This is a genomic window from Bergeyella zoohelcum ATCC 43767 (genome assembly GCF_000301075.1).
In the GTDB taxonomy this organism is placed as follows: domain Bacteria; phylum Bacteroidota; class Bacteroidia; order Flavobacteriales; family Weeksellaceae; genus Bergeyella; species Bergeyella zoohelcum.
The window spans coordinates 1,586,692-1,702,034 of sequence record NZ_JH932293.1 but is presented as its reverse complement, the minus strand read 5'-3'; the positions used below and the strand labels follow the sequence as shown (position 1 = coordinate 1,702,034).

Sequence of the window (115,343 nt, the reverse complement as noted above, 5' to 3'; positions counted from 1 at the left end):
AGCTTTTATTATAAACTGTTCAGATAAGAAAACAGAAGATACTACTAGTACTACCATGCTAGAAGAACCTACACAGCAAACGGAAGCACCCTCTGCAAATGACTTAGATGGAAAATCTCTCATCGAGGGAATGGACTGTGCCACATGCCACAAAGAAAATGAAAAAATGATAGGTCCTTCTTATCAGGAAATTGCGAATAAATATACAGAAGGAGATATGGACATGCTTGCAGATAAAATCATTAACGGCGGAAGTGGCAATTGGGGAGATGTTCCTATGACACCTCACGCAGGACTTCCTAAAGAAAATGCTAAAAAAATGGTGGCGTACATTATGTCCTTGAAAAAATAATTTTTCATTAAAAATTAAAGATAGTCTGCACGAACTGTCTTTTTAATTTTAAGTTCTATACTTCCTTTGATAATCAAAACCATTAGAAGTAAAGAAATCTCATTCTATTTGTACAAAAAATTGACTATTTTTGCGGTTTAAAAAAATCACGAAAACATGTCGTTATCAGAACAAGAAATCATCCGTAGAGAAAAATTAGGAAAGCTTACGCAAATGGGCATCAATGCCTTTCCTGCAGACGAATACACCATTACAGATACTACACAATCTATAAAAGAAAATTTTCAGGAAGGTAAAAAAGTAAAGCTGGCAGGAAGACTCATGTCCAGAAGAATTCAGGGAAAAGCCTCTTTTGCCGAGTTACAAGATGCCTCGGGAAGGATTCAAGTGTATTTTAACCGAGATGAAATTTGTCCTACCGATGATAAAGAATTGTATAACGAAGTATATAAACACCTTTTAGACATCGGAGATATTATAGGCATTGAGGGGGAACTATTTAAAACTCAGGTAGGTGAAATGACCATTATGGTGAAAGACTTTACCCTCCTTTCCAAATCCCTTCGTCCTTTGCCACAAGCCAAAACCGATGAAAATGGCGTGGTACACGATGCCTTTAATGACCCTGAATTGCGTTATCGTCAGCGTTATGTGGATTTAACGGTAAACCCTCAGGTAAAAGAAGTTTTTGTAAAAAGAACAAAACTTTTCAATGCCATGCGTCAGTTTTTTAATGAAGCGGGTTATTTCGAGGTGGAAACGCCTATCCTACAGGCGATTCCAGGAGGAGCTGCAGCTCGTCCGTTCATCACCCATCACAATGCTTTGGATATTCCGCTCTATTTGAGAATTGCCAATGAATTGTATCTTAAGAGACTCATTGTAGGTGGATTTGATGGTGTTTATGAATTCTCTAAAAACTTCCGAAACGAAGGCATGGACAGAACCCATAATCCTGAATTCACCGCAATGGAAATTTATGTGGCTTACAAGGATTATAACTGGATGATGGACTTTACTGAAAGACTTCTAGAGCATTGTGCCATGGCTGTCAATGGAACTACCAAAGCTACTTTCGGAGAGCATGAAATAGATTTCAAGGCTCCCTATCCAAGAATTTCCATGACCGAAGCCATACAAAAATTCACAGGGTTTGATATCACGGGAAAATCCGAAGACGAGTTAAGAGCATTTGCTCAGTCTATAGGCATTGAAGTGAATGAAACTATGGGCAAAGGAAAGCTCATTGATGAAATTTTTGGTGAAAAATGCGAAGGTAATTTTATCCAACCTACTTTCATTACAGATTACCCAATAGAGATGTCACCGCTTACCAAGAAACACCGTAGTAAAGAAGGACTTACCGAGCGTTTCGAACTCATGGTTTGCGGTAAGGAAATTGCCAATGCCTATTCTGAACTCAATGACCCAATAGACCAAAGAGAACGATTTGAGGAACAACTGAAACTTTCAGAAAAAGGCGATGATGAAGCAATGTTCATAGACCAAGATTTCCTCCGTGCCTTAGAATACGGCATGCCACCAACAGCAGGACTAGGCATAGGAATGGATAGATTGGTAATGTTCTTGACTAATAATGCATCTATCCAAGAGGTACTTTTCTTCCCTCAGATGAAACCAGAGAAAAAAGCTCCAAGTTTTGAGTTGAGCGATGATGAGAAAATCATTTTGGATATTCTTTCCACTCAAGAGGACGCAATGGAACTGAGTGTGGTAAAAACTAAATCGGCACTTTCAGGTAAAAAATGGGACAAAGCCACTAAAAATCTCACGAAAAATAACATCGTAAAGGTGGAAAAAGTGGATGAAGTACTCCTGATGAAATTGGTGTAAATACGCTTCCGAAATCACTAAGATTTCAAAACACAATTTTTTTAAAAAAAATTGATTACATTTATCCTAAAAACATGTCTGAACTGAAAATTGTATATCAATCAGCATTTTTATATCAGGTAGAACTTGCGAAGTCTAAATTAGCTTCTCGGGGAATTCTGTCTTATGTTAAAAATGAATTTGTAAATCATGTAGTGGTAATGCCTATTTCTCAGAATTACCTTCTCCTAGTGAATGAAAAAGATTGGGAAAACGCTCTGAAAATTTTAGAAGAAATAGAAGAAAACGAATTGTGAATAATAAAAAAACGACCTTTTTTAGAGGTCGTTTTTTTGTTGGTTTCACCTTTTCCCTTCAGCGTTTTTAAGTGCCATTTCACAAGCGGAAAATTCATCTCCTTTGGTTTCTAATGCATACTTCTGTTTATCTGTATTCCGAATTTGTGCATTGTATTTTTCTACATCTTCCTCATCTGCTCCTAGGGCTTTCAAGGTTTTTCCTCCCATATCTACCGCTGCCTCAAAAGTTTCTCTCACAAAGAAATCTGCTTCTGCTTCTATCAGTTCAAAAGCATGATGATGATCTGATGCACGAACTACCGTTTTGGTGGTAGGACTGTGGTGTTTAATACTGCGTACAATTTGGGTAGCCACCGCAGAGTCGTCTAGACATATCATCACGCAATCTGCATGGTAAGCCCCCGCCGCATAAAGAACATCTTCTCTAGAGCCATCTCCATAATATACTTTTAGTCCATGTTTCTGTGCAGATCGAATAGTATCTGGATTATTATCTATAATAGTAACCGTAGCACCGTATGCCAATGGTACTTGACTGGCAATTTGTCCCATTCTTCCGAAGCCTATAATCAAAACATTACCACGGGAATTTTCATCATCTAAAATATGATCTACCCCATCTAGGTCCACTGTTTTTTTGCGTATGAATTTCTGATAAATCAAAATAAATATAGGGGTTAATGCCATGGAAATGACAACAATTGCTGTCATATTCGCATGAAGAGTGCTATCTATCACGCCCTGAGACGCTGCTGCAGCATACAGTACAAAAGCAAATTCTCCCCCTTGGGACATGAGCAATGCACGGTCTATAGCATCGGTTTTATTGCTTTTAGATAAACGAGCTACAAGGTAAACCACAGAGCTTTTAATGGTCATGAGGGATAAAACACCCAAGAGTATCATCCATAGATTTTCGGCCACCATTTCTAAATTAAGAGACATACCTACTCCTAAGAAAAAAAGCCCTAACAATAATCCTCTAAAAGGTTCTATATCCGTCTCTAATTGGTGTCTGAAACTAGATTCTGATAGTAAAACTCCAGCGGTAAAAGCCCCCATCGCCATAGAAATTCCTCCCCATTCCATGAGTAAAGCCGCTCCCAGTACCACAAACAATGCCGCTCCTGTCATCACTTCGCGAGCCTTTGACTTGGCAAGAATTCTAAATAAAGGATTCAGCAACCATAATCCTGCTGCAACTAATATCCCTAAAGAAAGTAATGCTGTACCCAGTTGTTGCCAAACGGGTGGTTTTTGTACTACAGCATTAGGGTCCACAGGAGCTAAAAAAGCTACAATGGCTAAAAGAGGTACAATAAGCAAATCTTCAAACAATAAGATAGACACTACCTTCTGTCCCCGAGGCGTTGCCAATTCATGCCGCTCTCCCAAAATCTGCATCACAATAGCTGTGGAAGAAAGCACAAAACCGGATATTGCTACAAAAGCTGTTTGCCACGGCAAACCATAAAGTAATCCTAATAAAGTGAGGATGGACGCTAAAATAAGGGCTTGCATACTGCCCATTCCGAATATCTGTTTTCTAAGCCCCCAAAGATGTGCTGGTTTCATTTCCAGACCAATGACAAACAAGAACATCACTACTCCCAGTTCTGCCAAATGCATGATGCTTTGGGTATCCTGAAAAAGCTTGAGTCCAAAAGGCCCTAAAACCAATCCGGCAGCTAAATACCCTAAAACAGAACCCAATCCTAGTTTTTTAAACAAAGGCACCGCCAATACGGCCGTACCAATTAAAACAACAACATTTAATAAACTGTGTGCACTTTGCGTTTCCTCAGCCATAGTTTAATCAATTTTTACAAAAATAAACAAATGAAATCATACTGGAAAATGCAGGACGAATTTGTAGAACAAATAAAAACAAATCTAGAAATAAGCCAATATTTGAAATAAAAAAATGCTCTACTATTTAGAGCATTAAAAAAATCATAATTACTTGAAATTAAGAATCTTAAAAGTAGTAGTGGAGAATACGGGATTCGAACCCGTGACCTTTTGACTGCCAGTCAAACGCGCTAGCCAACTGCGCCAATTCCCCTTCTGTGGTGCAATAATACGACGAAATAATGAAAAATAAAAATCTGAACCCAATAATTTATAAAAAAACTCGCTCTTAATGATTAAGAACGAATTTTTTAATTTATTTTAATAAACTATGACAGTCTTGGTACCTTGGATGAATGTTCATATACACTTTAGGGAATACTTCTTTCACCCATTTTTCTATCATTTCATTTTGTTTCTTCTTAAGTGTAAGGTCTTTCAATCGGTCATAATCTGTCTCTAAAGAAAGCTGATGAGCAGGAATGATGGTATTTATTTTAACGAAAGAAACTGCTTTTTTTCTATCTACCGTAGTTTCAAAAACTTCAGTCATATCGCCTTCGTTAAGCCCTGCTATTTGATATCCTAATATAGGGTCTAAATTTATTTTTTCCATTCTGTCAGAACCATTTTCGTCTGTCATCACTCCTGCATTGTACTTGGTTCTTTTATCATCAGAATATTTTACGGCTGCTTCTTTAAAGGTGATTTTTCCATCTACTATTTCCTTACGGATATTCTCTAATTTTTTCTTTGCAGTGGCTATTTCTTCATCATTAGGAGTATTCATGAGGAGGATATGGCTGGCATCATAATTTTTTCCTTTTTTAGCATCTAATCGTATGATATGGAACCCGAATTCTGTTTCGATAGGTGCTGATATTTGTCCTACTTCTAAATTAAGTGCCGCCGCTTCAAAAGGTTTTACCATCTGTCCTTTGGTAATATTTTTCATCTTACCACCATTGACTGCACTGGCCTTGTCCTCGGAATAAATTCTTGCCTGATTTTCAAAACTTTCTCCATCTAAAATAGCTTGTCTAATGATATTGAGTCTATCGATAAGTTCTTTCTTGTGAGCCTCCGTAAGTTTTGGAAAAATACTAATCTGTGAAAGTATCACTTCGTCTTTTACTTCGGGCAATTGCTCTTTATAATTATTGTAAAAATCAGTAATTTCAAAAGGTGTAGCATCTATACCTTGGGTAATTCTTCTGAATTTTTCCTGTGCATAGTATTGGTCCGTATCTATCTTTTCTATCATCCGCTTCATTTCATACGCCGTAGAGATTTTATAATTATCTAGCATGGCCTTTTCACTTGGAAACTGAGAAAGAATTTGGTTGTATTTCTGTTCTGCGATAGAACGAATTTGCTCTGATCTGTTCTCTATCAAAGTATCCTTTTTTGCTTCGGAAATAATGATTTTATTATTGAGAACACTTTCAAAAACTTTACACTTAGATGCAGGTTCTAGTCCTTGCTGTTCAATGTATTTTAGCTGTTCATTAACTTCAGAATCTAAAATCAATTCCGTTCCTACCACAGCGGCAATTCCATCTACAAAACTCCCTTTGGTCAATTGGGCAGAAAAGGATTGCACCAAGAACAATAGGAGCAATGTGTACAGCGATGATAATTTCATTTTTTGCATTTGTTTTAATGATTTTTGCAAATGTAAGGTACTTAATGTTAATATTTAAGCCCTTTTTTTATAATTATTTCTTAAAATTCTAAATCATGATACTCTTTAATCCACCATTACTTCAAAAGCGGTAAGATTTCTAAACTCACCTATTCGATGAACGATGTCTTCTTCACTAAGTTCCACGAGTCTTTCTGTACCGAATTTTTCTACCGTATAAGAAGCCAATGCAGAACCAACAATCACGGCGGCTTTCATGGTTTCAAACTCAAAATCTCCTTTTTTAGCAATGTATGCCGCAAAGCCTCCCGCAAAGGTATCTCCTGCCCCAGTAGGGTCAAAAACTTCTTCTAAAGGAAGTGCAGGAACGGCAAATACTTTTCCGTCATGGAAGAGAATAGCCCCGTGTTCTCCTTTTTTAATAATTACAAACTTTGGTCCCATTTCGTGGATCATTTTCGCTGCTTTCACCAGTGAGTACTCCCCAGAAAGCTGTCTTGCTTCTTCATCATTAATACTGATGACATCGGTTTTAGCAATCATTTTTTTCAAATCTTCCATGGCGGTATCCATCCAGAAATTCATGGTATCTAAAATCACCAATTTCGGTCTCTGGTGCATTTTCTCTAATACAGAGAGCTGTACCAATGGATGAAGATTCCCTAAAAGAAGTATATCTGCATCTTGCATAGAATCTGGGACTTTAGGGTCAAAATTTTCCAAGACATTCACTTCTGTTACCAGCGTATCTCTGGTATTGAGGTCATTATGGTATTTTCCACTCCAAAAGAAAGATTTCCCTCCTTCCACTATTTCTAAACCTTCAATATTGATATTTCTCTTCCTAAAAATATCAATATTTTCATTACCAAAATCATCTCCAATTACAGAAACTACACCACATGGCACATTGAGTAAAGACGAAGTAATCGCAATGTAAGTAGCCGCTCCTCCTACTATTTTATCCGTTTTCCCAAAAGGAGTCTCTATGGCATCAAAAGCCACACTTCCTACGATAAGTAATTTCATTATATTGATCAAAAAATTAAAAATTCGTATTAATATTATAATGCTTTAGCCTTCTGCTCTGCATTTTCCAGTCCTGCAAGGTTTTTACCTCCTGCTGTTGCAAAGCCGGGATTTCCACCACCACCACCTTGAATTTCTTTTGCTAACTCTTTTACGATGTTTCCTGCATGATACTTTCCATCCAAATCATCAGAAACTCCTACGGTAATCATCGGTTTTTCTCCTGCATCGGAAAGGATAACAATCACTGATGCAGCAATTTCCTTTTTCAGCTGAAATACGATATCTTTTACCGAAGCCGCATCTAAAGAGGTTTTCTTTACCAAAAGCTGCTTATCTCCACTTTGTACGAATTGATTTTTCCAATTCTGAACTTCACCTTTTGCTTTTTCCTTTTTCAGTGCTTCTACTTCCGCTTTTAGCTGTGCATTTTCCTCTTGCAATTTCTCTGTAGATTTTACGAGATCTTTGGATTTCAAAAGTGCCGAAAGTTTTTCATGTTGTACCTCTAAATTAAAGAAATATTCCTTCACTTTTTCTCTGGTAATGGCTTCCACACGGCGTATCCCCGATGCCACAGCACCTTCTGAAATAATCTTAAAATACCAAATGTCGCTGGTATTTTTCACATGCGTACCTCCACAAAGTTCCTTACTATCGGCAAATTCTATCATACGCACCTTATCACCATATTTCTCACCGAAAAGTGCCATAGCACCCGCTTCCATCGCCTCTTTCATGGAAATAGAACGATGTTCTTTGAGTGCAATTTGTTGCAAAATCCGTTCATTTACCTTCTTTTCTACGGCTTGAAGCTCTTCATCTGTAACTTTTTGGAAATGAGAAAAATCAAACCTCAGTCCATCAAAATCCACCTTTGAACCTCTTTGCTCCACATGCGTTCCTAAAACTTCTCTTAACGCCTGATGTAACAAATGTGTAGCGGTATGATTGGCCTCCGTAAGCGGTCTTCCCTTTACTTCTGCTTTGAATGGCTCATTTAGATTTTCGGGCAAAGATTCGGCAATGTGAATAATGAGGTTATTTTCCTTTTTGGTATCCAAGATATAGGTCATTTCCCCACTGGCTGAGGTCAAAAATCCTTTATCGCCCACTTGTCCACCACCTTCGGGATAAAATGGCGTAACATTGAATACCAACTGATATTGCGTCCCCTCTTTCTGGCTTTCCACCTTTCTATATTGAGTGATTCTCACGGTACCTTCCGTGGCATCGTAACCGATGAATTCCGTTTCATCATCTTCACGAATCACCACCCAGTCATCGGTTTTCGTCTGAGCTGCCGCCCGAGAGCGTTCTTTTTGTTTCTTTAAATTTTCCTCAAAACCCGCCTCATCCAAAGTAAATCCTTTTTCAGCCAAAATCAAAGCAGTAAGGTCAATAGGAAAGCCATAAGTATCATATAGTTCAAAAGCTTTACTTCCTGAAATCTCCTTATTTTCGGCATTATTCATCATTGCATCGAGTATCAAAAGCCCTTGTTCTAAAGTTCTTAGGAATGAATTTTCCTCTTCACGAATGACATTTTGAACCAAGTGATGTTGTTTTTTAAGCTCTGCAAAAGCTTCTCCCATCTGCTGGACCAGCGTATCTACTAACTGATAAATAAAAGGTTCTTTTTGCCCTAAGAAAGTAAACCCATATCGGATGGCTCTACGCAAGATTCGTCTAATGACATAGCCCGCTCCGTTGTTGGATGGGAGTTGTCCATCAGCAATAGCAAAAGCAACTGCACGAATATGGTCCACAATCACGCGGATGGCAATATCCTTTTCATCCTCCAATTTTCCTTCGTATTTTTTGCCCGAAATCTCTTCTACTTTTTCTATAAGTGGCGTAAAAACATCGGTATCATAGTTGGAAGACTTGCCCTGAAGTGCCATGCAAAGCCTTTCAAAGCCCATTCCTGTATCCACATTTTGCTTGGGTAATTTTTCCAGTGAGCCATCGGCTTTTCGGTTGAACTCCATAAAAACAAGATTCCATACCTCAATGACTTGAGGATGGTCTTGATTGACCAATTCTTTACCCGAAATTTTAGCTTTTTCCTCTTCACTTCTGAGGTCAATATGAATTTCCGAGCAAGGTCCACATGGTCCCTGTTCTCCCATTTCCCAAAAATTGTCTTTTTTATTTCCATTAAGGATTCTATCTTCAGAGATATGGGCTTTCCAAAAGTTATATGCCTCTTGGTCTCTGTCCAAATTTTCCGAAGCATCGCCCTCAAAAATGGTTACATAGATATTTTCTTTGGGAATTTTATATACTCCTGTAAGAAGCTCCCATGCCCATTCTATGGCTTCTTTCTTAAAATAGTCTCCGAAAGACCAGTTGCCCAGCATTTCAAACATGGTATGATGGTAGGTATCACGCCCTACATCGTCCAAATCATTGTGTTTCCCCGATACTCTGAGACACTTCTGGGTATCTGCCACTCTGAGCGAGGAAGGCTGTTTATACCCCAAGAAAAAATCTTTAAACTGCGTCATTCCCGAATTGGAAAACATCAGCGTAGGGTCATCTTTTAAAACAATGGGAGCCGATGGAACAATTTCATGTCCTTTGCTCTTGAAAAAATCTAAAAATTTCTGTCTTATTTCTTGTGATGTCATAACAATTTTAGCAATAATAAAATGATTGTCAACTTAGCCATTCCAATCGTACTTCAAATAATGAATAAAAATAATATAGGAACCTTTTCAAATTCCCCTAAATATCCAAAACTATTTCAAGCTTCATCAAACTGACTCTCATCTTCCAATTATTCAATGTTTGCAAAAATACGGAAAAAATAGGTTGTACATGTTACTACTTTTGATATTTCTTAAGCCAAATGCATTAAAATGCAACTTTAGGCACAGCAAAGGGCAATCATTATTCATGTTTATTTTCGCCAAAATGCTTTTCAATCAGTATTTTTAATTAATGAAAGATATATTGTTATTAAATATTTCATTAAATTTTATTTTTAAAAACTATTTGATTTTTAATATTTTACGCCGATTATTTTTCTTTACTGATAGAAAAAATACAGCATTTCATCTTTAAAATTTCAAAAATAATTTGCTTGGTCAGAAAAAAACACTATCTTTGCACACCAAGAAACGGAAATACTTCCACTGGTCCTATAGCTCAGTTGGTTAGAGCACCTGACTCATAATCAGGTGGTCCCTGGTTCGAGCCCAGGTGGGACCACATAAGCACTCAGTATGAGTGCTTTTTTTATATCTTTGCATAAAATTTGAGCTCGGAAAGACCGAGGTACTCATTCTTCATTACCCCAAACGGGCAAAAAAAAGAAATAATTTTTATGAGCAATATCGTTGCAATTGTAGGAAGACCCAATGTGGGTAAATCCACACTTTTTAACCGACTATTAGAAAAGAGAGAGGCCATCGTAGATTCTACTTCTGGCGTTACTAGAGACAGACACTACGGAAAATCTGACTGGAATGGTGTAGAATTTACCGTAATAGACACAGGAGGCTACGAAGTAAGTACAGATGATATTTTCCAAGAAGAAATTACCAAACAAGTAGAGCTGGCTGTAGATGAAGCCACTTCCATTATCTTTATGCTCAATGTAGAAGAAGGGCTCACTGATACGGATATAGAGATGCATGAAATGCTTCGCCGTTCGGGGAAACCTTTGTACATTGTGGTAAATAAGGTAGATTCTGTAAAAGAAGACCTTGCAGCTACTGAGTTTTATCAGTTGGGAATAGAAAAATACTATTCTCTTTCTTCTGCTACAGGTTCTGGTACTGGAGATCTTTTAGATGATATAGTGAAAGATTTTCCTACCGTAGATTACAAAGACCCATTCGAGGGGTTGCCGAGAATTACCATCGCAGGAAGACCTAATGTAGGGAAATCTACGCTTACCAATGCTCTTTTGGATGTGGAGAGAAACATCGTAACAGATATTGCAGGTACTACCCGAGATGCTATAGAAACCCTCTACAATAAATTCGGACATCAATTCGTTTTAGTGGACACGGCAGGAATGCGTAAAAAATCTAAAGTAAAAGAAGATTTAGAGTTTTATAGTGTAATGCGTTCCGTAAGGGCAATAGAACATTCGGATGTAGTGATTATTATGGTAGATGCCACCCAGGGATGGGAAAGTCAGGATATGAATATTTTTGGTATCGCTCAAAAAAACAGAAAAGGCATCGTAATTTTAGTCAATAAATGGGATTTAGTGGAAAAATCTACCAATACCATGAGGGATTTTGAAAGACAAATCAAAGAAAAAATTGGTCAGTTTCAGGATATTCCTATTCTTTTCGTATCGGCACTAACGAAGCAAAGAATCTTAAAGGCCGTGGATACTGCTATGGAGGTATATGAAAACAGAAAGAAAAAAATAAAAACTTCTAAGCTGAATGAAGTGATGCTTCCTATTTTTGAATCTAGCCCACCTCCTGCACTTAAAGGAAAATATATTAAAATCAAATATTGTGTACAGCTGGGTACTCCATCTCCACAGTTCGTATTCTTCTGTAATCTCCCGCAGTATGTAAAAGAACCGTACAAACGATTTACCGAAAACCAACTCAGAAAGCATTTCGGTTTTACGGGCGTTCCTATTGAAGTGTACTTTAGACAAAAATAGTTTTTAAAAGCTATAGACGATAATCACTGTATTCTGTACATTCGTCTTAAGCTTTTTATTTTTGCTTAAATTTTACCATTCAGTGCACTTTGCCAGAGTTTTTAGAACTTTGGTAAAGTAGAAACATAATTTTTTAAAAGCCACAGACAGCAGACATTCATCATTATACTTTGTACATAAAAATCAAACGCTATGAATATAAAAAACACCCTTATTGCATTAGCATCGCCCGCTTTATTATCTGCACAGGTGATGACCCCAGAAACGCTCTGGTCATTGAAAAGACTTAGCGTACAGACCATTGCTCCAGACCAATCGGCACTCATTTATAAAGTAGGTACTGTAGATATTCATACAGAAAAGAACAGCAGCATCAGTTATTTTCTTAATCTTAAAAACCAACAATCCACTAAAATAAATTTCGGCAAAAAATCACTCATCCAGTGGGACAAAAATGGAATCTATGCTCAGGAAGGAGAAAAAATTTATCTTTCTAAAGATGAAGGAAAATCTTGGTCAGAATTTTATACCATTGGTAAAGCAGACCATATTCTGATTTCTCCTGATGGAAAACGCATTGCTTTTAGCAAAGAAGTATTGGTAGAAAAAGTAATGGGTACTGATAAACATAGTGATTTACCTAAAAATACGGCACATATATACCATGATTTGAATCACAGACATTGGGATTATTTTAATCAAGGAAAGTACAATCATATTTTCGTAGTCAATACCGATGAAAGCGTAGAAAACGCCAAAGATGTATTAGAAGGCAAAGCATGGGACGCACCACAAAGACCATTTGGCGGAGCCGAAGATTTTATTTTCAGTCCAGATGCTTCTCAGCTTCTCTTCGTCATGAAGCCTAAAAGCGGTGTGGATTATGCCAAATCTACCAATACCGACATCTTTTCTTACCATTTTTCTTCGGGACAAATTAAAAACCTTACGGAAGACAATAAAGGCTATGATGTACACCCTAAATTTAGTCCTGATGGGCAATATCTTACATGGCAAAGTATGGAGAGAGACGGCAATGAATCTGATAAAAACGATATTAAAATCTTAGATTGGAAAACTGGAAAGACCACAAACCTCACCCGAAGCTGGAACGAAAGCGTAACGGGAGATTTCTTGTGGAGCAAAGATTCTAAAACGATCTATTTTACGGCGGCTTACCGTGGTACGAAACAGCTTTTTTCCCTCGACCCTAAAACGCAAAAAATTCAGAAAATTACCCAGGGAAACTTTGATGTAAACAATATTTTTGCCGATGCTAAAAATGGACTGGTAGTGGGAAGAACAGACATTAACCACGCTACCGATTTATTTTCTGTTCAGCCGAAAAATGGAAAAATGGCTCAGCTCACCGATGTAAACAAGGATATTTATGCGAAGATAGCCCCCTCTAAATCAGAGTTAAGAATGGTAAAAACCTCTGATGGCAAGGAGATGGGCGTTTGGTTTCACTATCCACCGAATTTTGACCCCAATAAAAAATACCCAACATTACTTTACTGCCAGGGAGGTCCACAGTCTGCACTTTCTCAGTATTTTTCCTACCGATGGAACTTTGCACTTATGGCAGCCAATGGCTACATAGTAGTAGCACCCAACAGACGAGGAATGCCAGGCTGGGGCGTAGAATGGAACGAAGCTATTTCTAAAGACTGGGGGGGACAACCGATGAAGGATTACCTTGCTGCCACAGATTATGCCATGACGCTTCCTTTCGTGGATAAAGAACGAGTAGGGGCTGTAGGGGCAAGCTATGGCGGATATTCGGTACTCATGCTGGCAGGGATTCACAATAATAGATTCAAAACTTTTATTTCTCACAATGGGCTATTTGACATGAAAATGTGGTACCTCACTACGGAAGAATTATGGTTTGCTAACTGGGATTTAGGAGGCTCTCCGTATGACAAGCCATTACCGAAATCTTATACAGATTTTAATCCAAGCAATTTCGTAGATCAATGGAATACCCCATTAATGGTGATTCAGGGAGGAATAGATTTCCGTGTGCCTTATGAGCAGGGACAAGGAGCCTTCCAAGCGGCAAGACTAAAAGGGCTAAAATCTAAATTCCTTTATTACCCGAATGAAAACCATTGGGTGCTCAATCCTCAGAATGCCATCGTTTGGCAAAGAGAATTTTTCCAATGGCTAGAAGAAACCTTAAAGAAATAAAAATCTAGATGATAAGCTGTAGGCAGTAGGCATTTAGCAACTCGCTTACAGCTTTTAGCTTTTTTAGTCTATAATTTATGACTTATAATTTCTAAAACCTTATGCTTTAAATTATGAAACGAAATCGCTTTTATTTTGTAACATTTTCTCCTAGTAAAAAGCGTAGTTTTGGAACATTAATCAGTTATAAAAAATACGCACAATAGGCATACAGTGATAATAATACAAAAACCCTCCTACTGAGCGTTATAGATAAAAGAATAAATAGAGTTACTAATTATTCGTTTTTTGTTTGTTGTATTATGAAAGAAGCTATCGTACAAATACGATAGCTTCTTTTTTATCAACCTTATATTTTATTTGCCCAATTTTATTCTCAGATTATCAATCATATCTTTCGTCATTTCTTGGATGCCAAATTCATAAGTAAGCCCCCAGTCTTTTTTGGCTACACTATCATCAATAGACGCAGGCCAAGAGTCTGCTATAGCTTGTCGGAAGTCTGGCTTGTAGCTAATTTCGAATTCAGGGATAATGTTTTTAATTTCCTCACTAAGTTCCTTTGGAGTAAAGCTAAGCCCTCCAAGGTTATAAGAAGTTCTCACACTGAGAGATTCCTTAGGAGCGTTCATCAGCTGTAGCGTAGCATTAATAGCATCATCCATATAGAGCATCGGCATGGCGGTATTTTCAGAGATAAAGCTGGTATATTTCCCTTTTTCTACGGCTTCATAAAAAATTTCTACCGCATAATCTGTGGTGCCACCTCCCGCAGGCGTTTTCCATGAAATAAGCCCTGGATAACGGATACTTCTTACATCTACACCATATTTATCCCAATAGTATTCGCACCACTTTTCCCCTGCTAGTTTAGAAATTCCATACACGGTAGTAGGGTTCAGTACCACCTCTTGTCCCACATCATGTTTCGGGATACCTTTTCCGAAAACGGCAATAGAGCTTGGCCAAAATATTTTAGAAATAAGCCCCTCTTTCGCTATTTCGCAAAGCTGAATGAGTGGGTCTAAATTGAGTTTCCACGCTAAAAGGGGATTTTTTTCAGAAGTCCCAGAAAGGAGAGACGCCAAATGATATACGGTAGTGATATGATGCTTCTCAATCACTTCTCTAAGGCGTGGCGTATCGGTAACATCTAATGTTTCATAATGCTTTGCTGGGGTTTGGATTTGTGCTTTCAGTTCCAATCCTGACGCAATGACTTGGTCTTCACCATAGATTTCCATTAGTTTTTTCGTCAGTTCTGTTCCTATCTGTCCTAAAGCACCTGTAATAAGTATTCTTTCTGTTTGAGCCATGAATTTTTTTAGCAAAAATAAAGAAATAATCTATTTTGCTCAACTAAAAAAGCAATAAATTTGTAGCTCAAAAATGATAAAAAATAATGGTATGAAAATCAAAAATATTGTACTGGTTTCCCTATTCACTTCGGCTTTTTGTTTTGCCCAATACACGGATTATTCTATCGTAAAGGAAATTCAGACTCGTAATAAAGGCGTAGTAGTCTCTGCCCATCCACTTGCCAGTGAAGCAGGAACAGCAGTGATGAAACAAGGTGGAAATGCCTTTGATGCGGCCATTGCTGTGCAGTATGCCTTAGCGGTGGTATATCCTCAGGCAGGGAATATCGGAGGGGGTGGCTTCCTCGTAGGTTATACCACAAACGGAAAGAAAATAGCACTAGACTTTAGAGAAACTGCTCCTAAGAAAGCTACCCGAGATATGTTTTTGGACAAAAAAGGAAATGCCAATACAGATTTATCCCAAAATGGTGCTTTGGCTGTAGGTATCCCTGGTTCAGTAGCAGGTTTTTATGAAACTTTACCATATGCCAAATTACCCATGGCAAAGCTCATTCAGCCCGCCATTGATTTGGCTGAAAAAGGATTTGCGATTACCCAAAAAGAAGCCGATTTACTGAATGAACATCAGGCGGATTTTAAAAAGTACAGCACCAGTACGCATGTCTTCATCAAAAACACCCCTTGGAAACAAGGCGATATTTTAATACAAAAAGACCTTGCAGAGACGCTAAAAAGGATTCAAAAAGAAGGATTAAAAGGCTTTTACGAGGGTAAAACTGCCGACTTATTCGTAGCGGAGATGAAAAAACTCAAAGGCATCATCACCCACGAAGATTTGAAAAACTATACCGTAGCCACCCGAACGCCTCTTTCTTTTAATTATAAAAATCACGAAGTGCTTACTATGCCTTTGCCTTCTTCGGGAGGAATTATTTTGGCTCAAATGCTTCAAATGACTGCCATGGAAAATTTAGAAAAATACCAATCTAATACTCCAGAAGCCGTACAAATCATGGTAGAAGCAGAAAGAAGAGCTTTTGCAGACAGAGCGGAATATATGGGAGACCCGAATTTTGTGAAAGACCCTACGCAGATGCTCATCTCTGAATCGTATATCAAAAACCGATGGAAATCTTACACTCCCGATAGAGCTACACCAAGCAAGGAAGTGGGGAATGTAATTTTACCACCCCAAGAAAGTACCCAAACCACACACCTCTCCATCTTAGACCATGAGGGGAATGCCGTAGCGGTAACCACTACCCTGAATGGCTATTACGGCTCTAAAGTCTATGTATCAGGAGCTGGTTTTTTCCTGAATAATGAGATGGATGATTTCTCCATTAAGCCAGGTGTTCCGAATATGTTCGGGGCAGTGGGCGGAGAAGCCAACAAAATAGAGGCGGGTAAGAGAATGCTTTCCTCTATGTCTCCTACCATTGTACTAAAAAATGAGCGTCCCATGATGGTGGTAGGTAGCCCTGGTGGAACTACCATTCCTACTTCGGTATTCCAAAGCATAGTGAATATAATTGACTTTAAGCTTTCTCCTAATCAAGCCGTGAACCAACCGAAATTTCACCATCAGTGGTTGCCAGAGTATGTTTCGGTGGAGAAAAATTTTCCTAAATCTACCCTCCAAATTTTAGAGAAAAAAGGCTATGTGTTTAAAGAAAGAGCAGCGATAGGAAGAACAGAACTCATCGTAAAAGAAGAAAACGGAAATATTACCGCCATAGCAGACGGCAGAGGAGATGACTCTGTAGCGGTTTATTAATGAATATAAGATTTCACATAAAAAAGCAGTTGCCCTTTTTCGGATAACTGCTTTTTTGCTCTTAATTTTTATTTTGAACTCATTTCGATTTATTTGATAAAAATAACCACGAATAGAATTAATAAAAAATAAAATGAAGAGTATTGTTGCTTTTTATTAAGCATCCATCAATGGATAAATGAAAATGCTATAAGCCATACAAAGCAAATACACCTTAATGGTGGAAAAAGTAAAGATAAGTTTAGCCATTAAAGAGGTAAAGAAAATGAAGTATAATGATTTAAAATTTAAACAAAAGAAAAAGTTGAGATGAGTTCATAAAAAAGGCTATCGGAAATATTCTGATAGCCTTATTTTTAATTAGAGTGATGATTTATATCGGTTTAAACTCTAAATTTTGTTCTTTTAGAAGTTGTTCCGCTTGTTGCTTATAGTGTCCGCTTACCAGCTTATCATGAATTGCTTCGAAGGCAGCTAGCGTTTCATTGATTTCTGCATCAGTATGGGAAGCAGTAGGTATTAATCTCAATAAAATCATTCCCTTAGGAATCACTGGATATACTACTACTGAAGTGAAAATACCGAAATTTTCTCTTAAATCTTTTACCAAAAGGGTAGCCTCTACAGGAGAGCCTTCCATCATTACTGGCGTTACGCAGGTATTGGTTTCTCCAAGGTTAAATCCTCTTTCTTTGAGTCCGTTTTGGAGTTTATGCACATTTTCCCAAAGTTTTGCTTTGATTTCTGGTTTTGTCCTGAGGAGTTCTAGCCTTTTTCTAGCTCCGATGACCATAGGCATAGTCAATGATTTTGCAAAAATCTGTGAACGAAGATTGAATTTTAAATAACGAATTACCTCTTTGTTTCCAGCAATGAATGCTCCGAATCCTGCCATAGACTTGGCAAAAGTAGAGAAATAGATATCAATTTGGTCTTGGCAGCCTTGTTCTTCTCCTGCACCAGCTCCTGTTTTTCCTAATGTTCCAAAGCCGTGAGCGTCATCTACCAAAAGCCTGAAATTAAATTTATTTTTCAGTTCGCAAATTTCTTTCAGCTTACCTTGCTGACCTCTCATCCCGAAAACCCCTTCAGTAATTACCAGAATGCCACCTCCTTGTTCGGTAGCCACTCTCGTTGCTCTTTCTAGGTTTTTTTCAAGAGAAGCAATGTCATTATGTCTATAGGTGAAAGATTTTCCTTGGTGCATACGAACCCCATCTACGATACAAGCGTGAGAATCTGCATCATATACAATGACATCATGTCTAGAAACAAGAGCGTCAATGGTAGAAAGCATACCTTGGTAACCGAAATTCAGCACATATGCGGATTCTTTTTGTACAAATTCTGCCAATTCTTTTTCCAATGCCAAATGCTCATCTGTTTCGCCTGACATGGCTCTCGCTCCCATTGGATAATACATTCCGTATTCTGCGGCAGCTTTAGCATCTGTAGCCTTTACTTCGGGGTGATTACAAAGTCCTAAATAGTCATTGGCACTCCAAAATACTACTTCTTTTCCTTGGAATATCATTCTTGGTCCGATAGGCCCTTCCAATCTAGGGAAAATAAAATACCCTTCACCATAATCTGCAAACTGCCCTAGTGGTCCTGGATTTTTTTTAATCCTTTCAAATATATCCATTTCTTAATTTTATCTGTTTTTTATTATTGATGCAAATTTAAGCAAAAATAAAGAAAATAATAACCAATTGTGCAATTTGTTTGGTTATGTAAGTGGAGGTGATCTCGATTTATTTGGTAATAAACACCCATTAAAAAAGTATAATGATTCTTTTGTTAAAAATCTACAAATGAGTCTATGAAGAATATTATGTTGAATGAATTTCATCATTTAAGGTACTTTACTAAAGTGCTTTAAAATCGTATTACAATTCAGAGAATTTAAGCAAAATAAAAAGTCAAGACCAGTTTATAATCAAAAGATTTATCTAAACAAAATCACTCATTTAGCAATTTTTTTTCTACATTTACATCAAACATTGGTGCAGGAGACTTTCCGCAAGTGGGAAAACGCCAAACATTCGTGCAGGAGACTTTCCGCAAGTGGGAAAACGCCAAACATCCGTGCAGGAGACTTTCCGCAAGTGGGAAAACGCCAAACATTCGTGCAGGAGACTTTCCGCAAGTGGGAAAACGCCAAACATCCGTGCAGGAGACTTTCCGCAAGTGGGAAAACGCCAAACATCCGTGTAGGAGACTTTCCGCAAGTGGGAAAACGCCAAACATTCGTGCAGGAGACTTTCCGCAAGTGGGAAAACGCCAAACATCCGTGCAGGAGACTTTCCGCAAGTGGGAAAACGCCAAACATCCGTGTAGGAGACTTTCCGCAAGTGGGAAAACGCCAAACATTCGTGCAGGAAACTTTCCGCAGTTCGGAATCAAAAAAAACATCAATACATTATAAAAAACATTAAATCTTAAATAATTATGATTACAAAAACTAACTTGAAAAATCTTCGCCTGATGACATTTTCTCAGGTGATGAAAAATGTGCAATCGTTCTTAGAAAAAGAAACCGATTTAGAAAGTATGGGATTGCAAGAGGCTAAAAATAGCTTTAATAAAGCTTTTGAAAAACTAGAACTCGCTCTAAATCCTACGAAGAAAAGCGAACACACGGAGGCTATCTTGGAGCTAGATGCCCAGAGAGATATTTTGCTGATGAATTTCATCGCTCATTGTAAACTCTTCCAGACCCATCCCCAAGCTAATAAATCCGAAGCTGCCAAGCGATGCGTGATTCAGATAGAAGCCTATGGAGAGGCTCCTCAACGCCGTGCCTACCGCGATGAAACCGCTATTATACGAAATATCATCGTGGATTTTGAAGATCAAGAACGCCAGCAAGACCTCACACTCATTGGGGCTAAAGAATGGCTAGACTTGCTGAAATCTATCAACGATCAGTTTGACACGCTTCACACCAACCGTACTTTGGAGAAATCTGAAAAAGAAGTAGGGCTATCTAAAGAAGCACGAGAGGAAATGCAAGAGCAGTTTAACCACCTCTGCAAAGCCATTACCGCTATGGCTTTCGTAAAGGGAGAAGACGCCTATCAGCCCCTCGCTAGTGCCATCAATGAAGAGGTGAAAAACGCACTGGCAAACTTACGCCCTCCAAGAAAAAATAAGGAAAATAATGGTTAATTTTCTCAACTTCTCGGAAGTCTGACTTCTGAGAAGTTTTTTTATTCTCAATTGCTATATGCTAATGGGTAATTTTATCAATGGGTAATTCCTACTTGTAACAAATTCCTGTTTCTTACGACAAATACCGTAGCGTTTGGATACAAAACCATGGGCGTTTTTAATAACTAATATAATATGATGACCAAAAAAAAATCTACAGTAAAAAAAATCCTTTACGGCCTTTTGGCAGTGGTAGGACTTGCCGTTTTGGGAATGGTGATTACTTATTTTATCAATTCCAATAAGCAAGAAAAAGAGGTATTTCTCACCAAAAAACCTTTTGTACAAGACCTTGAAGACAAGGTGATGGCTACCGGAAAAATAGTACCCAAAGAGGAAATAGAAATAAAACCCAATATGCCGGGAATCATCGATAAAATATATGTAAACGAGGGCGACAAGGTAGAAGTAGGGCAGCTCATTGCTACCCTAAAAATCGTACCCAATATTCAGAGTGTAAACGCCGCACAGCAAGAGGTAAACAATGGCCGTTTGCAAATAGCCAATGCACAGATGAATCTTTCTACCCAGCAAAAACAGTTTGATATGCAGCAATCGCTCTACCAGCAAGGCGTGATTTCAAAGCAGGAATACCTCACGGCACAGCAACAATTGCAGTCGGCACAAATCCAGTTGAAAAACGCCCAACAGCAGTTGGTTACCGCTCAAAAGTCTTTGCAGATAGCCAAAACAGGCGTAACTCCCGAGTTGCAAAGTTTGGCAACTACCCAGATTCGTTCCAAAGCCTCGGGTACCGTGTTAGAAGTACCCGTAAAGGTGGGAAACCAAGTGATAGAGGCCAATTCATTTAATGCGGGAACTACCATCGCCTCGGTTGCCAACCTCAATTCTTTGATTTTTGAAGGGAAAATAGACGAAGCCCAAGCCGGAAAATTGAAAGAAGGAATGGAGATGAACATTGTCATCGGGGCGTTGCAAAATAAAAAGTTTTCGGGCAAGCTCACCATGATTGCTCCTAAAGGCAAGGAAGAAAGCGGTACAATAAAATTTCCTGTAGAAGGCGATGTATTCAATCCCAACGGCGAATACATCAGAGCAGGATTCTCTGCCAATGGCGAAATCGTGCTAAATGCTCAGAAAAATGCTTTGCTACTGGATGAAAGCTTGATTCAATATGAAAAGAAAAACGGAGCAGATGTGCCTTTTGTGGAAGTGAAAAAAGCCAACGGGAAGTTTGAAAAGGTATTCGTAAAACTGGGCGGAAGCGACGGGATTAATGTGCAAATCCTTTCAGGATTAGACAAAAATGCCGAAGTGAAAGTATGGAACCCAAGCCAAAAGGATAAGGAGGCAATGAAATAATGGCTTTGCCAAGCTCAGAATAATAAACATGCAACAATCAATGAAAAAAAATATTACTACTTTATTGCTTTTTATTTCTTTGTGGGGGTTTTCTCAGGAGAAATGGTCTTTGCGTAAATGTGTGGATTATGCGGTGGAAAATAATTTGCAAGTAATCGCCAATCAATACAATAAAAAGATGCAGGAAAGCAGCCTGAAAATGGCGAGAAATGAATACTTACCTTCGGTTACTGCCAATGTGGGAAATTCAATGAACTTTGGTCAGACGCAAGGGTTTCAAGGAAGCATCGGAAGAAATGACAACTTCAATAATTCGGCAAATATCGGAGCGAGTGTATTGGTGTACAATGGGAATAGAGTAGGGAAGACCATCCGAAAAACGCAATACGATGTAGCTGCTGCTGGATATGATTTGGAGACGGTAAAAAACAATATCTCACTGCAAATCGTTCGGCAATATTTGTCCATATTGCTGAGCAAAGAAGTGCTGAAAATCAACCAAAGTGCTTTGGATAATGCACAAAAACTCTACGATAGAGCCGTGCTCACTACCCAAGTGGGAACTACAGCCCAAACTGTTTTGGCAGAAGCAGAAGCGGCACTTGCCCGAGAAAAACAAAACTTTACGAATGCAGAAATAGAAATCAAACGAAATCTTTTTGCCTTGGCACAAACGCTCCAGCTCAAGGAATACGAAGGATTTGATGTAGAGGATTTCCCCGTTTCGCACCCGATAGATGCAGCACATCACTACACTTTGCCACAGGTGGCAGAAGAGGCGTACCGCCAGCAGCCTCAAATTTTGGCAGCGGAAAGCAGAATAAAAGCAGCAGAAGCACAAACGGAAATCGCAAAAACGGCTTTTTATCCCACGGTAACTGCCAATGCAGGTATTGGTTCGTTTTATTTTAATTCGTTAGTTACCAATACCACAGGAATAGACATGTTCGGGAATATCCTCCGCGAAAAAGGATTTTTTGAGCAATACAAGACCAATTTTTCACAGCAAATCGGACTTTCTGTACACCTCCCGATTTTCAACAAAGGGATTACGAAACAACAAGTAGAACAAGCCAAAATCAATGAAGATATAGCCCGAAATAATTTGAACATCCAAAAGCAGGAGCTATTGCAATCCATCCAAAAAGCCTTTTTGGATTTAGACACCAATTATGAAAATTATCAAGCGGCAGTAGCGGCAGAAAAAAGCACACGCTTGGCGTTAGACTTTGCGGAAAAGAGCTACCACGCAGGGAAGAGCAGCATCTATGATTTGAATATCGCGAGAAATAATTATGCCAACGCCCAAGGTACAGTAGTCCAAAGTAAATACAATTTTCTCTTTAGTATGAAGCTACTGGAGTTTTATGCAGAGGGACATTTGACGCTTTAAAAGCATGAAAATGGCTAATGATACCCTAATCATTAGCCATTTTTATTTTAATTGTGGAGTGTTATCTTCCTAGTACCCTTGCCGAATGATATAATCCTGTACTTCTCTTTTGCTGGAAGTAAACCTTAATACATCTATCACTACATGATAATTTTGAGGGTCTATACAATACGCATACAGTTCCTTAGAAAGAGCAATTTGTTTCTTATCAAAAGAAATGACATTAATAATCTCTGCAATTTGTTTTGCATAGAAATTAGTATTTCGTATAGCCATTCGTATATTTCTTATCTTATCATCATCAAAAGAGGCTTGCTGTAAGTTTTTCACCAATTTTTTAAAATCTGCTGGGTGCATTGCAGGACGGTAATAAGGGTTACCATAGTTTTGTCCCGAATGGTAAGGAGCATTCCATACATCATCCCAAGCATTAAAACCATAGCTCTGCATACGCACAGGTACGATGTCTAAGAGATAAAGTCCATGACCAGAGAAAAAATCTACTATTAGCCTTGAATGATGAGGAATCTCTACACGAGAGCGATAGACTAAGTAATTATTTCTATAAATTAAGATAGGATAATTTCCCGCCTGAATATCAAAGAAACGATATTTTCCAGTGGCATTAGATATCATCTGGTTTCCCACATGTACCGTAAATTTACCCATTTCTGGAATCCTTAGAAACAATTCAGAGTTTCCCATGGAGTAATTAAAATGATAATTCCCATTTGGAGGGTAATGTTCCTCATTTCGGAAGCCACTCACTCTATCCGTAGTTGGATTTTTATGGTTACTTATTTTATTCTCATTGTGAGGTGTGGTCTTGTTTTTAAGTTCAGTAGTATTCAGTTCATTCGGTAAAAGTTTACCTGCTTTTCCTGCTTCTTGTGCATAAGTTCCCCATACGAATACAAGGGCTAATAAAAAAATAAATTTTGTTTTCATAAGCGGTTTATTTGAATTTCACCATACTATTATTATGCCAATTTTTATTTCACTTTCATGATGTTTCTTTCTAAAAAGTAAAATATTTTTTCAACTGAAAAATAAGTTATTCATCCATAATGTTCTTTCTGCTAAAGTTTTTTATTAAAAAAATAAGGTGGATTAATATAAAAATATGTACATTTACGCAGTTATATAAATCAAGATAAATATGAAAATATTGGTGTGCATTAGTAGTGTGCCAGATACTACTTCTAAAATCAATTTTACAGCAGATCAGTCTGCGTTTGATAAAACTGGTATTCAGTGGGTAATCAATCCTTTGGATGAGTTTGTACTCACTAAGGCCATTCAGCTTCAGGCTTCGGCAGGTGCTACCGTTACTGTAATTAATGTAGGAACTTCTGAGACAGAGCCTGTGATTCGTAAGGCATTAGCTATTGGAGCTAATGATGCGGTGAGAATAAATATAGAGCCTAAAGATAGCTATACTACTGCTAAGGAAATAGCAGAAGTAGCAAAGGCAGGAGGTTATGATTTGGTACTTTGTGGAAGAGAGTCTATTGATTATAATGGAGGAGCTGTTCCAGCAATGGTGGCAGAATTTTTGGGGCAGTCTTTTGTGAATGCTGCGGTAGGTCTTACTTTAGAAGGAAATATAGCTACAGTAGCCAGAGAAATAGATGGAGGTAAAGAAACTATCAAAGTACAGTTGCCTTTAGTAGTTGCAGGACAAAAAGGATTAGTAGATGAAAAAGAACTTATCATTCCTAATATGAGAGGCATCATGGGGGCAAGAACAAAGCCTTTGGAGGTAAAAGAAGCTACTGGAGCAGTACAAGGTGTTTCCTCCGTATCTTTCCAGTCTGTACCGCCAAGAGCTGCAGTGAAATTAGTTTCGCCAGATAATTTAGATGAATTGGTAAGGTTACTTCACGAGGAAGCTAAAGTGATTTAATTACAGGATTATTAATAAAAAAAAGAAAAAACATGTCAGTATTTGTTTACGCAGAAAATAGTAATGGTACATATAAAAAATCTACTTTAGAGGCAGTGTCTTATGCCAAAGCGGTAGCAGAAAAAGCAGGTACGGAGGTAGTAGCCATCGCCATTAATCCTACCGATAGTGCTGATAAACTCTACACTTGTGGGGTATCTAAAGTAATTGTGATAAAAAATGATGCACTCCAAGTTTTTAGTGCAAAAGTATATTCAGAAGTGGTAGCGGAGGTAGCGGATGGGAATTATATCGTTTTCCCGCATACGGCAGATGCTTCGGGTATTGCTTCTATGGTGGCAGTCAAAAAAGGGTATTCTTTAATTACCAATGTTATGGACGCACCTGAATCAGTAGCACCTTTCCAAGTAAGAAGGAAATCTTTCTCTGGCAAAGGTTATATGATCGCTAAAGCAGAACAATCTGGAGTAGTGATCACGGTTTCACCTAATGCCTATGGAGTGAAAGACAATGCGGTAAGTGGTACTGAAGAAAGTAAAGATGTTTCTGTTTCTACTGATGGTATTAGCGTGGTAGCTCAGGAGCAAAGCTCAGGAAAGTTAGACCTAAAAGAGGCAGAAATTGTAGTGTCTGCAGGTAGAGGGATGAAAGGCCCTGAAAACTGGGGAATGATAGAGGAACTTGCTAATGTACTAGGGGCTGCTACAGCTTCTTCCAAGCCAGTGGCTGACATCGGGTGGAGACCACATAGTGAGCATGTGGGACAGACAGGAAAGGCGATCTCTCCGAATCTTTACATTGCGGTAGGGATTTCTGGAGCTATTCAGCACCTTGCTGGCGTGAATGGTTCTAAGACTATTGTGGTGATTAATAATGATGCTGAAGCACCATTCTTTAAATCAGCAGATTACGGTGTAGTGGGAGACGCTTTCCAAGTAATTCCTGCACTTACAGAGAAAATCAAAGCGTTTAAAGGTTAATTTTTTACCACTTCTATACAATAAAAAGTCCATTTTAATGGGCTTTTTTCATTGGAAAAATAGAATAATATCATAAAAAATACAGTATATTTGTCCATGGACTTTAAGGAATTAAGAATAAGAGGAATATCACATAGTCAATCCAAAGCAGGAGCTTATGCCCTCATATTAGAAGAACCGTTAAGTGGTATTAAACTACCTATTGTTATTGGAGGGAATGAAGCACAAGCCATCTCCATTGGGTTAGAAAAAGATTTGCCCACCGCCCGCCCGCTTACTCATGATATTTTCACAAAATTTATTACAGAAACGGGATACGAGGTGGTTTCGGTGATTATCCATAGTATTGTAGATGGTGTTTTTTATTCTAATATTAATTTTACTAATAAATCTACGGGAGATGCTATCGTTCTAGATGCAAGGACTTCTGATGCAGTAGCCATGGCAGTAAGGCAAGATGCACCTATTTATACTACTTCTGAAGTATTGAGTGAAGCAGGAATTATTTTGGAAATTCAAGAAATACCATCATCTCATCAAGACCAAGAAGAAATAAGCCAAGAAAGAGAAGAAAGATTAGAGCATCTATCTTCTGATGTACTTCGTGCTAAACTAGAAGAAGCAGTGAAAATAGAAGATTTTGATACCGCTGCTAAAATCCAAGAGATACTTAATCACAGAGCAAAACCGATAGATTAACTATAAAAACAATTCATTATGAATGTAAAATTACGACTTATCCTTCTTAATTTTTTACAGTTTGCGGCGTGGGGAGCATACCTTACTTCTATGGGAAAATATTTAGGAGCGATAGGTTTAGGAGATAAAATTCCTATTTTTTACGCCATGCAAGGTATTGTTTCCATTTTTATGCCTGCAATTTTGGGAATCATTGCAGACCGATGGATTCCTGCTCAGCGTTTGTTGGGCTTTGCTCATCTCATTGCAGGGATGGCTATTGCAGGGACAGGTTATGTAGGAATGGTGAATGGTAGTGCCACAGAGTTTTCTGTACTTTTTGGACTGTATTCTCTCAGTGTTATGTTTTATATGCCTACTATTGCACTTTCTAATTCTGTAGCATATACCATTTTGAAAAATAATAATATGGATATTATTAAAGCCTTTCCTCCTATACGGACATTAGGAACAGTAGGATTTATTTGTGCCATGTTATTTGTGAATTTCGCTGGCATTAATGAGGGAAATCTAGGATTTAATTTTAATAACCAATCTAATTTTGAAAGTTTTCAGAATACCTATGCTCAGTTTTTCGTTTCGGCAATATTGAGTTTTGCTTTGTTTTTATTTTCATTTGCATTGCCAAATTGCCCTACGAGTCCTGCTTCAGAGAAGCAATCATTTTCAGAAGCTTTTGGTCTGAAAGCCTTTGCATTATTCAAAGATAAAAGAATGGCCATTTTCTTCATCTTTTCTATGCTTTTAGGAGTTTCTTTGCAGATTACTAATGCGTATGCTAATCCTTTTATTTCCAGTTTTGGAGATATTGAAGAGTACAGCTCTGCGTGGGGAGTGAATAATGCTAACGCACTGATTTCTCTTTCACAAGTCTCAGAGACACTTTGTATTTTATTAATTCCTTATTGTCTAAAGAAATTTGGAATAAAAAAAGTGATGCTTATGGCGATGTTTTCTTGGTTTTTAAGATTCGGGCTTTTCGCTATAGGGGATCCTGGCTCTGGCGTATGGATGTTCATTCTTTCCATGATTGTTTACGGGGTAGCCTTTGATTTTTTCAATGTTTCAGGGTCGCTCTTTGTGGATCAAGAAACCGATGTAAGTATTCGTTCTTCGGCACAAGGCGTATTTATGATGATGACGAATGGATTCGGAGCTACAATAGGAGTGTTGGTTGCTGGGGCAGTGGTCAATCATTTTAATGTGTTTTCAGACACTACAGATGCCATTACCAGAATGAAAGGATGGGAATCCGCATGGAGTATTTTTGCCCTATATGCCCTCATAGTAGCTTTGGTATTTATGGTTATTTTTAAGTACAAACATGAGCCAGAAAAACTAGAAAATGTAAAGCACTAGGCTTCGTACAAGAGGGTCATTTAATTTAAAGTGTTAAAAAATGTGTAAATTGCAGTCGCATTTTGGATATAAAATGAAGAAAATTTGGATTGCTTTCGCATTATTGCTTACCTCCTATGTTGCTGCACAGCAAAATCAAGAAAAATGTAATCTGCCCGAAGGTAAATATATTGCTTGGGATGTTCCTATGGATGAATGGATGTTGGAAATTAAAGGTAACCAATTAAAGGAAATCATTCATCATGGTGAGATAGTGATTTATTCCACTTATACCAAAGTTCATCCTAATGACTGTGAATACCTAATGACTGTACAAAAAATAGAAGGTGATGAACCCGAAATAAAGGTAGGAGATAAGTACATTACTACCGTAAAAGATATTATAGATAATTATTTATACATCCGTACCGAAACGCAAAAAACAGGTATGGAATTAATACTTTTAAAACAAAAATAAATTTATGAAAGAAATTTTCATCGTATCTGCTGCTCGTACACCTATGGGTAGCTTTTTAGGGAGTTTAGCGTCTGTTCCTGCTACCCAACTTGGTGCAGTGGCGGTAAAAGGTGCTTTGGATAAAATTAATTTAGACCCTGCTTTGGTACAAGAAATCTACATGGGAAATGTGCTTCAGGCAGGTGAAGGACAGGCTCCTGCAAGACAAGTAGCATTAGGAGCAGGGCTTTCCGAGGAGACTCCCGCTACTACCATTAATAAAGTATGTGCTTCTGGAATGAAAGCCGTAATGATGGCAGCACAAGCCATTAAAGCAGGAGATGCAGACATCATCGTAGCAGGAGGTATGGAGAATATGAGTAGTGTTCCGCATTATTACAATGCCAGACAAGCAACAAAATTAGGCGATGTAAAAATGCAAGACGGAATGGTTACAGATGGGCTTACCGATGTGTATAACAAAGTACACATGGGTGTTTGTGCGGAGAAATGTGCTGCAGAATATCATATTTCTCGCGAAGAACAAGATGCTTTTGCGGTACAATCTTATCAGCGTTCGGCAAAGGCTTGGGCAGAAGGGAAATTTGCAGAGGAAGTAGTTCCTGTAGAAATTCCACAGAGAAAAGGAGAGCCTATTATCTTTGCAGAAGATGAAGAATATAAAGCAGTAAACTTTGACAGAATAGGTGCTTTACCTACTGTTTTCCAAAGAGAAAATGGTACCGTAACTGCCGCCAATGCTTCTACGCTAAATGATGGAGCATCTGCCCTTATCCTTGTTTCTAAAGAAAAAATGGAAGAGTTAGGATTAAAACCATTGGCGAAAATTGTTTCTTATGCTGATGCTGCACAAGCTCCAGAGTGGTTTACCACAGCCCCAGCAAAGGCATTGCCTATCGCTCTGAAAAAAGCGAACTTGCAGATTTCTGATATTGATTTCTTTGAGTTTAACGAAGCTTTTTCTGTAGTAGGATTGGCTAATAATAAAATTTTAGGTTTAGATGCAGAAAAAGTGAATGTAAATGGAGGAGCAGTGGCTTTAGGACATCCATTAGGAAGTTCAGGAGCGAGAATCATCGTTACGCTTATCAATGTTCTTAAGCAAAACAATGGAAGATACGGAGCAGCTGCCATCTGTAACGGTGGAGGTGGTGCATCGGCTATTGTCATTGAAAATGTATAGTAAATCTATTTTATAAACTTTTAAAAACCATTGAGGAAATACCATTTTTCTCAATGGTTTTTTTATTTTTGCTGAATAATTCATCATTCATGACAGAAAACGAAAACTTACCTAAGACCAACATCAAGAATGATCCGAAAATCATGAAAGCATGGGCATTCTACGATTGGGCAAACTCCGTATATTCTCTGGTAATTACTTCTACTATTTTTCCTATTTATTATACCATTCTTACTACGGCGTACAATAAAAAAGAGTTTGTACCCGAAGCAGGAGAAATACAAGAAATTCCTGTGAGAAATATGATTACCATATTGGGAGAGACTTATCAGCCCGATGCAGTGCTTAGTTTTTCTTATGCTATTTCTTTCTTTTTGGTAGTATTATTATCTCCATTTTTATCTTCATTAGCAGATACCATAGGGAATAAGAAATCTTTTCTCCAGTTTTTCTGCTACCTCGGTGCCACTTCATGCATGGGACTGGCTATGTTCACGGGGATGGAAAATGTTTTCTTAGGGTTGCTTTTTAGCATCACTGCAAGTGTGGGCTTCTGGGGAAGTTTAGTATTTTATAATTCCTTTTTACCTGACATTGCAACTCCTGATAAGCAGGATGAACTCTCTGCAAGAGGTTTTATCCATGGGTATATTGGTTCAGTGATTTTACTGGTGCTATGTTTGGTACTTATCCAAGGACTTACCGATGATGAAACGCTGAGAACTCAACTTATCCGTGTAACTTTTTTAATTACAGGAGCTTGGTGGTTTGGATTTTCTCAATATACCTTTAAACACCTTCCTCAGTTCGGAAATATAGAAAATAAATTACCGAAGGATTTAGTGCTTTTAAATTATAAAAATATCTTTAAAAAACATGCAGAACATGGTGGGTTTTGGATGGTTTTGATAGATAATATCAAATTTTATATTGCCATTGCAAAGGAAAGTTTTAAAGAACTTTTCAAAGTGGGAAGAAACCTTTTTGGTAACAAAAACTTAAGTTTTTTTCTCAGTAGCTTTTTCTTTTACAGCGTAGGGATGCAAACTATATTTCTCATGGCAACGCCTTTCGGAAGTACTGTGGTATTCCCGAAATCAGATGATAAATACAAACTGATTATTACCATTTTAATCATTCAGATTATTGCCATTTTTGGTGCATATTTATTTTCAAGATTATCCAAAAAAATCGGTAATAAAAATGTACTTACCATTGCCATTGTCATTTGGATAGGATGTTGTCTTACGGCGTTTATTATGAACAAGGAAAATCCTAATTTACAGATGATATTTTACATTTTGGCTGGATTTATTGGTTTAGTGATGGGAGGGCTACAATCTCTTTCCCGCTCTACTTATTCTAAATTGCTTCCTGAAAACTCTCAGGAAAACACTACATTTTTTAGCTTTTTCGATGTTTTAGAAAAGATAGCTATTATTTTAGGAATGCTTATTTTCTCTGTTATTATCCAGAAATTTGGGAATATGCAGTATGCATTCATCGCGATGTCTAGCTTTTTTGCCATTGGAGCTGTATTGATTAGATTTATACATGTGAAAAAATAATTTTTTCTTACCTTTGTGGAATAATGAGCTCTATGTCAAATCCTCTTTTTTACGCTAAGATATTACTATTCGGAGAGTATGGAATCATCGAAGATTCTCAAGGGCTTACTTTACCATATTCTTTTTACAAAGGGACACTGAAATTTTCTGCCTTAGATACGGAATTTGAAAAAAAATCTAATGAAAGTTTAAAGCAATATGCTGAATATCTAAAAAATACAGCATTGCCAGAAAATTTCAAGATGGATATTGATGCTCTACTTAAAGATATTTCAGAAGGTTTATTCTTTGATAGTAATATCCCACAAGGCTACGGCGTAGGAAGTTCTGGTGCTTTGGTGGCAGCTATTTTTGAACGCTATTCTTACAAAAAATTTATGCCCGAAAGCATATCTAAGGAGGAACTTAAACAGCTGAAATCCGTATTCGGACTTTTGGAAAGTTATTTTCATGGTAAAAGTTCGGGGATAGACCCACTGATTTGTTATATGAATTTACCTATTCTCATTGAAAATAGAGAGAATGTGGACAAGGTAAGCATTCCTGAAGAGGAAATGGGAAAAGGAGCAATATTTCTCATTGATTCTGGAGCAGTGGGAGAGACTGGGCCTATGGTACAGATTTTCTTTGAAAAAATGAAAACTGAAGGATTCAGGAAGACGCTTAAAGATGAATTTATCAGGTACAATAATGCATGTATAGATACTTTCCTAAAGAAGGAAATGACGCCTTTTTTTAAAAATCTCAAATCGCTTTCTAAATGGGCATATATCCATTTCAAACCCATGATTCCTAAATCTTTGTACAATGCTTGGAAAAAAGGATTGGATACCAATGCGTATTATTTAAAACTCTGTGGAAGCGGTGGTGGTGGCTATATTTTGGGGTTCACCAAGGATTTTGAGAAGGCAGATAAAATGCTGGAAGGTTTTCAGAAAGAGGTCATTTATCGTTTTTAAACATACCGATGGAACAGTTGAAACTTTGGACTAAAAAAATATTGGGCTTCTTATTAGGAGCTCGTTTTTTTACGACAATTGTTTTAGCATTTGCACTTTATGTATCTACTTTTTTTATTTTTAATACCAATGAAAATATCAAAGATTTTGTCTTTGATTTAAAAGTGCATGGTATTATTTTTTGTGGGCTGATGAGTATCCTTACAGGAGCGATGATTAATCAGTTTTACGATCAAGAAAAAGATAGAGTAGTAAGACCTTTCAGAACGAAGCTTCAATCTTTTATTCAGCAGAAAACCTATCTCATTTCCTATCTTATAGGCTCCATATTGAGCCTCATTTTGGCAGGGATTATTTCGTTGAGAGTTTTTATATTTTACCTTATTTTTCAAATTTTTATTTGGGCATACAGTCATAAATTATCCAGAATTTTAATACTGAATAACCTCCTTTTCGTGTCCTTATCCTTATATCCATTCTTCGGGATGGTCATCTATTTTGAAGCCTATCATGCAGTAGTCTTTGTGATGGCGGCGTATCTTTTTCTATTACTATTATTAATGGACTTGATGAAAGATATTTTGAGCCAACGCATTGATTCTGTTCTAGGCTATCAGACGCTTCCCAATACCATAAGTATTTCGTGGACAAAGAGAATAAGTATAGGAGTATTGCTTCTTCTGATGATAATTTCGGTAGCACTGTATCAACTGCTTAAAAATCATGTATTTTTACCTTATTATTTCCTTTTGGGATTATTATTTTTTTTAGGTTTAATGTTTTTGATTGTATTCAAAAAAGATAAAGGGATGCCTTTAATCATCAATAATTTACTGAAAATTTGGATTTTCATCGGAATTTGGGCTATCGCACTAGATGGAATATTTTCATATTAGATTTGTACACATTGATTTTGATGACTAAATTTGCCATTGTTTAAAAGCGGAACTAAAAAAAAATCGTTAAATTATTTATCAACTATAACAGCAATGTCTATATTTAACAACACAGAAATAGCATTTAAAGATAAATCCACTGCCCAACTGAAAAAGGCGTACTGGATGTTTAAAATGATTGAAAACCCATCATTAACGGGATTAGGAATCAAAGCACTCAATTTTAGCATTAAGAATAATTTTCCTTTTGTGGAAAACATTGTGAGAAAAACGCTGTTTGCCCAGTTTGTGGGAGGAGAAACGCGTGAAAAAAGCTTAGAAGTAGTAAACCAAATGCACAAAAGCCACATCGGAAGTATATTTGATTATGCAATTGAAGGGAAAGAAGATGAGGCACACTTTGACCAAACTTGTCATGAAATCTTAGAAAATATAGATTTTGCCGCAGGAAATCCCGCCATTCCTTTTGTGGTTTTTAAACCTACAGGTTTCGGGAGATTTGATTTGTATGCTGAAATCCAAGCAGATATAGAGCTTACGGCATCAGAAAAAGAAGAATGGAATAGAGTGGTAGAAAGGTATGATAAAGTGTGTAAAAGAGCCCACGAAAAAGATGTAGTACTCATGGTAGATGCTGAAGAGACATGGATACAAACTACAGTAGATGAGCTGGTAAATGAAATGATGAAAAAATACAATACTGAAAAGGCGATTGTATGGAATACCATCCAAATGTATAGAACAGGAAGATTAGAGTACTTGGAAGAAGATTTAAAAAGAGCTAATGAGCATCATTATTTCCTCGGCTATAAATTTGTGCGTGGAGCGTATATGGAAAAAGAGAGAGCAAGAGCTGCTGAAATGAAATATCCAGACCCTATACAGCCTACCAAACAAGCAAGTGATGATAATTACAACGCTGCTATTCACTTTGTGATGAAAAATTTGGATAAAATTTCGGCATTTTTTGGTACGCATAATGAGAAATCTACAGAACTGATAATGGATAAGATGAAAGAGCTAGATCTCCCGAATGACTATCCTAAAATTCATTTTGGACAATTGTACGGAATGAGCGATAATATTTCTTACTATCTAGGAAATTTTAAATACAATGCTTGTAAATATCTTCCGTATGGCCCTGTGAAAGATGTAGTTCCGTATCTTACCCGAAGAGCTCAAGAAAATACTTCTGTAGCAGGACAAACGGGTAGAGAATTAGGACTTATCCAAAAAGAAATTCAGCGAAGAGAAAGTGCTAGATAATAATTTCCTCTCATTATTTGAGAGGATTTTTTCTATTAATAGGCACACTTGCATGATTATTGTCTAAAAAATGGTTTAAAAACTCAATAGTGAAAAAAGTAATAAAATCTTTCATGCTCGTTTTGTTTATTGGTACAATGATGAGCTGTAATAATAAACATCGTGTTTTCATCGCTCATACTGGTGAGCAAAAAATATTCAATATGCCTTATGGTAAACATAAAAGACATATCATGGATATTTTTAGTCCCAAAGAAATAGATGAGAATAAACCTGCCATTCTTATCATTCATGGAGGAGCGTGGCAATTTGGTAGAAAAGAACACATTGGGCAGATTCAGCGGTATTTACTGAAGGAAGGATTTGTGAGTTATAGTATTAATTATCGTTTGGTGAGCAGAAAAAAAGGTATTACCTACCGAGAGCAGCTGGACGATGTTGCTCATGCGGTACAACAATTTAAAGAATTTGCTGATAAAGCCAATATTCCATACCGAGGTTTAGTGGTTTTGGGAGAAAGTGCAGGGGGACATTTGGCACTTATGTACGGCTATACATATTCTGATATTGTCCATAAAATTATTGCTCTGAGTCCGCCAGTAGATTTTTATTCTGAAAAGTATAGGGCTAGTTTTTATTACAAATTATCACACCGAACTTTTGAAAAAGTGGTGGGGGCAAGATATACTGAATCTTCATTAGAAGAATTTCAAAAAGCAAGTCCCATATTTGTAGCTTCGGCTGTTCCTACACTCCATTTTCAAGGGGGAAGAGATATTTTAGTTCATCAAAGCCAAGGACTAACATTAGACTCTGTGCTCACGGAGAAGCAGATTCCTCATCAGTTGGTTTTCATGCCCAAAAGAGGACATACTCCGAGGCTACTTAGCAAGAAATTTAGAGAGACAGTACTTTATCCTCATATTAAAACATTTCTACAAAAAAACAAAATAAAAAAGTAAACTAAAATGTTTTTCATTCCAGTTTACTTTAGAAAAAATGGATAGTAGAAAATAGATTATTTTTTAATGAGTTTCTGAATAATGAATTTATCAGCATCAGAAAGTTTTATCTTAACTATATAAGTACCTGATAGTAAATCAGAAACGGTGTATTCTTTTGCTTTTCCGCCTAATACTTTTACTAAGGCACCTCCTGCGGAATAGATTTCTATTTTTTCTATATTTTCTTTATGAGTACTGATATGAAATACATCATCTGTAGGATTAGGATAAATCACTATGTTAGCCGTTTTTTTATGAGCTTCATTTACGCTAAGTGTTTCATGCTCCGATGAATAGATGGACTTTACACGGGAGGCATCAATGGATCTAACAGACCAATAGATATTGGAAGGAATAGATGCAAAATCAATATACCAGCTAGGTGTTTTCACCTCATAATTTGCAATATCTACTGCACCTGGGCTTGTACCAATTCTAATTTCATAAGAAAGTCCCTCTGCTGCCGTTTTATCATCAGTAGCTCCGCTCCAATTGAACTCAACACGATTTCCCGAAATCGTGGAACTCAATTGGGTAGGGGGGGTAGGCGGATGATTTATGGTGGTTTGATTATTTTGGTACAATTTGGATAGGAGTTTACCGCTTCCGTTCCAGTCAAACCCTGTCATGACTATATCTAGGTCATTGTCTCCATCCATGTCAAGACTATTGATAAATCCAGGTCCATCTATAGGTATTAATCCTGTGTTTTGATCTTTTACGAAGGTATTTTGAGTAGGGTGGTAGTAATAAACTTCGGTAATAGGCTCATAGTTTCTTGCTCCGATGGTGATAATATCTGGATAGCCATCATTATTAAAATCAGCACAATGAATAGACGGGTTGGAGAGTCCTGCACCAGGTATTTCAGTCTGCGTGAAATTCCCCTGTCCATCATTAATAAAATAGGAAAAATAATCTTCTAATCCGTCATCACCTATTCCTGCGAAATCCATGAATCCGTCATTATTAAAGTCTGCAACATCTATTTTACCCACAATTCCGATGTACACTTCATGTAAAGTAAGCACACCATTATTATTGAGATAAGTTTTGCAAACTGGTTGGTCAGAGTCGTCCATTCCTATAATAATAAGATCTAATTCTTTATCGTTATTAATATCCACTACCTTAAAATTTCCATAAATGGTACCGTCAGATAGAAGATTTGAGGTAAGCTGAAAACCAGAAGAGGAGTTTTGGTAGTGTAATACTTGTTTCGGATCACTACTACTTTCAATACCACTAATAGCATAGTCAAGAAGACCATCGTGGTTAAAATCAAAAACATCCATATCTCCAGATATTTTCCCTTGATCATCAAATACAGAATTAAATCCATTTCCCGTATTTATGTATCGGTAATGTTTGGTACCATAATCATAATTTAGCCCTACCGTAACAATATCTTTTAGCCCATCATTATTAAAATCAAAAACTTTAATAGGTCCAGAATGTGTACCTCCATTATTCAGAGTATGAGAAGCGGTAAACTGACCATTTTTTAACAAGTAGGCTTGACTATAAGTGGTTTCTGGAAAATCATCACTATTGGTATCTTGAGCACCATTGATGACAATATCCATTACACCATCATTGTCAATATCCGCTACACAAGAATTACTGTAATACAAACTATGAAGAATGCTAGGCAGCTCTGTAAAACTTTGAGCGTTCATAATCATTGGCAAAAGCCCCACTAGGATAAAAGTTTTTTTCATGTTATATTGTTTATAATTATTCTAAACAAAAATAATAAAATTATTTAGATGCTTGCATGATTTTTATCAGTAATTCATAGTGATGCTGATATTTCAATACCATCTGTAGTATGTGTATAGTTGTTGATAATCAGTATTTTAATACACTAAATTAATTTAATAAGTTGAATCTAATAAATTTAAAATTTATTTTTTGCCACATATTTCAAATGAATGAGTTTCTTAGAATGTCTTTATTTTTCTTTGTCTTCTATCTTAGAATTTTTATCCCTATTTTTGCTAAAAATTAACATTATGCAAGATTGGAAAACCGTAAAAGAATACGAAGATATTACCTACAAAAAATGTAACGGCGTGGCAAGAATCGCCTTTAACCGACCTGAAGTACGCAATGCTTTCCGCCCCAAAACTACCTCCGAGCTTTACGATGCGTTTTATGATGCGTACGAAGACTCAAGCATTGGGGTAGTGCTACTCACTGGCGAAGGTCCCAGCCCAAAGGACGGTGGACACGCATTCTGTAGCGGTGGTGATCAAAAGGCTCGTGGACATCAAGGCTATGTAGGCGAAGACGGAAGGCATCGCCTTAATATATTAGAGGTGCAAAGGCTTATCCGTTTTATGCCAAAGGTGGTGATTGCCGTGGTAAATGGCTGGGCTGTTGGAGGCGGACATTCTTTACATGTAGTTTGTGATTTGACTCTCGCCAGCGAAGAACACGCCATCTTCAAACAAACCGATGCCGATGTTACCAGCTTTGATGGAGGCTATGGCTCGGCGTATTTGGCAAAAATGGTAGGACAGAAAAAAGCTCGTGAAATTTTCTTTCTAGGGCGAAATTACTCCGCACAAGAGGCGTTTGAAATGGGAATGGTGAATAAAGTGGTGCCTCACGCTCGTTTGGAACAGGAAGCGTACGAGTGGGCTCAAGAAATCCTTGCAAAATCCCCGACATCAATTCGTATGCTGAAATTTGCGATGAACCTTACCGATGACGGAATGGTAGGGCAACAAGTTTTCGCAGGAGAAGCCACTCGACTTGCCTATATGACCGACGAAGCCAAAGAAGGGCGTAACGCATTTTTAGAGAAAAGAAAACCTGACTTTGGAGAGAATCAGTGGATTAGTTAAATAACTTGATAATTTTACTAAAAATAGTAGCTATGAATTTATCTGAAATCAAAGTATTTAGGATGACACATATAGACAATATTCCTCATATTTTACAAAATGGAATAACGCACAAAAATTCACCTAATGCTAATGTAAACTATGTTTCGATTGGAGATAATTCATTGATTGATACTCGAGCGAGCAAAACTATTCAAGTTACTAATGGAACTTTAGACTATAGAGATGCAAAGCGTATATGTTTAGGAGATTTTATTCCTTTTTACTTTTGGTTGAGGATGCCTATGCTGTACATCATTCAAAAGGGATTTCATAATGTTGTTAAAAGAAATCCCGAAGAAATAGTATATTTGGTTTGTATTCCGAGCAAATTGGCTGACCAATATTCAGAAGTATATTTTTCAGATGGACACGCTGCAGATAAATTTTCTGTTTTGTATGATAAAACAGCTTTAAATAAAATTGAAACTATTTTGGATTGGAAGGCCATCAAAGCAAGGGATTGGGGTGGAGATGAAAATTTAGATGTCAAAAGAAAAAAAGAGGCTGAATTTTTAGTAAAAGCGGATATAGCTTCTGATTTTATTATCGGTTTTGGTTGTTATAATGAGATGGCTAAACAAAAGTTGATTAGTTTTGGTATAGAGGAGGTAAAAATTAAAGTTATTCATCAATATTATTATTAAAGCTATGATTACTTATTTAGAAGGAAACATATTAGAGAGTGATGCACAGGCACTCATTAATACGGTGAATACCGTTGGGGTAATGGGAAAAGGTATTGCACTCCAATTTAAAAATGCTTTCCCGAATAACTTTAAGCAATATCAAAAAGCCTGTAAAGAAAAAAGTGTGGTAGTGGGGAAAATGTTTGTAACCGAAGATGAGAATCTTACTTCTGGTAAGAAAGTTATCATCAACTTTCCCACCAAAACCACTTGGAAAAAGCCCTCTGAATATGAATATATAGAATGGGGACTTGATGATTTGGTAAAAATCATTAAGGAAAGGAACATCAAGAGTATTGCCATTCCGCCATTGGGGGCAGGAAATGGAGGATTGGACTGGGATAAAGTAAAGCAAATAATAGAACGAAAACTTTCTCATCTGGATACGGAAATCTACATCTACGAACCTTCTGTCCAAATCAAAGAGCAACTGAAAAATGAGAGGGTGAAACTGACACAAGGCAGAGCTTTACTACTATATGTACTACACGATTTGGTACGAGAAGGAGAATTTGTATCTGAATTTTCAAGTGAGAAAGTATGCTATTTCCTTCAAAAGTTTGGAGCTGAAAAGTATTTGAAATTGAAATTTACTCCTTATTTTTATGGACCTTATTCAGGAAAAGTTCGTTTTGTTTTGAATGCCTTGAACGGAAGCTATATCATGGGATATAGCGATATGAATAAAAAACCTTTTGAACCACTCAATTTGCTTGGAGATGGATTTCAAGAAGTGGAAAAATTCATTGAAGGTAATGAAGAATTGAAGCAGATTGCTAATGACACCATGCATTTTCTGGAAGGATTTTATTCTGATTATGCTTTGGAATTACTTTCTTCGGTAGATTATATTATGAGAGAAGAAAAAACAAAAGAAAAAGAGATCATCATAGAAAAACTTAAAAGTTGGAATAGTAGAAAAAGTGAAATGACCTCTAATGAAAGATATTTAGATATTGTTTTAAAACATTTAATTCAAAATTAAGTGGTTTTTCATTTCGCAGAATATGGTGTTAATATTTGGTATTGTTATTCTGATATATTTTATATAATTTAGCGTCATGAAATGTACCAGATGTGAATCGTTAAATCAAGATTAAAGCAGGTTTTGTTGGAGGCAGACAGCGATATAAATGTAAAGACTGTGGTTATTTTTTCAGTGTTGAGAAGAAATCGGATGTGAAAACGCCAGAACAAAAGCGTCTTGCTTTGCAAATGTATTTGGAAGGATTAGGATTTCGAGCTATTGGAAGGATATTGAATATTAGCTACGGAACGGTTTATCGGTGGGTAAAGAAATGGGAAGAATCTGTGGAACTACCTCAGAATGAAGAGCCTATTGAGATAGTGGAATTGGACGAGATTCACAGTTATGTACAGTCAAAAAAAACTACTGTTGGAGCTGGATTGCTATTGATAGACTTGGAAAAAAGTTCATCGGTTTTGTTTGTGGCAAACGAGACACAGAAACTTTCTTAGAACTTTGGAAGAAATTGAAAAGCAGGGATATCAATGGTTTTTGTAGCGATTATTGGAAGAGTTATTCAGAGGTAATTCCAAGTGAAAAGCATATGGAATCCAAAGCAGAAACCTTTACAGTGGAGGGATATAATAGTAGAATAAGACATTATTTGGCAAGATTTAAAAGAAAAGGAAAATGTTACTCGAAGTCAAAAACAATGTTAGAAAATTCCTTGAAACTTTTATTCCTGAAGCTGAATAATCAATTAAATATAATAATTTAACAATGCCGTTATTTGGACTTTTTTGGCATTACCTAAAAAAAGGAACCTCATTTCGAGGTTCCCTTTTTTTTGTATTTTTAGCTTGGGCTAGTTGCCTTTTAAAGCAGCTTCTTTGGCTTTAAATTCGTTGTATTTTGCATCGTTTTTAGTAGATTGATAAAGACCTTTCAGCATAGAAACCACTTCTATATTGTTTGGATTGATGCTATACCATTTTTCAAATACGGGAATAGCCGTCTTAAATCTTTCTCTACGAACTTCTAAAAGTCTATCTCTTTCAGCTCCTTTGGCTGCTCTGATTTCATTTACCGCTTTACTATCATCCCCCATCAATAGATTTCCTAAATTTTGGTAAGCATTTTCCATTTTAGGGTCTATAGAGATTGCTTTTTCAAAGGCTTTTTTTGCTTCTTCCTTATTAGCTTCTTCGTTAGAAAGAATAACGCCTAGGTTATACCAGTTCATGGCATCATTTGGATTTTTTTCTAATGTAGCACGAAGTGATTTTGCAAATTCATCGGTTTTTCCTGCTTTGAAATAGGCCAACCCCTGCAGTGTTCCGAATCTTGCATTCTTCGGATACTTTGCTATGGCTTTTTCTAGGAAAGTTATGGCTTCATCATTTCTGTTATTATCTACCAAGAGTGTACCGTATAAATCATATAAATCTTGCTCTATGTTTTTGCTGGTTTCTGTTTTGAAATCCGTGTAGTCTGAACTTTGCTTTACTAAGTCCCAAGTGCCTTTATCAAAATTTTCTACTTTTCCTGTCTTCTTATTTTTTGCAGAATAAGATGTCTGAACACCTGTGTAATTCGTGTCAATTAGTTTTTTATAGGCATTGATGGCTCTGTCAGCATCTTTAGCATTCATATAGCTTAAGGCCGCATTGTAGAGAATTTGTCCATCATTTTGTCCCGAAGCAGCCAAGAGATAGTAGGTTTCTTCAAATTTTTTTCCTGCCTCTGCATAATTTTTAGCATTGTAAGCATTAATCGCATCATTATTGGCTTTTTGAATCAATGGATTAATCATATTAATGAGTGCATTAAGATGTTGAGGCGTATATTTTTCCTCTTTTAGTCCAGTAACTCCCGAAGCATCAGCAGCAGTTTTTCCTACAAAATATACTCTATTTTTATTAGAATCTCTTCCCGTATAGATTTTGCTTTTGCCCAAGTCTGCTATTTTTGCTAAATAACTTGCCCCTTCGGTATTTTTTCCTTGCTTCATTGCCAGCATTCCTTTGGCAAAATAGTATTGCTCTTGGAGCTCGGGGGTAAGCAGATGTAGGTTTCCATTAAGGATGCTTTCAGCTGCGGAGAGCTGTGTAGCTGCTGTAGAAATATCGTTAGATTCTATTGCTTTAAAAGCATTGGTTACCTCTTTCTTTTGTCCGAAAGAAAGTGTGGTGATGGCCATTAAAAGACCGATACTCAATTTTTTCATTGGTACAAATAGTTTAAGATTCAGTATTATGTTCATTATTTTCAGAAGCAGTTCCTGGAGTATTTTCTGATGTTTCCGCAGATTTATTTTCATTATCCCCTTCCATGATTTCCGCGTCTTCTACAGATTTGTCCATTTCCACTTTAGCGATGGCGGCTATTTCATCATTACCTTTTAGGTTAATGAGTTTCACACCTTGCGTATTTCTGCCCATTACACGGAGTTCATCTACACTCATTCTAATGGCTACGCCAGATTTATTGATAATCATAAGTCCATCTTCATCGGTTACGGACTGGATAGCAACTAAATCTCCTGTTTTTTCAGTGATATTAAGGGTGATGACTCCCTTTCCGCCTCGGTTGGTTTCGCGGTAATCTAGTACAGCCGAGCGTTTTCCGTAGCCTTTCTCGGAAACCACAAGTACAGATTCTTGCTCTAAGTCATTGACTACAATCATTCCTACAACTTCATCATTGTCCTCCAATGAAATTCCTCTTACACCGATGGAGCCTCTTCCCACTGCTCTGGCTTTTTCTTCTGGGAAGCGGATACATTTTCCTTTTTTAGTAGCAATCATAATTTGCGAAGAACCATTGGTTAATCTCGCACCAAGAAGCTGGTCATCTTCACGAATTTCGATGGCATTGATACCATTGGTTCTCGGTCTTGAGTAGGCTTCGAGGGAAGTTTTTTTCACGGTACCGTTTTTGGTAATCATTACCACAAACATTTGATTGATGTATTCTTCGTCTTTTAGATCATTGGTACGGATGTAGGCTTTCACCTTGTCATCAGGCTCTATGTTGATGAGATTTTGGATGGCTCTCCCTTTTGCCGTTCTGGAACCTTCTGGTATTTCGAAGACTCTGAGCCAATAGCATTTTCCTTTTTCGGTAAAGAAAAGCATATACTGATGATTTGTAGCCGAAACGATGTATTCGAGGAAATCTTCATCTCTCGTGGTAGCGGCTTTGTTTCCTACGCCACCACGACTTTGGATTCTGTATTCTGAAAGCAGTGTTCTTTTGATGTATCCAGCATGAGATATGGTAACCACCACAGATTCGTTTGGAATAAAATCCTCTATGGACATATTTCCACCTGCAAAATCAATTTCTGTGCGTCTTTCATCTCCGTATTTTTCTTTGATTTCTAGCATTTCGTTTTTGATAATCTCAAAACGACGAGGTTCATTGCTCAGAATATCTTCCAAATCTTTGATAATCGCCATAATTTCCTCATACTCATCACGGATTTTGTCTAGTTCCATTCCCGTGAGCCTTGCCAATCTCAAATCAAGAACTGCTTGTGCCTGAATTTCAGAAAGGTCAAATTCTGTAATGAGTCCCTCTTTGGCTTGGCTTGGATTGGCACTATTTCTAATAATGGCAATGGCTCTATCCAAGGTGTCTTGTGTAGCAATCACCTTCATAAAGCCTTCTAAGATATGGGCTCTTTCTTTGGCCTTTTTCAGCTCGTATTGTGTACGGCGAACCACTACTTCGTGTCTGTGGTCCACGAAATGACGAATGATGTCTTTCAGATTGAGTTGCTCTGGTCGGCCATTGACCAATGCGATATTATTCACACTGAAAGAAGTCTGTAGTGCAGTGTATTTATAGAGAAGATTAAGAACTACATTCGGAATAGCATCGTTTTTTAGTTCATATACCACACGCATTCCTCGTCTATCCGATTCATCACGAATTTCGTAAATGCCTGTAATTTTCTCTTCTTTGATCAGTTCAGAAGTACGGGCAATCATTTCTGCCTTGTTTATCTGATAAGGAATTTCCGTTACGATGATGGCATTTCTGTTATGCACTTCCTCAAAATGTACTTTTGCACGGAGTATGATTCTTCCTCGTCCTGTGTGGAAAGCATCTCTTACGCCTTCATATCCGTAGATAATACCACCTGTAGGAAAATCAGGAGCGGTGATATGCTGCATCAGCTCATCTATGGTAATGTCTCTATTATCTATGTAAGCACAAATACCATCCACAGCTTCTGATAGGTTATGTGGTGCCATATTGGTTGCCATACCTACAGCAATTCCCGAAGTTCCATTTACCAATAAATTTGGAATTTTAGTAGGGAGTACGGTAGGTTCAGTGAGTGAATCATCAAAGTTATTCTGAAAATCTACCGTTTCTTTATCTAGGTCTGCTAATACTTCATCAGAGATTTTCTTAAGTCTTGCTTCAGTATAACGCATTGCCGCAGGAGGGTCTCCATCCATAGAACCAAAGTTCCCTTGTCCATCTACTTGTGGATACCTCAAGCTCCAAGGCTGTGCCATACGCACCATGGCATCATATACGGAGGAATCTCCATGGGGGTGATATTTACCAAGTACATCCCCCACAATTCTAGCAGATTTTAAATATTTCTTGTTTGAAAAAACGCCCAAACCATACATGCCATAAAGTACTCTACGGTGTACGGGCTTCAGTCCATCTCGAACATCAGGTAATGCTCTAGATACAATCACCGACATTGAATAATCAATGTAGGAAGATTTCATTTCATCTACAATGTTAATGGGAATTAACCTTTCTCCTTCTGTATTCATAATTTTTTACTTTCTTACATAAAATAGGAAAAATAAGTACAGATTTTTCCTTTAAAACAAAGAGCGAATTTACGAAAAAAAACCGATTTTTGCAGTCTTAAATCATAAAAAAAATATAAAATGGCGATATTAAGTGTGAGTTTTCATGCTACCCCTGAAAAAATAGAAGATTGGAAAGTGTATTTGCAGGGTTCTGTAATGCCTTGGGCAAAAAACTTTTGTGGCGAAAAGAGAGTTTTACTCTCAGAAATAGAAACCGAAGTAGTAGCCGAAGGAAAAAATTATAATTTGTTGTTGTTTTTTGACAATGCTACTTTGAGAAATCATTTTTTTGATGAAAAAATTGCTCTTTTAATCAAAGACATTACAGCTACTTTTGGAAACGAAGTAATGGTATTCCCATCTAAACTGAATCAGATATAAATTGAGCTACTGGCGAATAGCTTTTGGCTTCTAGCTTTTTAGCCTTTTAGCTTTCTAACTTCCAATATCTAATTTCTAACATCTCATCTCTAAAATCATTATACCTTGTACAATTTCTAATCCATCATTCCTCTTCCACATAATCCTCGTATTTTAAACTGGAGTCAATGGCAAATTTTCTGAGGAGTGCCATTTCTTTCACTGCTTTCTTCTTACCAAGGTAGGAAGCATAATATACTAAGCCTAAGAGAACGAGCATAACGAATGAAGCAGAAAGCCCCCAAGTGTATTCATGTGATTTTATTTGGATGCCTACAAACCAAAGTGTAAAGAAAACCATCCACAACACACTGAAAATAAAATACAAAAACATAAATAGCGTCCACATATTAGCTCCCGGACCGAAAACTCCACGGATGACCGTATGCCCATCTTCTTCCTTCGCTCTAAGGGTAAGATAGGGTTTCCAGTAAGTATCTTCAGAGGTAATCACTGATATGGTAGCCAGTTCAAAATTCACTGTTCCAGAGTAACGGTCTTTATGATTTTCTAAAAACTTTTTTAGTTTCATATGGTATTTTTCAGGGGACATATTGGTGTGAATTTTAAATCGTGGCCGACTTCTGATTTTGTCCAAAGTAGTCTGTTGTGCTTTCATACCAAAATACTTTTTATCCAAATGTACGAAATATTATTTTTTTCAATCTTTTACCTTATTTTTGCACAATGAAACTTCAAGACTCTGAAATGATTCAACAAAATGTAGAGGATATTGCCGAGGAACTCTGTCAGCTCTCTCCGGACGATAGATTATTGGCTTTCTTGAAGTTACCCACAGATTCTAAGGCAGAAGTTTTTTCTCATATTGAGCCTCATTTTCAGGAAGATATTATCCGAAGTATAGGTAATGAAGAAGTAGCGAATATCCTCAATGAGATGACCCCAGATGATAGAACACAGCTTTTTGAAGATTTCCCCGATGAACTGATTAAATACTCTATTAATCTACTAAAACCTAGAGAGAGACATATTGCTCTGAAACTGCTTGGCTATCATGAGGATTCCGTAGCGAGGATGATGACGCCGTACTATATCCAAATTCGTAAAGAATGGACGGTAAAGAAGTGCTTTCAGCATATTAAAAAAATCGGTGGAAAGGTGGAGACCATGCACTATCTATATGTGGTGGATAGGCAGAATAAACTTATTGATGACCTTGATATTCGTATTCTGCTTTTAGCAGAGGAAGACCAATTGGTATCAGAACTTACAGATAATCATTTCGTTGCGATAACTACCACTACTTCTAAGGAAGATGCTGTTTCTTATTTTGAAAAGTATGACCGCTCTGCAATGCCCATTGTTACTAGTTCGGGTGTACTGGTAGGCATCGTAACCATTGATGATATTTTAGACCAGATAGAATCTCAAAATACAGAGGATATTCAGAAATTTGGAGGGATGGAAGCCTTGGATGAACCTTATCTTCAGACGCATTGGTTTGAAATGATTAAAAAGAGAGGGTTTTGGCTTATCGTACTGTTTTTTCTACAACTGATTACCACTTCGGTAATGGGAATTTATGAAACTGAAATAGAGAAAGCTGTGGTATTGGCACTTTTCATTCCACTGATTATTTCTAGTGGGGGAAACTCTGGTTCTCAAGCAGCTACGCTAATCATTCGTGCTATGGCATTACAAGAGGTAACACTGAAAGACTGGTGGACGGTGATGCGAAAAGAAATAGTAACAGGTGCATTTTTAGGCACTTTGCTCGGAGTTTTTGGTTTTCTTAGAATCACTATTTGGCAACAGATGGGGTGGTTTGATTACGGTGAACATTGGTTTTTTGTAGGGCTAAGTGCAGCCATTTCCTTGGCAATGATTGTGCTTTGGGGAACACTCTCAGGGTCTATGGTGCCTTTTATTTTGAAGAGATTAAAACTAGACCCTGCGGCTTCATCTGCTCCATTTGTTGCTACTTTAGTGGATGTTACGGGGCTTATTCTCTACTTTACCATTGCGGCTGCATTGCTTACAGGGAAATTATTGTAAAATTATGAAAATCATTTCTTTAGTGCCTTCTCTTACCGAAACTTTGGTAGATTTTGGACTAAGGGAAGATGAATTGGTGGGGAGAACGAAATTCTGTATTCATCCAAGCCCTTTCATTGACCAAATTCCCATCATCGGAGGCACGAAAAATATTCGGATAGAAAAAATTTTGGAACTCCAGCCAGATCTTGTCATCGCCAGTAAGGAAGAGAATGTAAAGGAACAGATAGAAGAACTTCAGAAGTATGTTCCTGTGATGGTTACGGATATTGCCACGATATCTGATGCCATTCACACTATGAAAATAATCGCAGAAAAAATAGGCAAAAAAACTACAGCAATGCCTATCATTTCAGTCATAGAAGAAATGTATCAAACTTCCCAAGAATCATTGGGAAAAACTGTTTCTTATTTGATTTGGACAGCACCGAATATGTCTATTGGTCATGATACTTTTATTCATTCTATGTTGGCACATTTCGGTTTTGAGAACAGTATGAAAAATCATACCCGATATCCATACATCAGTGATGAAATTTTATCTCATTCGGATTTTATCTTTCTCTCCTCAGAGCCTTATCCTTTTTCAGAAAAGCATGTGGCACTATTCCAAGAAAAATTTCCTAACTCCCAAGTAATTTTGGTAGATGGAGAAGCCTTTTCATGGTATGGAACCAGAATGAGGAAATCCATGTATTATCTTTCTGAATTAAAACTTTCTGTTTTCTAATTCCTCATCTAATAGCTTGGTGTAGGTGGCGTAGCGGGTGTCAGAAATTTCGCCGGTCTCTATGGCAGTAAGAACTTGGCATTGAGGTTCATTAATATGAAGACAGTTATGGTATTTACATGTTCTACCTATCTCAAAAATTTCAGGGAAAAAGTGCTGAATTTCCTCTCTTTCTACATCTATCATGGCAAATTCTCTTACACCAGGGGTATCTATTACACTACCGCCGAAATCCCAGAAATGCATCTGTGCGAAAGTAGTGGTATGTTTTCCTTTGAGATGAACCTCGGAAATTTCAGAGGTTTTCAGATTGAGGTCAGGCTGTAAGGCATTGACCAAAGTGGATTTTCCAGCACCAGAATGCCCGAAAAATACGGAAATTTTATCTTTTAAAATATCCTTTAAAGTAGCTAAGTTTTCACCCGTCTGTGCCGATACTTCTAGCATAGAATAGGGGAGTGGCTTATAGATTTCTTGGATGATGGACAGCACTTCTTTATCAGCATCCGTAAGTAAGTCTATTTTATTAAAAATAATCAGTGGTGGAATGGAATATGCTTCGCAACAGGCTAGAAATCGGTCTAAAAAACCTAAAGAGGTTTCAGGATTTTTTACCGTGAAAAGGAAACAGGCAATATCCACATTAGAGGCAATGATATGGGCTTCTTTGGAGAGATTGACAGATTTTCTGATGAGATAGTTTTCTCTTGGGTGGATATGTGTTACCCAAGCAATGCCATCGGTATCCATTTCGAAATCTACCTTATCTCCTACAGCCAAAGGATTGGTAAGGCGTATTTTTTTGAGTTTAAATTTTCCACGAATTCTTGCCTCATAAAACAAACCGCTTTTATTTTCCAAAACTTGATACCAGCTTCCTGTAGATTTGGTGATAGTTCCTGTCATATTTTACTTATTTTGAGCGATAAATCTGTGTTGTATCTCAATACTTTCTTCATGAATAGATTTAAAAATTTTTTGTACAAAATCTTCTGATAATTGGTTTTCATTAGCTAAAATCATCACATTATTCATGATTTCTTTCCATCTTTCAGGCTGGAAAACTTGTGCATTTTTCGCTTGTTTTACTTTGGCTATTTTCTCAGAAAATTTCATCCTATCTTTCAGTAAACGGATAATTTGTTCATCTATTTCAGAAATGCCTATTCTATGTCTTTCTATTTCTTTGTCTAATGTTTCGTGTTTTTGGCATGGAGGATGGATACCTGTGATGATTTCTTTTAATTCTGATGGTGTAACTTGTTGATTCGCATCACTCCATGCTTCTGCAGGACGGATATGAGTTTCTATCATCATTCCATCATAGCCTAATGAAAATGCTTGCTGAGTAATATCGGCAATGCCTTCTCTTTTTCCCATGATGTGAGAAGGGTCTATAAGAAAAGGAATATTAGGCTGTACATTCATAAAATCAATGGCAAGTTGCCAATTGGGTTCATTTCTGAATTTCGTCTTGTGGTAAGTAGAAAAACCACGATGAATAGCACCTAATTTTGTAATTCCAGCACCCAGTAGTCTTTCAAAAGCTCCCAACCATAGTGCCAAATCAGGATTAACTGGGTTTTTGATGAGTACAGGAATGTCTTTCTCTTTTAGTGCATCTGCAATTTCTTGAACGGCAAATGGGTTAGCGGTAGTCCTTGCACCTATCCAAAGTATATCTACACCATGATCTAACGCTGCTTTTACATGTTCTGCATTGGCCACTTCGGTGGTAATTTTCATTCCGAAATCTTCTTTTACCTTTTTGAGCCATGGCAATCCTATGATGCCTACGCCCTCAAATCCGTTGGGCTTAGTCCTTGGTTTCCATATACCTGCACGGAAAATATTTACTTCAGGGGTATTTTCCTTTATTTTTTCAGCGGTACTGCACATTTGCTGTTCACTTTCTGCACTGCACGGCCCCGCAATGATAAGCGGCGAAGGAAATGTAGAAATCCAATTTTTAGATATGTCTTGTAGGTTCATAAAAGTGATTAATCGGTTAGGTCAAAATTAAAAATGCTATTAAGTTCGTTAAGAAGTGGATTTTTTTCTGCCAATTGTTCGAAAATCTTTCTCCGAGTAATTTTTTCTTTTTTCATTCTATGATTGATTTCAAACTGAGCCTCCACTGAAAAATGGTTTACCTTATGCTTAAATTCAGAAAAAAATTGAGGGCTTATTTTGTCAAATTCTGTTTTTGCCGTTTCAGAAGGGTACTGAATTTTTAGTGTATTTTCGTCCAGTTTATTGATTTTGAAATCACAAATAGCATTGTAAATGAAGAATTCTTTTTGTTTTAATTCGGATAAAAATTGATGCCAAAACTCCTGTACATCACTTTCAGCAAAATGGTTCTTAGGAAGATTTTGGGTATCAATGGTTTCCGTTTCTTCTTCTTTTTTCTGTTCTTGTTCTAATAATTGAGAGAACAAGTCAATAGAGGTAGAGGATGCCCTTTTCACGCCATCATTTCCCAGGGGAGCTGCCGCCTTTTTCGGTAGATGTTTTTTTTCAGTAAGAGAATGTGCCGAAGATGTACTGCCAGTTTGTGTATTTTGTACGGTATGTACAGCGGTATTTACTGATTTTATTTCTGATTTTTTAGAAACTTCCGTCCCTAGGGGGAAAGGTAAATTTATCCTAAACTTTTTTTTTTTGTATCGAAAGCATTATTGGTGAGACTTGCCAGTTGCATTAAAGCGATTTCTACCGTAAGTCTTGGGCTTTTTGAATTTTTATAGTTGATATCAGCGTGGTTACAAATCTCAATAGCATCTACCAAATGCTGGGGAAGCCACTCGCTGGCCTGCTGTCCTATTTTGGCTTTTGCATTTTCACCTACTTCCATTAGGCTAAGCGTTTTAGGACTTTGGGCAAACATTAAATCTCTGAAGTGATTTCCTAATCCAGCGATGAAAATATGAGGGTCAAATCCTTTTTTCACTATTGCATCAAACTTTGCTAAAAGTCCAGAAATATCATTCACTTTCGCTAAATCTACGATTTGTAAATACTCATCATAATCAAGGATGTTAAGGATTTCTGCCGCCTTTTGTAAGGTGATGTTTTTCTGTGAAAAAGTGGCTAATCGGTCAAAAATAGACAAAGCATCTCTAAGTGCACCATCGGCTTTTTGGGCGATGAGGTAGAGTGCATCTTCTTCATAAGCAATGCTTTCCTTTTGAGCTATTTTTTCTAAATGTTTCTGTATATCCCCTATGGTAATCCTCTTAAAGTCATAGATTTGGCATCTAGAAAGAATCGTAGGGATGATTTTATGTTTTTCAGTAGTCGCAAGGATAAAAATGGCGTGTGCAGGAGGTTCTTCTAATGTTTTCAAAAAAGCATTAAAAGCGGCAGTACTGAGCATGTGTACCTCATCTATGATATACACTTTGTATTTTCCTACTTGTGGAGCAAAACGAACTTGGTCTATCAGTCCACGGATATCATCTACAGAGTTGTTAGATGCGGCATCTAATTCATGGATATTATAAGCAAATCCATCTTCTGAAACAGAACCATCTTTTTCATTGATTTTTCTTGCTAAAATTCTTGCACAAGTGGTTTTTCCTACTCCTCTGGGACCACAGAATAAGAGTGCCTGTGCTAACTGACCTTCTTCAATGGCATGTTCCAAAGTATCAGTAATGTGAGATTGTCCCACCACGGTATCAAATTCTTGTGGGCGATATTTTCTCGCAGAAACGATGAAGTTTTCCATCTGAAAAAGGATTTTTATTTTCTAAATTATGACTTAGTATTACTTGTAGCCCCATCAGGAATCGAACCTGAACCAAAAGAACCGGAATCTTTTATTCTATCCATTAAACTATGGAGCCATTTTAGTGCAAAGATAATTTATTTTTATCAATTTTCAATTAAAATTCAATTCGGAAAATTTCGTAACTTTACGCTCAAATTTCATTACATTGAATACAGCTTTATTACAGTCGGCACTCCAAGTAGGACAGACCATTTTTGATTTTTTTCATCATGAAGAAAAATTAACCTACGAGCTAAAGCAGCAGTTTAAGGAAAAACTAAGAGAGACGGAAATAAAAAATGCTTGGTTCACTCAGGAAAATCTTCGTTTTGCTCTGCTACAATGGGCGGAGATGCTTACCGAAAAGGAACTTACAGCGTGGCTGAAAACATATACTTGGAAAGAAAAAGCACCGAAAAATATAGGACTCATACTGGCAGGGAATCTTCCTATGGTAGGTTTTCATGATATTTTAAGCGTATTATTTTCTGGGCATCATGCCATGATAAAACTTTCTTCTAAGGATACCGTTCTTATTCCTTTCATATTACAGCTGTGGCAGTCTTTTCATAGAGAACTCCTTCCTTTTACCATAGTGGAGAAATTGGAAAATATAGATGCACTCATCGCTACGGGAAGTAATAATACCGCTCAGTATTTATCACAGTATTTTAAAGATATTCCTCATATCATCAGAAAAAATAGAACTTCAGTAGCTGTATTATCGGGGGATGAGACTGATGCTGAGATTCAAAATCTGGCAAAAGATATTTTTACCTATTTCGGAATGGGATGCCGAAATGTAACCCGATTATTCTTACCAAAAGAAGTGGACTTAGCAAGGTTGTTTGAGAACTTTATCCAGTATGGAGAAATTATTAATCACCATGCGTATGCCAATAATTATGATTACAATAAGGCAATTTTCCTACTTAATCAAGATGAATTTTGGGACAATAATTTTGTAATGATGAGAGAGGAGCAGTCGCTTTTTAGCCCATTAAGTGTGTTGAATTTCAGTAGATATGAAAATATTTCTGAAGTAGAAGATTTTTTATCCATTCATGAAGAGGAAATACAGTGCGTAGTGTCATCTGTAGTATTAGAAAGAAAAACAGAAGCATTAGGAAACGCTCAATGTCCATCTCTCAGCATCTATGCAGATAATGTAGATACGATGGCTTTTTTGGAGAGGCTTAACTAAGAAAAAGAAATTTTTTAAAAATGGATTATAATTAAATTCAGAGATACACCATACAACGAGAATAAGAAAATGAATACAAGAATATATATAGAAAAAAAAGGGCTGTTCGATGTAGAAAGCCCCAAGGTTTTTGACGAAATCAAAGCCGTAGTGCCGAGCGTAAAGTCGGTAAGGGTGTATAATGTTTATGACATTTTCGGTTTAGAAGATGCTGAACTGAAAAAAGTAGTAGGAAATACCTTTGCAGACCCTGTTACGGACATTTTACACTATGAAAATCCAGCCCAGCATTTGTATTTTGCTACCGAGTTTTTACCTGGCCAGTACGACCAAAGAGCAGATTCTGCCGAGCAGTGCATCGCCTTGCTGACCAATAACGAAAGTGCAAAGGTGCGTAGTGGAAAACTCATAGAGCTGGAAGGCGTTTCGGAAACAGATTTAGTAAAAATCAAAAACTTACTCATCAATAAAGTAGAATCTCAAGAAAAAGACTTATCTATTCTTGAAATTCCTGCTGAGGAAACCCCAAATGAAGTGCCTACTTACGACCAATTTATTTCGTTCAATGAAAGCGAGTTAGAGCAATTTTACAATGAACACGGCTTTGCTTTTGGCTTGGACGATTTGGCTCATATCCAGCAGTATTTCCAATCGGAAAAGCGAAACCCTACGGAAACAGAACTCAAAGTGTTGGATACTTATTGGAGCGACCACTGCCGCCATACCACTTTTGAAACCGAACTGACCGATATTCAGTTTGAGGGGCAGTTTAAGGCAACTTTAGAACAGATTTTCGCTGATTATTTAGAAAAAAGAAAATTCTTAGGAAGAGAACATAAACCTATTTCCCTAATGGATTTGGCTACCGTCTGTGGGCGTTATTTCCACAAGACAGGGAAATTAGAAAACCTTGTTGTTTCTGATGAAATTAACGCTTGTACCATAAAAATAGAAGCCGAGTTTGATGGTAAAAAAGAACCTTGGTACCTCTTGTTCAAAAACGAAACGCACAATCACCCTACGGAAATAGAGCCTTTCGGCGGAGCTTCTACTTGTTTAGGGGGAGCCATTAGAGACCCACTATCTGGGCGTTCGTTTGTGTATCAGGCAATGCGTCTCAGTGGAGCTGCCGATGTTTTAGAACCGATTGAAAATACTTTGCCAGGCAAACTTCCTCAAAGAACCATCACGAAACAAGCTGCCAATGGCTATTCTTCTTACGGAAACCAAATCGGGTTGGCAACTACGCAGGTTTCAGAGATTTATCACGATGATTATAAGGCAAAACGCATGGAAGTAGGCTTCGTGGTGGGTGCTGTGCCAGTAGATTGGGTAAAACGCGAAAAGCCACAGGCAGGAGACGCTGTTATTATTCTCGGTGGAGCAACAGGGCGTGATGGTGTGGGCGGAGCTACGGGAAGCTCTAAAGAGCAAGACGAAACTTCTATCCATACCCTTTCTACGGAAGTGCAAAAAGGAAATGCGGTGGAGGAAAGAAAAATCCAACGCTTATTCAGAAAACCTGAAGTAACCAAGCTCATTAAAAAATCCAATGACTTTGGGGCAGGAGGCGTTTCTGTAGCCATCGGAGAAATTGCTGATAGTTTAGAAATCAATCTTGATGTGTTGCCTCTAAAATATGGAGGGCTGAACGGTACAGAACTCGCTATTTCTGAATCTCAGGAGCGTATGGCAGTGGTCATTGATGCGAAGGATAAGGAGCAATTTATCCAGTATTGTAAGGAAGAAAATATCCGTGCGGTTGAGGTAGCAAAAGTTACGGACAGTGGAAGAATGCAGATGTTCTGGCGTGGTAACAAAATCGTGGACTTAAGCCGTGATTTCCTAGATACCAATGGCTGTGCAAAATCTCAAGACGCTAAAATTACCCACCTTCAGGAGGTGAAAAAAGAAAATATCGCCTTCAATGAGGAGAATTTCCTTTCCTTATTAAAAGATAAAAATACCGCTTCTCAAAAGGGCTTATTGGAAATGTTTGATTCTACGGTGGGAGCGACTACCGTAGCGATGCCTTTGGGGGGTAAACATCAGCTCACACCTATGGAGGGTAGCGTGCAGACTTTACCTATCCTCGGGGCGAAAGATATAGAAACGGTATCTTTAGCATCGTGGGGCTTTGATGCGGAATTGTCCAAACAAAACTCTATGATAGGAGCAGCCAATGCCGTGGTGGAATCGGTAGCGAAAATCGTGGCAATGGGGGGCGATTACAGAAATATTCGCCTAAGTTTCCAAGAGTATTTTGAGAAATTGGGACAAAATCCAGAGAAGTGGGGGAAACCATTGGCTTCATTATTAGGGGCGTATGATGCTCAGATGAATTTTGAATTGGCAGCCATTGGCGGTAAAGATTCGATGAGTGGAACTTACCAAGACATCAATGTGCCACCAACTTTGATTTCCTTCGCTTGTGCCAATGGAGAGAAAAAGCATATCATTTCACCAGAGTTTAAGCAGGCAGGAAATACGCTCTATCTTTTCGAGCATCAGCCACAGGAAAATGGCTTACCGAATTATGAGAATTTAAAAGAGGTTTACCACTTCGTTCATGAGAATATCAAAAATGGAAACATCGTTTCGGTGAAAACGGTGAAAGAGGGAGGTGTAGCGGTAGCTTTGGCAAAGATGGCTTTCGGAAATGGTCTGGGAGCAGAGGTTGAGGTTGCTGAGGATTTATTGTTAAACAAAAACATCGGTTCGCTGATTATTGAGGCAAAAGGAGAATTAAATCACGAATTGTTAGGTGAAATAGGAGAGGTAAAGGAAAGTAAGGAACTTGTCATTAATAACTTGAAACTTCAAACTTCAAACCTTCAAACCGCCTATACGGCTACCTTTGAAAACCTTTTCCCTACGGTAGAGAAAGAGAAAATCGTCATTGATATTGATGAAAAGCTAAATTCCGTCAATCCGAGAAATATTATCATTAAGAAGCACAATATCGCTAAACCTCGTGTCTTTACGCCTGTATTCCCAGGAACGAACTGTGAGTATGAAACGCTCAATGCTTTCCATAAAGAAGGGGCAGAAGTGGCGATGAAACCGCTGATTAACCTCAATAATGATACGCTACAAGAAAGCATAGAAGCATGGGCGAAAGAAATAGATAATGCCCAAATCTTAGCATTTTCGGGAGGTTTCTCGGCAGGGGACGAACCTGATGGTTCGGCGAAATTCATCGTGAATGTGCTGAAAAACGAGACAATGAGAAATGCCGTACATCGTTTATTGGAACGCGATGGCTTGATTATCGGTATCTGTAATGGTTTCCAAGCCTTGGTAAAATCGGGATTATTGCCTTATGGGGAAATCCGTGATTTAGATGAAAATTCGCCTACCTTGGCTCATAATGCCATCGGGAGACATATCTCTCAAATGGTCAATGTAAAAGTAGTAAATGATGATAGCCCTTGGCTGAAAGGTACGAAAGACCAAATATTTACCATCCCTATTTCCCACGGAGAGGGGCGTTTTATGGCAAGTGAAGCGGTACTTACGGAACTCTATAAAAACGGACAAATCGCTACACAATATGTAGATTTGGAGGGTAACATCGCTCACGGCATGCCATTTAACCCGAATAATTCCCTTTTCGGAATTGAAGGGATTACCAGCCCTTGTGGTAAGATTTTCGGGCGAATGGGACACGGCGAACGCTATGCCACTGGCTTAGTTAAAAATATCCCAACCGCTAACTATCACAATGTGTTTAAAAACGGTGTGGAGTATTTTAAGTAAATTTTGCAGGGAAGCGATATCGCTTCCCTTTTTTGTAAAGTTTCATAAATATTCGCTAAAAGTTTTTGGCGTACATTACTATTTTTAAGAAGCTGTGGACAGGTGTTATTCTTCCTTTTAAAGGAGGTAAAGGAGAAGAAGAATATACTTGGAAATCTCACCATTTTATGAGGAAATAGCAAGAATCTTTCGGAAAAAATGTCTCGCTGCTCGGAAACATACAATTGCCGAGCGGCGAAACCTTCTCGCTGAGCGTCGAGAGCTTTTTGCCGACCGCCGAAAGTGTCTCGCTGAGCAGAAACATACAATTGCCGACCGCCGAAACCTTCTCGCCGAGTGGATTGGGGCTTTAGCCGAAGAATTTTGGATATTAATAAGTATAATCCAATATATTTTAAGTACATTTGGTTATCTAAATTTTTTAATATGAAAACAATTCATTTAACCAAACTTCAAAACACAGAACATTTGGCACTGATGACCGATGTGCTAAAACTTTTAAAGGAAGCGAACATAGATGCCTTAGCACCTCTAAAAACAGCGTTTGAAAAGCAGGTAAAAGCATCAGAAGAGGCACAAAAGCAAATCCGAAAAAATGAACACACCAGTGATTTGGTGAGCCTTGATGAGAAAAGAGACCGTATCTATCGAGGCTTGGTATTAAGGCTTCAGTCTGAAGAGTTGGCAGAGGTGGAAGAGCGAAGAGCTGCAGCCAAAAAGGTAAGTTTAGTGATAAATACCTATGGAAATTTTACTAAATTTAACTACCGAAAAGAGACGGCAGAAATTTATAATCTGATTTCGGATTTAAACTCAGATGAATACCGCCCAGCAATGCAAAAAGTAGGAATAGAAGAGTGGGTGAACTGGCTGGATACGGTAAATAAAGCCTTTGAAACGCTGTATGACCAACGCCGAGATGACTATGCCGAACAGCCTACCGTAGATGTGAAAAATATCCGAAAAGAGCTGGATGCTTCGTTTAAGAAAATTCAAGAAATGACGCGGGCTTTAGTCATTTTACAACCCTCGGAGACCTTAAATACCTTTATCTCAAAAACCAATGCCACCATCAATAAGTGGAAAGAAGTTTTAGCCCAAAGAATCCCAAAAAAAACTAAGAAAAATGAAACTAAAGAGGAGGGAAAAGAGGAAAAATAAAGATATAGGGTACAAGTAGAATGTGAGATATCCGCATTTTCAGTCTATGACAAATCCCCTTTCAGAATAATGAAAGGGGATTTTTATGAAATCTTAGCAAGTAAGAATGAGATTTACAGTGCCACCACACCTTCTATTTTTTGTACCTCTTGGTAGAGATGAATCACCTGTTGGGCATCCATCACGAAGACTTGTATGCTTGTAGAGATGTACTTTCCGTTGGCACTTTCTCTGGTATTGATGGTGTATTGTAGCCCATCAAAAATCCTATAAATCTCTGATAGTTTTTCATTATCATTCGGGAAGATAAACTTAAACAGATACTCTTCCGGAAACTGATGATTCTCTTCTAATTTTTCTTTTAATGAGGAGTAAAACTCTTCCGCATTTCTATGCTGATGGGTATTGTCAATAATGTTCATTGTAAAATTATTTTTTATTTAATAAATCTTTTCTTTCTTCGTTTTCATATTTTTCGATGAGGAAATAAATTCCGTTCACCAGTTGCTCTGTTGCCAGATGAGAGAGCTGGAATTTCTGAGTATTATTCTGTTTTCCCAGCAGGTTCCCCAGACCATTTAACCCTTGCATCAGGGTATTCACGGTTTGTGCTATTCCATATTGGTTCATTTCTGCCTCCACTTTGGGGAGTAGTGTATTAAAAAGTTCTCTCTCTGATTTTTCTCTTAGTACTTTTGTAGCCATACCATTGCCCCCATTAATGATTCTATCCACATCGTGGCTATTGAGCTGATTCACGGCATTCCTAAGGATAGGCGTAGAGAGATTTACGGTATCTGCTGCAATATCTGCTATATATTCTTTCGTTTTTTTCGCTGTCTGTGGAGAAATTTTATTAAGTCCGTTATAGAGGCTTTGTAGAGAGTCTGGCAATGCTTTAATAATTAAATCATTCTGAAGAAAAGCCTCTTTATTATTGAAAATTTTCCCTGCCGAATAGATGCCGCCTAAAAGTATCTTTTTAATAATGGCTACACCAATGGTAGAGGTAGCAATTGCCGTACAAGATTGGGTACTGGTAATGATGAAGCTGCCACCTGCTACTAATAAACCTAATGATAAGATGATTTTTTTCATGAACGATGATTTCAGGGACGGTAATAAGCAAAAAATGAGCCAAAATTACTATGTCACAATACTAGAAAATCCGTAAATTTGTTGCTATTAAATAGAATATGATGAATACCTACAAAAACCCACTAGAAGAGCGTTATTCCAGCGCAGAAATGTTGTTCAATTTTTCACACGATAATAAATTCCAAAACTGGAGAAAACTATGGATTGCTTTGGCAGAAATTGAGAAAGACCTTGGCTTGGATATTTCCGATGAGCAAATTCAGCAACTCAAAGACAACGCCACCAATATAGACTATACCAAAGCAGCCGAATACGAAAAACGCTTCCGCCATGATGTGATGGCACATGTGCATACTTATGGTGATGTGGCTCCTTTGGCCAGACCAATTATCCACTTGGGAGCGACTTCCGCTTTCGTGGGCGATAATACGGATTTGATTCAGATGCGTGACGGACTGCTTATTCTGAGAAAGAAACTGGTAAATGTCATCAAAGGCTTATCTGATTTTGCTATGAAATACAAAGATATGCCTACGCTTGGCTTTACGCATTTCCAGCCCGCACAGCTTACTACGGTGGGAAAAAGAGCGACACTTTGGCTACAATCTTTGATTTTGGATTTCGAAGAATTGGAGTTTTTCTTGGAAACTTTAAGATTCAGAGGCGTAAAAGGAACTACGGGAACAGCTGCCAGCTTCCTAGAGCTTTTCAATGGGGATTATGATAAAGTAAAAACACTGGACAAGGAACTTTCTAAACGCTTTGGTTTTGACAAAGTTTTCGGCGTATCGGGACAAACTTACGACAGAAAGCTGGATGCTAAGGTGGTCTCATTATTGTCAAATATCGCCCAGTCGGCACATAAATTCACCAACGATTTAAGATTGCTTCAAAACTTAAAAGAAATAGAAGAACCATTTGAAAAAGACCAAATCGGTTCTTCAGCGATGGCGTATAAGCGAAACCCTATGCGTTCCGAGAGAATTGGAGCTTTGGCAAAATATGTGATGTCTTTGTCTTCAAGTTCTGCAATGGTAGCCGCTACCCAATGGTTTGAAAGAACGCTAGACGACTCTGCTAATAAGCGCCTTACCATTCCACAGGCATTTCTTGCCGTAGATGCTATTCTATTGATTTGGAATAATATAATGAACGGATTGGTAGTGTATGAAAACCGTATCAATAAGCATATAATGGACGAATTGCCGTTTATGGCGACTGAATACATCATTATGGAAGAAGTGAAAGCGGGGGGCGACCGACAAGAAATCCACGAAACCATCCGCGTACACTCTATGGAAGCCAGCAAAAAAGTGAAAATGGAAGGCAAGGAAAACGACCTTATCGAACGAATAATGAACGATAGCTCTCTAAAACTTGACAAGTCTAAGCTCTCCGAAGTCCTCGACCCGAAAAACTTCGTAGGCTTTGCCCCAAAACAAACCGAAGAGTTCGTGAAAAACGAAGCCCAACCGATTTTGGATAAATATGCTGATTTGATTGGATTGGAAGCGGAGCTGAAAGTGTAAGATGAATGTAGCCCTATTTAGGGCTACTTTTCTAGATATTAACCAAACTTGAATATAGTGTCTAACAAAGAAAACGATTTTAGCGGATATTTATATTGGGCATTCTTATTTATAATATTCGCGTTGGTTGCACCATTCATATTTACTAAATGTAGCACTTCGGTGTATTTTAATGAAACCACTGAGCAAATAGGGGGTACTATAGGGGGGATAATGAATCCTTTCATCAGTATTGCAGCGGTCATTGTAACAGGATTGGCTTTTTATGCTCAGTACAGGGCAAATGACATGGTAAGAAAACAGTTTGAAATTCAAAAGTTTGAAAACCAATTTTATCAAAGATTACGGCTTCATAAGGAGAATATTAACGAGATAGAGATAGAAAGTAAAGGGAAATTAATGAAAGGGAGAGCTGCTTTTTATCAAATGCTAGAAGATTTGGAGCAAGAATTAGAAAAGGAAAAAAGTAATGTGAATGATAGACAAGCGTTTCAGGAAAAAGTATATTCAAAATTTTATAAAGAATATGGTAAGCATATCAGTCACTACTTTAGACATTTATTTCACACTGTTGAGTTTGTGGTGAATCAAAATGATGAAATAATAGACAAAAAACAAAAAAGAGAGTATCTGCAAATATTAATAATTCAAATGTCTAATGATGAGCATAAATTGCTTTTTTACGATTGGTTAGCTCCTAATTATGGAGGGCCTTGGGAGGAATTGGATGAGAGAAAAGAAGGAAATCATTTTTTCACAGAATATAGAATGATATATAATTTGTGGTATGATGAATTAGTTAAATGTGAACTAGTAAAAAATGAACTAGTCGCCCTAAGGGACAGGTATAAAGATAATAAATATGAGGATTATTTTTTTGAGCAAGGAGATGATATAGAGCGGAAATTTAAGGTAAACCCTAAGTGATTTGTTTTTTAAAATAAACCTCAAGTAATGAATCTTAAAATTAACTCGTAAGACCTTTATCCTATATGTGTAATATGATATCACGGTTTTTATATTTTAAAAATTAGAATACAACATTGAAAAATAAAAAATATCAAAAAATGAAAAAAATAGCGATTGCATTCGGTTTGTTAATGAGTGGATTTTCCTTCGGACAAATCAAAGCTATTCCCCTGAATACGGAGGAAGTAAATAGACTGGCTTATGATGCTCTTTCTGGATTTTCTACCCTGAAAGAAGAAACCATTAACGCCTTAAACATTAAAAATACCATAGGTTTTTTGGTAGAATTTCAGCACGAGGGAAAAGTTATAGGCAAGAAAATAATTAAGCTGTACTCTGCACTTCATAATATGGGAGCTTCTTATAGTCTTTCGGATAAGAGGGTAGAAATGTGCTTTAAAACCAAAGATTTATCAGATAGTATTAATTTTAATTTATTGAAAACCAATCATTGGAAAATTGTACACCCGAAAGGAGGTGAGGAGCATATTTGTACAGATCATTTAGGCGTTGATTTATTTCATTCCAAAGATCAAAATAATCACTACCAAATGAATAGCCTTGTGGATGGAAAGATTCAAATGATACTCTACAGATTAGAATAACGGTATAAATTTTCCTATCAGAAACCTCTTTTTTCGGTACAATTGACTATATTTGCAGAACTTATGAAATACAAGCGCATACTTTTGAAATTGAGTGGAGAAGCCCTAATGGGAAATCTTCAGTATGGTATAGATACGGATAGATTGCATGATTATGCTATGGAAATCAAAGCCGTGGTAGAGCAAGGTTGTGAGGTAGCCATCGTTATTGGTGGTGGAAATATTTTTCGTGGTGTAGCAGGAGCTGCCAAAGGAATGGACAGAGTGCAAGGAGATTATATGGGAATGCTGGCTACGGTGATTAACGGCATGGCTTTACAAGGGGCATTAGAAGATGTAGGCATTAAAACCCGACTTCAGAGTGCCATAGAAATGGACAAAGTGGCAGAGCCTTTTATTAAAAGAAGGGCGGTGCGTCATTTGGAAAAGGGTAGAGTAGTCATCTTTGGAGCAGGAACGGGAAATCCTTATTTCACTACGGATACTGCTGCTACGCTTCGTGCAATAGAAATCGGTGCAGATGTTATTCTGAAAGGTACAAGGGTGGACGGAATCTATGATAAAGACCCAGAGAAAAATCAAAATGCTGTGAAGTACAATTCCTTGACTTTCGATGAAGTATTCGATAAAAATCTTAAAGTGATGGATATGACGGCATTTACCCTCAGCCACGAAAATAAACTGCCCATCATCGTTTTTGATATGAATAAAAAAGGAAATCTTAATAAACTCGTCCAAGGAGAGCCTATCGGAACCTTGGTAGATTTATAATGCTAATAAAAAAATATGGAAGAGATAAAGCTAATTTTAGACATGGTAAAGCAGGAAATGGATGCTGCTTTGAAACATTTGGATCATGCTTTCCAAAAAATTCGTGCGGGTAGAGCTTCTACCGCTATGGTGCAAGATGTTATGGTAGAATATTATGGAGCGATGACTCCACTTAATCAGGTGGCGAATGTATCTATTCCAGATGCCATGACTATTTCTATCCAGCCTTGGGACAGAACGGCCATCAATGCTATAGAAAAGGCGATTATTGTCTCGAATCTTGGGTTCGCACCTTCTAATAATGGGGATGTGATTATCCTTAATGTACCACCACTTACTGAGGAACGCCGTAAGGAACTTGCAAAACAGGCAAAGGCGGAAACGGAGCAAACAAAAATTACCATCCGTAATGCGCGTCAAGATGGAATGAAAGATTTGAAAAAATTAGATGGGATTTCTGAGGATATTATTAAGGATTCCGAAGAGCAAATCCAAAACTTAACGGATGCTTTCATTAAAAAAGCAGATGAACAGCTCAAGGTGAAAGAAGCAGATATTATGAAAGTGTAAGTGTACTTTGTATAAATGATTAAAATCAATAGGTTGCATATTATTTCGCAACCTATTTCTATTGAAAACCCTATTTTATCATGCTTTACACCGTTATTAAGGCTTTGCATATCATTTTTATGGTCAGTTATTTCGCGGGGATTTTTTATCTTGTTCGGCTTTTTGTTTATTATAAAGACACCGATGAGTTCGAAGAAAATAAAAAAAATATCCTTAGAGAGCAGTATATTTTCATGGCCAGAAGACTTTGGAATATCATCACAGTTCCCGCAGGGAGTATCATGTTACTGATGGGAATCATCATGCTTATCCTTCAGCCTTATTTGCTTAAGATGCCTTGGTTTCATTTGAAACTTTTATTTTTGTTGGGATTGATGGGGTATCATTATTGGGCTTGGAAAATGGTTTTAAAGCTCAAAAAAATGGGAGGAGCTTCTTTAGAAATACCTAATATTAAGCTGAGACAATTTAATGAAATAGCTACTTTTATACTTTTTTTGGTGGTGTTTACCGTTATTTTAAAAGGCTTACTCTTTGAGTATTGGTGGCAATTGATATTGGGCTTTTTTACATTAGTGATTTTAATTACGGGCATTGTAAAATGGGTGAATAAAAATAAAAAACAAAATTCGTGATAGCAATAATAAAAAAGGAATTGTGGACGCTGCTGGGGCAATATATGGGTTGGCTCATCATTGCGGGATTCAGTGTAGTATCTACGCTATTTCTCTTTTTCTTTGAGAATGATGCCAATATTTTTGATATTGGGGTGGCGTCTTTGCAGAGCTTCTTTGGGCTTTGTCCTTGGCTTTTTATGTTTACCATTCCTGCACTTACCATGCGTACCCTTGCGGAGGAACAGCAGCAGGGTACTTTACTTACTTTATTTTCATTGCCACTAAAAACATCAGACATCGTTATAGGGAAATTTATATCGGTGTATATAGTGGGTTTATTGTGTATCTTACCAGCATTGGTTTATCTTTATACCATTCATATTTTGGGCGTTCCCGAAGGGAATTTTGATGGTGGAGCTACGCTGGGGTCTTTTTTAGGACTGATATTGCTATTAGGCGTTTTTATAGGTATTGGTATATTTTCATCAGCATTGGCATCTCATCAGGTAGCGGCTTATCTCTTAGGAATGGCAATTTCTTTTGTTTTATTCTTTGGTATTCAGCAGATTTCCTCTTATCAGCTTCTCGGGAGTGCCGATTATTTTCTCAGCGAAATAGGGCTATATAGCCATTATATTGCGTTCAGCAGAGGACTGATAGATACTAAAGATTTAGCGTATTTACTTTTCATCATTTTACTTACTATTTTTGGGTCAGTATATGTGATGAATCAAAAAAAATAATCATGAATTGGAATAAATCTTACACTATATATGTCATTATAGGAGTTATTTTGCTCATTTTTTCCTTGGGGATTTTCTCTCATCGTTTTGATTTGACGGAGGAGAAGAGATATACCCTTTCTGAAACTTCTCAAAAGGTGATTAAGAATGTAAAATCTCCATTAAAAATAGAGGTCTATCTAGAGGGAGAGTTTCCTGCAAATTTTAAGCAATTGCAGAACGAAACCCGATTTATGCTGGAAGATTTTCAAAAACTGAATAGTAAAATCAACTTTACTTTCATAGATCCTATTGCGAAAAAAATGCCTCAAGATACACTGATGGCAATGGGTATGGAGCCTTCTGTTCTTCCTGATATGAAAGATGGAAAAGTGGAACAAATTGTTATTTTTCCTTATGCCGTACTGAAATATAAAGGCAAAGGGATTTCGGTCCCCCTTATCGTGCAGCAAAGTGGCATTGATGGGGCAGAGCAACTCCAAAAATCTATGGAAGCACTAGAATATAATCTCACTTCGGCTATTCAAAAGATTACCTCTGATATCCGAAAAAATGTAGGGATTATAGTGAATCAAGATGAACTTCAGCCCGATGAATTTCAGGGATTTTTACAGATGGCTTCCGAAAATTATACCGTAGCTCCCGTGATTCCTAAAAATGAAAATGAACTGACGGCGGAGGATTTGTCTTATCTTAAGAAAATAGACGCTTTGGTCATTGCAAAACCAAGGAAAGCCTTTACCAATGGTGAAAAATTAGTTCTAGACCAATACATGATGCACGGAGGAAAAACGCTGTGGATGATGGACGCGGTGAATGCGGAGATGGATACGCTTTTTCATAGTAAAAAAATCATGGCATATCCTTATGATACCAATATGAATGATTTTTTCTTTAATTATGGTATCCGAATCAATCCTGTTTTAGTCAAAGATTTCCAAAAATCTGCACTCATCCGTTTGGTTTCTGGTGAAGTGGCAGGAAATCCACAGTATTCTAGCTTTCTATGGCCTTATTTTCCTTTGGGCGTGGCTGAAAATGAAAACGCTATTACCCGAAATATCAATCCCGTAAAATTTGAATTTCCAAGTTCCATAGATACCCTTTCCAGAGCAGGAATTCAGCATAAAGTTCTTTTCGAGACCAGTCCTTATACTACGCTGAAATCCATCCCGAATTATGTGGCTTTATCTGAAATAGTTTCCACGGACAGCATAGGCGATATGGAGCGAAAAACGCACTCTAAGATATTGGCAGTGAGCGTAGAGGGGAAGTTTAAATCTGCTTATGCCCAGAGAGTAGAAAGAAATAATATTCCCAATTTTAAATCGGAAAGCGATGTAAATAAAATGGTAGTCATTGCAGATGGAGACATTGGTAGAAATGCTATTTTGAAAGGGGAACCGCTACCTTTGGGTGTGGATTTATTGACCAACCAGCAATATGGTAATGAGCAGTTCCTGAGAAATGTACTAGATTATCTTTTGGATGACCATCATCTCATGGAGCTTAGGAATAGAAATATAGAAGCCCGACTGCTGGATAGAACCAGAATAAATTTGGAAAGAAAAGAATGGCAGTGGTTTAATATGTTGGTTCCTATCATTATCATTGCTATCCTCGCAGGAATTGCACTGTATCTAAGGAAAAAGAAATTCGGTTAAATATTTTTAAAATAGAAAATAATGAAAATATTAATGCTCTGTCTAGGGAATATTTGTAGAAGCCCTCTAGCGGAAGGAATCTTACGAAGTAAATTAGACGAAAATTTCATCATTGATTCGGCAGGAACGGCCAATTATCATACAGGCTCAGCTCCTGATGGACGCTCTATCGGGATAGCTCAAAAATATGGTATTGACATTGCTCATCAAAAAGCGAGACAACTGAGAGAAAAGGATTTTCATGAATTTGATGTGATTTATGCTATGGATAAATCCAATCTCAGAGATGCACTTGCCATAGCTCCTAAAGGAATGGAACATAAAGTAAAACTCATCCTTAAAGAAAACCCTCGTGCTTCTGTAGAGGATGTTCCAGACCCTTACTATGGTGGCGAAGACGGGTTTGAAAATGTGTATCATCTGCTTAACGAAGCATGTGATGTGATAGTAGAGAAACTATTGAAATAAAAGGTTATTTTAGAAATTAGAAATTCTATTGCTTATAGTTTCTTGCTTTTTATCCTCTGCTGTTTTTGTTGAAGAAAATATTACCGAAAATTTAAAAGTTATTCCGTATCAGTTGTTATATCTATTGTATTCATTAAAATTATTACCTCTATGCTTTATCTTCTTCCTGCCTTTCTTTCTTCAGAAACCCCCAATACGCATTTTGCTCCAGTGATTACCGAAATCATTGAGAAAATAGATTGTTATTTTGTAGAAAATGAAAAAACGGCAAGAAAAGTGGTTAAGTTTTTTGCTCCTAATAAAAAACAGGCTGATTTAAAACTCTTTATTTTAGATAAATACACTGAAAGAAATGATATAAAAGAGGCTTTGGAATGGATGGAAAAGGGGGTGGATTTTGCGGTGCTTTCAGAAGCGGGTTTACCCTGCATTGCAGACCCTGGTAATGTTGTGGTGGCTTGGTGTCATGAAAAAAATATAGAAGTTTGCCCTATAGACGGTCCCAGCTCCATTATTTTAGCATTAATTTCTTCGGGATTTAATGGTCAGCATTTTACTTTTCACGGCTATCTTCCTATTGATAAAATGGAAAGAAGAAAAAAAATCCTTGCCATGGAAGAGCAAGTAAAGAAAACAGGGGCTACCCAAATTTTCATGGAAACACCTTATAGGAATACTCAGCTTCTTGAAGCACTTATTTCTGCTCTGCATTCCAATACTCCGCTCTGTATTGCTGCCAATATTCAGCACCCTACAGCACAATACATTAAGACCAAAACCATTGGGCAGTGGAAAAATGAAAAACCTGATTTTCATAAAATTCCTGCTATTTTTGTAATGGGAAGGGTAGGAAAATAATCATTTGTAAAGCTTCTCTTTTTATCCCCAAAAACAAAAAATCCCACTCAACTTATCGGCTATATAAAAGGTAAATCGTAATTTTACGAGCTAATAAAAAAAGACCATGCACATAGCGATTACAGGAAATATAGGAGCGGGAAAAACTACCCTTACCAATATGCTGGCAAAGCATTACGGCTGGGAAGCACAGTTTGAAGATGTGGATGATAATCCTTATCTTTCAGATTTTTATGCAGATATGAGCCAGTGGAGTTTCGCACTACAAATTTATTTTTTAGGAAGTAGGTTCAGGCAGATTAAGGAAATCCGTGAAAGTGGTAAAAACATTATTCAGGATAGAACCATCTACGAAGACGCATATATTTTCGCTGAAAATTTATACGATATGGAGTTACTCTCTGAAAGAGATTTTAATAACTATTTTTCCATATTTAAACTGATGAAGAGTTTTGTGTCTGCTCCTGATTTGCTTATTTATCTTAGATCTGATGTACCGAATTTAGTCAAAAAAATCTTCAAAAGAGGCAGAGATTATGAAGCATCTATCAGTATAGAATACTTAGCAAAGCTCAATGAAAAATATGAAAAATGGATTTCCTCTTATCAAGAAGGGAAATTATTAATCATAGATGTAGATAATCTTGATTTTGTGGAACATAAAGAGGATTTTGGGTTTATATTAGAAAAAATAGATGCCGAACTGTATGGACTTTTTAAATAATGAATATGCTAAGAATATATCATAATAATAGATGTTCAAAGTCGAGAGCTGCAAAAGAAGCATTGACGCTCTGTAATATGCCTTTTGAAACCGTGGAATATCTAAATACACCGCTTACCGCAGAACAAATCAAAACTTTGTTCGGAAAAATGAATGGAGTAACGGCACGAGATTTATGCCGCGAAAAACTTTCGGAAACCGCTACCGATGAAGAAATATTTCAGTTTCTTGCCGAAAACCCTAAGGCACTCCAAAGACCGATTGTAGAATATGGCGATAAGGCCATCATAGGAAGACCTACGGAATTGGTAGAAGATTTTTTAAAACAAATTTCAAACGAATAATTAAACATTTCATGGAAAAAACAGTTTTTTATCTTAAAACCTGTGGAACGAATAAAAAAATTATGGCTGAACTGAATTTGGAAGATTGGACACACAGAGAAATAAAATCTCAAGCCATTTCAGAAACAGAGCTGGAAACTATGCATCAGCTGGCAGGGAGTTATGATGCACTTTTCAGCAAACGCTCACAGGAAATAAAAAAACGAGCCATTGATGTGAAAAATCTCAGTGAAGAAGATAAAAAACAATTGATTTTATCCCATTATAGTTTTCTTAAACGCCCTGTTTTTGTAGATGGTAATACGATTTTTATCGGTTCCGATAAGAAAACTGTGGAAGCTGTAAGCAGTAGGCTATAAGCAATAGGCAGGAAGCAGAAAACTTTGCAAATTTCGAACTTCAAATCTCAAACTATTCTCCCATGTCTTTAATTAATAAGTACAATATTCCAGGTCCTAGATACACCTCTTATCCCACTGTGCCATTTTGGGATGAACAGCACTTTAGTACCCATGCATGGAAAAATACGGTTATTCGTTCGTTTCAGGAGAGTAATGCCACCGAAGGAATATCCATCTATATCCATTTACCATTTTGTGAGAGCCTTTGTACATTTTGTGCTTGTCATAAAAGAATTACCAAGCAGCATTCGGTGGAGTTACCTTATGTAGAAACGGTTCTGAAAGAATGGAAGCTGTATGTAGAAATGTTTCGTAACCATGGAGGTGAATTACCTAGAATAAAAGAATTACACCTTGGGGGGGGAACTCCTACTTTCTTTTCACCAGAAAATTTAGAATATTTACTCAAAGGCATTTTTGAGAGTGCCATCATCGCTGAGAATCCTGAATTTTCCTTTGAAGGACATCCTAATAATACTACGAAAAAACATTTACAGACGCTTTACAACTTGGGGTTCAGGAGATGTAGCTTTGGAGTACAAGATTATGACCCAAAAGTACAAAAAGCTATTAATAGAATTCAGCCTTTTGAGGCGGTAGAAAAAGTAACAGCATGGGCTAGAGCGATAGGCTATGAGAGTATTTCTCATGATTTGGTTTTTGGTTTACCTTTCCAGACATGGGAAACTATGGAGAAAACCATACACCGAACTTTGGAGCTTAAGCCAGATCGCCTAGCATTTTATTCCTATGCACATGTTCCGTGGATTAAAGGCGTAGGGCAAAGAGGTTTTGATGAAAACGATTTACCTTCGGGAGAAGAAAAAAGAAAACTGTATGAGAAAGGAAAAGAGCTTCTACAGGAGTTAGGATATTTTGAAGTAGGAATGGACCACTTTTCGTTAGAGCATGACTCCCTCTATCAGTCTATGAATAAAAAGACCATTCACCGAAATTTCATGGGGTACTCTTCTTCCAAAACGCAGATGATGATAGGACTTGGAATGAGTGCCATTTCAGATAGCTGGTATGCTTTTGCTCAGAATGAAAAAACCGTAGAAGAATATCAAAAAAGAGTAGAGGCTGGAGAAATACCTGTTTTTAAAGGACATATTTTAAATGATGAAGACCTTATCATTCGTCAGCATATCCTTAATATCATGTGTCATCTAGAAACCACTTGGGATGAGAATAATTTTCTTCCAGAAATGAAAAATGCCCTAATGCATTTAGAGGAAATGGAAAAAGATGGTTTGGTAAAGTTGACAGAAAATAGCATAAAAATTACGGAGGAAGGAAGGGCATTTACCCGAAATGTGGCTATGACTTTTGACCTTAGAATGCTGAGAAATAAGCCTGAAACTAGAATTTTTTCCATGACAATCTAACCGAAGATGCATTTCATAGAATACCTTATACAGCCGTATCAGTCTTATCAAACTTGGCAAATTGGGATAGAAATGATTGCGGCAATTTTTGGTTTGGTAAGCGTTTTGTTTTCCATTAAAAAGAAAATTTGGGTTTATCCTACCGGAATTATTTCTACCTTGCTCTATGTGTATATTTTGTACGCATTTGGACTGCTTGGGGATATGCTTATTAATGTGTATTATACCGTTATGAGTATTTATGGATGGCTACTTTGGTCTAAAAATCAAAACGAATATTATGAAGTAAGTGTAAAAAAAGCAACTTCTAAAGATTGGAAAATCGCTGCCGTTTTATTTGTTTTGAGTTCCATTTTTGTTGCTTTTGTGTATTATTACAAGCCAGTTTTAGAGCAATGGCAAACAGGAGTGCAGCAAGCAGTGGGACTTCATCATTTAGATTGGGCCAATTGGTTAGATGTTTTTACCACTTCTTTATTTTTAGTAGGAATGTGGTTTATGGCAAAAAGACGAATAGAAAACTGGATTTTCTGGATAATTGCAGATTTTATATCTGTCCCTATGTATATATATAAGGGGTTAGGAATTACTGCAATACAGTTTGTTATCTTTACCTATTTAGCCACTAGAGGATATTTAGTGTGGAGAAAAGCATTGGATAAATAATGTACAAATTATGCAAAAAGAAATTCATTTTTATAAATACCATGGTGCAGGTAATGATTTTGTAATGATTGATAATCGTGGTGGAAATCAAAGCTTAACTCGGGAAGAAATTTTTTCACTTTGTCACAGAAGATTTGGGATAGGTGCGGATGGGCTTATATTTATAGAACCCGATGAGGAACATGATTTTAAAATGAAATATTACAATGCTGATGGCAATGAAAGTACCATGTGCGGAAACGGAGGAAGGTGTATTGTAGCTTTTGCTAGAGACCTCGGAATGATAGAAAGATCGTGTACATTTGATGCCATAGATGGACTTCATGAAGCACAGATAGATGGGGAAATAGTGAACTTGAAAATGAAAGATGTTACAGCTATTGAGCATTTGGATAATGGATATTTCATAGATACAGGGTCGCCTCACCATATAGAATATCATGAAAACATTGAAAAACTCAATGTGTATGAATTGGGTAAAAAAATTCGTCATTCTCAGTGCTATGAACCCGCGGGGACTAATGTGAATTTTGTACAGAAAATAAAGGATGATGAGCTTTTTGTGAGAACTTTTGAAAGGGGGGTAGAAGATGAAACTTTGGCTTGTGGCACTGGAGCTACTGCGGCTGCCATTGCACTGATGTTAGAGAAAGATATTTCTAATGTAAAAGTAAAAGTAATGGGAGGAGATTTAGAAGTTTCGGCAAAAAAAGAACAAAATAATTTTGTAGATGTATGGCTGAAAGGCCCTGCGGTACAGGTTTTTAAAGGTAAAATAAGAATATAAAAAATGAAAAAAGGATGTACTATATTTATGGCTATCTTTCTACTTTTGGGAGGGATAGCGGTCTATTTTGGATATAGATTTTATGATGAAAATTATGCCAGTAATGTAGAAAATGAAAGTGTAGTGCTCATCCCGAGTAATGCCAATTTCCAGACGATACTAGATTCTGTTCAGGGGAAAGTGAAAAATATGGAAGCATTTTCCGCGGTGGCAAAATCTAAAAATTTAGACCAATTTTTCCATGCAGGGAGATATATTTTCAAAGAAGGAATGGGAAATGCAGACCTCGTAAACATGATGAAAGCAGGGAACCAAACGGAAGATACTTTTAGAATCATTGATTTTGGAAATGTGTACCAAATGGTGGGGAGAGTAGCCCGAAAAACAGAAGCAGACTCATTGCATTTCGTCAATGAACTGAACGCAATAGCTAAGCAAAAGGGATTAAAAGATGCGGAGGACTTGAAAAATTATTTCTTCATAGATACCTACCGTTTTTATTGGACAGTTTCGCCTAAGGATTTTTTTCAAAAATTTGAAAGCCAATATAATGAATTTTGGAACGAAGAGAGAAAAGCAAAAGAACAAAAATTGGGGCTTACCAGAAATCAAGTTTATGCACTTGCTTCCATTGTGTATAAAGAATCAGGAGGGAAACCTGATGAAATGAAGACCATTGCTGGGCTATATCTCAATAGATACCACAAAGGAATGAAGCTCCAGAGTGACCCCACAGTGATCTATGCCATCAATAAGGATACTAATTTTACTACACCTATAAAAAGAGTTTTATATAAACATCTCGCTCATGCCTCCCCTTACAATACTTACAGAAATGAGGGGATTCCACCTGGGCCTATTTGCGTTACCGATAAATCATCTGTAGATGCAGTACTTAATGCTGAAAAGCATGATTATATTTTTATGGCAGCAGATCCAGATAAGCTGGGGTATCACCGCTTTACCGCCAGTGATAAAGAACACGCCCAAAATGCCAAAGATTACCAAAAATGGCTGAACGAAAGGAATATTAAATAGTGATTATTTCCATTTTTTCTTTATCTTTAGAACATAAATTTCGGAAATGGAGAAGACAGCACTATTGGAGCTCATTGGTTTAGCATTAAAAAAAGATGCTAAATCTCAAACGAAATTGATTAATATTTATTGGCACGAAGTATATCATTTTGTGCTGAGAAAAATTCAAGATCCGCTTCTTGCTGATGAAATCACCGTAACGGTTTTTTCTAAAGTACTCAATAAACTACAGCTCTATGATGTCTCTTTTGAATTTAAAACTTGGGTGCTTACCATTGCCCAAAACACTATGATTGATTATTGGAGAAAACATCAAAAAGAACAAATAAATAGCCATTTAGACCTACAAAATGTAGAAAATAATCTCGCCGAATCTCCTGAAGAGCTCCTGATTTCTCAAGAAAATAGCCGTCATATTTTACAGACTTTGGAAATGATGGATGAGAAATACAAAGCAATTATTCATCTTCGTTTTTTTGAAGAAAAAAGTTTGAAAGAAATCGCAGAAGAACTCGGGCTATCGCTCCCCAATACCAAAGTGAGAATCATGAGAGCTAAAAAAATCCTCGCAGAGTTATTAATTAAAAACGGGGTGAATATACAATCTATTGATAAATAACCATCTAAATTTAATCCAATGGAAAAAGTTTTAGAAGTACATCAGTTGACTAAAAAATTTAAGCATACTACTGCGGTAAATAATATTTCTTTTTCTGTGGAAAAAGGAAATGTATATGGGCTTCTTGGGCCTAATGGTAGTGGAAAATCTACTACTTTTGGAATGCTTCTTACCACTATTAATCCTACATCGGGTTCTTGGAAATGGTTCGGAGAAGCGGGAACGAGTACCGATACTCTGAAAAAAATAGGAGCCATCATAGAACAGCCTAATTTTTATCCTTATCTCAGTGCAGAGAAAAATCTGAAAATAGTAGCAGAAATTAAACAAATATCTTATCACAGGATAGATGAAGTGCTTGATTTGGTAGGGCTTAAAGAAAGGAAGAAAGATAAGTTCAGTACTTATTCTCTGGGAATGAAGCAAAGACTTGCCATAGCATCGGCATTACTCAATGAACCTGAAGTTTTAATTTTGGACGAACCTACTAATGGACTTGACCCTGAGGGAATTATACAAATCAGGAATCTTATTGTATCCATTGCAAAAAGGGGCATTACCATTATTATTGCCAGTCATCTTTTAGATGAGATAGAGAGAATATGTAGTCATGTCATCGTACTGAAACAAGGGAATGCTATCTACAGCGGTAGAGTAGATGAAATGACAAGAAATCAGGCGTATTTTGAGCTGGAAAGCCATCAGATGGACGAATTATTATCAGCCTTACAGTCTCTATCTTATTTTGACGAAGTGAAAAAAGATGAAAATAGGGTAATTGCTACCATAGCTCATCCCATAGCACCTGCTGAGCTGAATAAACTGATGGTAGAAAAAGGTATTTATCTTTCACATCTCGTGTTGAAAAAACAATCACTTGAAAATCAATTTATTGAACTTGTTAAAAATCAGTAATTATGTTAAGATTACTCAAAATAGAAATGCTCAAAAATTTGAGTTATAAACCATTTAGAATTCTTACGGCATTGTATTTTATTGCATTAGGCTTTGTATTATTCATCGGTTTAGTGGACTTTGAAATTCAAGATTTTTTTAAACTTAACTTAAAAGAACAAGGAATTTATGATTTTCCTCAAATTTGGAATTTCGTTACTTATATCGTAAGTTTTTTTAAAATTTTTCTGGGAATGATTATCATTTTTTCGGTAACTCAGGAATTTTCTAATAGAATGTATAAACAAAATGTGATAGATGGGCTTTCTAAGAAAGAATTTATCGTATCTAAGGTGCTTACTATAGGCATTTTTACTTTTATTTCCGCTGTATTAGTGGGTGTGGTGGCTTTTATATTAGGGCTTTCTTATTCTCAGGAAAAAAATTCTGCATTGATATTTAAAGAGATTTTTTTCATCGGAAATTATGCTCTGGAGATGCTAGGTTTTTTTTCTATGCTATTGTTTTTAAGTGTTTTACTTAGGAAATCTATCTTCGTATTACTTACTTTATTTTTTTATTGGCTCATGGAAGGAATTTTAGGATTGGTAGAAAAATTCTTTTTCGGAGTGGGTATGGCAAAGACTGTAGAGACTCCTTTTTTAGTCACCAATCTTTTGCCATTAAACATCTTTGAGCAGCTTATCCCTAGCCCCATTACGAGGCTAAAAATGGCGAGTATTTTAGGAGAGCCACAGCCCATAGAGTATCCTTATATGGCAATGATAGTTACTATTGTATGGATTGTATTATTCATTATGGCTTCTTATTGGATTTTAAAGAAAAGAGATGTTTAATACATAATTTATCTTATGAATATTCATCATATTTTATTGATTTTACATCTTTTATCTGCTACCATTTGGGTAGGAGGACACCTTTTTCTATGGTTTGCTATTTTACCTAAAGCAGTATTTAAAGGGAATTTAGAAGTACTCAAAGATTTTAAAAATAGATACGAACCCGTAGGGATGCCTGCACTTATTATCTTGGTAATTACAGGGATTTATATGGCGTACAATTATGGGGTAAAGGTAGGGACTTGGTTCAGTTTTAGTTCACCCATTGAAAGGGTGGTGTCTATTAAAATTATCTTGCTCATTATCACTGTAATATGTGCTATCATTGCCGATAAAATTATTTTTCCAAACCTATCCAACAAAAACATTAAAATTGCAGCTTTGCTCATCAGTACCGTTACTTTTTCAGGAGTTACGATGGTGATTTTGGGAAGTTTTGTAAGATTCGGGGGATTGTAGAAAAGAAAAAATAATTTTTCTGTATTGAAAAAAAATATAATATTGCGAAAATTTTGAAAAAAAATAAAAAATAGAAACATGAATTTTAAAAACATTGCATCTACATTCTTACTGGCGGGATGGGCGTACAGTGCTATCTCTTGCTCCACAACTAATAATACTCAGAAAATGACAGAAGTATCCATAGCTATACCCCAACCTAAGGGAAATATTTTTTTGAAAAAGAGTCCCCTACAATATCAGGCTCCTGAATTTGATAAGATAAAAGATTCAGATTATCGCCCAGCTTTTGATTACGGGTTAAAAGTCCAAGAGGCAGAAATAGAGAAAATTATTAATAACCCTGATGCACCTACATTTGAAAATACCGTCCTTGCACTGGAACATAGTGGGGAGGTGCTTAATAGAGCCAGAACCGTTTTTTATAACCTTGTAGGTACCAATATTAATCCTGAATTACAAAAAATCCAAAAAGATTATTCTGCTGTTTTTGCGGCACATAGTGATAAGATTTATCTGAATGCAAAACTTTATGAAAAAATAAAAAAAGTAGCAGAACAAAAAGACAAAATAAAAGATGCGGAAAGCAAAAGATTGGTAGCCTATTATTTGGAACAGTTTGAATTAGCAGGAGCGAATCTTTCAGATGAAAAGAAAAGGGAAATGAAGAAAATTAATGCTGAGATGGCATCGCTTTCTACTGACTTTTCTACCAAACTTTTAGAAGCCAGAAAAAATAGCAGCCTCCTGATAGAAGATGTAAAAGAACTGGATGGACTTTCCGCAGATGAAATAGCCGCTGCTGCAGCCGCTGCGAAGAAAATGGGATACGATGGGAAATACCTGCTTACCATCTATAACACCACACAACAACCTATGATGCAGAGCCTTCATAATAGAAAAACAAGAGAAAAACTTTATAAGGCATCATGGTTCCGCTCTGAGAAAAATGATTCGGGAGATACCCAAGACATCATCATTAAGTTGGCGAAATTAAGACTCAAAAAAGCACAACTTTTAGGTAAAAAATCTTTTGCAGAGTGGAAACTGCAAGACCAAATGGCAAAAACTCCAGAGGAAGCACTCCAACTTCTTTCTCAGTTAGCGAAACCAGCTGTAGAAACTGCCCAACAAGAAGCAAAAGAAATTCAAAAACTGATAGACCAGCAAAATGGTGGGTTCAAAATAGAACCTTGGGATTGGAGTTATTATGCAGAGCAAGTGCGTAAAGCGAAATATGATTTAGACGAGAATGAACTAAAACCTTATTTTGAAGTAAATACCGTATTAGAAAAAGGCGTATTCTTTGCCGCAGAAAAATTCTTTGGTATCACTGCTAAAAAAAGAACTGATTTACCCGTTTATCACCCAGAGGTTTTGGTATATGAGATTTTTGACCATAATGGTAAATCCATGGCACTTTTCTATATTGATTTCTTCTCTAGAGAAAGCAAAAGAGGCGGAGCATGGATGAGTTCTTTTGTGAAACAAGCCCATAGTCTCGGTCAGAAACCTGTAGTGGTAAATGTACTTAACTATCAAAAGCCAGCCAACGGGAAGCCAGCACTCATCAGCTATGATGAAGTAACTACGCTGTTTCATGAATTTGGACATGGACTTCACGGTATGTTTGCCAACCAAAAATATGGAAGTCTTTCAGGGACGAGTGTTGCCAGAGATTTTGTGGAATTACCATCGCAAATGAATGAATTCTTCGCACTAGAACCTACGGTTCTGAAAAACTATGCCATCCACTATGAAACCAAGCAACCTATGCCACAGGTTTTGGTAGATAAGCTTAAAAAGTCTCTCACTTTTAATCAAGGTTTTTCTACTACAGAAGTGGTAGCAGCGGCTACCTTAGACATGGCTTGGCATTCTATCACAGATGAAAGTCAGATTAAATCTGTGCAAAATTTTGAAACCGAAACATTAAAGAAATACGGTGTGTATATGCCACAAATTCCTCCGAGGTACCATTCTCCATTTTTTGCTCATATTTGGGGCGGAGGCTATTCAGCGGGATATTATGCATATATGTGGAGTGATTTACTCTGTACCGATGCTTGGGATTGGGTACAAACCAATGGTGGAATGACGCGTGCCAATGGAGATAAATTCAGAAAGACAGTGCTTTCTACTGGAAATACGGTAGAGTTTAACCAAGCCTACCGAAATTTTACAGGTAGAAATCCTAATATTACGCCTTTATTAAGATTAAAAGGTTTTGTGAAATAATTGTCCAATACTGCCTTACTTAAAAGGCAGTATTTTTTTTATTCATTATTATTTGGATAATAGGCTCATAGCAAATAGCCCTCGTTTCTCATCTCTCATTTCTAATTCATCATTGTATTAGAAAACAAAGTTATTTAATTTGTATATTACTATTTTTAAATGAAAATTATTGTTCCTTTGGATGAATTAGCTAAAAAGTCCAAGAAGATTTCGTACTTTTGCATTAATTTTTCGGTCGGAAAGATATTGTGAATGCTCTTCTGACGAAAGATAAAAAGAATATTAATCAAAGAAAATAACGATAATGAAAGAGTTTTCCAAGGAGGTTTACCTCAAATGGTACCAGGATATGACCATGTGGAGAAGATTTGAGGACAAATGTCGTTCTCTTTATCTTAAACAGAAAATCAGAGGTTTTCTTCACCTTTACAACGGGCAAGAGGCAATACCAGCGGGTTTTGTACACGCAATGGATATGACCAAAGATTCTATGATTACGGCATATCGATGCCACATTCATCCGATGGCAATGGGTGTAGACCCTAGAAGAATCATGGCAGAGCTTTGTGGTAAAGCTACAGGAACTTCAGGTGGTATGGGAGGCTCTATGCACATCTTTAGTAAAGAACACCGTTTCTATGGTGGGCATGGTATTGTAGGAGGACAAATTCCTTTGGGAGCAGGAATTGCTTTTGCGGATAAATATTTTGATAGAAAAGCAGTAAATATCTGTTTCTTCGGAGATGGTGCTGCTAGACAGGGCTCTCTACATGAGACTTTTAACATGGCGATGAACTGGAAACTCCCTGTGGTTTTCGTAGTAGAAAATAACCAATATGCTATGGGAACTTCCGTGAAAAGAACAGCCAATCATGAGGATATTTATAAACTCGGTTTAGGGTACGAAATGCCATGTATGCCTGTAGATGCTATGGACCCTGAAAAAGTGGCAGAAGTAGCCTATGAAGCCATAGAAAGAGCAAGGAGAGGAGATGGTCCTACTTTCATTGAGGCGAGAACTTACCGATACAGAGGGCATTCCATGTCTGATGCAGAGCCTTACAGAACCAAAGAAGAAGTGGAAGAGTATAAGCAAGAAGACCCTATCCTGATTGTGAAAAAAAGAATCCTAGATAATAAATGGGCAACGGAAGAGGAATTAGAAAAAATGGATGATGAATCAAGAAATTTTGTGGAGGAATGCGTAGAGTTTATGGAAAACTCTCCTTTTCCAGATGCAGAAAAAATCTATGATTATGTATATGCACAAGAAGATTATCCTTTCCTTGATAAACTAGAAAATAATTAATTAGATAATTTTGAGAATTTGTAAAATAAAAGTTTTTTGGTTCTCATATCATCGTATTAACAAATTATCATATTAAAAAAATATGGCTGAAATCATTACAATGCCGCGTCTTTCTGATACTATGACAGAAGGTAAGGTGGCAAAATGGCATAAAAAAGTGGGCGATGCGGTAAATGAAGGAGATGTATTAGCAGAAATAGAAACCGATAAGGCCGTACAAGATTTTGAATCTGAAATAAAAGGAACGCTTTTGTACATCGGTACAGAAGAGGGAAACGCGGCTCCTGTAGATTCTATATTGGCTATTATTGGTCAGCAGGGAGAAGATATTTCTTCGCTCGTCAGTGGAAATAAAGGAGCATCTGCAAATATTTCTGAAGAACATAAAATCCAAAAAGAAGATACTGCGGTGGAAACTCAGCCTACCGTAGAGCAATCATCTGCAATGGAAATTCCTAAAGGAGTAGAAGTAGTAACCATGCCAAGGCTATCGGATACCATGACGGAAGGAAAAGTAGCCAAATGGCATAAAGCAGTGGGAGATACGGTAAAAGAAGGGGATTTACTCGCGGAGATAGAAACCGATAAGGCAGTCCAAGACTTTGAGTCTGAATTTAAGGGAACGCTTCTTTATCAAGGAGTTTCCGAAGGTGGAGCAGCACCAGTAGATTCTATTTTAGCCATCATAGGTGAGGCGGGGACAGATGTATCTGCCATCGTAACAGGTGGAGGAAAAGCAGTACAATCTAAGGAAGCTATTACAGAGCCACAAACCAAAAATGGCGAAAAAACATCTGCCACGCATAACTCACAACCAACGAATAATAATTCAGCGGGTAGAATATTCATTTCTCCTTTAGCAAAGAAAATAGCTCAGGAAAAAGGTATTGACATAAGTACTATTTCTGGAACAGGGGAGAATGGAAGAATTGTGAAGAGCGATGTGGAAAATTATCAGCCAAAAACAGTTGCTACTACGCCTACTGCTCAGCCAGCAACTCAGGTGGCAATGAACTTTATGGCAGGGGAAACCACCGAAACACAAAACTCTCAGATGAGAACCGTCATCGCCAAACGCCTATCTGAATCTAAATTCTCCGCTCCACACTATTATCTAATGGTGGAAATAGCTATGGATAAGGCTATGGAAGCCAGAAAGGAAATGAACAGTATTCCTGATACGAAGATTTCTTTTAATGACATGGTAATTAAAGCAGCGGCAATGGCACTGAGAAAACATCCGCAGGTAAACTCCTCTTGGGCAGGAGATAAGATTATTCACCATGGAAATATTAATATAGGAGTGGCAGTGGCCGTACCTGATGGATTAGTAGTTCCAGTACTCAAAAATGCAGATTTTATGTCTTACACGGATATTTCTGCCAATGTGAAAGATATGGCATCTAGAGCAAAAACAAAAGCACTTAAGGCCAATGAAATGGAAGGTTCTACTTTTTCTATTTCTAATTTAGGTATGTTCGGGATAGAAACTTTTACTTCTATTATTAATCAGCCTAATTCTGCTATTCTTTCTGTAGGTGCTATTGTGGAGAAACCTGTGGTAAAAGATGGACAAATAGTGGTAGGAAATACCATGAAGGTATCCATGGCTTGTGACCACAGAGTGATAGATGGTGCTACTGGAGCCCAATTTTTACAGACATTTAAAACTTATTTAGAGCAACCTCTGACGATGCTTTTGGGATAAATACGAGGAATAACTCAAATGATTTTAATAGAATATCGCTTCCTTCATAGTATTATGAAGGAAGTTTTTTATATCAAAAAGCGGATTTATCACACGAAAATTGTAACAACAAAGCTTATTTTTCTACTAATATGAGAAAGAAACACCGACCCCGTTAGGCGGTCGAATGTTAACAATTAACCATTGATAATTAACAATTAAAATGAAACTCTTTTCATACGATACTTGGCAGGAAATTTATCACTCCTTGCGAAACAATAAGCTCCGTACCTTCCTCACTATGATAGGCGTAGCATGGGGAATGTTTCTCTATGTAGCCCTCCTCGGAGCCGCCAAAGGAATGGAAAACGGATTCGACAAGCTCTTTTCTGGTTTTGCCACCAATAGCATCTTTCTTTGGGCTCAGAACACCAATATCCCCTACGCGGGATTTCCCAAAGGGCGTACTATGGAATTAAATTTAGAGGATATAGCCCTACTAGAAAGCAAAATCCCCGAGATAGACTATATCTCGCCTCAAAGTTCTAAGGGAAATTTTGGTACTCAGGGCGAACTCATGTCCAGAAACGGAAAGTCTGAAACCTATACCCTCAACGGTGATTTCCCGATAGGTAACAAAATCTCCGAAAAGAAATTAATCTTTGGAAGATACCTCAACGATGCCGATATCGCCCAAAGCAAAAATGTCATCGTGATAGGAGAGGAGATTTACAAAAACTTTTTCGACCACAAGAAAAATGAAAATCCCATAGGCAAGAGCATCAATGTAAAAGGGATGTATTTCAATGTTATTGGCGTTTTTAATATCAAACGATTTGGACCTATGGAGAGCAGTAGAGCCGCCTACATTCCCCTTTCTACCTATATGAAAATGTATAATCAGGGCAACAAGGTAGATGTATTCTCCATTGTGAGCCGTCCCGAGGCAGATTTGAGTGCAGTGGAGGAAAAAGTAAAAACCGAACTCAAAAACAAATACCATGTTTCGCCCGATGATTCCAATGCTTTTGGTAGTTTCAACCTCGGAAAAGAATTTGCCAAACTCACCGGATTTCTCAAAGGCATGCAGTTGCTCACCATTACCGTAGGCGTACTCACCATATTGGCGGGGGTCATTGCGATTTCCAACATCCTTTTGATTACCGTGAAAGAACGCACCAAAGAAATAGGCATCCGCCGAGCCTTGGGAGCCAAGCCGGCCGAAGTACGCAATCAGATTTTGCTAGAAAGTTTGGTCATTACCCTCAGCTCGGGGCTTATGGGCTTTATTATGGGGATGCTTCTGCTCATGGCATTAGACACCCTCACCGCCGGACAAACCGATTTTCCTTTCTACAATCCTACAGTGGACTATAGTAATGTCTTTATGGCAATGGGCGTAATGGTAGGGCTGGGGCTGGTGGTAGGAATGATTCCCGCCCAAAGAGCCGTAAAAATTCGTCCCATTGAAGCATTGAGGAGTGAGTAGGGGGATTTTAAACAAAAATTTAGTAAAACTCAAGTTTATCACCACATAGATACATAAGAATAATGTTCTATGTGGTTTTTCATTATAGTGGTTATCATAATCGTATTTGAAGCTTTTTATTAACTTGAGTTCGGGATAAGAAAAATAAAAAAATATTTGTAAAAAAGGTAATAATTTGTATATTTAAATATTTGATAATCATATATGTAAATTGAATTATTACCTATGAATTTGAGAGTTGAAAATTACAAGTGAACCAACCATCAATGATGAACTGAAAAACCTCTGTCAGATAGAACACAGTCGGCATAGGAGCGTCAATAATTTTATTATAAATATTCCTGGGAGCATTAACTGCGTATTGCTTTTTTCCCAAAAAACCGTCTCTCAATATTCAAAAAGTCAATGATGGTCAGTTATTTTTTGAATGTGCTTAAACCAAATTGAGATTAGTTATAAAAAAATCCCTCTTGGATTTTACCAAAAGGAATTTATATATTTATACTGGTTGGTGATATTAAATTAAAACTTGTGGAGTTACCATTGCTTTTACCAGAATTAAATAATGGTAGTCTTAAATAATTCTTCGTAGCTATGCACACAATTATTGGTAAAACCTTGTTCTGTCATCCATTCATCACTATATACCTTAGAGATATAGCGAGAACCATGATCAGGGTAGATGAGTACCACTATGTCATTTTCTGTCAAAGGGTTTTCCTGTGCATATTGTAAAAAACCTTGGGTTACTGCTCCTGTGGTATAGCCTCCCATGATGCCTTCTTTGAGGGCAACTTCTCTCGTTCTGTAGGCAGCATCTTCATCATTTACTCGGACGAAATGGTCTATTTTATCAAATAACAACGCTGATGGGATGAGATTTTTACCCATTCCTTCAATCTGATAAGGTCTTACTTCTTCCAGATGAATCTCTCCTGTCTCGTGATAGGTTTTTAAGATGGAGCCTAAAGCATCTACTCCGATAATTTTAATGTCTGGATTTTTTTCTTTTAGGTATTTGGCAGCTCCAGAAAGTGTACCTCCAGTTCCTGTACAGGCAAACACATGGGTTACTTTTCCTTCCGTTTGTTCCCAAATTTCAGGTCCAGTACTCATATAATGAGCTTCGGTGTTTAATTCATTGAAATATTGATTGATATAAATGGAGTTAGGCGTTTCTGCGGCTATTCTCTTTGCCACTTCGTAATAAGAACGAGGGTCGTCAGCAGGGACATTGGCAGGACACACGAAAACTTTAGCCCCCAATGCTTTTAGGTAAGCTATTTTTTCAGGTTTCGTCTTATCACTTACGGATAATATACACTGGTATCCTTTGATGATAGAAACCATGGCAATAGAAAAACCTGTGTTTCCACTAGTAGTTTCTACAATGGTAGCACCAGGTTTCAGTATTCCTTTCTTTTCCGCCGCTTCTATGATATGCAATGCGATTCTATCCTTAGTAGAATGCCCTGGGTTAAACGATTCTAATTTAGCAAAAACTTTTGCCGGTACATCTTTGGTAACAGTATTCAGCTTCACCATTGGTGTATTTCCAATGAGTTCAAGAACATTATTATAAACTGTACTCATTCCACTATATAATTTCTCTTAAAAAACACCGCAAAAGTACAAAAAATGTAAGACATACATTCACTAAATTTTAATTATCGTTATTTCTTAAGATTGTTTTTCTTTACCTTTCACTCTGAAAGTACTAATAATTAGCAGTTAATGAATTTGAATTGTGATATACATGGCTTTTACTCTTTACTCTTGATGGTTTATTTCGCTATATCTAAGTTGCTATTGGTTCCATAATTATCTTAAAAATCACTACCTTTGTGGGGTTAATATTTAAACTATGCCAGAAATTTCATTGCGTGCTAAGAAAATGCCCGCTTCTCCTGTAAGAAAACTCGTTCCTTTTGCTTTAAAAGCGAAGAGTAATGGAACTAAAGTGTACCATTTAAACATCGGACAGCCCGATATTCCCACTCCTAAAAATGCTTTGGAAGCGATAAAGAATGTAAACCTTGAAGTTTTAGAATATGCACTTTCTGAAGGCAATTTAGAATATAGAAATGCACTCAAAGATTATTACCATGGATTGGGTTTTACAGATTTAACTACGGATAATTTCATTGTAACCAATGGGGGGTCTGAGGCACTGAACTTTGCTATTTCTACATTGTGTGATGATGGTGATGAGGTGATTATCCCAGAGCCTTACTATGCAAATTACAATGGATTTACTAGTAATTTTAATGTAAATGTGGTGGCTATTCCTTCTACAATAGAAACGGGATTTGCATTGCCTCCGATGGAAGATTTTGAGAAAAAAATCACAGAAAAAACAAAGGCGATTATTATCTGTAACCCAGGAAATCCTACGGGCTATCTTTACTCTAAGGAAGAGTTAGAAAAACTGAGTCAGATTGCATTAAAACATGATATTGTCATCATTTCTGATGAAGTATATAGAGAATATGTTTATGGAGGCGAGAAGCAAACTTCTATGTTGGCTTTTCCTGAATTGGCAGAAAACTGTATTATCATTGATTCTGAATCCAAAAGATACTCTATGTGTGGGGTGAGAGTAGGCTGTATGATTACTCGCTCTAAGAAAATTCATGATGCGGCAATGCTTTTTGCTCAGGCAAGGCTAAGTCCAGTATTATTAGGACAAATAGCAGCTACGGCGGCACATCAAGATGATGAAGCGTACATCAGTGCGGTGCGTCAGGAGTATACAGAACGAAGAGATTTATTGGTAAGCTTACTGAATGAAATTCCAGGGGTAATTTGCCCTACACCGAAAGGTGCTTTTTACTGTGCAGTACAGCTTCCTGTAGATGATTCTGAGAAATTTGCACAATGGCTTTTAGAAGAGTTTAGCTATGAAAATGAAACGGTAATGCTGGCTCCTATGGGAGGTTTTTATAGTAACCCAGAGCTAGGTAAAAAGCAGGTAAGGATAGCTTATGTTCTTAAAAAAGAAGAACTTGCCAGAAGTGTAGAGTTGCTTAAAATTGCCCTAGAGCAGTACAATGGCTAATGGTACTTTTTTCGTACTCATTTTGTTTGATTTTTGTGTTAAAATCTATAAATGAGTTGATGAAGAATGTTGAATTGAATGAGTTTCATCGTTTGGGGTATTTTACTAAAGTACCAAAAAACTTTGGCAAAGTGTTTTGAAATGACATTAAGATTCAGAGGATTTAAGCAAAATTAAAAGTTAAGGCGAGTTTAATGATAGATATAGGGGTAAAGTATTTTTGCCCCTTATATTTTCTACTATTATCTAAAAAGATGAATCATGAAATTATTTTATGGTAGTATTTTTCCCAATGTGGCATTTCATCCTGATGAAGTACAGCATATTACAAAAGTATTGAGAATTAAAGAAGGAACAGTGTTGCATCTTACGGATGGACAAGGGAATAGTGTTCGTGGTGAGCTTACCATCCAAGGGAAAAAGGCAAATTTAGTGCATGTAGAACATTTACCTAAGCTTGATAAAAGTCCATTTCAGCTACATATTGCCATTGCTCCTACTAAAAATATAGATAGAATGGAATTTTTCTTGGAAAAAGCAGTGGAAATGGGGGTAGATGAAATTACATTTTTTCTTACGGATAATTCTGAACGAAAGAATATTAATCTGGAACGCTTAGAAAAACAAGCCATTGCCGCCTCTAAACAAAGTCTTAGAATGTATTTCCCGAAGATTAATCCACTTACTAAACTCTCGGATTTTATAAAAAATCATTCTGAAAATATTTTCGTTGCCCATTGTAATGAGCGGTTTGAAAGGGTATTGCTTACAGAATTTCATTTTAATGAAAAAAACACTTTTCTCGTTGGTCCCGAAGGAGATTTTAGCCCGAGGGAAATAGAAATGCTAAGTGAGAAAAATATTAAAGCAGTGAGTCTTGGCACCCAAAGATTGCGTACCGAGACGGCAGGAATTTTTCTTTCGGCATGGAATTATCAGAGAGGTTTCTCAAAATAATTGATAAGGCAATGACTTTCAGAGTAGAAATTAGAGGTTAGAAATTAGAAGTTAAAAGAAGTTAAAAATTGTACGATGTACAAAGTACAAAGACTTTTGGCTTATAACTTACTTTTTTCTTAGGAAAGGAGGAGAGGAGTTTCCTGTTTTTTGAGACTCCCTTTTTTTATGTAACCTAGATTCAACTTATAAAAATACCATCTGCCAGTGTTACTAACTTTGGCATAGTATGGCTTTAATTTGTATTAAAATCCCTTTTTTTCATTCAATTAATATAAGAAGCAAAATTCAAAGTAAAAACATTTATTAATATGAAGAAATTGAAAATAAAGTAGTTATATATAAATTAAAAAAATAAAATCTCTAAATCCCCCTCTCAAAAAGTCGTAGAATTACTACAATTTTGAAAATAATGGGTTAAAAGTAAATATTTTATTTTGGTATTGTTATTCTGATATATTTTATATAATTTAGCGTCATGAAATGTACCAGATGTGAATCGTTAAATAAGATTAAGGCAGGTTTTGTTGGAGGCAGACAGCGATATAAATGTAAAGACTGTGGCTATTTTTTCAGTGTTGAGAAGAAATCGGATGTGAAAACGCCAGAACAAAAGCGTCTTGCTTTGCAAATGTATTTGGAAGGATTAGGATTCCGAGCTATTGGAAGGATATTGAATATTAGCTACGGAACGGTTTATCGGTGGGTAAAGAAATGGGGAGAATCTGTGGAACTACCTCAGAATGAAGAACCTATTGAGATAGTGGAATTGGACGAGATTCACAGTTATGTACAGTCAAAAAAAACTACTGTTGGAGCTGGATTGCTATTGATAGACTTGGAAAAAAGTTCATCGGTTTTGTTTGTGGCAAACGAGACACAGAAACTTTCTTAGAGCTTTGGAAGAAATTGAAAAGCAGGGATATCAATGGTTTTTGTAGCGATTATTGGAAGAGTTATTCAGAGGTAATTCCAAGTGAAAAGCATATGGAATCCAAAGCAGAAACCTTTACAGTGGAGGGATATAATAGCAGAATAAGGCATTATTTGGCAAGATTTAAAAGAAAAGGAAAATGTTACTCGAAGTCAAAAACAATGTTAGAAAATTCCTTGAAGCTTTTATTTCTGAAGCTGAATAATCAATTAAATATAATAATTTAACAATGTCATTTCTTCTACTATCATATCTTTGTCCAGTACTACAAACAAGGTTTTAGGCTTTTATGTTTCACACCACAAAAATCATAATTCCTTGTTTGTTTTCAAAAAGTCAAGATAGACTTATCTCATAACTTTCAAAGCTACCATCATGATATAGGAGAATTACTCTTTTTATTTTTTTAAAAGTATTATTTTCAGAGCGTATAGTAATGTTTTCCGAGGGTGAATTTTTCTGTTCTACGGAAGAGTTCGTATTAGGAATTGCTCCGGATGATATTGGAGAAGCGATGGTCTTAGGTATTGAAGGGGGCGTTTCTGTTGAGTTTTCCTTTTCCCCATCGGTTACGAATGAGAATAAATCGGGTAGGGGAGTAGTTGTTTTTTCTATTTTTTTTTCTTCTTCTTTTGGAAGAAACATTTCTCCTTTTCCCTCTATCATCCAATCCCAAGATAAAAGCGGGAAAGCTTCTTTTACTTTTCTTAGAAAATCCAATGATGGCTTATTTCTTCCTGAAAGAATATGAGAGATGGAAGAACGCTGTACATCTACCTTTTCCGAAAATTCTGCATGAGAAAGTCCAGATTCTTCTATGATATTTTCTATGCGTGAATTGATGTTCATTGTAAAATGTTTTTACAAATGTAAAAATAATAAATAATAAATCTCATTACAATTGTAAAATAAATTAGATTACAATTGTAAATAAATATTAATCATTTTGAATATCAGTAAATTAAAGGTAAAAATATGAAAAAATATGGCTTTATAGATAATTTAAGAATATGTGAATATGAGGAAAAATCATTCCTAGATTAATGATTTTATCCTTTAAGCACTATCAAAAGATAAAATACAGATTCATCGTATTCTATAGCTTAGCCCTGCACCGAGGAATAGGGATTTGATTCCGAAATAAAAATCTCTATCTCCAAGGATGAAATCCACCTGAAAATCTCGGGTAATATCATAAGAAAAACCCAAATCTACATTATGTTCAGGAGATGTAGAACGGCTGTAATACACCAAATATTCGATGAAAAAAGACCATCTTTCGGTAGGCTGATACCCGAGTAAAAAGGAGTTATTCAGCACCTTAAATCCAGAAACGGTACCAAAATGATAATCTAAATTAATCTGAGGTGAAATTTCATTAGAAAACGCAATGAGTGCATCGGTAAACCATTTGTCTTCGGGACTATGTTTAGCATAGCCAAAAACAGCGATGGAAGGCATCCATTGATTCCCTTTCAGTAAGGATTGTTTTACACTAAAAGTAAACAAATCAGAAAAATTCCTTGCAGACAATAGGGAAGCTCTCAGTTCGGTACCCTCCCAAAGCCCATACCGCAGGGCGAGTTCATTTTCTATCGTAGTCTCTGTAAAACTCAAGCCATTTTCCACCTGAATTCCATTTTTGGGCAGAAAGTTCACTCCCTCCGTTTGGTCGGGCCTATCCGCTTCTATAAATTCTTTTTCTTGTGAATAGGATATGGAAGAAATGAGAGATGTACAAAGCACTAATCCCCATTTTCTCAGATGACTCATAGCAACTAATTAAAAATAGGTGTAAATGTAGTCTTTATTTTGAAATTAAAATTAAAATTTCAAAGAAAAATATACTTATATTTGGCAAAACAAATTTCCAATGTTAAAAGCAGGCTTAGTAGGTGCGGGGCATCTGGGGAAAATACACTTAAAACTGCTCCAGCAAAGTGAAAAATATGAACTGGTAGGCTTCTATGATGTGGACAAAGAGAATGGACGCAAGATAGCACAAGAGTTGGGCTATAAATATTTTGATAATTTTGAAGCATTGCTCTCTCAAATAGATGTGTTAGACATTGTAACGCCTACCATCTACCATTATGATTATGCGAAAAAGACCATTGCAGCTGGGAAGCATTTTTTCATTGAAAAACCTGTTACCCAAACTTTAGAACAAGCCGAAGAATTGAAAAAACTTTGCGATGAAAAAGGAATTTTAGCCCAAGTAGGGCATGTGGAAAGGTACAATCCTGCATTCATTGCCACAAAGCCGTATATTGCTCATCCTATGTTCATTGAAATCCATCGTTTGGCAGAATTTAACCCCAGAGGAACCGATGTTTCAGTGGTACTAGACCTGATGATACATGATTTAGACATTCTTCTCTCTTCTGTGAAGTCTAAGGTGAAAAACCTCCATGCTTCGGGCGTCTGTGTGGTTTCTTCCACGCCCGACATTGCCAATGCACGGATAGAATTTGAAAATGGATGTGTAGCCAATCTTACCACTTCCCGTATCTCCATGAAAGCGATGAGAAAATCCAGATTTTTCCAAAAAGACGCTTATATTTCGGTAGATTTCCTTGAAAAAAAAGCAGAAGTCATCAGAATGAAAGAAGCCCCCGAAAACCCTTCCCCTTTTGATATGATTATCCAAAATGCGGATGGAGAAAAATCTCAAATCGTATTTGAATATCCAAACATTGAAACAAATAATGCAATTTTGGACGAACTCAATGCCTTTGCAGATGCCATTAATGAAGGTAAAGAAGTAGAAGTAAGTTTAGAAGATGGTACAGAAGCTCTAAAACTGGCATTGGAAATCATGAAGCTCATCGAAGAAAAACCACTTAAAAAATAAAAAAATCATGAAATTACTAAAACTAATCATAGCATTATGCATTATAGCATCTTGCAATACACAAAAAAAACAGAAAGTAGAATTAGAGTACATTGCCATCAATTATTCGAGTGTTTGCTGTGGCCCCCAAAGTGATGTACCTGTAAGAAACTTCCTTTCTTCCTATGCGAAGAAAAATGGACGGAAAGATTTCGTTGTTATAGTAACATCTGGATTAGGGAGAGAGGGCGAATTTGCCCTTCATATCGAAATTGAAAAAAATATGAAGAATAAAAAAGTTTTCCTAGAACAACTAGGAAAAGTGGTTCAAAATCAAAATAATAATAGAACGGAAAATGACGGATATGTGTACCTAGAAGAATCCGTTTCTCCTCCCCATAATAACAAAATATCACCTATACAAAAATAATAAAACATACAATGAAAAACATCACAGTTATCGGTGCTGGAACCATGGGAAATGGCATAGCACATACTTTTGCACAGTCCGGATTTAAAGTAAATTTGGCAGATATTTCTCAGGCAGCATTAGAAAAAGGACTGAAAACCATCACTACCAACTTGGACAGAATCATTGCCAAAGGGAATCTTACCGAAGCTCAAAAGCAAGAAACGCTGGCCAATATCACTACTTTTACCTCCGTTGCTGAAGCGGTAAAAAATGCAGATCTCATCGTAGAAGCGGCTACGGAAAACCTAGGCCTTAAACTCAAAATATTCCAAGAGATGGACGAGAATGCACCTGAACACTGCATACTTTCTACCAATACTTCTTCCATTTCTATTACCAAAATCGCTTCCGCTACCCAAAGACCTCAAAAAGTTATTGGTATGCACTTTATGAACCCTGTGCCTATTATGAAATTGGTAGAAATCATCAAAGGGTACTCTACTTCCTCCGAGACTTTTGATGCGGTTTTCCAAATGTCTAAAACCTTAGGAAAAGTACCCGTAGAGGTAAATGACTATCCAGGTTTTGTGGCGAATAGAATTCTAATGCCTATGATTAATGAAGCGATAGAAACGCTATACAACGGCGTAGCAGGAGTACAAGAAATAGACACCGTGATGAAACTGGGCATGGCACATCCTATGGGGCCACTTCAGCTGGCAGATTTCATTGGTTTAGATGTGTGTTTGGCAATTCTCAATGTAATGTATGACGGATTTAAAAATCCTAAATACGCTCCTAATCCATTGTTAGTGAATATGGTTACCGCTGGAAAGTTAGGTGTAAAATCAGGAGAAGGTTTCTACGATTACTCCGAAAGCAAAAAAGCAGAAAAAGTAGCAAAAATGTTTTTAAAATAACCAATAATAAACACATATAGAAAATCCCCTCTCAAGAACTTGAAAGGGGATTTTAATTTACTACCTAAAACAAAATTTTATACCAAATTTTATAATTTAAAACAAAAAACTAATTACGATATGTTATAAAATAAATCGAGATAATTTAGATTGCAGCATATTTATATTATGATTCTCTATGCAAATCATCAGATTTCCCTTCTTCGTATTTAATGCTACGATTGGTTCTCTTGTCCTGAATCAACAATGATAATAAAATACTGCCACCTAAAATAAGAACAATAATGAGTAATGAGTGAGTGGTTTTAAAGCCCCAATCTTCTAAATAGTGGTGAAGAAGCATTTTTAAACCAATGAAGACTAATAGTATAGAAAGTCCTACTTTTAAATACTTAAATTTATCCACTACACCCGCTAGAAGGAAGAACATGGAACGAAGCCCAATGATGGCAAAAATATTAGAAAAGAAAACAATATAAGGGTCTTTGGTTACAGAAAATATTGCTGGAATACTATCCACAGCAAATATTAAATCAGTACCTTCTATCACTAAAAGAACCAAGAAAAGAGGTGTCATTTTTTTTACCCCATTTATGGTTACCCAAAATTTATTACCTACAAACTGATTGTGAACTTTGAAATATTTATTGGCAAATCGAACAATAGGGTGGTGCTCAGTATCGATGGATTCTTCGTCATTTTTATTAAGAAACATTTTGGCACCCGTGAAAACCAAAAATGCTCCAAATAGATACATAATCCAGCTGAACTTTTCTATGAGTGCCGCACCTAAGAAAATAAAAATAAAACGCATCACCACAGCTCCCAAAATTCCCCAAAACAGAACCTTATGATAATCTTTCGGAAGAACATTAAATCCTCTGAAAACTAATAATATCACAAATATATTATCTACAGAGAGTGCATATTCTACTATATACCCCGTAATGTATTCTAACCCTAAATTAGAATTATACAAATCAATAGAATGCTCTAAATCATTGGGAATAATCTGGACGGGATGTTTATGCTTCACTATGATTTCTTGCAGCTTTTCTATAGAATCTATACCATGAATTAAATGTCCGAAATTAATTAATATAGCATAAAAAGCCAAGGAAAGTGCAACTACAAAAGCACTCATGGCTCCTGCTTGTTTCATGGAAACTTGTCCGCTAGATTTACTTCCAAGACTTAAATCAATGGCTAAAATGATACAGATGAAAAGGATAAATCCACCTAAAAATAGTACCTCGTTTGACATATTTTATTTTTTCACAAAGATAGTCAAAAAAAGAGGAGTAAAAGAGAAAATAAGATAATTTACAAATGTAAAATATAAATACATGTTTCATCTATTCACATTATGAATCTTTAATTAAGTTTTCATTGATTTTTGATTTACCCTATATTTCCACTTAAAGCTATATTTAATTTTTACTTTATATAAAAAGTATAAAACACTGATTTTAATAATTATATATATTGATATTATTTATTTTTCAATCCACATTTTTTTCCACTGACACTTTGACTATATGTGTAGTTTAGATATTTTACAAATGTAAAACACTATGATTCATTTTTTTCTTGTAAATTTGTAAAGATTGAAAAAAAGAAAAGCATGGATTTTTTACAAATGTATCAGAGGAATCCTCAGTTTACAAATCGATATCTATCACCAGACTTGCTTTTTGAATACTTAGAAAATATTTCCAGTGTAGAAAAAAGGGTCATAGGACATTCTGCAGAAAATTTACCTATTTATTCAGTTACTTGGGGAAAAGGAAATATTAATATATTGGCATGGTCTCAAATGCATGGAAACGAAAGCAATTCCTCATTGGCATTTTTAGATTTTCTATGTACAGCTGAGAAACATGCTGATGATTTTGAGTTTTTATATCATTCTTTAAGTTTAGATTTTATTCTCATGCTGAACCCTGATGGTGCTAAAAGATGGATAAGACAAAATGCAGAAAATATTGATCTTAACAGAGATTTCTGGGCGATGCAAAGTACAGAACTGCCTTATCTCAAATCTATTTTTGATGCCAAAAAGTACGATTATGCACTGAATCTTCACGAACAGCGAACTATTTTTTCTACAGATGGAGAAAAATATCCAGCTACGATGTCTTTCTTATCCGCTTCTGAAGAAGAATCTAGAGCCGTTACTGAAACTCGAAAAAAATCCATGGCAGTTATTGCTAAAATAGTGGCTCAGCTCAAAGAAGATTTACCCAATGAAATAGGAAGATATACAGATGAATTTTATCCCAATGCCGTGGGAGATAATTTTATGAAGCTGGGTATTCCCACTATTTTATTTGAGGGAGGACATTACTATAATGACTATGAGAGAGTTCATCAGAGAAAATTTTATACTAAAGCATTGTATGAAGCATTTGTAGCCATGGTAGAACTGAATGGAAGTACTGAAAACTGGGAAAAATATTTTGATATCCCCGAAAATAAGTCTTCCCATTATGATATGATTTTTAGAAATGTAAATATCAGACCATCTGCTAATTACATAATAGACATCGGTATTCAATACGCTGAAGAATACGATGAAAAGCTGAATGATATAGTCTATGTACCTATTATTTCTTCCTTAGAAGAGAAAGAAAAGAGAAAAGGTTGGGTAGAAATCAATTGTATCAATAAAAAATTTATTAGCTTTGGAACGAGTTTGGAAATAGGGGAGGTAATGAACTTTGCCATTGAAGAAAATAATTGATATGAAAAAAGTTTTAGCAATAATCGTATTTACAGGCGTTTTGGTAAGTTGTGGAACTACTAAAAGTATATCAAAATCCAAAGCGAACACCAGCGTGAAAGTAAATACCATGGCGAGTGCAAGAAATTTAAAATCTTCATTCTCAGGAAAAAACTCTAAAATGGTGAAAAATCTCCTAAAAGATGCAGAAAAATTTTTAGGAACACCTTATAAGTTAGGGGGGAATAATAGCATAGGGATTGATTGCTCGGGGCTGATGTGTCAAGTTTTTAAGACACAAGACATCCTACTACCAAGAAACTCTAAAGCTCAATCTGAACAAGGTGCATCCATTGCTATTGAGAAATCTCAACCTGGGGATTTGCTATTTTTTGCTACTTCGGGAGGAAATAAAGTATCTCATGTAGGAATTGTACATACTATTTATCCAGATGGTGAGATTACCTTTTTACATGCTTCTACTTCTAAGGGAGTCATCATTTCATCACTTAATGAAAAGTATTGGAACAAAGCATTTCTATTTGCGAAAAGAATGATTAATTAAAAAATATAAAAATGAGAAAAATACTTTTGGGAACAGCATTTTCAGCTGCATTATTGGCAACTTCATGTTCTACAACGAAAACATCAGATACAAAGAAAGAAGAAAAACTTGCTATTGTGGTGGGAACAAAATGGCAACTTGCAGATGCTACAGGAACTGCTTTGCCTACAATTAAAATAGCAGATGAACAAAAAATGATTGGCAATGCCAGTTGTAATAATTTTTCTGCACAAATAAAAATGAATCCTGATGGGAGTTTCTTCGCTAAAAATGTTATTTCCACAAGGATGACTTGTAAACACATTGACACAGAAGTAAATTTCTTAAATATGCTTCGTAAAGCCAATCGTTATAAAGTAACCGCTAAGCGTTTGGAGCTTTATCAAAATGAAATTCTTTTATTGAAATTTAATAGAATGCCTTAAAAATAATAAGCTCGTCTTGATTTTTTTATTTGTAAATTTCTTCAATATCTATTTTCATAAGAATAAAAAGCCACACAATAAGAGTGGCTTTTTTTGTATAGTTTTATTTTACTTAACATAATATAAATTATAGGACTTTTCATAATAAAGAAAAAGGGGTTAGTTTTTCTACTTCCAATTATCCTTAATTAATGTAAGGAGAAAGTCAGGACATGAAATTATTTTTTTCCTTTCGGGATCAAAAAAATAAAGTGTGGTACTAGCGGTAGTGATAAGCTCATTTTTTTCATTAAAAAGTTCATAATCAAAAATAATTCTTACCCCTGGAATTTTTCTAATATAAGTTTTCACAGTAAGCAAATCATCATACCTTGCTGATTTAATATATTTTACATAAAATTCAGATACTGGAAGCCAAATTCCTCGTTTTTCTATCTCATTATAGGAGATACCTATCTTCCTAAAAAGCTCTACTCTACCTAATTCAAAATACTGTGCATAATTCCCATAATAGACAAACTTCATAGAATCTACTTCCGCATAACGAACTCTAAATGAATAACTTGTTACAATCATCCGTTTTTCTCTTTTAATTCATACAAATATATTTCTAAAAAATCAATAGGACAAACATTTTTTTTTCCACAATAAAAATTTGATATTTGCTGTCTGAAACGCACCATTTATTTTCTCCTGAAAATTTATACCAAAAAATGAACGAACAATTAGTGAATATCTGGGAAAAATGCCTCTCATTTATGAGAGAAAATCTCAATGCTCTTGAGGATAGTTCCGATTTTAAAAAATTGGAAAATTCCTTTGATTTACTATTTACAAAAGTTCATCCCGTTTCACTTATAGAGAACAGACTCACCCTCTATGTACCTAGCTATTTTTATAGAGAATATATAGAAGATAACTATATCCCTTTGCTTTCTGCTGCACTTAGAAAATACATTGGGAAGGGAGTAAAACTTTTTTATCAGTTAGGAGATAAAGGAACACCTGCTAAAAATGTGGCTCAGCCTCCTGTAGCCACCATGCAATCTAGTACCCAAAATAGAGTTCAGCAGAGTACACAAACGGTGCCTATTACACTAAAACAAGGTACCACCGTTAACCCTTTTGCACTACCAGGAATTCCTAAAATTAAAATAGAATCCAATCTAAAAGCAGATTTTTCATTTGAAAATTATGTAGAAGGGGAATGCAATAAATTCGCTACTAATGTAGCTAAATCCATTGCCAAAAGACCTGGTTCTACAGCCTTTAACCCTCTGTTTTTACATGGAGGCTATGGGGTAGGAAAAACCCATTTGGGACATGCTATAGGGCTAGAAGTAAAAAATCTATATCCAGAAAAAGTAGTACTCTACCTTTCATCAGAAAAATTTATCCAGCAGTTCATTGCTGCGGCTAAGAATAAAAACATTACCGATTTTACCAATTTCTTTCAATCGGTAGATGTACTCATCATAGATGATATCCAGTTCCTATCTGGAAAGACTTCTACACAGGATAGCTTCTTCCATATTTTTGACTATCTCCGTCATAATGGTAAGCAAATCATCCTTACTTCGGACCGAGCTCCCGTGGATATTACAGATATTCAGGAGAGAATCATCTCTCGATTTAAGTGGGGACTGACAGCAGAAATTAAATCTCCGGACTTCGATACCCGAAAAAAAATCATTGTAGATAAACTCAGTAGAGATGGTATCCTCCTTCCAGAAGACATGCTGGATTTCCTTGCCAATGAAGTAAAAAGCAGTGTAAGAGATTTAATCGGTGCCATTAATTCTGTCATCGCTTATTCTACTGTATATAAATCTGATTTGACATTGGATTTATTAAAAGAAACCATCTCTAAAATTTCTGATAATAAGAAGAAAGAGATTGATATTCCTTATATTCAGGAGATTGTATGTAGCTATTTTAATATTGATAGAGACTTACTACTTTCTAAAAGCAGAAAAAGAGAAGTGGCACTTCCAAGGCAGCTGGCCATGTATTTCGCTAAGGAACTCACAGATGCCACATTTAGCAAAATAGGTGAAGAGATGGGCGGAAAAGACCATACCACCGTAATGCACGCCTGCAAAACCATTAGAGATGTATCTAAAACCGATAAAGAACTGAAAAGGTTTATGAAAGACCTCACAGAAAAACTAAAAGGATAACAAAAAAGACTGGTAAGCTCCAGTCTTTTTTTGTTATTGATATCAATTATTTCTTTATACCACTCACCACTATTTGAATATTTATTTCATCTTGAATCACTCCATTCTCTATTGGCGACTGAAAGCGGATGCCAAAATCACTCCTACTGAAATCTGTAGGCTCAGAAAAAAGGGTGATTTTATCTTCTTTTACAGATACATTAGCATTGATTCTTAAAGGCCTAGTAACTCCTTTTATGGTGAGTTTTCCATCAAGAATGGTATTATAATCTCCCGTTCCATCACTCACTTGGGTAATTTCATAAGTAGCCGTAGGAAATTTCTCAGCATGAAAAAAATCTGGAGACAGCAGATGCTTTTCTAGTTTTTCTTTTTGTACAGCATCATCCTCTAAATCTTCATTAGATAAGGAAGCAATATGAGCTACAAAAATTCCACTTTGTAGCCTCCCCTCTTTTACGCTCATCTCACCACGCTCAAATAGAAGATTACCGAAATGACTGGTGTTCTCTGATTTGAAAATCTTATACCCTTTCCACTCTATACTACTACGGAGCGTATCCACCACATATACCGTTTCCCCTTGTGCGGTATTTACTTCGGGAACCACTGCATTATCTGCCTTTTCTTTCTTACAAGAGTGCATTAGACTGAATAGCATGAACGCCATGAATGAAAAAAAAATCTTTGATTTTATCATACTATATTTAATTAAGTTACTATTTTTGGAGTAAATTTATGAAATGTTACTCTCAATTCAAAATTTAAATTTTTCCTATCACAAAGATAACCCTCTTTTTGAGGATTTCACATTGGGAATAGAAGAAAAAAGATTCGTTGCACTGGTAGGGGAAAGTGGTTGTGGTAAAACTACCTTATTACAGCTCATTTACGGACTGAAAGACTGGGAGAAAGGCGAAATCTATTTCCGTTCTAAAAAACTTTTAGGTCCCAAAGGAAATTTGGTACCTGGCGAAAAGGAAATGCAATTCGTGGCACAAGATTATGCACTCACACCTTACGCTACCGTATATGACAATGTAGGAAAATACATTTCTAATATTGATCTTCATAAGAAAAAAATGAGCGTAGAAGCACTCTTAGAAGTGGTAGATTTATCCGAATACAAAAATGCTAAACCCATAGAACTCAGTGGAGGACAGCAGCAGAGAGTAGCCATTGCCAGAGCTTTATCCACCATGCCTGAGTTATTGCTTCTGGACGAACCTTTTAGTAATTTAGATGTAGGAAGGAAACTTTTTCTCCGTGAAAAACTCTTTTCTTTTTGCCAAGAGAATGGCATTGCCCTCATCATTTCTACCCATCATCTCCCTGAAATCATGCCTTGGATGGATGATATTTTCGTGCTGAAAAATGGAAAATTAGTCCAAACAGGAACTCCTAAAGCAATCTATTCTGCCCCTAAAAACAGTTATGTAGCACAGCTTTTTGGCGAAGTAAACCTCCTTACACCGCGTCAAAAAATACTTCTAGGCACCGAAAAAAACTACCTCTTCCCCAATGAAATTAAAATAGCAGAAAAAGGCATCTCCGTCAGCGTGGTAGAATCCAGATTTGGCGGTAACTTTTACTGGAACAAAGTGGTATTAGAAAATGAAACACTGATTTTCTACACCGAAACAGAACTAAAAGACCCCGTTATCAGTATCCGTATTTCCAATGGCTAAAGAAAAAAGCTCAATCTTACAAAATACTATTGTAAATAAACCATTTCTGTAGCTGGATAAAGGAATATGATTTTACATTATACCATTTCGTATAAAATTTCTAGTGATTTTGGAATGCTAAAATTGGGAAAATGGTATTGATAGTAGTAAAGAAGGGCTTCTAAAAACGCTCTGCGGTCTTCTGAGGGAATCATTACCGTGTAGGCATCTTCTGCCGTGAGTATTGCCCTCCAGTATCCTGAAATTTTGGCTGAAAAACTCGCTCCTTCTGCTATAGGACTAAAATATCCCATCTCTGGATGTAAAAATTCGCCCTCTGTAAGGGCAGGAGCCAGTCCATGATTTTCTAAAAACTCTACTAAAAATATCAAATGACTTTGGTAATTGCCTTCGTGGAGGTGATGATAAAAACGGACAATTCTGCTGTACAAATCAGGGTTTTCGGTTTCATGAGGCAATACTTGACAAAGAAAATCGGCAATGAAAAACAGCACGGAAGCCATCCGAAATTCTGGCAATGCCACTTCGGGATAAGTAAATTCTATGTTTCTGATGATACCTAAATGATTCTTTACCGAATGATTAACGGTAATTTTAAGCGGATTTAAAGGACTGAGGTAGGCTTTTTTCTTGTTTTTAGGGGCATAAATTCCTTTGATATAAAAACTCTGAAAGCCTTTCTCTAAGGTATAGCATCTGAGGATGGCATCGTGGTCTTTGTATTTAATATAGGACAATACAAAGCTGTGAAACACCTCCATCAGTGGATTACCGCTATTTTCGCAGTGGCCTTATCTGTTCCATCTTCATTAGTCATCAGCACGAAATATACGCCCGATGCTACCCTTCTGCCCCGCATATTATTCAGATCCCATTCGTAATACCCTCCTCTTGCTACCGCTGAATGCACCACATTCCCTGCGGCATCCGTAATATGGAGATTCGTTTTTTGGGCAAGTCCACGGATGGTTACCTTCCCACTAAAATTAGCAGTTACCACGGGGTTAGGATATACCAATACTTTTCCGAAACCGCTATTTACTTCGCCCACATCTCCTTGGTAAGCCACTATCCCATTAAAAGTAACGAAATAGACCGTCCCTGTTTGCGTATCTATCTTAATATCGGTAACCGAATTGGTAGGTAATGGTGAATTTTCTTTGGTAAAATGTTTGATTACTCTTTCTCCATCAGCACTGAGGTAATATACCCCTCCGCCTTCTATACTGATCCATTTATGATTCCCTTCATCTACTGCTATTTGGTTAATTTCACTGTCTCTGAAGAGTTCTTCAGCAATATTATTTTGGGTAATTACGATGTTTTCTACCGTAGGGGAAGTATGTTTTACCGCTTCAGCAGCATCTCTGAGTACTCTAAGTCCAGAGTTGGTACCTATCCATGCATCCTCATTTTTATCTATGGCAATGGCAAGGACGCCGTTAGAGTTAGTAGGTAATCCATTTTGCTCTGCAATGATGTTTTTTTGGTCATCAGAGAAATTGGTAGGCGTATTCCTGTGGTCATAGACCATGAGATGATTGGTTCTAGGCAGTGGTACCCACAGTTTTTCATCATATGCCAAAGGCTTTTGGGCAGCTTGAGAAATAAGGAAAGATTGTGGTAAGAAACTATCACTCGCTTTATCATAAGCCAATAATCCTGCATGAGCCGTATTGCCATCACGAGACATAAAAGCTACGGTACAGAACAGCTGATTCCGAGTATCAAAAGTGCATCCTACAGGACGATTAACGAACACACCTGCATAGGTGGTTTCATAATATTTTTCCAGTGTAAAGTCTTTATTACCATCTTGGTACTTCATTTTATAAATGCCCTGTCCTGTAGCTTCAGAATAATTGGTAAAAAATACCTCATTAAGATTGGCAGGGTTCGGGACGGCATCTAAAACATTCATACGCGGAGTATCTTCTTGAGAGAAATAAGAAGCATAGCTCCACTGATTTCCATTGAAAAAATAAAAACCTAAATTTCGGGCATCGGGCTGAGCACCATTGTATCTGTCTTTTCTAGAGCCAGAAGAGACCCATATTTTATCTCCTATCAGTTCCATTTTATAGGAACGATTACTGAATGGGCCATCGGGTTTAATTTTTCGTTTATCCGCATCTATAATTCCACTTACCACAGTACCTGCATACATCTTTCCCCCTACAGAAATAGCCGTATTCAGTTTTTCCTCCAGCTCATAAGTTCCTGCTGCTAGTCCATTGCTGGTATAGGCATGTACCTTATCTTCTTCGGTGATGAGGAAACCATCTGAGGTAAAGGCTACATCTCTAACGGACTGATATGCCAAAGGAAAGAGGAAAAAACCTGCATTAATAGAACCGAAAAATACTTGATTTTGATTTCCTGCGATGAATACACCATTTTTCGCATCTATTTGGTTAAAGTTTCCTGTCAGTGTAGTACCCCATTGGTCAAAAACAGGGAATGTTACATTGATTTCATGATTTCTTAGCCCAAAATCTGTTGCTGTAAAAACGATGTTATTCTGAATAACAGATTCATGTGCTGCTGTAAAATTTCCACCATTATTAAAGAATGCCGACTGGGCAAATTCTTTTTTCTTTAAATCAAAAATAGATACGCCATAGTTTACAGAAATTACCGCTCTATCTCCATCAATATAGATATGATTAATTTTTTTATCTCCATTAAACCCTTGAGCAATAGGAATATCTACCACAAAAGTAATTTCATCTTTCTTAATAACATCTAATGAGCCATCACGATAGCCAATCAACCCTACATTGGTTACAGGGTTATAATCAAAGGCGGTAATATCTACATTATGAAGTCCATTGGCTTTAGATATTTTATTAATTTCTCCTGAGCTTCGGTGGTAAAAAAATATTCCATTCTCAGTAGCCGCCACTAAGGTTCCATTGTCCTCCACTATTTTCAGTACATTATTGTATGAAAAGAGGTCTTTCCATTTTTTAGAACTGATATTTTGTGCCGATGACCATATAGGAATCAAGCCAATGGCCATAATGATTTTTTTTAACATAAGCTATACAATGATATTATTATCAATTACTTGAGTATTCCAAGCAAAAGATGAAACTTGATGATTTTTATCTAAATAGAAATCTATTCTTCCTAAGTACAGTCCTGCCCAGCCCACTTGATTTACCAGCACGGTTTTCCCTGCTTTATTGGTAAGCATCACGGGTTCTTTTAGGAAAGTATGCGTATGCCCACCAATGATGAGGTCTATCCCCTGTGTAGCACTGGCAAGTACTTTATCTGATATTTTTTTAGGATTGTTTCTGTAGTCAAAACCAAGATGAGAAAGACAAATCACAAGGTCACATTTTTTTTCTTTCCGAAGGAAATCTGCATAATGCTGGGCCATTTCTATCGGGTCTAAATACTGTGTTTCTTGGTATTGTTTTTTTCCTACTAAGCCCTCCAGCTGAATACCTACGCCTAAAATGCCTACTCTTATTCCATTCTTATTAAATATTTTATACGGATGGGTAAGCCCTTCTACAATGGTATTTTTAAAATCATAATTAGAGCATATAAAAGGAAACTGGGCATGAGGAAGCACTTTTTTAAAGCCTTCTAATCCATTATCGAAATCATGATTTCCCATAGTAGCTGCATCATATCCCATCATGGACATCAGCTTAAACTCTACCTCACCGCCATAAAAATTAAAGTAAGGGGTTCCCTGAAAAATATCTCCTGCATCTAGGAGTAAAACTGCCTTTTCTTGCTCCCGAATCCGCTGTACTAAGCTTGCCCTCCTTGCAAATCCTCCTTGATTGGGATTTTTTGCATTGGTTGCCTCAAAAGGTTCTATACGGCTATGCTGATCATTGGTATGCAGAATGGTGATTTTTTTTGCTTTTAGTTTGGTATCCAAAAGAAAATGGTCATTCCCCAGAACCATGCTGGGCATTAATCCTAATCCTAATGTCCCTGCGGAAATGGTTTTCAAAAACTCTTTTCTATTCATATTCTATTATTTAGTATTATTTTGGAAAAGTAATCTTTGTTCCACTTCGCCAAATTTCAGTGGATGATTTGCTTTAAATTTTTCTAAAAAAACATCTCTCAGCTTTATTCCAGTAGCAATATGTTCACCTTTAGAAAAAAATGACATATTATCTCCTCCCAAAGCTAAATAATCTGAAGTAACAATATAGTAATCCTGCTCTGGGTGTACAGGCTGTCCATTTACCCATGCTTTAGTGAGTTTTCCATCTTTTACTTCAATATTCAGTCTAGATACAGGATTATTTTTTTGTGTCTTTTCATAATACTGGAATAGCCCCTCCAAATCTTTTCCTTTGAATTTTACAAGAATCACTTCATTTTCAAAAGGCATGACCTCAAAGATATTTCGTACCAAAATATCTCCCTTATCTATAGAGTTTCGGATACCTCCAATATTGAGCAGTGCAGCATCAGCAGGTTTTTGATGATTTTTCATCAGCCATTCATTTCCTGCTTCGTACATATAGTCTGCCAATAGATTTCCTAGATGGCTATTGGTTCCCATTTTTGTCAGTTCTATAGGAGAATAAGAGAGTTTTACGGTCATATGCTTCTCTAAGTCGGTCTTATATGGTAAGATGAATGCCTCTACTTTTTTGTCCGAGGGAATAGTATCTGTAATATTGGTGTTTTTATTTTTCTCAACATGAGCAACTTGCAAAACCGATTTACACGATACCAGCGACAATGCAATGCTTATACTCAGTAGAATTTTTCTCATAAGGAATATTTAAGGATAAAATTACAAAAAATAACAATTCAAGTTATATTTTCTCTTAGCATGTACAAAAAAAATCATGGAACTGTTTTCTTCTAAAATCATGTTTTTCTAGTTTAAAGTAGGGCAAAAATAAAGATTTTTAATAAAAATTAATATCTAAACTTTCGGTTTTCTTTCTTTTCAGAAAGTCTTTTTTTAGCATTTAATCTTTTCTCTATCTGTATTTTAGAAGGTTTTGTTTTTACTCTTTTTTTAGGAACCAATAATGCCTTTTCCACTAACTCCATGAGCCTTTGGGTGGCTATTTTCTTATTTTGGAGTTGTGTTCTGGCTTCGGAAGCTGTAAGCTGTATTTTCTCTTCTGCATTTCGTCTATTTTTCAGTTTCATCAGTATTCTTTGTTTTTCTTCCTCTGAGAAAAAAGTACTTTTTTGTATCTCCCAAATTACTGTTACTGCCGTTTCTACCTTATTTACATTTTGTCCACCTGCTCCACTGCTACGGGATGTTTTGTATATCAGTTCTGATGTAAAATCTCTCATTTGCTATTTTTATGGTTTACCAAAATTCATAATAGATTATTAGATGGTATTTTCATGGCATTTCTTATCTTTGCTAAGATATTATGAAGAAAATAGACCTTATACAAAATCCATATTTTAAGCTATTCAAAACAATTTCAAGCATTGCTCATACAGAGCATCAGTCGGTCTATATTGTGGGGGGCTTTGTGAGAGACCTCATCATGAAAAGAGGTTTACCTACGGATATTGACTTCGTTACGGAAGGTTCGGGTATTGAGTTAGCACAAAAAATTTCACAGAAAATAGATCCCAAAATAAAAGTTTCGGTTTTTAAGAATTTCGGTACGGCAATGTTCCGATATAAAAATGCGGAACTAGAATTTGTAGGAGCTAGAAAGGAGAGCTATTCAGAAAACTCAAGAAAACCTGCTGTGGAAACGGGAAGCATAGAAGATGACCAAAAGCGGAGAGATTTCACCATTAATGCCATGGCAATTTCCCTTAATCCATCTAATTTCGGAGAACTCATAGACCCTTTTAATGGACTCAAAGCCATTGAAGATAAGCTACTTATTACACCATTAGAACCAAGACAGACTTACTCTGATGACCCGCTTAGAATGATGCGTGCCATCCGATTTGCTACCATTTTAGGTTTTGACATTGAAGAGAAATCCTTTCAGGCCATTATTACAGAAGCAGAAAGAATACAAATAGTTTCTATGGAGAGAATCATGGTAGAGTTTAACAAAATCATGATGGCAAAAAAACCTTCCATAGGACTTCACCTCCTCCATAAAGCAGGATTATTAGAGTATATTCTCCCCGAACTTTTAGCACTCAAAGGCGTGGAAGAAATTGATGGACAGAGGCATAAAGATAATTTTTATCATACTCTAGAAGTGGTAGATAATATTGCCTTGCATACCGATAACCTTTGGTTACGATGGGCTGCACTGCTCCATGACATAGGCAAGGCACCTACAAAAAAATTTGTAGAGGGAACGGGCTGGACTTTTCATGGGCATGAGTTTTTAGGCTCCAAGATGGTAAAAAAAATATTTCATCGGCTGAAATTACCATTGGGTGCAGATATGGCATTTGTTCAAAAAATGGTCAAACTTTCTTCTAGACCCATTGCCCTTATTACAGATGATGCTTCAGATTCGGCATTGAGGAGAATGCTCTTTGATGCGGGAGATGACATTGAAAAGCTTTTCGTCCTTTGTAAAGCAGATATCACCACGAAAAATAGTGCTAAACAGAAGAAATTTCAGAAAAATTTTGAATATGTAGAACAAAAACTAAAAGATTTGGAAGAGAGAGACAAAATTCGTAATTTCCAGCCGCCTATTTCTGGTGATGAAATCATGCAGCTTTTTGATATTCGCCCAGGTAGGGAAATCGGTATGCTCAAAGAAGCCGTTAAGGAAGCCATCTTAGAAGGTATTATCCCAAATGAACCTACCGAAGCACGGAAATTTGTCATTACAGAAGCCGAGAAATTAGGGCTTAAAACCGTATAATATGAAAAAAATATATCCGTCTTCTGCTCCTGATTTTGTGGCAATAATAGGATTTTTACTTATCCTCATTATCAGTGTATGGATCATAACATTTTGGCTTCCCAATATTTATATTATCATTGGGACGATCGCTTTGAATATCATCATCATTGCCAATTATTTTCTTATGAAGCCTATCGTTATCATAGAAGAGGACAAGGTAATCATTAAAAATGCACTAAAATCTTATGTATTTTCGATAACAGAAATGGAAAAAATACAAAAGCATCATTCTGCAGTGGCTATTCGTTCATTTGGTATAGGAGGTGTTTTGGGGTATTTCGGTTTATACAATGGGGATGAACTTTGGCTTGTTACTCATAAGAAAAAATGTCTCCGTTTTCAGCAAGACAAACAAATTGTAGTAGTATCCCCCGATGCACCAGAAGAAGTGCTGAAAGAAATAAAGGAGATGAAAGAATGAGGAAATTAGATAATCACGAAATGTGATGATAATTTTGTACAAAATAACAGTAGTCATTACATTTTCATAAACAAAAAAACATTATTTTTTTATTAATCTACAAATACAATTAAAAAATGGCAAACATTACATTAAAAGGAAATGCAATTTCCACGAAAGGAGAACTTCCTACGATAGGTTCCGAACTTAAAAATTTCACTTTGGTAAATGATAAATTAGAAGACAAAAACCTTAATGACTACAAAGGTAAGAAACTAATTTTCAATATTTTCCCAAGTATTGACACAGGCGTATGTGCAGCATCGGCAAGAAAGTTTAATCAAGAAGCCAGCAGCGTAGAAAATACCATTATCCTCAATGTTTCTAAAGATTTACCTTTCGCATTAGGAAGATTTTGTGCAGCGGAAGGACTAGACCAAGTAGAAACGCTATCGGATTTTAGAGGTAGTTTCGGAGATGATTTTGGCGTAACTATAGAAAACGGACCACTGGCGGGGCTGATGTCCAGAGCCATCATCGTTACTAATGAGGAGGGAAAAGTAATTTACACAGAGCAAGTGCCAGAAATTACCCAAGAACCTGATTATGAAAAAGCACTAAATGCGGTAAAATAAAGATTGGACGCTCAAGAAATGTAAAAAAAGGTTACCTCACAGGGTAACCTCTTTTTGTTTTTCTATGTTCCTACTTTGAGAGAAATGACAGGCGTACCATCTTCTTCATACCCTTCTATGGCAAAGCCTTCAAAGAAAATATTTTCATACAATTCTTTATTAGACAAAGAATTATGAATCCACAATAACATGGTAATCGCATTAAAAGTAGGCTCTAATGACTCACAAAGTGCTAATATTTCTGCTTTGTATAGCCCATCTTCATTCGGAGAATTTTTAAAAATAGAAGTATCTACCAGTTTTTCATATTCCCATAGTTGTTCCTCACTCTCTATCCAAGCCTCATATAAAAGCTTTACCTTAGGAGAGCGAAACAAAGTAGCAAATGGATTGTACTCCTCTAAATCATTGCCCATCTTCTCATTGTACCCTACTACAGCATCCCAAAAATTCATGAGGGATTCATAAATATTCTCATTGAAAGCCCATTGAATTTCATCTAAAAGATGAATATTTTCATCAGGAACATATCCTTCGCATACATTAGGTCTTAGTACTTCTACTACAGGGGGATAAGGTACATCATGCTCAATAAATTTATCAAATAAAGCATCTGCAGAATGCTCCAATTTATAATCTAATTCTTCCTGAAAAACGGGAGTTAGATAATAAAAATGAATCTTCTTGTCTTCTGAAAGCTGAGCAATGACTGGTTGAGTTTCATCTCCTTTCACGAATTTTAAACAATGTGCCAATACAAAGCCCACGAAATCTGTACCAGGAATTTTCCCTCCGATAGGAATAGAGTGTCCCCCAGAAAGATAAGTATGGTAAGTAATGGGCAATGCTGCTATATTTTTCAGCCACTGTACTGCCCATACATCTTTTTCATCATGACTATTGGGATTCCAAGAGGCAGGTAAGTTGATTACCAGTTCTATATTTTCTGCGTAAGGAATATCACCAGGCATCTCCATTTTATAAGCCCCTAAACCAGAAGTAATGAGGGTATAATAATCCTTATCCTCATTGGGTGGCACCACGAAGACATCGCACTTTAGTACCGCATCATCATTATCCTCCATGATTTCTGAAATAGCTCCAAATTCTCTTTCTACACTATATACCAGCTCGGTCATTTCATCATCAGTATAATAAGCAGGAGCGTTCTCTGTAGCATTAAAACGGAGCATATTCAAATCTTCATCATAAGTAATGAGCCCCATATACAATCCTCTTTCAATATCTCCCAACCAATGAGCAAGCTCAAAATAGAGTACCTCTACAGCGTATTGTTCAGCATAATCAGAGTAAGAGATACAAATCACCTGCCCATAATTTTCCTCATTTACAGGTTCTAAATCTATACAAATCAAATAGTCTTGTCCTTGTAAAAAGGGTATCCAGTTTTTAGAATAAAGCGTGTTTTTCACCTCATTTACATCCGCATAAGCCTCATTGAGTGAAATGGTTTGCCAGTTTTTTCCGAAAGTTTCCTCTAAATTTTTTATCCATTTTTCCTGTACCTCCTCTATTTCCGAAAAGGCTACCCATCTTTGAAATTGAGGATTAAACATTGCACTTCCTTTTTTTTGTCCTGAGAAAGTTTTATGCAATTGGACGAAGTCTTCAGGGAGTTTCTTACCCATTTTTTGCTCAAAAGATGCTATTTCCGTATCTGAGACCGCAGGTAAAAGCGTCTCTACCAACCGAGGAGCATGTGTTTTAAGATGATTAAGAAATCGTTCTAAAGGATATTCTATATTTCCCTTTCCACCGCTATATACTTCTACCCCCGTGAGTCCTTTTTCCTTTGCTATTTCTATACATTTGAGATAAATTTCAGTATCATTACCATTTCCTCCCAAATCTTTATCTTTTTGAAAAAAGTATTGTGCTTGGTCTAAATTATTGAGATAAAAATGAGAATAGGCCATTCTATAGTTCCAATAAGCAGTATCTCCTTGCTCTTTTTCTAAATACAGCAAAACAGCAATGGCTTTTTCAAGGTATTTTTTATTTTCCTCAGTAGGATTTTTCCAATACAAATTATTGTACGCTCTTGCCAGTTCCCCCATCACTTCTACAGTCTGTTCATCGGGAGAGAGATTTTCTATAAAATCAATAATTGGCTGAATTTTATCTTGGTCATCCCAAGCCTCTATTTTTTTTAGAATTTGCTGTTCGTTCATTTTTATCTACTTACTAAGCATTTGAAAATATATTGATTTCAAAATAATGAAACTTGTTTACGCTGGACATTCCAAACCCTTTACCCTATTTCCACACCATTTTCCACTTTATCTTCTGGTGTTACAAAGGAAAGCTTTCCATCAGGTTTCGTGGTAAGCAGAAGCATACCTTGGCTTTCGATGCCGCGGATTTTTCTCGGTGCGAGGTTCAGGAGAATCATCACTTGTTTACCAATAATTTCTTCGGGGGTAAAACTCTCTGCAATGCCCGATACCACAGTACGAACATCTACACCTGTATCTACTTTGAGTTTCAAAAGTTTATCTGCTTTTTCTACTTTTTCAGCTTCTAAAATAGTAGCCGTTCTAAGGTCTATTTTTGTAAAATCGTCAAACTGAATTTCTTCTTTCATAGGGTTTGCGTTAGGGTTGGTTTTTTTATTATTAATTTTTGTATTTTCTAATTTTTGTATTTGAGCCTCAATGGTTTCATCCTCTATTTTAGAGAATAAAAGCGGCATACTATCTATCTTATGTCCCACAGGAATCAAGAAATGGTCAAACACTTCATTCCATTTTTTATCCTCAAGGTGGAGCCCTTTTTTCATTTTTTCAGCGGTAAAAGGGAGGAAAGGCTCGGAAAAATAGGCCAATGCTGCTGCTACTTGTAAAGCACAGAACATTTGGGTTTTCACTCGCTCAGGATTATCTTTTATCACTTTCCAAGGTTCTTCATCTGCCAGATATTTATTTCCTAATCTGGCTAAATTCATGAGTTCTGCAAGGGCATCACGGAATCTAAATTCCTCCAAATTTTTACCTATTTTCTCTGGAAATTGTTTTAGTTCACTGTACAGGTCCTTATCTACTTGTTCAAAATCATGGTATTGCGGTACAATACCTTCATAATATTTATTAGTAAGCACCGCTACTCTATTGATAAAGTTTCCGAAAATCCCTACCAATTCAGAATTGTTTTTGGTCTGAAAATCTTTCCAAGTAAAGTTATTATCCTTAGTTTCAGGAGCAGATGACAGCAGGGCGTATCTCAATACATCTTGCTGATTAGGAAAATCTTCCACATATTCATGTGCCCAGACTGCCCAATTTCTAGAAGTAGAAATCTTATCATTTTCAAGGTTCAAAAACTCAAAGGCAGGTACATTTTTCGGCATAATATAATCACCGTGTGCTTTCATCATGGCAGGGAAAATAATGCAGTGAAATACAATATTATCCTTTCCGATGAAATGAATTAAATCCGAATTTTCATTTTGCCAATAATCTTTCCAATCTTTACCATTTTTCTCTGCCCATTCTTTGGTAAAGGAAATATAGCCAATAGGAGCATCAAACCATACATAAAGTACTTTTCCATCAGCATCTGGAAGCGGCACAGGTACGCCCCAATTCAGGTCTCTGGTCATTGCCCTTGGTTTCAGTCCATCATTAAGCCAAGATTTCACCTGTCCATATACATTGGGTTTCCAGTCTTCTTTATGCCCTTCAATAATCCATTCGTTAAGGAAATTTTCATATTCATTCAGCGGGAGATACCAGTTTTTCGTTAGTTTTAAAGTCGGTACATTTCCGCTCAACATAGATTTTGGATGAATGAGTTCCGTGGGCGAAAGTGTAGCACCGCATTTCTCACATTGGTCACCATAAGCGTTTTCATTACTACATTTAGGGCAAGTTCCCACGATGTATCTATCCGCTAAAAACTCTCCTGCTTGTTCATCATAAAACTGCTCTGAAACCTCCTCGGTAAATTTCCCATTTTCATACATTTTTAGGAAAAACTCCGATGCCGTTTCGTAATGTTTTTTAGAGGTGGTTCTTGAATATTCGTCAAAAGAAATTCCTAAATCTTCAAAAGATTTTTTGATGATTTCGTGGTATTTATCCACTACATCTTGCGGCGTAATGCCTTCTTTTTTCGCACGGATAGTAATGGGGATGCCGTGCTCATCGGAACCACATATAAACGCCACATCTCTACCCATTTTCCGTTGAAATCTTGCATAAACATCAGCGGGTATATACACTCCTGCCAAATGCCCAATATGCACTGGTCCATTGGCATAAGGTAAAGCGGCGGTAATCATCTTTCTTTCTGACATATTTCTTATTTTTTGCAAAGATAATTAATTAGAGACAAGAGACAACGATATTTTTCTCAAAACCAATGTAACAATTTCCTTTGAATAACGACTAATAGAGAAGATGAAAAATCGATTAAAATATTGGGAATAAATACCATCTTATCCTTAAATTTTAAACTAAATAATATTATCATGTGGGATATAGACCGCTGGCAGGAGATATTCAGTTCCATTCGTAATAATATGTTACGAACTATTTTATCGGGCTTCACGGTAGCCCTAGGGCTGTTTATATTCATTGTTCTTTTTGGGATAGGAACAGGACTTCAAAATGCCTTTAATACCAATTTTGCTGGCGATGCTAAAAACAGAATCTCCATTTTCGGGGGAGTTACTTCTATTCCCTTTGCAGGACTACAATCTAATAGAACCATCAGCCTACACAATGATGATTTTACAGAAATCAGTACCCGTGAACCTCAGAATATGGAATACGCAGCACCCATGTACAGCACCTCTTTAATGGTAAAATATGCTAATGAGGGAGGGGTTTATCAAATATCGGGCACTAATTCAGACGATGAGAAAATAGAAAATAGGCATGTGATGGAAGGCCGTTATCTTAACGCGGGCGACCTTGCTCAGTCTAAATATGTAGCGGTAATTGGCAGACTGGTACAAAAAGATTTGATTAAATACGGTAACCCCATTGGAAAAGATATAGATATCAATGGTGCCATGTTTAAAATAGTAGGTGTATTTTCTGATGAAGGAGGAGATTGGGAAGAAAGAACCATTTCTATTCCAGTAAGTACTCTACAAAAGATGAAAAAAAACTCGGATACGCTGAGCCAAATTTCGCTTACCTATAACCCTAAACTATCTCCAGAAGACGCTATAGCATATAGCAAAAGAATAGAAAAACAACTGAAAGCTAAATATAAAGTATCTCCCGATGATGATAATGCAATATGGGTAAACAATAATGCAGAAAACCTAAAAGATACTTTTATTTTCATGTTTGTACTAACACTCATAGTAGGGTTTATAGGTTTAGGAACCCTCTTAGCAGGAATTATTGGTATCAGTAATATAATGGTGTATATAGTAAAAGAAAGAACAAAAGAGATAGGAGTAAGAAAAGCCATCGGTGCCCAACCGAAAAGTATTGTGGCACTTATTTTACAAGAAAGCGTATTTATTACAGTAATTTCAGGATTAATAGGTGTAGGACTGGCAGTACTCACCCTAAATTTAATAGGTAATAGTTTAGAAAAGTACTTTATTAAAGACCCTAATGTAGGCATCGGATTAATTGCTGTAGCTTTTGTCTGCTTAGTATTTTCAGGTTTATTGGCAGGATTTATTCCCGCCTACAAAGCCAGTAAAATAAAACCGATAGAGGCATTGAGAGCAGAATAAAATAATAACAAAGCCATACATGGGAATTAGAGGGCAAAATGCCCTATGGCTCTAATAGCCCTCCAAGTACCCTTCTATTTACCTTACCATTGGGGGTTCTAGGAATCTCATCTATAAAAACGATGTTTTTAGGCTTATGAAAAGACTTCTGGAAGGGAAAATTAAAAACCATTTTTTCTATTTCTTGGTGTCTTTTCTCATTCTTTTCTTCTATTACCAAAACTAACTTTTGGCCTAACACTTCATCATCTACTCCTATAAAACACATTTCGTTAGCCAATATTTTTTTTAGTTCTTTTTCTAAACTTTCAGGAGAAATTTTAGCACCTCCTGAATTAATGATATAGTCTGCCCTTCCTACAAACTTGAAACTCCCCTGCTCATTTATTTCTACAATGTCATTGGTAATTAATTTTTGAGGATTAAGTTGTGGTGCTTCAATGATGAGACACCCTCTTTCATCCTGTGTAATGTTTACCCCATGCAAAGGCTCAAAATACACTTCATTTTTAGGGAAAATTTCCCTCAGAGCAATATGAGAAAGGGTCTCACTCATCCCATAAGTTTCATACACTTTACAATGCAGATGGGTACTCAGATGCTGTTTTATTTTCTCTCTGAGTGATTCAGAAACTTGTGCTCCACCAATGATGAGTTTTTTTACTAGATGAATTTTATCCAAGGAGTTTTCTACTTGTAAAGGGGTCATGGCACAAAAGTCTATCCTTTGTTTTAGATTTTTTAATGGTGTGAGCGTAGGTTCAGTTACCATGAGATTGAGTTCTCTTATAATACTTCTTACCATCATCATTTTTCCTGAAATATATTCCAAGGGAAGACAAAGAAGTGCAGTATTTCCTTTTTCTAGGTGTAAAAAATCACATGTCATCTGTGCCGAATTTCTCATTTTTTCCTTTTCTATCTGAAAAATTTTGGGTGTCCCTGTAGAGCCAGATGTCTGTACAGTCATGGTAATTCCATCCGATTTCCATTCTTCTAGAAAAAAGTTGATTTTTTTTTCAAGTTCTACATTTAATGTTATATAACTGATATTGAGTGTATTTAAATGATTCATTCCTTAATTATTAAAAAATATTTTGGACAAATTTAAAATTTTCTTCCGAAAAAATTTGCAGGTTTTAAAAATAGCCGTATATTTGCACCACGAAAAACAAACAAAGACTCATAGTGTAACGGTTAGCACAAGTGATTTTGGTTCATTTAGTCGGGGTTCGAATCCCTGTGAGTCTACAACTTAACAAGCGTAAGACATTGATTTTAAATGTTTTACGCTTTTTCTTTTAACGATTTTGCCGACATTTTGCCGATTTTTTCCAACGAAACGAAAAACCCCAGCGTATTTTTTTACTGAGGTCTCAAAAAAATAACCCCGCTTTTTTAAGCGAGGTTATAAAAATTATTTTTCTTGGATTGAATTTTGAATATCGGTTAATAATTCTAATTCGGAATGAGGTATCAGCGTTTGTGCAAATCGTAAAACATTGGCTACACTTAGCGGACTTGCTCCCAAAATTTCGCTTTTCTCAAAATTACTTAGGCTGTTATTTTCCTCTATATGGTTTAAGGCACAAGAACAAACCCCGATAATATCGCTTAGGATATACCCTAAATCTTTGACTTCATCAAATGCTGTATCTGTTAGTCCTTTTTCCTGGTTAGATGTAAACCACGCTTTTAAATCAATTGCTTTGCCGTCTATCATTACGGCGGTTTCTTTCTTTGTCATTATATTTTAGGTAATATTAAAGCCCTTTCGGTTTAGGTGTCCTACGCACATAAAAGCGTTGCGGGGCTTTCGCCTACCACCACCATACCAAAGGGGCAAATTTCTTTAATTTCGTTGATGTTTTTATGTTTTAGGAGCTATAAAGATACATTATTTTTTCAATGTTTGGCGTTTTTCTTTCCAATTTTCCGCACTCATAAAATTTTGTATCGTTCGGTAGGAGCAATCTAATAGCTTGGCTATTTCCTTGCTGTTTAGCCCCATACAGAAGTATTTAAAGGCTTTTCGTTTGGCTTCGGTTGTTATTGGTCTCATAACGCATTATTTCTTTTTTAGTCTCTAAAATGGAAGATAAATAATATATAATACCCTTTTTTTGTCGTTTCTTTTAACGCACCTCATCAGAGTAGCATTAACGCATTATTTCTTATCAAAATATACATATACCCCCCTCCCCTTAAAATGCTTCCGAGAATGCTTATTATTGTGCGGATAGACGCAAAATATAGCTTTTTAGACTGCTTTTTTATTCAAAATCGTAGCTTTTCAGCTGAGATATGAGGTGTGTTTACATTAATGGAATAGAAAGTTTTTGGAGTTTTACGAAGCGAAGATTAGCAAAATTTAATGAAGTGAAATCTACTTTTACAGTCCACTTAAAGAGTGTGAGTGGAGATGGAGAAAAGAGCTAAAAGAAATGGAGAAAGAATTATGGGAACTACTAAAAAAACATGGATAACTTTTTTTACGACTTTTGTCTAAAAAGTTACCCGCATTTTTTTTATTGAGTCTATCTTGACTTTTTGAAAACAAACAAGGAATTATGATTTTTGTGGTGTGAAACATAAAAACCAAAGACCTTGTTTGTAGTACTGG

General features: G+C 36.6%; 103 protein-coding genes, 4 tRNA genes and 3 pseudogenes (1 of these 110 running past the window's edge). 75 read left to right on the top strand and 35 right to left on the bottom strand.

Going from position 1 to position 115,343, the window contains the following annotated elements:
- From HMPREF9699_RS07845 to HMPREF9699_RS07835, 3 genes are all read left to right on the top strand, one after another.
- Positions 1–352 carry the 3' portion of a c-type cytochrome gene (locus tag HMPREF9699_RS07845; RefSeq protein WP_002663885.1) on the top strand. Its footprint begins 32 nt before the window's first position, so only the last 352 of its 384 coding nucleotides appear in the window; its start codon lies beyond the left edge, outside the window; the stop codon is at positions 350–352.
- 156 nt (positions 353–508) lie between these two features.
- Positions 509–2,206: a lysine--tRNA ligase gene (lysS, locus tag HMPREF9699_RS07840; protein WP_002663883.1), complete on the top strand. Its 1,698-nt coding sequence runs from the start codon at positions 509–511 to the stop codon at positions 2,204–2,206.
- A 74-nt stretch (positions 2,207–2,280) separates the two neighbouring features.
- A complete protein-coding gene (locus tag HMPREF9699_RS07835) occupies positions 2,281–2,502 on the top strand; it encodes a putative signal transducing protein (protein ID WP_002663881.1) in 222 nt (73 codons plus the stop codon).
- 45 nt (positions 2,503–2,547) lie between these two features.
- Here the strand turns inward: HMPREF9699_RS07835 and HMPREF9699_RS07830 are convergent, their stop codons facing one another.
- The 5 genes from HMPREF9699_RS07830 to alaS form a co-directional block, all read right to left on the bottom strand.
- Positions 2,548–4,314 (bottom strand): monovalent cation:proton antiporter-2 (CPA2) family protein, encoded by a 1,767-nt coding sequence (locus HMPREF9699_RS07830; RefSeq protein WP_002663879.1) that lies wholly within the window; start codon positions 4,312–4,314, stop codon positions 2,548–2,550.
- A 182-nt stretch (positions 4,315–4,496) separates the two neighbouring features.
- Positions 4,497–4,570 (bottom strand) — tRNA-Ala (locus HMPREF9699_RS07825).
- 102 nt (positions 4,571–4,672) lie between these two features.
- Complete coding sequence (locus tag HMPREF9699_RS07820; RefSeq protein ID WP_002663877.1) at positions 4,673–6,001, bottom strand: peptidylprolyl isomerase; 1,329 nt, start codon at positions 5,999–6,001, stop codon at positions 4,673–4,675.
- Positions 6,002–6,106: 105 nt separating this feature from the next.
- Positions 6,107–7,030 (bottom strand): PfkB family carbohydrate kinase, encoded by a 924-nt coding sequence (locus HMPREF9699_RS07815; protein WP_002663876.1) that lies wholly within the window; start codon positions 7,028–7,030, stop codon positions 6,107–6,109.
- A gap of 35 nt (positions 7,031–7,065) precedes the next feature.
- The gene (alaS, locus tag HMPREF9699_RS07810) at positions 7,066–9,663 is read right to left on the bottom strand and encodes an alanine--tRNA ligase (RefSeq protein WP_002663873.1); all 2,598 of its coding nucleotides are present in this window, start codon (positions 9,661–9,663) and stop codon (positions 7,066–7,068) included.
- A gap of 509 nt (positions 9,664–10,172) precedes the next feature.
- Between alaS and HMPREF9699_RS07805 the strand changes: the two genes are divergently transcribed.
- From HMPREF9699_RS07805 to HMPREF9699_RS07795, 3 genes are all read left to right on the top strand, one after another.
- Positions 10,173–10,246, top strand: a tRNA-Ile gene (locus HMPREF9699_RS07805).
- Between the two features lie 115 nt (positions 10,247–10,361).
- Entirely contained in the window at positions 10,362–11,669 is a 1,308-nt protein-coding gene (gene der / locus HMPREF9699_RS07800) for a ribosome biogenesis GTPase Der (protein WP_002663871.1), read from the top strand.
- A gap of 192 nt (positions 11,670–11,861) precedes the next feature.
- Entirely contained in the window at positions 11,862–13,862 is a 2,001-nt protein-coding gene (locus HMPREF9699_RS07795) for a S9 family peptidase (RefSeq protein ID WP_002663869.1), read from the top strand.
- A 356-nt stretch (positions 13,863–14,218) separates the two neighbouring features.
- On the opposite strand, the gene HMPREF9699_RS07790 is transcribed toward HMPREF9699_RS07795, so the two are convergent.
- Entirely contained in the window at positions 14,219–15,178 is a 960-nt protein-coding gene (locus HMPREF9699_RS07790; protein WP_002663867.1) for an NAD-dependent epimerase/dehydratase family protein, read from the bottom strand.
- Between the two features lie 91 nt (positions 15,179–15,269).
- Between HMPREF9699_RS07790 and ggt the strand changes: the two genes are divergently transcribed.
- On the top strand, positions 15,270–16,961 hold the full coding sequence (gene ggt, locus HMPREF9699_RS07785) for a gamma-glutamyltransferase (RefSeq protein WP_002663865.1): 1,692 nt from the start codon (positions 15,270–15,272) through the stop codon (positions 16,959–16,961).
- A gap of 373 nt (positions 16,962–17,334) precedes the next feature.
- Here ggt and HMPREF9699_RS07780 read toward each other — a convergent pair whose 3' ends face one another.
- Positions 17,335–18,606: an aminotransferase class I/II-fold pyridoxal phosphate-dependent enzyme gene (locus HMPREF9699_RS07780; protein WP_002663863.1), complete on the bottom strand. Its 1,272-nt coding sequence runs from the start codon at positions 18,604–18,606 to the stop codon at positions 17,335–17,337.
- Between the two features lie 381 nt (positions 18,607–18,987).
- Here HMPREF9699_RS07780 and HMPREF9699_RS07775 point away from each other — a divergent pair, with 381 nt between their 5' ends.
- The 4 genes from HMPREF9699_RS07775 to HMPREF9699_RS07760 all read left to right on the top strand — a co-directional run bounded on the left by HMPREF9699_RS07775 (position 18,988) and on the right by HMPREF9699_RS07760 (position 22,890).
- Entirely contained in the window at positions 18,988–19,389 is a 402-nt protein-coding gene (locus HMPREF9699_RS07775; RefSeq protein ID WP_034985804.1) for a hypothetical protein, read from the top strand.
- 23 nt (positions 19,390–19,412) lie between these two features.
- Positions 19,413–20,132: a DUF6261 family protein gene (locus HMPREF9699_RS07770; protein WP_002663861.1), complete on the top strand. Its 720-nt coding sequence runs from the start codon at positions 19,413–19,415 to the stop codon at positions 20,130–20,132.
- Between the two features lie 177 nt (positions 20,133–20,309).
- A complete protein-coding gene (locus HMPREF9699_RS07765) occupies positions 20,310–21,497 on the top strand; it encodes an efflux RND transporter periplasmic adaptor subunit (protein WP_002663859.1) in 1,188 nt (395 codons plus the stop codon).
- A gap of 28 nt (positions 21,498–21,525) precedes the next feature.
- Positions 21,526–22,890, top strand: coding sequence for a TolC family protein (locus tag HMPREF9699_RS07760; RefSeq protein WP_002663858.1), 1,365 nt, complete (start codon positions 21,526–21,528; stop codon positions 22,888–22,890).
- Positions 22,891–22,959: 69 nt separating this feature from the next.
- On the opposite strand, the gene HMPREF9699_RS07755 is transcribed toward HMPREF9699_RS07760, so the two are convergent.
- The gene (locus HMPREF9699_RS07755) at positions 22,960–23,838 is read right to left on the bottom strand and encodes a DUF4476 domain-containing protein (protein WP_002663857.1); all 879 of its coding nucleotides are present in this window, start codon (positions 23,836–23,838) and stop codon (positions 22,960–22,962) included.
- 211 nt (positions 23,839–24,049) lie between these two features.
- Between HMPREF9699_RS07755 and HMPREF9699_RS07750 the strand changes: the two genes are divergently transcribed.
- The 11 genes from HMPREF9699_RS07750 to HMPREF9699_RS07700 all read left to right on the top strand — a co-directional run bounded on the left by HMPREF9699_RS07750 (position 24,050) and on the right by HMPREF9699_RS07700 (position 35,125).
- Positions 24,050–24,796 (top strand): electron transfer flavoprotein subunit beta/FixA family protein, encoded by a 747-nt coding sequence (locus tag HMPREF9699_RS07750; protein ID WP_002663856.1) that lies wholly within the window; start codon positions 24,050–24,052, stop codon positions 24,794–24,796.
- 32 nt (positions 24,797–24,828) lie between these two features.
- Positions 24,829–25,776: an electron transfer flavoprotein subunit alpha/FixB family protein gene (locus HMPREF9699_RS07745; protein ID WP_002663855.1), complete on the top strand. Its 948-nt coding sequence runs from the start codon at positions 24,829–24,831 to the stop codon at positions 25,774–25,776.
- A gap of 96 nt (positions 25,777–25,872) precedes the next feature.
- Positions 25,873–26,475, top strand: a complete 603-nt coding sequence (locus HMPREF9699_RS07740) for a bifunctional nuclease family protein (protein ID WP_034985801.1) — start codon at positions 25,873–25,875, stop codon at positions 26,473–26,475.
- An 18-nt stretch (positions 26,476–26,493) separates the two neighbouring features.
- On the top strand, positions 26,494–27,834 hold the full coding sequence (locus HMPREF9699_RS07735) for an MFS transporter (protein WP_002663853.1): 1,341 nt from the start codon (positions 26,494–26,496) through the stop codon (positions 27,832–27,834).
- A gap of 73 nt (positions 27,835–27,907) precedes the next feature.
- Positions 27,908–28,291 (top strand): hypothetical protein, encoded by a 384-nt coding sequence (locus tag HMPREF9699_RS07730; RefSeq protein WP_245946142.1) that lies wholly within the window; start codon positions 27,908–27,910, stop codon positions 28,289–28,291.
- Between the two features lie 4 nt (positions 28,292–28,295).
- Positions 28,296–29,474, top strand: coding sequence for an acetyl-CoA C-acyltransferase (locus HMPREF9699_RS07725; RefSeq protein WP_002663851.1), 1,179 nt, complete (start codon positions 28,296–28,298; stop codon positions 29,472–29,474).
- A gap of 89 nt (positions 29,475–29,563) precedes the next feature.
- Positions 29,564–31,042, top strand: coding sequence for an MFS transporter (locus tag HMPREF9699_RS07720; RefSeq protein WP_002663850.1), 1,479 nt, complete (start codon positions 29,564–29,566; stop codon positions 31,040–31,042).
- Between the two features lie 32 nt (positions 31,043–31,074).
- Entirely contained in the window at positions 31,075–32,001 is a 927-nt protein-coding gene (locus HMPREF9699_RS07715) for a mevalonate kinase family protein (RefSeq protein WP_002663849.1), read from the top strand.
- Positions 32,002–32,009: 8 nt separating this feature from the next.
- Positions 32,010–32,897 (top strand): UbiA family prenyltransferase, encoded by an 888-nt coding sequence (locus tag HMPREF9699_RS07710; protein ID WP_002663848.1) that lies wholly within the window; start codon positions 32,010–32,012, stop codon positions 32,895–32,897.
- 93 nt (positions 32,898–32,990) lie between these two features.
- Positions 32,991–34,163, top strand: coding sequence for a proline dehydrogenase family protein (locus HMPREF9699_RS07705; RefSeq protein ID WP_002663847.1), 1,173 nt, complete (start codon positions 32,991–32,993; stop codon positions 34,161–34,163).
- An 89-nt stretch (positions 34,164–34,252) separates the two neighbouring features.
- A complete protein-coding gene (locus tag HMPREF9699_RS07700) occupies positions 34,253–35,125 on the top strand; it encodes an alpha/beta hydrolase (RefSeq protein WP_245946143.1) in 873 nt (290 codons plus the stop codon).
- A gap of 56 nt (positions 35,126–35,181) precedes the next feature.
- Here the strand turns inward: HMPREF9699_RS07700 and HMPREF9699_RS07695 are convergent, their stop codons facing one another.
- Entirely contained in the window at positions 35,182–36,888 is a 1,707-nt protein-coding gene (locus HMPREF9699_RS07695) for a T9SS type A sorting domain-containing protein (RefSeq protein ID WP_002663844.1), read from the bottom strand.
- Positions 36,889–37,182: 294 nt separating this feature from the next.
- Between HMPREF9699_RS07695 and HMPREF9699_RS07690 the strand changes: the two genes are divergently transcribed.
- From HMPREF9699_RS07690 to HMPREF9699_RS11100, 4 genes and pseudogenes are all read left to right on the top strand, one after another.
- On the top strand, positions 37,183–38,019 hold the full coding sequence (locus HMPREF9699_RS07690) for a 1,4-dihydroxy-2-naphthoyl-CoA synthase (protein WP_002663841.1): 837 nt from the start codon (positions 37,183–37,185) through the stop codon (positions 38,017–38,019).
- A 32-nt stretch (positions 38,020–38,051) separates the two neighbouring features.
- The gene (gene darT / locus HMPREF9699_RS07685) at positions 38,052–38,705 is read left to right on the top strand and encodes a type II toxin-antitoxin system toxin DNA ADP-ribosyl transferase DarT (RefSeq protein ID WP_002663840.1); all 654 of its coding nucleotides are present in this window, start codon (positions 38,052–38,054) and stop codon (positions 38,703–38,705) included.
- 4 nt (positions 38,706–38,709) lie between these two features.
- A complete protein-coding gene (gene darG, locus HMPREF9699_RS07680; RefSeq protein WP_002663838.1) occupies positions 38,710–39,732 on the top strand; it encodes a type II toxin-antitoxin system antitoxin DNA ADP-ribosyl glycohydrolase DarG in 1,023 nt (340 codons plus the stop codon).
- A 76-nt stretch (positions 39,733–39,808) separates the two neighbouring features.
- A pseudogene (locus HMPREF9699_RS11100) lies at positions 39,809–40,492 on the top strand (IS1 family transposase).
- 87 nt (positions 40,493–40,579) lie between these two features.
- Here HMPREF9699_RS11100 and HMPREF9699_RS07670 read toward each other — a convergent pair.
- A complete protein-coding gene (locus tag HMPREF9699_RS07670; protein ID WP_245946144.1) occupies positions 40,580–41,977 on the bottom strand; it encodes a tetratricopeptide repeat protein in 1,398 nt (465 codons plus the stop codon).
- A complete protein-coding gene (gyrA, locus tag HMPREF9699_RS07665; protein ID WP_002663833.1) occupies positions 41,955–44,519 on the bottom strand; it encodes a DNA gyrase subunit A in 2,565 nt (854 codons plus the stop codon). Before gyrA ends, HMPREF9699_RS07670 begins: the two co-directional genes overlap by 23 nt.
- 120 nt (positions 44,520–44,639) lie before the next feature.
- Here gyrA and HMPREF9699_RS07660 point away from each other — a divergent pair, with 120 nt between their 5' ends.
- On the top strand, positions 44,640–44,942 hold the full coding sequence (locus HMPREF9699_RS07660; RefSeq protein ID WP_002663831.1) for a DUF4286 family protein: 303 nt from the start codon (positions 44,640–44,642) through the stop codon (positions 44,940–44,942).
- A 124-nt stretch (positions 44,943–45,066) separates the two neighbouring features.
- Here HMPREF9699_RS07660 and HMPREF9699_RS07655 read toward each other — a convergent pair whose 3' ends face one another.
- Positions 45,067–45,600 (bottom strand): hypothetical protein, encoded by a 534-nt coding sequence (locus tag HMPREF9699_RS07655; RefSeq protein ID WP_002663829.1) that lies wholly within the window; start codon positions 45,598–45,600, stop codon positions 45,067–45,069.
- A 68-nt stretch (positions 45,601–45,668) separates the two neighbouring features.
- Here HMPREF9699_RS07655 and mgtE point away from each other — a divergent pair, with 68 nt between their 5' ends.
- Positions 45,669–46,997, top strand: coding sequence for a magnesium transporter (mgtE, locus tag HMPREF9699_RS07650; protein WP_002663828.1), 1,329 nt, complete (start codon positions 45,669–45,671; stop codon positions 46,995–46,997).
- A 4-nt stretch (positions 46,998–47,001) separates the two neighbouring features.
- Complete coding sequence (locus HMPREF9699_RS07645; RefSeq protein WP_002663826.1) at positions 47,002–47,727, top strand: ABC transporter substrate-binding protein; 726 nt, start codon at positions 47,002–47,004, stop codon at positions 47,725–47,727.
- Here HMPREF9699_RS07645 and rsgA read toward each other — a convergent pair.
- From rsgA to HMPREF9699_RS07620, 5 genes are all read right to left on the bottom strand, one after another.
- On the bottom strand, positions 47,707–48,633 hold the full coding sequence (gene rsgA / locus HMPREF9699_RS07640) for a ribosome small subunit-dependent GTPase A (RefSeq protein WP_002663824.1): 927 nt from the start codon (positions 48,631–48,633) through the stop codon (positions 47,707–47,709). The genes HMPREF9699_RS07645 and rsgA overlap by 21 nt on opposite strands.
- Before the next feature lie 3 nt (positions 48,634–48,636).
- Positions 48,637–49,719 carry a chorismate mutase gene (locus tag HMPREF9699_RS07635; RefSeq protein WP_002663822.1) on the bottom strand — a complete coding sequence of 361 codons (1,083 nt, stop codon included), beginning with the start codon at positions 49,717–49,719 and terminating at the stop codon, positions 48,637–48,639.
- Positions 49,720–49,727: 8 nt separating this feature from the next.
- Entirely contained in the window at positions 49,728–50,198 is a 471-nt protein-coding gene (locus HMPREF9699_RS07630; RefSeq protein WP_002663821.1) for a hypothetical protein, read from the bottom strand.
- A 173-nt stretch (positions 50,199–50,371) separates the two neighbouring features.
- Positions 50,372–51,460, bottom strand: a complete 1,089-nt coding sequence (dnaX, locus tag HMPREF9699_RS07625) for a DNA polymerase III subunit gamma/tau (RefSeq protein WP_002663820.1) — start codon at positions 51,458–51,460, stop codon at positions 50,372–50,374.
- Positions 51,461–51,506: 46 nt separating this feature from the next.
- Positions 51,507–51,578 (bottom strand) — tRNA-Arg (locus HMPREF9699_RS07620).
- Between the two features lie 90 nt (positions 51,579–51,668).
- On the opposite strand from HMPREF9699_RS07620, the gene HMPREF9699_RS07615 reads away from it, so the two are divergent.
- The 3 genes from HMPREF9699_RS07615 to HMPREF9699_RS07600 all read left to right on the top strand — a co-directional run bounded on the left by HMPREF9699_RS07615 (position 51,669) and on the right by HMPREF9699_RS07600 (position 57,626).
- Complete coding sequence (locus HMPREF9699_RS07615; protein ID WP_002663819.1) at positions 51,669–52,706, top strand: acyl-CoA reductase; 1,038 nt, start codon at positions 51,669–51,671, stop codon at positions 52,704–52,706.
- Positions 52,707–52,775: 69 nt separating this feature from the next.
- A complete protein-coding gene (locus HMPREF9699_RS07610) occupies positions 52,776–56,465 on the top strand; it encodes a phosphoribosylformylglycinamidine synthase (RefSeq protein ID WP_002663818.1) in 3,690 nt (1,229 codons plus the stop codon).
- Positions 56,466–56,891: 426 nt separating this feature from the next.
- Positions 56,892–57,626, top strand: coding sequence for a DUF6261 family protein (locus HMPREF9699_RS07600; protein WP_002663815.1), 735 nt, complete (start codon positions 56,892–56,894; stop codon positions 57,624–57,626).
- A gap of 113 nt (positions 57,627–57,739) precedes the next feature.
- Here HMPREF9699_RS07600 and HMPREF9699_RS07595 read toward each other — a convergent pair whose 3' ends face one another.
- Complete coding sequence (locus HMPREF9699_RS07595; protein WP_002663813.1) at positions 57,740–58,048, bottom strand: DUF493 family protein; 309 nt, start codon at positions 58,046–58,048, stop codon at positions 57,740–57,742.
- Between the two features lie 7 nt (positions 58,049–58,055).
- Positions 58,056–58,724 carry a DUF4197 family protein gene (locus HMPREF9699_RS07590; protein WP_002663807.1) on the bottom strand — a complete coding sequence of 223 codons (669 nt, stop codon included), beginning with the start codon at positions 58,722–58,724 and terminating at the stop codon, positions 58,056–58,058.
- A gap of 101 nt (positions 58,725–58,825) precedes the next feature.
- Between HMPREF9699_RS07590 and purB the strand changes: the two genes are divergently transcribed.
- The 26 genes and pseudogenes from purB to HMPREF9699_RS11095 all read left to right on the top strand — a co-directional run.
- A complete protein-coding gene (gene purB, locus HMPREF9699_RS07585; RefSeq protein ID WP_002663804.1) occupies positions 58,826–60,253 on the top strand; it encodes an adenylosuccinate lyase in 1,428 nt (475 codons plus the stop codon).
- Positions 60,254–60,310: 57 nt separating this feature from the next.
- Positions 60,311–61,180 carry a putative phage abortive infection protein gene (locus HMPREF9699_RS07580; protein ID WP_081580598.1) on the top strand — a complete coding sequence of 290 codons (870 nt, stop codon included), beginning with the start codon at positions 60,311–60,313 and terminating at the stop codon, positions 61,178–61,180.
- 140 nt (positions 61,181–61,320) lie between these two features.
- Positions 61,321–61,827: a hypothetical protein gene (locus HMPREF9699_RS07575; protein ID WP_002663802.1), complete on the top strand. Its 507-nt coding sequence runs from the start codon at positions 61,321–61,323 to the stop codon at positions 61,825–61,827.
- A gap of 63 nt (positions 61,828–61,890) precedes the next feature.
- Positions 61,891–62,598 (top strand): UMP kinase, encoded by a 708-nt coding sequence (gene pyrH / locus HMPREF9699_RS07570; RefSeq protein ID WP_002663801.1) that lies wholly within the window; start codon positions 61,891–61,893, stop codon positions 62,596–62,598.
- Positions 62,599–62,613: 15 nt separating this feature from the next.
- Positions 62,614–63,168 carry a ribosome recycling factor gene (gene frr, locus HMPREF9699_RS07565; RefSeq protein WP_002663800.1) on the top strand — a complete coding sequence of 185 codons (555 nt, stop codon included), beginning with the start codon at positions 62,614–62,616 and terminating at the stop codon, positions 63,166–63,168.
- An 80-nt stretch (positions 63,169–63,248) separates the two neighbouring features.
- Positions 63,249–63,803 (top strand): CopD family protein, encoded by a 555-nt coding sequence (locus HMPREF9699_RS07560; protein ID WP_002663798.1) that lies wholly within the window; start codon positions 63,249–63,251, stop codon positions 63,801–63,803.
- Positions 63,800–64,528: an ABC transporter permease subunit gene (locus HMPREF9699_RS07555; RefSeq protein ID WP_002663796.1), complete on the top strand. Its 729-nt coding sequence runs from the start codon at positions 63,800–63,802 to the stop codon at positions 64,526–64,528. The genes HMPREF9699_RS07560 and HMPREF9699_RS07555 overlap by 4 nt, the downstream gene beginning before the upstream one ends.
- Positions 64,529–64,530: 2 nt before the next feature.
- Positions 64,531–66,192 (top strand): gliding motility-associated ABC transporter substrate-binding protein GldG, encoded by a 1,662-nt coding sequence (gldG, locus tag HMPREF9699_RS07550; RefSeq protein WP_002663794.1) that lies wholly within the window; start codon positions 64,531–64,533, stop codon positions 66,190–66,192.
- An 18-nt stretch (positions 66,193–66,210) separates the two neighbouring features.
- Positions 66,211–66,660 carry a low molecular weight protein-tyrosine-phosphatase gene (locus HMPREF9699_RS07545; RefSeq protein WP_446325274.1) on the top strand — a complete coding sequence of 150 codons (450 nt, stop codon included), beginning with the start codon at positions 66,211–66,213 and terminating at the stop codon, positions 66,658–66,660.
- A 150-nt stretch (positions 66,661–66,810) separates the two neighbouring features.
- Positions 66,811–67,518 carry an SAM-dependent methyltransferase gene (locus tag HMPREF9699_RS07540; protein WP_002663790.1) on the top strand — a complete coding sequence of 236 codons (708 nt, stop codon included), beginning with the start codon at positions 66,811–66,813 and terminating at the stop codon, positions 67,516–67,518.
- A 106-nt stretch (positions 67,519–67,624) separates the two neighbouring features.
- Entirely contained in the window at positions 67,625–68,242 is a 618-nt protein-coding gene (locus HMPREF9699_RS07535; protein WP_002663789.1) for a deoxynucleoside kinase, read from the top strand.
- Positions 68,243–68,247: 5 nt separating this feature from the next.
- Positions 68,248–68,586 (top strand): ArsC/Spx/MgsR family protein, encoded by a 339-nt coding sequence (locus tag HMPREF9699_RS07530; protein ID WP_002663788.1) that lies wholly within the window; start codon positions 68,248–68,250, stop codon positions 68,584–68,586.
- A gap of 11 nt (positions 68,587–68,597) precedes the next feature.
- Positions 68,598–68,945 carry an arsenate reductase family protein gene (locus HMPREF9699_RS07525; RefSeq protein WP_002663785.1) on the top strand — a complete coding sequence of 116 codons (348 nt, stop codon included), beginning with the start codon at positions 68,598–68,600 and terminating at the stop codon, positions 68,943–68,945.
- A gap of 62 nt (positions 68,946–69,007) precedes the next feature.
- Complete coding sequence (gene hemN / locus HMPREF9699_RS07520; RefSeq protein WP_002663783.1) at positions 69,008–70,375, top strand: oxygen-independent coproporphyrinogen III oxidase; 1,368 nt, start codon at positions 69,008–69,010, stop codon at positions 70,373–70,375.
- Positions 70,376–70,381: 6 nt separating this feature from the next.
- Positions 70,382–71,041 (top strand): nicotinamide riboside transporter PnuC, encoded by a 660-nt coding sequence (gene pnuC, locus HMPREF9699_RS07515; protein ID WP_002663782.1) that lies wholly within the window; start codon positions 70,382–70,384, stop codon positions 71,039–71,041.
- Positions 71,042–71,051: 10 nt separating this feature from the next.
- Positions 71,052–71,828, top strand: coding sequence for a diaminopimelate epimerase (gene dapF, locus HMPREF9699_RS07510; protein ID WP_002663781.1), 777 nt, complete (start codon positions 71,052–71,054; stop codon positions 71,826–71,828).
- A 3-nt stretch (positions 71,829–71,831) separates the two neighbouring features.
- Complete coding sequence (gene mltG, locus HMPREF9699_RS07505) at positions 71,832–72,866, top strand: endolytic transglycosylase MltG (RefSeq protein ID WP_002663777.1); 1,035 nt, start codon at positions 71,832–71,834, stop codon at positions 72,864–72,866.
- A gap of 46 nt (positions 72,867–72,912) precedes the next feature.
- Positions 72,913–73,485, top strand: coding sequence for an RNA polymerase sigma factor (locus HMPREF9699_RS07500; RefSeq protein WP_002663776.1), 573 nt, complete (start codon positions 72,913–72,915; stop codon positions 73,483–73,485).
- Positions 73,486–73,503: 18 nt separating this feature from the next.
- Positions 73,504–74,400, top strand: a complete 897-nt coding sequence (locus tag HMPREF9699_RS07495; protein WP_002663774.1) for an ABC transporter ATP-binding protein — start codon at positions 73,504–73,506, stop codon at positions 74,398–74,400.
- A 2-nt stretch (positions 74,401–74,402) separates the two neighbouring features.
- Positions 74,403–75,236 (top strand): ABC transporter permease, encoded by an 834-nt coding sequence (locus HMPREF9699_RS07490; protein ID WP_002663772.1) that lies wholly within the window; start codon positions 74,403–74,405, stop codon positions 75,234–75,236.
- A gap of 15 nt (positions 75,237–75,251) precedes the next feature.
- Positions 75,252–75,698: a hypothetical protein gene (locus HMPREF9699_RS07485; RefSeq protein WP_002663770.1), complete on the top strand. Its 447-nt coding sequence runs from the start codon at positions 75,252–75,254 to the stop codon at positions 75,696–75,698.
- Between the two features lie 78 nt (positions 75,699–75,776).
- Positions 75,777–77,936, top strand: a complete 2,160-nt coding sequence (locus tag HMPREF9699_RS07480) for a M3 family metallopeptidase (protein WP_002663769.1) — start codon at positions 75,777–75,779, stop codon at positions 77,934–77,936.
- Between the two features lie 304 nt (positions 77,937–78,240).
- A complete protein-coding gene (gene pdhA, locus HMPREF9699_RS07475) occupies positions 78,241–79,245 on the top strand; it encodes a pyruvate dehydrogenase (acetyl-transferring) E1 component subunit alpha (RefSeq protein ID WP_002663768.1) in 1,005 nt (334 codons plus the stop codon).
- Positions 79,246–79,327: 82 nt separating this feature from the next.
- Positions 79,328–80,953, top strand: a complete 1,626-nt coding sequence (locus HMPREF9699_RS07470; protein ID WP_002663767.1) for a pyruvate dehydrogenase complex dihydrolipoamide acetyltransferase — start codon at positions 79,328–79,330, stop codon at positions 80,951–80,953.
- Positions 80,954–81,155: 202 nt separating this feature from the next.
- Positions 81,156–82,421: an ABC transporter permease gene (locus HMPREF9699_RS07465; protein WP_002663766.1), complete on the top strand. Its 1,266-nt coding sequence runs from the start codon at positions 81,156–81,158 to the stop codon at positions 82,419–82,421.
- 259 nt (positions 82,422–82,680) lie between these two features.
- Positions 82,681–82,858: pseudogene (locus tag HMPREF9699_RS11095) on the top strand (IS982 family transposase); the annotation flags it as partial.
- 121 nt (positions 82,859–82,979) lie between these two features.
- On the opposite strand, the gene HMPREF9699_RS07460 reads toward HMPREF9699_RS11095, so the two are convergent.
- Positions 82,980–84,014 (bottom strand): PLP-dependent cysteine synthase family protein, encoded by a 1,035-nt coding sequence (locus HMPREF9699_RS07460; protein WP_002663765.1) that lies wholly within the window; start codon positions 84,012–84,014, stop codon positions 82,980–82,982.
- 271 nt (positions 84,015–84,285) lie between these two features.
- On the opposite strand from HMPREF9699_RS07460, the gene HMPREF9699_RS07455 reads away from it, so the two are divergent.
- From HMPREF9699_RS07455 to HMPREF9699_RS11090, 3 genes are all read left to right on the top strand, one after another.
- Complete coding sequence (locus HMPREF9699_RS07455; RefSeq protein WP_002663763.1) at positions 84,286–85,479, top strand: pyridoxal phosphate-dependent aminotransferase; 1,194 nt, start codon at positions 84,286–84,288, stop codon at positions 85,477–85,479.
- 261 nt (positions 85,480–85,740) lie between these two features.
- A complete protein-coding gene (locus HMPREF9699_RS07450) occupies positions 85,741–86,436 on the top strand; it encodes an RsmE family RNA methyltransferase (RefSeq protein WP_002663762.1) in 696 nt (231 codons plus the stop codon).
- Between the two features lie 478 nt (positions 86,437–86,914).
- Positions 86,915–87,597 (top strand): IS1 family transposase gene (locus HMPREF9699_RS11090; protein ID WP_155799884.1). Its coding sequence is split into 2 segments (ribosomal slippage): positions 86,915–87,242 and positions 87,242–87,597, totalling 684 coding nucleotides; the frame shifts between segments, so codons are not numbered across the junction.
- A 109-nt stretch (positions 87,598–87,706) separates the two neighbouring features.
- Here the strand turns inward: HMPREF9699_RS11090 and HMPREF9699_RS07440 are convergent.
- Together HMPREF9699_RS07440 and HMPREF9699_RS07435 are read right to left on the bottom strand one after the other, a co-directional pair.
- Positions 87,707–88,219 carry a helix-turn-helix domain-containing protein gene (locus HMPREF9699_RS07440; protein WP_002663758.1) on the bottom strand — a complete coding sequence of 171 codons (513 nt, stop codon included), beginning with the start codon at positions 88,217–88,219 and terminating at the stop codon, positions 87,707–87,709.
- 237 nt (positions 88,220–88,456) lie between these two features.
- A complete protein-coding gene (locus HMPREF9699_RS07435) occupies positions 88,457–89,143 on the bottom strand; it encodes a transporter (protein ID WP_002663756.1) in 687 nt (228 codons plus the stop codon).
- 100 nt (positions 89,144–89,243) lie between these two features.
- Between HMPREF9699_RS07435 and HMPREF9699_RS07430 the strand changes: the two genes are divergently transcribed.
- Genes HMPREF9699_RS07430 through HMPREF9699_RS07420 form a run of 3 tightly spaced genes read left to right on the top strand, consistent with a single transcriptional unit; the run spans position 89,244 to position 91,535 of the window.
- Positions 89,244–90,224 (top strand): Gfo/Idh/MocA family protein, encoded by a 981-nt coding sequence (locus HMPREF9699_RS07430; RefSeq protein ID WP_002663754.1) that lies wholly within the window; start codon positions 89,244–89,246, stop codon positions 90,222–90,224.
- A 7-nt stretch (positions 90,225–90,231) separates the two neighbouring features.
- Positions 90,232–90,633: a hypothetical protein gene (locus tag HMPREF9699_RS07425; RefSeq protein WP_002663753.1), complete on the top strand. Its 402-nt coding sequence runs from the start codon at positions 90,232–90,234 to the stop codon at positions 90,631–90,633.
- 11 nt (positions 90,634–90,644) lie between these two features.
- Positions 90,645–91,535 (top strand): 3-hydroxyacyl-CoA dehydrogenase family protein, encoded by an 891-nt coding sequence (locus HMPREF9699_RS07420; protein WP_002663752.1) that lies wholly within the window; start codon positions 90,645–90,647, stop codon positions 91,533–91,535.
- 166 nt (positions 91,536–91,701) lie between these two features.
- Here HMPREF9699_RS07420 and HMPREF9699_RS07415 read toward each other — a convergent pair whose 3' ends face one another.
- The gene (locus HMPREF9699_RS07415; protein WP_002663751.1) at positions 91,702–92,799 is read right to left on the bottom strand and encodes a TerC/Alx family metal homeostasis membrane protein; all 1,098 of its coding nucleotides are present in this window, start codon (positions 92,797–92,799) and stop codon (positions 91,702–91,704) included.
- A 360-nt stretch (positions 92,800–93,159) separates the two neighbouring features.
- On the opposite strand from HMPREF9699_RS07415, the gene HMPREF9699_RS07410 reads away from it, so the two are divergent.
- The 3 genes from HMPREF9699_RS07410 to HMPREF9699_RS07400 are packed head-to-tail and all read left to right on the top strand — an operon-like array spanning position 93,160 to position 95,247.
- On the top strand, positions 93,160–94,278 hold the full coding sequence (locus tag HMPREF9699_RS07410) for a M14 family zinc carboxypeptidase (RefSeq protein ID WP_002663750.1): 1,119 nt from the start codon (positions 93,160–93,162) through the stop codon (positions 94,276–94,278).
- Position 94,279: 1 nt separating this feature from the next.
- The gene (locus tag HMPREF9699_RS07405; protein ID WP_002663747.1) at positions 94,280–94,822 is read left to right on the top strand and encodes a C40 family peptidase; all 543 of its coding nucleotides are present in this window, start codon (positions 94,280–94,282) and stop codon (positions 94,820–94,822) included.
- A gap of 11 nt (positions 94,823–94,833) precedes the next feature.
- Complete coding sequence (locus tag HMPREF9699_RS07400) at positions 94,834–95,247, top strand: META domain-containing protein (protein ID WP_002663744.1); 414 nt, start codon at positions 94,834–94,836, stop codon at positions 95,245–95,247.
- 168 nt (positions 95,248–95,415) lie between these two features.
- Here HMPREF9699_RS07400 and HMPREF9699_RS07395 read toward each other — a convergent pair whose 3' ends face one another.
- Positions 95,416–95,823: an acyl-CoA thioesterase gene (locus HMPREF9699_RS07395; RefSeq protein ID WP_002663742.1), complete on the bottom strand. Its 408-nt coding sequence runs from the start codon at positions 95,821–95,823 to the stop codon at positions 95,416–95,418.
- A 137-nt stretch (positions 95,824–95,960) separates the two neighbouring features.
- Between HMPREF9699_RS07395 and dnaA the strand changes: the two genes are divergently transcribed.
- On the top strand, positions 95,961–97,427 hold the full coding sequence (gene dnaA, locus HMPREF9699_RS07390) for a chromosomal replication initiator protein DnaA (RefSeq protein ID WP_034985787.1): 1,467 nt from the start codon (positions 95,961–95,963) through the stop codon (positions 97,425–97,427).
- Positions 97,428–97,473: 46 nt separating this feature from the next.
- Here dnaA and HMPREF9699_RS07385 read toward each other — a convergent pair whose 3' ends face one another.
- Entirely contained in the window at positions 97,474–98,127 is a 654-nt protein-coding gene (locus HMPREF9699_RS07385) for a YceI family protein (RefSeq protein WP_002663739.1), read from the bottom strand.
- Positions 98,128–98,170: 43 nt separating this feature from the next.
- Between HMPREF9699_RS07385 and HMPREF9699_RS07380 the strand changes: the two genes are divergently transcribed.
- Positions 98,171–99,115, top strand: coding sequence for an ABC transporter ATP-binding protein (locus tag HMPREF9699_RS07380; protein WP_002663737.1), 945 nt, complete (start codon positions 98,171–98,173; stop codon positions 99,113–99,115).
- A 77-nt stretch (positions 99,116–99,192) separates the two neighbouring features.
- Here HMPREF9699_RS07380 and recO read toward each other — a convergent pair whose 3' ends face one another.
- The 5 genes from recO to arfB all read right to left on the bottom strand — a co-directional run bounded on the left by recO (position 99,193) and on the right by arfB (position 104,416).
- Positions 99,193–99,876, bottom strand: a complete 684-nt coding sequence (recO, locus tag HMPREF9699_RS07375) for a DNA repair protein RecO (protein WP_002663736.1) — start codon at positions 99,874–99,876, stop codon at positions 99,193–99,195.
- Positions 99,876–102,155 carry a type IX secretion system anionic LPS delivery protein PorZ gene (porZ, locus tag HMPREF9699_RS07370; protein ID WP_245946024.1) on the bottom strand — a complete coding sequence of 760 codons (2,280 nt, stop codon included), beginning with the start codon at positions 102,153–102,155 and terminating at the stop codon, positions 99,876–99,878. Before porZ ends, recO begins: the two co-directional genes overlap by 1 nt.
- 3 nt (positions 102,156–102,158) lie before the next feature.
- Positions 102,159–103,112 carry a bifunctional metallophosphatase/5'-nucleotidase gene (locus HMPREF9699_RS07365; RefSeq protein ID WP_002663734.1) on the bottom strand — a complete coding sequence of 318 codons (954 nt, stop codon included), beginning with the start codon at positions 103,110–103,112 and terminating at the stop codon, positions 102,159–102,161.
- A 6-nt stretch (positions 103,113–103,118) separates the two neighbouring features.
- Positions 103,119–103,874, bottom strand: a complete 756-nt coding sequence (locus HMPREF9699_RS07360; RefSeq protein ID WP_002663733.1) for a 5'-nucleotidase C-terminal domain-containing protein — start codon at positions 103,872–103,874, stop codon at positions 103,119–103,121.
- A gap of 149 nt (positions 103,875–104,023) precedes the next feature.
- Positions 104,024–104,416: an alternative ribosome rescue aminoacyl-tRNA hydrolase ArfB gene (gene arfB, locus HMPREF9699_RS07355; protein WP_002663732.1), complete on the bottom strand. Its 393-nt coding sequence runs from the start codon at positions 104,414–104,416 to the stop codon at positions 104,024–104,026.
- An 83-nt stretch (positions 104,417–104,499) separates the two neighbouring features.
- On the opposite strand from arfB, the gene HMPREF9699_RS07350 reads away from it, so the two are divergent.
- The 3 genes from HMPREF9699_RS07350 (at position 104,500) to tpx (ending at position 107,001) form a co-directional block, all read left to right on the top strand.
- Positions 104,500–105,924, top strand: a complete 1,425-nt coding sequence (locus HMPREF9699_RS07350) for a CCA tRNA nucleotidyltransferase (RefSeq protein ID WP_002663731.1) — start codon at positions 104,500–104,502, stop codon at positions 105,922–105,924.
- Position 105,925: 1 nt separating this feature from the next.
- Complete coding sequence (locus tag HMPREF9699_RS07345; protein WP_002663730.1) at positions 105,926–106,387, top strand: PH domain-containing protein; 462 nt, start codon at positions 105,926–105,928, stop codon at positions 106,385–106,387.
- Between the two features lie 116 nt (positions 106,388–106,503).
- Entirely contained in the window at positions 106,504–107,001 is a 498-nt protein-coding gene (gene tpx / locus HMPREF9699_RS07340; protein WP_002663728.1) for a thiol peroxidase, read from the top strand.
- 62 nt (positions 107,002–107,063) lie between these two features.
- Here the strand turns inward: tpx and HMPREF9699_RS07335 are convergent, their stop codons facing one another.
- Both HMPREF9699_RS07335 and metG read right to left on the bottom strand, forming a co-directional pair.
- A complete protein-coding gene (locus HMPREF9699_RS07335) occupies positions 107,064–109,193 on the bottom strand; it encodes a suppressor of fused domain protein (RefSeq protein ID WP_002663725.1) in 2,130 nt (709 codons plus the stop codon).
- 80 nt (positions 109,194–109,273) lie between these two features.
- Positions 109,274–111,316, bottom strand: a complete 2,043-nt coding sequence (gene metG / locus HMPREF9699_RS07330; protein ID WP_002663724.1) for a methionine--tRNA ligase — start codon at positions 111,314–111,316, stop codon at positions 109,274–109,276.
- Positions 111,317–111,490: 174 nt separating this feature from the next.
- Here metG and HMPREF9699_RS07325 point away from each other — a divergent pair, with 174 nt between their 5' ends.
- Complete coding sequence (locus HMPREF9699_RS07325; protein WP_002663722.1) at positions 111,491–112,720, top strand: ABC transporter permease; 1,230 nt, start codon at positions 111,491–111,493, stop codon at positions 112,718–112,720.
- Between the two features lie 43 nt (positions 112,721–112,763).
- Here HMPREF9699_RS07325 and HMPREF9699_RS07320 read toward each other — a convergent pair whose 3' ends face one another.
- Positions 112,764–113,795: an AMP-binding protein gene (locus tag HMPREF9699_RS07320; RefSeq protein ID WP_002663719.1), complete on the bottom strand. Its 1,032-nt coding sequence runs from the start codon at positions 113,793–113,795 to the stop codon at positions 112,764–112,766.
- 104 nt (positions 113,796–113,899) lie between these two features.
- On the opposite strand from HMPREF9699_RS07320, the gene HMPREF9699_RS07315 reads away from it, so the two are divergent.
- Positions 113,900–113,971, top strand: a tRNA-Gln gene (locus HMPREF9699_RS07315).
- A gap of 166 nt (positions 113,972–114,137) precedes the next feature.
- Here the strand turns inward: HMPREF9699_RS07315 and HMPREF9699_RS07310 are convergent.
- Complete coding sequence (locus tag HMPREF9699_RS07310; protein ID WP_002663714.1) at positions 114,138–114,467, bottom strand: hypothetical protein; 330 nt, start codon at positions 114,465–114,467, stop codon at positions 114,138–114,140.
- 150 nt (positions 114,468–114,617) lie between these two features.
- Positions 114,618–114,782 (bottom strand): helix-turn-helix transcriptional regulator, encoded by a 165-nt coding sequence (locus HMPREF9699_RS11085; RefSeq protein ID WP_002663713.1) that lies wholly within the window; start codon positions 114,780–114,782, stop codon positions 114,618–114,620.
- A 254-nt stretch (positions 114,783–115,036) separates the two neighbouring features.
- Between HMPREF9699_RS11085 and HMPREF9699_RS11465 the strand changes: the two are divergent.
- A pseudogene (locus HMPREF9699_RS11465) lies at positions 115,037–115,206 on the top strand (IS1595 family transposase); the annotation flags it as partial.
- Between the last annotated feature and the right edge of the window lie 137 nt (positions 115,207–115,343).

Bases quoted from the DNA above. Each gene is read 5' to 3' on its own strand.
- lysS (WP_002663883.1), top strand. From the start codon at position 509: ATGTCGTTATCAGAACAAGAAATCATCCGTAGAGAAAAATTAGGAAAG.
- HMPREF9699_RS07835 (WP_002663881.1), top strand. From the start codon at position 2,281: ATGTCTGAACTGAAAATTGTATATCAATCAGCATTTTTATATCAGGTA.
- HMPREF9699_RS07830 (WP_002663879.1), bottom strand. From the start codon at position 4,314: ATGGCTGAGGAAACGCAAAGTGCACACAGTTTATTAAATGTTGTTGTT.
- HMPREF9699_RS07820 (WP_002663877.1), bottom strand. From the start codon at position 6,001: ATGAAATTATCATCGCTGTACACATTGCTCCTATTGTTCTTGGTGCAA.
- HMPREF9699_RS07815 (WP_002663876.1), bottom strand. From the start codon at position 7,030: ATGAAATTACTTATCGTAGGAAGTGTGGCTTTTGATGCCATAGAGACT.
- alaS (WP_002663873.1), bottom strand. From the start codon at position 9,663: ATGACATCACAAGAAATAAGACAGAAATTTTTAGATTTTTTCAAGAGC.
- der (WP_002663871.1), top strand. From the start codon at position 10,362: ATGAGCAATATCGTTGCAATTGTAGGAAGACCCAATGTGGGTAAATCC.
- HMPREF9699_RS07795 (WP_002663869.1), top strand. From the start codon at position 11,862: ATGAATATAAAAAACACCCTTATTGCATTAGCATCGCCCGCTTTATTA.
- HMPREF9699_RS07790 (WP_002663867.1), bottom strand. From the start codon at position 15,178: ATGGCTCAAACAGAAAGAATACTTATTACAGGTGCTTTAGGACAGATA.
- ggt (WP_002663865.1), top strand. From the start codon at position 15,270: ATGAAAATCAAAAATATTGTACTGGTTTCCCTATTCACTTCGGCTTTT.
- HMPREF9699_RS07780 (WP_002663863.1), bottom strand. From the start codon at position 18,606: ATGGATATATTTGAAAGGATTAAAAAAAATCCAGGACCACTAGGGCAG.
- HMPREF9699_RS07770 (WP_002663861.1), top strand. From the start codon at position 19,413: ATGATTACAAAAACTAACTTGAAAAATCTTCGCCTGATGACATTTTCT.
- HMPREF9699_RS07765 (WP_002663859.1), top strand. From the start codon at position 20,310: ATGATGACCAAAAAAAAATCTACAGTAAAAAAAATCCTTTACGGCCTT.
- HMPREF9699_RS07760 (WP_002663858.1), top strand. From the start codon at position 21,526: ATGCAACAATCAATGAAAAAAAATATTACTACTTTATTGCTTTTTATT.
- HMPREF9699_RS07755 (WP_002663857.1), bottom strand. From the start codon at position 23,838: ATGAAAACAAAATTTATTTTTTTATTAGCCCTTGTATTCGTATGGGGA.
- HMPREF9699_RS07750 (WP_002663856.1), top strand. From the start codon at position 24,050: ATGAAAATATTGGTGTGCATTAGTAGTGTGCCAGATACTACTTCTAAA.
- HMPREF9699_RS07745 (WP_002663855.1), top strand. From the start codon at position 24,829: ATGTCAGTATTTGTTTACGCAGAAAATAGTAATGGTACATATAAAAAA.
- HMPREF9699_RS07740 (WP_034985801.1), top strand. From the start codon at position 25,873: ATGGACTTTAAGGAATTAAGAATAAGAGGAATATCACATAGTCAATCC.
- HMPREF9699_RS07735 (WP_002663853.1), top strand. From the start codon at position 26,494: ATGAATGTAAAATTACGACTTATCCTTCTTAATTTTTTACAGTTTGCG.
- HMPREF9699_RS07730 (WP_245946142.1), top strand. From the start codon at position 27,908: ATGAAGAAAATTTGGATTGCTTTCGCATTATTGCTTACCTCCTATGTT.
- HMPREF9699_RS07725 (WP_002663851.1), top strand. From the start codon at position 28,296: ATGAAAGAAATTTTCATCGTATCTGCTGCTCGTACACCTATGGGTAGC.
- HMPREF9699_RS07720 (WP_002663850.1), top strand. From the start codon at position 29,564: ATGACAGAAAACGAAAACTTACCTAAGACCAACATCAAGAATGATCCG.
- HMPREF9699_RS07715 (WP_002663849.1), top strand. From the start codon at position 31,075: ATGTCAAATCCTCTTTTTTACGCTAAGATATTACTATTCGGAGAGTAT.
- HMPREF9699_RS07710 (WP_002663848.1), top strand. From the start codon at position 32,010: ATGGAACAGTTGAAACTTTGGACTAAAAAAATATTGGGCTTCTTATTA.
- HMPREF9699_RS07705 (WP_002663847.1), top strand. From the start codon at position 32,991: ATGTCTATATTTAACAACACAGAAATAGCATTTAAAGATAAATCCACT.
- HMPREF9699_RS07695 (WP_002663844.1), bottom strand. From the start codon at position 36,888: ATGAAAAAAACTTTTATCCTAGTGGGGCTTTTGCCAATGATTATGAAC.
- HMPREF9699_RS07690 (WP_002663841.1), top strand. From the start codon at position 37,183: ATGCAAGATTGGAAAACCGTAAAAGAATACGAAGATATTACCTACAAA.
- darT (WP_002663840.1), top strand. From the start codon at position 38,052: ATGAATTTATCTGAAATCAAAGTATTTAGGATGACACATATAGACAAT.
- darG (WP_002663838.1), top strand. From the start codon at position 38,710: ATGATTACTTATTTAGAAGGAAACATATTAGAGAGTGATGCACAGGCA.
- HMPREF9699_RS07670 (WP_245946144.1), bottom strand. From the start codon at position 41,977: ATGAACATAATACTGAATCTTAAACTATTTGTACCAATGAAAAAATTG.
- gyrA (WP_002663833.1), bottom strand. From the start codon at position 44,519: ATGAATACAGAAGGAGAAAGGTTAATTCCCATTAACATTGTAGATGAA.
- HMPREF9699_RS07660 (WP_002663831.1), top strand. From the start codon at position 44,640: ATGGCGATATTAAGTGTGAGTTTTCATGCTACCCCTGAAAAAATAGAA.
- HMPREF9699_RS07655 (WP_002663829.1), bottom strand. From the start codon at position 45,600: ATGAAAGCACAACAGACTACTTTGGACAAAATCAGAAGTCGGCCACGA.
- mgtE (WP_002663828.1), top strand. From the start codon at position 45,669: ATGAAACTTCAAGACTCTGAAATGATTCAACAAAATGTAGAGGATATT.
- HMPREF9699_RS07645 (WP_002663826.1), top strand. From the start codon at position 47,002: ATGAAAATCATTTCTTTAGTGCCTTCTCTTACCGAAACTTTGGTAGAT.
- rsgA (WP_002663824.1), bottom strand. From the start codon at position 48,633: ATGACAGGAACTATCACCAAATCTACAGGAAGCTGGTATCAAGTTTTG.
- HMPREF9699_RS07635 (WP_002663822.1), bottom strand. From the start codon at position 49,719: ATGAACCTACAAGACATATCTAAAAATTGGATTTCTACATTTCCTTCG.
- dnaX (WP_002663820.1), bottom strand. From the start codon at position 51,460: ATGGAAAACTTCATCGTTTCTGCGAGAAAATATCGCCCACAAGAATTT.
- HMPREF9699_RS07610 (WP_002663818.1), top strand. From the start codon at position 52,776: ATGAATACAAGAATATATATAGAAAAAAAAGGGCTGTTCGATGTAGAA.
- HMPREF9699_RS07600 (WP_002663815.1), top strand. From the start codon at position 56,892: ATGAAAACAATTCATTTAACCAAACTTCAAAACACAGAACATTTGGCA.
- HMPREF9699_RS07595 (WP_002663813.1), bottom strand. From the start codon at position 58,048: ATGAACATTATTGACAATACCCATCAGCATAGAAATGCGGAAGAGTTT.
- HMPREF9699_RS07590 (WP_002663807.1), bottom strand. From the start codon at position 58,724: ATGAAAAAAATCATCTTATCATTAGGTTTATTAGTAGCAGGTGGCAGC.
- purB (WP_002663804.1), top strand. From the start codon at position 58,826: ATGAATACCTACAAAAACCCACTAGAAGAGCGTTATTCCAGCGCAGAA.
- HMPREF9699_RS07575 (WP_002663802.1), top strand. From the start codon at position 61,321: ATGAAAAAAATAGCGATTGCATTCGGTTTGTTAATGAGTGGATTTTCC.
- pyrH (WP_002663801.1), top strand. From the start codon at position 61,891: ATGAAATACAAGCGCATACTTTTGAAATTGAGTGGAGAAGCCCTAATG.
- frr (WP_002663800.1), top strand. From the start codon at position 62,614: ATGGAAGAGATAAAGCTAATTTTAGACATGGTAAAGCAGGAAATGGAT.
- HMPREF9699_RS07560 (WP_002663798.1), top strand. From the start codon at position 63,249: ATGCTTTACACCGTTATTAAGGCTTTGCATATCATTTTTATGGTCAGT.
- gldG (WP_002663794.1), top strand. From the start codon at position 64,531: ATGAATTGGAATAAATCTTACACTATATATGTCATTATAGGAGTTATT.
- HMPREF9699_RS07540 (WP_002663790.1), top strand. From the start codon at position 66,811: ATGCTTTATCTTCTTCCTGCCTTTCTTTCTTCAGAAACCCCCAATACG.
- HMPREF9699_RS07535 (WP_002663789.1), top strand. From the start codon at position 67,625: ATGCACATAGCGATTACAGGAAATATAGGAGCGGGAAAAACTACCCTT.
- HMPREF9699_RS07530 (WP_002663788.1), top strand. From the start codon at position 68,248: ATGCTAAGAATATATCATAATAATAGATGTTCAAAGTCGAGAGCTGCA.
- HMPREF9699_RS07525 (WP_002663785.1), top strand. From the start codon at position 68,598: ATGGAAAAAACAGTTTTTTATCTTAAAACCTGTGGAACGAATAAAAAA.
- hemN (WP_002663783.1), top strand. From the start codon at position 69,008: ATGTCTTTAATTAATAAGTACAATATTCCAGGTCCTAGATACACCTCT.
- pnuC (WP_002663782.1), top strand. From the start codon at position 70,382: ATGCATTTCATAGAATACCTTATACAGCCGTATCAGTCTTATCAAACT.
- dapF (WP_002663781.1), top strand. From the start codon at position 71,052: ATGCAAAAAGAAATTCATTTTTATAAATACCATGGTGCAGGTAATGAT.
- mltG (WP_002663777.1), top strand. From the start codon at position 71,832: ATGAAAAAAGGATGTACTATATTTATGGCTATCTTTCTACTTTTGGGA.
- HMPREF9699_RS07500 (WP_002663776.1), top strand. From the start codon at position 72,913: ATGGAGAAGACAGCACTATTGGAGCTCATTGGTTTAGCATTAAAAAAA.
- HMPREF9699_RS07495 (WP_002663774.1), top strand. From the start codon at position 73,504: ATGGAAAAAGTTTTAGAAGTACATCAGTTGACTAAAAAATTTAAGCAT.
- HMPREF9699_RS07490 (WP_002663772.1), top strand. From the start codon at position 74,403: ATGTTAAGATTACTCAAAATAGAAATGCTCAAAAATTTGAGTTATAAA.
- HMPREF9699_RS07485 (WP_002663770.1), top strand. From the start codon at position 75,252: ATGAATATTCATCATATTTTATTGATTTTACATCTTTTATCTGCTACC.
- HMPREF9699_RS07480 (WP_002663769.1), top strand. From the start codon at position 75,777: ATGAATTTTAAAAACATTGCATCTACATTCTTACTGGCGGGATGGGCG.
- pdhA (WP_002663768.1), top strand. From the start codon at position 78,241: ATGAAAGAGTTTTCCAAGGAGGTTTACCTCAAATGGTACCAGGATATG.
- HMPREF9699_RS07470 (WP_002663767.1), top strand. From the start codon at position 79,328: ATGGCTGAAATCATTACAATGCCGCGTCTTTCTGATACTATGACAGAA.
- HMPREF9699_RS07465 (WP_002663766.1), top strand. From the start codon at position 81,156: ATGAAACTCTTTTCATACGATACTTGGCAGGAAATTTATCACTCCTTG.
- HMPREF9699_RS07460 (WP_002663765.1), bottom strand. From the start codon at position 84,014: ATGAGTACAGTTTATAATAATGTTCTTGAACTCATTGGAAATACACCA.
- HMPREF9699_RS07455 (WP_002663763.1), top strand. From the start codon at position 84,286: ATGCCAGAAATTTCATTGCGTGCTAAGAAAATGCCCGCTTCTCCTGTA.
- HMPREF9699_RS07450 (WP_002663762.1), top strand. From the start codon at position 85,741: ATGAAATTATTTTATGGTAGTATTTTTCCCAATGTGGCATTTCATCCT.
- HMPREF9699_RS07440 (WP_002663758.1), bottom strand. From the start codon at position 88,219: ATGAACATCAATTCACGCATAGAAAATATCATAGAAGAATCTGGACTT.
- HMPREF9699_RS07435 (WP_002663756.1), bottom strand. From the start codon at position 89,143: ATGAGTCATCTGAGAAAATGGGGATTAGTGCTTTGTACATCTCTCATT.
- HMPREF9699_RS07430 (WP_002663754.1), top strand. From the start codon at position 89,244: ATGTTAAAAGCAGGCTTAGTAGGTGCGGGGCATCTGGGGAAAATACAC.
- HMPREF9699_RS07425 (WP_002663753.1), top strand. From the start codon at position 90,232: ATGAAATTACTAAAACTAATCATAGCATTATGCATTATAGCATCTTGC.
- HMPREF9699_RS07420 (WP_002663752.1), top strand. From the start codon at position 90,645: ATGAAAAACATCACAGTTATCGGTGCTGGAACCATGGGAAATGGCATA.
- HMPREF9699_RS07415 (WP_002663751.1), bottom strand. From the start codon at position 92,799: ATGTCAAACGAGGTACTATTTTTAGGTGGATTTATCCTTTTCATCTGT.
- HMPREF9699_RS07410 (WP_002663750.1), top strand. From the start codon at position 93,160: ATGGATTTTTTACAAATGTATCAGAGGAATCCTCAGTTTACAAATCGA.
- HMPREF9699_RS07405 (WP_002663747.1), top strand. From the start codon at position 94,280: ATGAAAAAAGTTTTAGCAATAATCGTATTTACAGGCGTTTTGGTAAGT.
- HMPREF9699_RS07400 (WP_002663744.1), top strand. From the start codon at position 94,834: ATGAGAAAAATACTTTTGGGAACAGCATTTTCAGCTGCATTATTGGCA.
- HMPREF9699_RS07395 (WP_002663742.1), bottom strand. From the start codon at position 95,823: ATGATTGTAACAAGTTATTCATTTAGAGTTCGTTATGCGGAAGTAGAT.
- dnaA (WP_034985787.1), top strand. From the start codon at position 95,961: ATGAACGAACAATTAGTGAATATCTGGGAAAAATGCCTCTCATTTATG.
- HMPREF9699_RS07385 (WP_002663739.1), bottom strand. From the start codon at position 98,127: ATGATAAAATCAAAGATTTTTTTTTCATTCATGGCGTTCATGCTATTC.
- HMPREF9699_RS07380 (WP_002663737.1), top strand. From the start codon at position 98,171: ATGTTACTCTCAATTCAAAATTTAAATTTTTCCTATCACAAAGATAAC.
- recO (WP_002663736.1), bottom strand. From the start codon at position 99,876: ATGGAGGTGTTTCACAGCTTTGTATTGTCCTATATTAAATACAAAGAC.
- porZ (WP_245946024.1), bottom strand. From the start codon at position 102,155: ATGTTAAAAAAAATCATTATGGCCATTGGCTTGATTCCTATATGGTCA.
- HMPREF9699_RS07365 (WP_002663734.1), bottom strand. From the start codon at position 103,112: ATGAATAGAAAAGAGTTTTTGAAAACCATTTCCGCAGGGACATTAGGA.
- HMPREF9699_RS07360 (WP_002663733.1), bottom strand. From the start codon at position 103,874: ATGAGAAAAATTCTACTGAGTATAAGCATTGCATTGTCGCTGGTATCG.
- arfB (WP_002663732.1), bottom strand. From the start codon at position 104,416: ATGAGAGATTTTACATCAGAACTGATATACAAAACATCCCGTAGCAGT.
- HMPREF9699_RS07350 (WP_002663731.1), top strand. From the start codon at position 104,500: ATGAAGAAAATAGACCTTATACAAAATCCATATTTTAAGCTATTCAAA.
- HMPREF9699_RS07345 (WP_002663730.1), top strand. From the start codon at position 105,926: ATGAAAAAAATATATCCGTCTTCTGCTCCTGATTTTGTGGCAATAATA.
- tpx (WP_002663728.1), top strand. From the start codon at position 106,504: ATGGCAAACATTACATTAAAAGGAAATGCAATTTCCACGAAAGGAGAA.
- HMPREF9699_RS07335 (WP_002663725.1), bottom strand. From the start codon at position 109,193: ATGAACGAACAGCAAATTCTAAAAAAAATAGAGGCTTGGGATGACCAA.
- metG (WP_002663724.1), bottom strand. From the start codon at position 111,316: ATGTCAGAAAGAAAGATGATTACCGCCGCTTTACCTTATGCCAATGGA.
- HMPREF9699_RS07325 (WP_002663722.1), top strand. From the start codon at position 111,491: ATGTGGGATATAGACCGCTGGCAGGAGATATTCAGTTCCATTCGTAAT.
- HMPREF9699_RS07320 (WP_002663719.1), bottom strand. From the start codon at position 113,795: ATGAATCATTTAAATACACTCAATATCAGTTATATAACATTAAATGTA.
- HMPREF9699_RS07310 (WP_002663714.1), bottom strand. From the start codon at position 114,467: ATGACAAAGAAAGAAACCGCCGTAATGATAGACGGCAAAGCAATTGAT.
- HMPREF9699_RS11085 (WP_002663713.1), bottom strand. From the start codon at position 114,782: ATGAGACCAATAACAACCGAAGCCAAACGAAAAGCCTTTAAATACTTC.